The sequence below is a fragment of the Pseudomonas sp. FEN genome (assembly GCF_904067045.1).
Taxonomy (GTDB): Bacteria; Pseudomonadota; Gammaproteobacteria; order Pseudomonadales; family Pseudomonadaceae; genus Aquipseudomonas.
Genome location: NZ_CAJFDC010000014.1, coordinates 57,672 through 173,014 on the forward strand (window position 1 = coordinate 57,672; position 115,343 = coordinate 173,014).

The following is a 115,343-nucleotide window of genomic DNA, read 5'->3' on the forward strand; positions in this document are numbered from 1 at the left end:
GGGCAGGACAATGCGCCGCATCAACTTGCCGAAGGTCATGCCCAGCGAACGCCCAGCCTCGTATTGGCCCTTGTCCACGGCGCCGATCCCGGCGCGGATGATCTCGGCCATATAGGCGCCTTCGTTCAGACCCAGGGCGATGATCGCCGCCTGGATATTGCCCGGCACCACCAGGCCGAACAGTTCCAGGTCTTCGAAACGGAAGATCCCGCCGGCGGCCAACGCGGTATAGAGAAAGACGATCTGCACCAGCAACGGCGTACCGCGCATCAACCACACGTAAAACCGCACCGGCAGGTGCAGCAAGGGATTACGCGACAAGCGCAGCAATGCCGCCGCCAGCCCCAGCACGCAACCCAGCGACATTGCCAACACACTGATCAGGCAGGTCAGCCAGAGCCCGGTGAGGTAGACCCCGCTGGGCTGCAACAGGTACTGCCAGAACACGTCCCAATTGAAATTCATCGAGCGCCCGCCTCAGTCGAGTGTGTCGCTGGCGACATGCCATTTGCCCAGCAGTTGGGCGTAGCTACCGTCGCCGCGCATGTCGCTGACAATCTGCTGCACGGCCTTGCTCAGTTGCGGGTCGTCCTTGCGAATGCCCAGGCCGGTGAGAATCCGGCTGAAGGCCGGCACCCCTTCCTCGAACAGCTCGGGCGCCATGGCGGCGTAGTAACCGGCGGTTTCCACGGTGGTGCCGTAGGCGTCCACCTGGCTGATGCGCAGAGCCTGGAAAGCATCGGTATCGGTGTTGTAGACCACCAGCTTCATCGGCGTCTTGCCGGCCTTGGCCAGGGTGTCGTTCTCGGTATCCAGCAAGGTCTTGATGGTCGAGCCGTTGAGCACCGCCACCTTGTGTCCGGACAGGTCTTCCAGGGCCTTGATATGCTTGGGATTGCCCTTGGGCACCACCACCGACTGGCTGGAGTACATGTAGTTGACGATATCGATCACTTCCCGGCGTTCGGGTTTATCGAACAGTTGGTCGACGATCATGTCGCACTGTTTGGCCAGCAGCGCTGGGAGCAATCCGGAAAACGGCACGACCCGCCACTCGACTTTCTTGTCCCCCAGGCGCTTGGCGATTTCCAGGCCCAGGTCGACGGTCAGGCCCCTGGGCTTCTGGGCCTCGTCGAACGACACCAGCGGTGGCGAGTCCATGCCCGAGCAATAGGTCAGTTTTTCGACCTTTTGCAAGCGCTCCGGCACCTGGGGAGCGGCGACCGCCCCCTGTACCAGAAGACCGAGGGATACAGCGATAAGCAACACACGGCGTTTATGCATGACCAGACACTCCAGTTCGTCGGTAACGGGGGCAGTACTCAAAGTCAAAACACGGCCGGACTTGAGCCCGGTTCTATTTTTCCGATTGCAGAAAGGCGATCAGCGCGGGCACCGTGCCCTCGATGTGATGGCGTACCACGGCTTCGGCACGCTCGGCATCGCCCGTGCGAATCGCGTCGAGGATCACCGCGTGCTCCTGGCGGGCGCTCAAGGGTTTTTCGCTGTGGTGCAACCACAGACGCATGGGCGCCTCGATCAGCGAATACAGGGCCGTTATCTGTTTCATCAGCCGTGGACGGCCGCTGAGGCTGCACAGGTATTCGTGAAAGGCTCGATGGCGGCTGACCCACTGGGCGCTTTCGTCCCGGTAGTCATCCATCGCGTCGAGCATGCGCTCCAGGGTCGCCAACTGGCGCTCGCCGATCCTCGGCACCGCCACGCGGATCGCCAGGCCCTCCAGGGCACTGCGCATATCGAAGACTTCCTGCAACTCATCGAACTCCAGGCCGCTGACAATTGCCCCGCGATTGGGCCGCAAAGTCACCAGGCCCTGTGCATCGAGACGGCGAAAGGCCTCGCGCACCGGCATGCGGCTCATGCCGATTTCGCTGGCAATATCCTCGGCGATCAGCCGATCGCCTTTGCGATAGCGACCGCAACAGATCGCTTCGAGCAGAAAGGTATAAGCCTCCTCCTCGGCGGTCTGGGGCTGACGTTCAACATAAGCGGAGGCGAATTGCATGGGGAGCACCTTTTGTCTTTTTGTATCCAATTATCCATGAATACAAAAAAGCATAAGTCATGCCAATTCCTGAATATGTACTCAATGGCTTGATGGGAATAGGTTTTTCCCGAGATCGGGTTTTTCAGGAAAGGAAGGCGTGACGGCTGACTGCTACAAAAACGCGCAGTGACGCTCCAAAAAAGTGAAACCTTGCATTCGGGTAACACCTCTGCAGCAGGGAAATAGCCGGTGGTTCTGTTGGCGCCGTCAGTGTTTCAACGAGGCGCCGATCCAGTTTTTCAAGTCGCTGACCTCGGTGGCGCTGATGGTGTGCCCGACGCCAGGATAGGAGTGAAACTGCGGCTCGATGGACAGCCCCTGCAAGACCCGCAAAGCCTCGCTCGCACCAGCGTAAGGCACCTGCGGGTCAGCAGTGCCATGGCCGATAAAGACCTTGAGCGCGGCGTACTGTGGCCCGTCCTTGAGTTCCCCACGCAGCGCCGGCAGCAGTCGGCCGCTAAGGGGCGCGATACCGCGCAGCAGCTCGGGATGCCGGAGCGCGACCTCGTAGGTCATCATCGCGCCCTGGCTGAAGCCCACCAGGAATACCTTGTCAGGCTGAGTGTGGTATTTCTCGGTGACCCGAGCGATAAAGTCGCTGATGGCCTCGGCGCTCTGGCGCAGGTCGTCGCTGTCGCCGTCATACTGCGGCGCCTCGCGTTTCTGGTGGAACCACTGGTAGGCACCTGTTCTCACCTCCAGGCGTCCACGCACCGAAAGCACGGTGTAGTCAGCCGGCAGATCGTCCTTGATCCCGAACAGATCGTCCTCGTTACTGCCGTAGCCGTGCAGGAAGATCACCAACGGCTGGTCGCGGGTATCGGCACTGGCCTGGGCCTGGTAGGTCAACGGCATATCGGCGAGCAGTTCGGCCTGTGCGACCGACGCGGTGCAGGCCAACAGCAAGGCCAGGGCCAGGGGTTTGAGCATGGTCGGTATTCTCCGCGGGATCGGTGGGACGCCCAGCTTAGCACTGGCGGCGTGCCCCACCGAATCACTCAGTTCTGCGGAACACCCTGTTCCCAAGCCTTCCAGTTACCCAGGATCGCCTGCACCAACGGATTACCCGCCCGGTACAGATTCTCCAGGGCCGGGACAAAACCGCCCTGGTCGGCATACTTGAGCAGATTGTCGACTTCGCTGTAACCCGGATAAGGCCGATCGAAATCCGAGCCTGCACGCACCACCGCCAGGCGGTTGATATCCACCCGTCCGGCCTTGCTCGCCCGCAGCAAGGCTTCGTAGGTGGAGTTGTCTTCCTGCTGGGTGGTGCAGTAGACGCCCTTGTTGTCTGTCAGCAAGCGGGTCCAGACCTCGGCCCGTTCACTCAGGCGGGTCCCGGAAAACCAGGTGTTGCCCGCCAGGGTATCGCAACGGGTCACGACCGGTGCCTGGTTGGCTGGCGCATAGGGGTATTTGAGCCGCCAGGCCGCGGACTCCTTGCTCTCGCTCAAGCTCACCTGATGCGACAAGGCAAAGGCCTTGGCCTGCAATTGGGGATTGAGTTCGAAGACTTCGGTCTTGTAGTCCAGCGGTGGCTTCTCGTTCGGACCGCGGGTGTTGATGCCGATGTAGCCGGTGGGCCAGTCTTTTGGTGCATCCCGCGCATCCAGCTCCCACTGGGTGCCGAACTCCACCAGATAATGCGCCCAGGCCACCGTACCGAGCGTACCTTGATGCGGGTTGATCCCGGCAATGCCGGCGATCAGGAAATACGACTGGCGCAGATCGAACTGCGGCGACAACGCCAGGGCCAGGGTCGAGGCGGCGGCGTTGGTCTGGCCCATTCCTGTCACCAACAGGCAGGTGTCCCGATCATTGCAGCGAATATTCGGATACTCGGCGCTGAGGCCAGGCAGCGGAACTTCGTGCTTGAGGGCCAGGCGCTCGATCCAGGTCTGCGCTTCGGGCGCGAACATGGTGATCAATATGACCTTGGGCTTGATCGGCGGTGCCGGCGCGGCCCAGACGGAGGGTGGGACAAGGCCGCCGAGCAACAGACCGGCGACGAGGGAATGACGAGCAACAGCACGCATTGAACAGTCCTTTTGCTGGATCAAAGTTCCTTCAGACGCTCGACAATCTGGTTCTTCACTTTCAGTCGCCGCTCCTTCAGCGTCTTCAGCGGATCATCCGCCGCCTGGGACGACTCGGCCGCCAGCACCTCCTTGTCGAGATCACCGTAATGATCAAGCAGTTGATTGAGCCTGGGGTCCTTGCTCCTGTGTTGCGCCAGCTCCTCTTTATTCACCTTCAGGTCCGCGAGCAAATCGTGCTTGACCGGCATATCGTCACCTCTTGGTTCTATGGGCAATACATGAAGCACCAGAGCCGCCAACTTCATGAAAGGTTCAAGGCGATGTATCCCTAAGCAATAGCACGCCTTGGCCCACCTTGCCTCAACGCCGTGCTTTACGACCGCGGATCCGCAGCGCCGCCAGTGCGCCCAATACCGCCAGGACACCCACGATCAGTGCCATTTTGTACGGTCGCAAAGCCGAGCGCACGGCGTTCAGCGGTTGGGTCAGGTAGCGCTTGTTGGCCCGGTCGAAATCCGGCGCCTGGCACTGCTGGCCGAAATTCGTCGCCCAGCTCACGTAAGGGCCTTGCTCGACATAACGCCGGTAATACTGAATTTCCTCATCGCTGCCGGCGACCCAGCTCGCCGCCTTGCACAATACGGCGGCAAAGGCCTGGCTGCTGTGGGGCAACTGGTCGGCCGCCTGGTTGGCCAGGTCGGCCGCGACCCAGCGATAGTGATAGCGCCGGTCGGGCGTGGCCACAGTGGCCTGTTGTCGCTGGATCTCCGCGGTTTGCAGAAACGCTGCCGGCTGCAACGGGGGCGTCTCCAGGCTGTAGTAACCGTCCAGGGCGCGGTAATCCGGCGCCATTTCGTAGCCGAGGAGCTCCATGCCCGACTTGCGCGCCAAGGTGGCGGCGGCAAACAGCGACTCGGCGCGCCCGGTGGCGGTCCAACGGGATACGGCTTGCTGGCGATCGCGGCCATAGTCCCGCGCCTTGGCCTGCAATTCGGGGCTGTCGAAATACTTCGGTGCCTCCTCGTAGCGCCCCTCGCGTAGCAGGCGACGCGCGAGCAGTTCCCGCAACCGCGCGGCCACAGGTCGCCGCACGTAGTTCTCCTGGTCCTCTGGCTTGGCTGCCGGCGGTGCGGGCACGTGGGCATCGACATAAGTCTTCAGCTCGTTGAGCGTCAGCACCCGCTCGGCCACGGTCGCGGCATCCAGCCAATAGATTTCCTGGCTGCGGTAGAGCTGGTCGAACGCTTGCAGGTAATCACCACGGTCCAGCGCGAGGATCGCGCTTTCGCCCTCGACCCGGCAGCCGGGCTGGACGCTTTCGAAACTCCAGTCCGGCGCACGCCGCGAGCCCCAGACTTCGTCCCTGGGAAACGCCTGGGCCGCCTTGGCATAGGCGGCCGCGGCCTGGAGCTTGTCGCCGTCGCGCAGCGCCAGTTTGGCCCGAACCCACCAGGCCAGGCCGCCGTCGCCAGCGTGTTCGACAAAGGCCTTGGCCCCTGCGTAGTCAGCCTTCTGGTAACTCAGGGCGGCCAGCCGATCGGCGTTGTCCAGGCTGCCGCTGGCGCTGGCCAGGAGTACCTTGGACAGTCGCTGCTCCTCCTGCGGCTGCTCGTCGAAGGACCAGCCGACCCGGCTCAGCATATAGGCGGTCAACAGCGCCTGGACGTTTTTTTCCTTGAGCAAGGCCCCCAGTTCGTTATCTGGCAACCGCGCCAGCTCGCCGGCAACCTGCTTGAGCGAGGTGTAGCCGCTGCTGGAGCCCAACCGGCTCTGGCTGGCATACAACGCGATGGCGCTGTTCCAATCATTGTCGAACCTGGCCAGGCGAGCTTCTTCACCGAGGCTGGCAATCCCCAACTCCAGAGGGTCACTGAAATCCCCCGCGCTCAACGCCCGAGTCTGCTGGAAGGCAAGCCGTGCCTCGGTTTGCAGTTCAGCGCTGGTGAGCCGCGGCGCGGCGCTGTCGAGCGGGGTATCGACGCCCGCCTCGGCGCTCAGTGCGCTCAACGCTCGCCCCAGGGAATACGCGGCCCAGGTGCTGCGCAACTTGCGCTGTTCGGCCGGCAAGGCCAGGACCTGGCGGAAATACGCCGTCGCCCGTTGCCCGTCACCGGCCTGGAAGGCCACGGCGCCGGCGATATACAGCCGCAGCTCGGCCGGCAGATCGGCGCCCTCGGTTTCGACCTGTTGCGGGTCTTGCAGACTGCGCAGGTGGGCGACCTCGGCCCGCAGGTTTTCCGGCAGTTCGCTGGCCTCGACCTTATCGCGCTGCTCGCGATAGGGCTTGGCGTTGTCCTCGCTGTCCCAGTATGGTGTCAGGGTCGCTTCGGTCGCCGGCTTCAGGCCGGCAATGGCTTGCCCGAGACGATTGACCTCGAAAGCGAAGTTGGTTTCCGGCAGATCGGCCAGGGACTGGGCCCGATCATCCAGCAAGCGCAGGGGAAAGTCAGGACCGCAGGCCAGTGCCGATAGCGGCAGACTGAGGGACAGGCACAGCAAGTGCCGAGGCCAGTTACGGGTAGACATTCCAAGCTCCTTGATCGATTCGGGTACAGCGCGCCCAGCCGAGCGCGCGTTGGCCGCCAGCGGCGATGCGCGCGCTGGACTGGCGGGTAAAAATGAGCTGCTTCGGGGTTTGCCGCAAGGTATAGCCGTTGAGGCCGTCGACGCCATCACACTGCTCGGCGTTCAGTACCACTCGCGTGGGGAGTGGCCGGTCGAGATTGCCGAGGTTGGCCAGGCGTATGTCGTAGAGGCCATCGCGGGCCGACAGTTCAACCTGCCACTGACTCGTGAGTGCCTCTCCACGGGCCACCGCACGCAGGGTGGTCAGGCTCCAGGCACGACGATCGCCGGGTAATGGCAGACGGAACCAGATCAGGCCGGCCAGGTGCGCTGGCGGCTTGTCCCGCAGTTGTCGGGTCAGCGTCGCCAGTTGCTGCGGATCGGCCAGCAGTTCGCGGCGCTCGCCAGCACGCTTCAGCGCGACTTCGCCTTCGACCACGGGCCCGCCCTGATCGTCCGGCAACAAGGCGACGCCATAAGCCGGCAATGCCAGATAGAACGGCTTGTCGCTGATCCGCGCCCAACGCTCGGCCCAGTCCCTGGCCTGGTCGGGATAGAACAGTCCGAGTCTAGGGTTGCTCACCGCATGCACCTGCAACACGCTGCTCTCGACCGTCTGTAACAAGGCCGGCAGTTGCGGACTGTCGAGCCAGGCCGGCAAGGCCGTGATGCTCAGTTTCAATGAGGGCGGCAACAGACTGCGCAGCTTGACCAGGAAATCGGTATAGCCCGACAGGCGCGCGCTGCCGCTGTCATGGTCGATTTCCACCCCCGCAGGCATGACGCCCCCCGCCCGCCAATCCGCGAGCAGCTGTAGAATCTGCGCGCGCGCCAGCTCCGGATCCAGGGCCGGAAGCTGGCCATCGAGGCGGATCACCGCGATCACCGGACGGCCATCGGCCTTGAGCTGTTCCAGATCCACCCGCGCCCTGCTCCACCCGGCCTTGGGCTGGACCTGGAGTGCCAGCACCCGCAAGGTCGAAAAATCCACCCGGCTCTGGGCCAGGGCCTGCTCATGGGCTGGTCGCCATTGGCGTTGCCAGACGTAGAGCTGTTGGTCGAGGGCCATTGGCGGTTTCGGCTGACAGCCACTGAACAGCAAGAGCAGGACGACCGGAACAAGCCTGTGGGCAGAGAAAATCACGGGTGGGCGCTTTCTTATCGATCGGTTCGGCGGTTTTCAAGCACCGAGAACAGCAACATACCGGCCAGCATGGCCAACACAAACACGATGATCTGCCCATGCCCAGTGAGTAGAATCGCCAGCGCCGGCCCTGGGCAGATACCAGCGATGCCCCAACCGACACCAAACAGCAGGCTGCCGCCAATCAGTCTAGCGTCCAGCTCACGTTTGACGGGGAGCTGCATGGGTGACCCAAGCAAGGCTTTCTTCTGTTTGCCGGCCCAAGTGAACGGCAGGATCGCCACTGCGATAGCGCCGCCCATGACCAGCCCCAAAGAAGGATCCCAGGCCCCCGCCAAGTCAAGAAAACCCAGCACCTTGGCGGGATTCGCCATGCCGGCCAGGAGCAGGCCGAGTCCGAAGATCAGCCCGGCGAACAAAGCAGTCAATTTGGCCATGTTCAGGCTCCCAGGATATGACGAAGGACATACACAGTGGCAAATCCCGCGGCCATGAAACACAAGGTTGCCACAATGGAGCGCGGGGATAAGCGCGATATGCCGCAGACGCCATGGCCACTGGTGCAACCGGAGCCATAACGAGTGCCGACCCCCACCAGCAGACCGGCCAGCACCAAACCCAACCAACCCGTCTGGAACTCGATCACCGGCAAGGCAGCAAACAACCTCCAGGCCAAGGGCGCCAACAGAAGGCCAAAGAGAAACAACGCTTTCTCTCCACGGCCATCACTACCCCGCTGGAGTACACTGCCAAGCAATCCACTGATGCCTGTAATACGACCATTGGCAATGACAAACACGCTGGCCGCCAGCCCAATCAGCGCGCCCCCGGACAAGGCCGACCAAGGGGTAAAGTGAAGCCAGTCGATGCTCATGTCGCGTCTCCCGTACAAAATAGTTGGTAAAGGGTGTTGATCACCGCAAGTGCTGCCGGGCTGCTGATACGGTAGTAGATCTGCTTGCCGTCGCGACGCGTCTGCACCAACCCTTCCCGGCGCAGTACGGCGAGTTGCTGAGACAGCGTCGGTTGCTGGATGCCAAGGAACGCCTCCAAGTCGCTGACGTTGCGCTCTGCCTGGGACAACTGACAAAGCAGAAGCAACCGATCCGGGTTGGCGAGAGCCTTAAGCAACTGGCCAGCAGCGTCGGCATTGGCGCGCATCTGCTGGATATCGAGGGCGTCTTGGGTGAGGATCATGGCAAAGCATTCAGTTAAGATAAAAACAATATATTATTTTATATATTGAATGACAAGCGGCTCTTGTACTCAGCGCCTCCCGCCGCTCAACACACATTCACCGGTAGGGGGAGAAGCAATACTCGATTTGCCAGTTCCGCACTCCGCGACAAACGGCCAGACTCCGCGCCCCTCTCCTTGCACTTGGAAAAGCGCGGTCTAGCCTTAACGCTGTCACTCAAGAACGTCCTACGTATTCTGCTCGGCAAGTGTATTCGGTAACAAAGACACCCAGGAGTCCAAGTCGTGGAGGAAACTCTTATTCTGGTGGATGAGCACGACAACGAAACCGGCAGTGCGCAAAAGCTGTCCGTCCATCAACAAGGTTTGCGACATCGGGCGTTTTCGATCTTCATCTTCGACGCGCACGGCCGTTTGCTGCTGCAACAGCGTGCCCTTGGCAAATACCACTCACAAGGCCTCTGGACCAACACCTGTTGTGGCCATCCGCGCCTGGGCGAACAGACCCACGCCGCCGCCCAACGGCGCTTGTTCGAAGAGATGGGGCTGACCTGCCCCCTGAAACAGGTGGCTACCCTGCTCTATCGTGAACAGGTCTCGAACGAGTTGATCGAATATGAGTTCGATCATCTGTTCGTCGGTAGCAGCGACCTCCCCCCCGTCGCCAATCCCGATGAGGCCCTGGCCTGGGAATGGCTGCTGCTGTCCGACATCCCAGGGTGCATTGCCGCCGAACCGGAAAAGTACACGATCTGGTTCCGAAAGATCTTTGACCGCTACCCCCTCGCGGATTGGCGATCCTGGCAGGAAAGCGACTGAACGCTCAGGCCCGCCACCAACGCGGCAATAACTGCCGCACCTTGGCCTCGGCAAAACGATCGTCGATCAACAGCACCACGCCGCGATCCTGCTCGCCACGAATCACCCTCCCCGCTGCCTGCACGACTTTCTGCAGCCCCGGATACAGGTAGGTGTAGTCATATCCCGCGCCGAACAACGCCGCCATGCGCTGCTTGATCTGTTCATTGACCGGGTTCAGTTGCGGCAAGCCCAGGGTCGCGATGAAAGCCCCGATCAGCCGTTGCCCTGGCAAATCGATGCCCTCGCCAAAGGCCCCGCCAAGGACCGCGAAACCAATGCCCTGGCTGTGTTCGCTGAACTGTTCGAGAAAGGCCTGGCGCTGGCTTTCCTCCATGCGCCGTGATTGCTGCCAGAGCGGAATGTGCGGATGGGTCTCGGCCAACAGCTGTGCTACCTGCTGCAAATAGTCGAAGCTGCTGAAGAATGCCAGGTAGTTGCCGGGAAGCTGGGCGAACTGTTCGGCCATCAACTCGACGATGGGCGCCAACGAGACCTGGCGATGCACGTAGCGGGTGGAGATCCGGCTGATGATTCGCCAATCCAGCTGCTCGCGCTTGAACGGCGACTCGACATCGATCCACGCGGTGTCCGCCGGCAGGCCCAGCAAGTCGGCGTAGTAGTGCCGGGGGCTCAAGGTCGCGGAAAACAGCACGCTGCCACGGCACGCCGTCAGCCGCGGGCGCAGGAAAGCCGCCGGCACCACGTTGCGCAGGCACAGCTGCGAGCTCCGGCGGCGCCCGCTGTCACGCAGGCTGATGTCGAACAGGTAATGCTCGTCGAACAGTTCCCCCACCCGGGAAAACTGCAGGAGCTCGAAGTAGAAGCCCTGGAGCTCGCCGTCGACGCCTTGCGGATGTTCATTGAGGTAGTCGCCGATGGCCAACACGCATAGGCCAATGGCGTTCAGCAGCTTGGCGGGCGCCTGCGCATAGGCCTGGTAAGGCGCGACCTGTTCCTTGTAGAGGGCATTCCATTCACGGTTCAAGCGCTGGAACGACTTTTTCAAGGCTTCGGGCACGCTGCGCCGAACGCTGTCCAGGTCCTGCTGGTCGAGGCTCGCGCTGTACATCTGGCGCCCGCGTTCCACCAGATTGTGGGCTTCGTCCACCAGCGTCGCCACCCGCCACTGGTTGGCCTGGGCCAAGCCGAACAACAGCGCGCTGAAGTCAAAGTAGTAGTTGTAGTCGGCTACCACCCAATCGCTCCAGCGGGCCATTTCCTGGCTCAGGTAATAGGGGCAGATTTCATGGGCCAGGGCGATGCTGCGCAACGCCTGTTGGTTGAGCAAGGGGACGCCGACCGCTGCCTGTCGCGCCGCGGGCAGGCGATCGTAAAAGCCCCGGGCCAAGGGGCAGGACTCGCCGTGACAGGCTTTGTCCAGGTGTTCGCAGGCCTTGTCCCGGGCGACCAGTTCCAGTACCCGCAGCGGTAGCTCGGGCGAGCGCTGGTAAAGGACCTGTGCGGCGTCCAGGGCCAACTGACGACCCGGTGTCTTGGCGGTGAGGAAAAACACCTTGTCCAGTTGCTGCGGTGCCAGCGCCTTGAGCATCGGAAACAACGTGCCGAGGGTTTTGCCGATCCCGGTCGGCGCCTGGGCCATCAGGCAACGCCCGGTGCTGACCGCCTTGTACACCGTCTCGGCCAGGGCGCGTTGGCCGGGACGAAAATCTTCGTGGGGAAAGGCCAGGTCGCGGGCCGCCAGGTCACGGGCCTGGCGATGAGTGGCCTCCTGCTCGGCCCAATGCAGGAAACGTTGGCACTGTTCCTCAAAGAACGCCCGCAGATCCACGGCGCTCCAGGTTTCCCGCAGCACGGTTTCCTTTTCGCTGACGATATCGAAGTACACCAGCGCCAGGTTCACTTGCGCCAGTTGCAACTGCTGGCAGACCAGCCAGGCGTAGATCCGCGCCTGCGCCCAGTGCAGTTGCCGGTGATTGGTCGGCTGCGCGGCAAGGTCGCCACGGTAGGTCTTGATTTCTTCAAGCAGGTTTTGCCCCGGGTCGTAGCCATCCGCCCGGCCCTGGACCTTGAGGTCACGGTAATAGCCTTCCACCGGCAGTTCCGCCTGGTAACCCTCGGCACGCCGCGAAGCCACGGTGCGATGTCCGAGCATGCCCTCCTGGGCACTGGGCGACGGCGTGAAGCGCAGGTCCAGGTCACCGACCTTGGCGGTGAACTCGCACAGGGCGCGCACAGCGACGCGGTAGGTCAAGACGCCACCGGCGCCCATTGCACATAGCAGACGGTGATCGGCATCCGATGCTGTCGGCAGAACTCCAGCCAACGCAGCTGGTTGTCCTGCAAGCGGTCACCGGGACCTTTGACTTCGATCATCCGGTAGCTCCTGTCCGATGGCCGGAACTGGATCAGGTCGGGCATGCCGGCGCGATTCGCGCGGAGGTCCAGCAGCAGGCGTTCGAACCAATGCTTCAGATGCTCGGCGGGCAGGCAGTCGAGGGCCTGTTCCAGCAACTCCGGGGTCAGCACGTTCCAGAACACAAAGGGCGATTGCAGGCCCCATTTGGCGCTGAAGGTGGCGCGAATGCCGTCCTGGTAGCGACCGTCCTCCAGTTGTGCCAGGCATTCGGCGAACAGCTCGGCGCGGCGGGCGTGGAAGTCTTCGTCATGCAGGTCCGCCGGACCGCTCTGGAACGGGTGGAAAAACGCCCCCGGCAAGGGGGCGAAGATCGCCGGCCAGCAAAGCAGGCCGAACAGCGAGTTGATCAGGGTGTTTTCAACATAGTGGACCGGCGCCTGCGCCTCGTGCAGGTGCCGGGCAACCCCTTCCTCGACGGATAGCGCCGGGTCGTGGACCAGCACCAGGTCCAGCCGGGGCACCGGCACGGGCGTGGCTTTCGCCATGGCCGGCAACCCGAGCTTGCGCCGCAGACGGGGCAGGATGCGCGACAGATGCTGCTGTTCTTCGGCGCTGCGCGGTGAGTCCTGCGCCTGCAGTGCCAGGTCCATGGCCTGCTGGAACGCGCCCAGACGTTCGAGCACGCGGATCTGCCGCGAACACGCCGCCGGGTAGGCACAGCCGCTATAGATTGCCAGCGCCCCGGACCAGTCTTGCAGGCGCTCGCTCTGTTGCCCGAGCTGGAACAGCAGCTTGCTTCTGCGTCGTTCCAACCAGGGGTTGTCGGTGTCCAGTTGATTGACCTGTTCGCGAATCAGCCCGGGCTCCGCGCCGCCATCGAGGGCTTCGCGCGCGGCGTGCAGATGCAGATAAGCGTCCAGGTCGGCGCGGCTGCGCAGGCCCCGGGACGACGTGCAGAACTCGACTTTCTCATAGGTAAAGATGCCCAGGTCCGCGAGCACGAATTCGGACCAGTCCTGATACAGGTTGCCGAAAAACATCAGTCGCAAACGATCGCACAAAGGCATCACCTGCAGGCTGTAAAGCGGCTCGGGAATGCTTGGGCACCATTGGGCAAACGGTCGGCTCTCATCAAAGCGCAAGGCCAGTTCCGCCTGGAGCTCCGGTTTATTGGCCCTGGGCTGGGTGATATCAGCCTTGAAACCGCTCAACACCTCGGCCTTTTGCAGGACCGCGAACAGTTGCGCCAGGCTCAGCGGCGCGTCATCGCGCACCCAGCCCAGCGCCAGCAACGGTTGCACCGCCGGCCCGGGCTCGCCGATCTCGGCATAGCTCAGCTTGCCGGCCCGAAAGTGCTCGCCCTTGCGCATCACCATCCGCACCAGCAAGGCCCGGGAGGCCTTGGGCAAGCCGGCAAAGTCGGTAATGAAGGCCTGTTCCCGCGTATCCAGCAGATCGGCATAGCGCTCGACCAACCAGTCGAGCACTTGCTGGAAGTTGTTCAGGTAGTAGAACGGATCGTCGAGGGGCTGGCTTGTCACGGGCGAGAAGGACCACGGTTATCGAATGCTGGTTATACATACAGATAACAGGCCATCCCGCCGCTGGCAAATACAAACGGACAAAGGGCGCGTCAGTCGAGCTGTTCCAGGCGCAGGGCATCGGCCAGCACGCCAAGCGCCTGGTCCAGGTGCCGATGGGAGGTACTGCACAAACGCAGATGTTGCTGATGCAGGCCGTGCAAACTGAACAATTCGCCGGGAGCGATGACGATCTTCTGTTCCAGCAAGCGCTCGAACACCTTGCGCATGTCCACCGGTCGGGTCGCCCGCGCCCACATTGTCGCCCCGCCTTGTGGCGCCACGAAAACCAGGCTGTCGGCCAGTCGCTCGCGCAGCAGGCCGCTCATGTGCGCCATGCGCTCCTGCAGCAAGCGACGTAAAGTCACCAGGTGCTGGTCGATCCGGCCACTGCTGTAGAGCCGGGCAATGGCCTTCTGGCGGGTTGGCGACATGCGGAACGAACGCAACAGGAAATGCCGCTGCAACTCCGCCCCCAGGTGCCGGGAAAGCAGATAACCGAACGGCGCTTCGGCGCCCATGATGCGCTCGAAACTGGCGAACACCAGCAGCCGGTCAGGGTCCACCAGGTCGCGCATGCGCGGGCCACAAGGCTCGAAGGCGAACTCGCCATGGCTGTCGTTTTCCAGCAGCCAGATGCCGAAACGCTCCAGTAACCGGGCCAGGTGTTGGCGCTGCGCAACAGGCATCAGGCTGCCACGGGGCACGCTGAGCCCGGAAGACATCAGCAACAGTTTGACCGGCTGGGTCTGCAGCAAGTGCTCCAGGGCCACGAGGTCAAAGCCGCCGTCGTCCAGCAGCGGCAGCTCGACGATGTTGACCCCGCCGGCCTGCAACAGCCGCAGGATCACCCAGTCGCAAGGCGACTCCACCAACACCGTGGCGTGTTTCAGACTCAGCGCGACCATCAGGGTCTCCAGCACGCTGCGCAGGTCCGCGCCGATGTAGACATCGTCGGCATGCCAATAGCGCTGCGCCGAGGTGGTGTAGCGCACGGCCAGGGCGGTGCGCAACTCCAGCTCGCCGAAGGGCTGGAACTGCGGGGCCTGCTGGCGTGGGTACTGGCGCACCAGCTCGCGCTCGAGCAACAGCAGCGGATTGTCCAGCGACAGCAGCAACGCCGGTTCATCACTGCTCAGCACCAGCGTGCCGAGGCGCCGCGAATGCACATACAGGCGCTCCAGCACATCGGCGCTACCGCTGACGAACGACGGGCCCGAGACCGGCAGTGCGTAATAGCCCGACTTGGCGAGCGAATACACCCGCCCCTCCTTTTCCAGGAGGGAATAAGCGTACTGGATGGTCGAGATCGAAACATTCAGACGCTCGGCCAGCTGACGCAGGGACGGCAACTTGACCCGGGCATCGGTCTCGACCTCGTTGATCAGACTGACCAGATAACGATAGACCGCCTGGTAGGCAAAGTCCGAGTGTTTGCGCCCCTTGTCAGCAGATCCTTGAGTCGTGTCCTGGGGCGCGGACGGATCCGCACCCGGCTTGGGAATATCTGAAACTATCAATACCAATCCCTTTTAACGTCCCGACAAGACTTCTTTGAATACTTCACCGTTGTCGGGATTGACGATGTCGATGCGGTGCTTGTCCGGGTCGCTGGCACGGACCCGGGCAATCAGCGAACTGACGCCGGAAAAGTCCACCTGGGCCTTGGTGTAGAGATCCCCCAGCAACGTCGGGGTCAGGCCGCTGACTTCGCTCAGCCATTGCCAGATCTGCTCGGGTACGACCTGCCCCGACAGGGCCTTGTGCAAGTCCGGCAAGGCCACGAGCATGCCGGGGTGGCAACTGCGCAAGAACGCCTCAAGCCCGTTGCCACGGTTGACAAAGGGCGCGAACAGCAAGCAGGTCAGTTGGGCTTCGCTCAGGCCAAAGGCCTCTTGTGCGTAGGCACTGGCCAGCGCCCGTCGATCAAGGATCTTCTCGCCACTGCCATAGGCGGCCATGGCCTGCTCCACCAGCCGCGCGGGCATGTGCTTGCGGCGCATCATGGTTTCGGCCAGTTGCAGGTACTCGCCGATGCCGGCCTCGTAGCTCAAGCCCCTGACGTACTGTGCCTGCAAACCACGCATATGGGCCATCAGCAGCGGATTGGCACAATCGGACTCGCTGAAATGGAAGGCCAGGTCGTCGAACTGGAAGCCGAGAAACTCCGTCAGCAGCGGCCAGCGCTCCTCGAGATCTCGACCGATCAAGTCATGGACGCTTACCAGCATCGGAGCCGAGGCCCGGCTGGAGCGACTGATAGCCGGGCCTTCGGGCGCCACCAGGGCCTCGCCATACAGCTCGCGGTAGTAATCCAGGCTCAGCTCGTGACAGGCTTTCACCGCTTCGTCGAACTCCAGCGCCCGTCCACCGCACCAGGTTCGCTCCGGCTTCTCGGTGGCGCGCAGCAGCCAGGTCATGTACTGCTTCTGCTCGTGGGGCGGATCGCCGCTGACCAAGGCATCGACACCTTTGTCCCAGGCACTGGAGCGCTCGTAGAAGTCGGCCATGGACAGATAGCAGTCGTTGCAGAAGGTCGCTCGGCCATCGCCCGCCGTGAGGTGGCCGCTCATGAGCAGGTTGCGGCGGTTGAGATCGCGATTGAGTTCGGACATCGGCAGGCGATGATTGAAGGGCCGGACATGCTTGTTGTCCACCATCAATAGCTCGACCCGGGGGTCGTCATAGATGAACAAGGTACTGTAGCCACGATGGATATTGTGCATCACCGCGGCGGTCACACCGGCATGCCGCAACGTGGCGACACGCAGTTTGAACGTGGCCGGCGAACGCCCGGCGATACTCAGTTGCGCCGCCCGAAGGAATGCCAGTGTATAACTGCTGTCCTTGCCGCCACCATGGGCCACCATGACTTTGAATTCACCAATCCGCTCGATACCGCCCGCCGCTACGATCAGACGTTGAATCAACAACTGCAGGGCAATACGTTCGGCGCGGGTGAAATAACTCATCAGACGCTGTAGCACCTGCTGATAAACATAATTCATTGCCTGTTCATGAATGGAGCTCATAGCCTTTATACACCTGGTTTGAGTTCAGTGTCGGGCAAACAGTGCTCGTCATTAACGGCAATTGCCGGGTTCGGGCGGAAGATCACCGGCCCGATATAACCCTGCATGCGGACAGGCAACACCCAAAGTATTGCACAGGTCTGGAACACCCACAGCAAGAGCTTTCGAGCATGACCGACGTCACTGATTGCCAGTTAGCGTTGGGAGTCTGCGTACCAATAAAATATCTTAGGAAGATTCTTACAGCGACCTACAATCAATAACTACCTGCAAGAGATTAATGACATAAGGGGGCGCTCTTCGCCCGACTCCCTGAAGGCAAGATATTCCAGGCATCGTATCCAGGCCGGCCGGACCTGAAACTTGGCAAAACAACCAGACTCCGGTGGTGCGGATAATATTGAACCATAACTCATTCCTTGAGCTGTAAGTGACGCTTCAATTATCAGCACTTACCCGGCGATTAACAGATACAGAATCTGGCGAAAAACCGGTTCAGTTGATCATGTTATTTGCGATGGCGAAGACACGAGAAAGTTGTTAGGAGATATTTCTAGGCAGCTATTAAAAACCCCGTATCGCGGGGACGATACGGGGTTGTGTGGACTCCACCGGCCTTGGCCAGGTCAGTTGGACTAGACCTGCAGTGCCACCCGCCCGCGACAAGGACAACCGTCCATGAAGCGATGGGCCTCGACAAACTCGTCGAAGGGAAAGGTGCGGATTTCCAGCGGCGGCAACACACGGTCGGCCGTCAACTGGTTGATATCGCGCAGGGCCCGTTGCAGCGCCGCCTGGTCCTGGACAATACCCAGCTCCGGCTTACCGGTGAAGTTACCGATACAGTGCACGAAGAACTGGATGTTCTTCTGGAACGCGGCACAGGCCGGGAACGGCGTCTGGTTGCCGCCCTGCAGGCCATAGAGCACCAAGCTGCCACGCGGCGCCAGGACGTCGCCGAGCATCGACATCTGCGGGCCACCGAGGCCGTCGAAGACCATGTCGACACCGCGTCCATCGGTGTACTTGTTGATCTGCATCAGCAGGTCCTGCTCCTCGGTGACAATGACCTTGTCGGCGCCCAGGGACAACAGGTACTCACGCTCTTCCGGAATTTTGGTGGCGGCAATCACCTTGGCGCCCAGGGCCTTGCCCAGTTGCACGAAGGACGGTCCGGCGCAGTGGCTGGCATCGGTGACCAGGGCATATTGACCCGGTTTGACCCGCGCCAGGTCGACATAGGCGAAATAGGCGATCAACAGCGGCGTGTAATGCACGCTGGCCTGGACCGGCGTCAACACGTCCGGATAACGGGTCAGGGCCGAACGTGGCAGGACGATCAGCTCGCCATAGACCGGATAATCGTTGGGGCTCTGGGCTGGAAAACTGGCGACCTTGTCGCCGATAGCGAGGTCGTCGACACCATCGCCGAGCGCGGTGACCACGCCCGCCATTTCATGACCGATACCGGCCGGCAGGCGGGCCTGGGACGAAGCCAGGTTCTGCCGCCAGAGGACGTCGTACCAACTGATGCCAATGGCCTCGACACGCACCTGCACTTCGCCCGGCGCAGGCAGAGTGACCGCATGCTCTTCGCATTTGAGCACCTCGGCCGGGCCAAACTTGTGAAAACGGATCGTGCGGGACATCGCAAACCTCGTCAAATGAACCTCTAATGCCATGAACTCTATCCGGGCTTTTCTCGCAAGACCATCAGTGGCTATTAATAGTCGACATGCCTGTCATTGATTGGCGACCATTGTACACAGTTCAATTTTCCGTGCGAATCAACCACTTTTCCCCGTAAGATTAGCCTTTCCCGTCAGTGACCGTCTTGTGAAGCGAGCCCGATGAACCGTAACGACTTGCGTCGCGTCGATCTGAACCTGCTGATCGTGTTCGAAACCCTGATGCATGAACGGAGCGTCACCCGGGCAGCGGAAAAGCTGTTTCTCGGCCAGCCAGCCATCAGCGCGGCCTTGTCACGCCTGCGCAGCCTGTTCGATGATCCGTTGTTCGTGCGCACCGGCCGTAGCATGGAGCCTTCGGCCCGTGCCGTGGAGATCTTCGCCCTGCTCTCCCCGGCCCTGGACTCGATTTCCACCGCGGTCAGCCGCGCGTCGGAGTTCGATCCGGCGACCAGTACCGCGGTGTTTCGCATCGGTTTGTCCGATGACGTCGAATTCGCCCTGCTGCCGATGCTGCTCAAGCGCCTGCGGGCCGAAGCCCCGGGTATCGTGTTGGTGGTGCGGCGGGTCAACTATCTGCTGATCCCGGCCGCGCTGGGCTCCGGCGAGATCTCCATCGGCGTGTGTTACACCTCCGACCTGCCCGCCAACGCCAAGCGCAAGGTCCTGCGGCGCAGTTCGCCCAAGTTGTTGCGGGCCGACAGCATGCCCGGCCCCCTGTCGCTGGATGATTTCTGCGCGCGCCCGCATGCGCTGGTGTCGTTCGCCGGAGACCTGAGTGGTTTTATCGATACCGAGCTGGAAAAGCTCGGGCGCAAGCGGCATGTCGTGCTCGCGGTGCCGCAGTTCAATGGCTTGAGCACCCTGATCTCCGGGACCGACATCATTGCCACGGTGCCGGACTACACCGCCGATGCGTTGACCGCGGCCGGTGGCGTGCGGGCCGAGAATCCGCCATTGGAGACCCAGACCTTCGAACTGCACATGGCCTGGCGCGGCTCCCAGGACAACGACCCGGGCGAGCGCTGGCTGCGCTCGCGGATCCAGATGTTCTGTGGCGACCCGGATAGTCTGTAACAGACTTCCACTAAATTCAAAAACCCGTTTAGCAACGTGGCGCTCAGCAACATCGAGGAATTGAAGATCCGCCACGTCGCGACCAGCAACCCAACAATCGAAAGGCCGGCCGACTTGGGCGGGTGGCGCAGATGCGCTGGGAAGACGTCGACTTGGGTGTTGAGTGGCCTTAACATGTTCGGTCATTGAAACAGTCATGGCGCACTCAACAACAGATTACGATCTCGGCCTTGCAAAATCCAAGGCTAGACCTCTTTTTCCTTCAGACTAAAACCTTTGTGGCATCGCACTTTCCACTCAGCTGTAAGGCTCAAGCCAACTCGGCTAAAGATGCCGGATTGAAGCCCTTCAGATCCGCGTAATCGCCTTTTTCCACTTTGGCGACCCAATCCTTGTCACTCAGCAGGACACGCCCTACTGCGATCAGATCAAACTCTTCGCGCTCCATACGTTCGACGAGCCGATCCAGACCCGCAGGGGTTGATCCCTTGCCGGCGAAGGCATTAGTAACATCATTTTCTAGCCCAACCGAACCAACACTAATGGTCGCGGCCCCGGTTACTTTCTTCGCCCAGCCCGCGCAGTTCAGACCGTTCTCACCGTCAATCTCGGGGAACTCAGGTTCCCAGAAGCGGCGTTGTGAGCAGTGCAGGACGTCGACACCAGCCTCGACTAATGGCAACAGCCAGTCTTCCATCACCGCTGGCGTTTCAGCGATGCGTACTCCGTAATCCTGTTGCTTCCACTGGCTGACACGCATGATGATCGGGAATTCAGGGCCAACAGCGTGACGAACAGCAGACACGATCTCGCTGGCAAAACGCGAGCGCTCCTTGATCGTCGGACCGCCGTAGCGGTCGCTGCGCAGATTGGTACCAGACCAGAAAAACTGATCAATCAAATAGCCATGGGCGCCATGAATCTCGACTGTGTCGAAGCCCAAGCGTTTGGCATCTGCTGCGGCCTTGGCGAACGCTGCTACCGTGTCGGCAATGTCCTCTTCACTCATCGCCACGCCACGCGGGTCACCTGGCGAATCCAGGCCCGACGGGCTTTCCACTGGCGCATCAGGCTCCCAGTCGTTGATGTAACGCGTGGCCCCGGTATGCCAGATCTGCGGTGCCATGCGCCCACCAGCCTGGTGGACCGCATCGATTACGTTTTTCCACCCAGCCAGCGCCGCTTCGCCGTAAAAAAAAGGAATACCGGAATCATTGCGTGATGCTGGGCGATCAATCACGGTGCCTTCCGACAAAATCAGCCCAACACGTCCCTCGGCCCGCCGCCGGTAGTAGGCAGTGCTCGCTTCACCCGGGATGCCTTCAGGTGAGAACAGGCGCGTCATTGGCGCCATGACAATCCGGTTCTTCAGTTCAAGCGAGCGGATGGAAAAAGGACGAAATAAAATGCTGGTATCAGTGTTTGACATCGGATGGACTCCATTTGCTTTTGGAAGCCATATAAGTATATTTTGTAAACTAAATGTCAATTAGGCACCTAAAGTCGCCTAGGTATACATGAGGAAACTTCGATGCTGGAATTAAAACCGCAATGTTTTTCGTCGGAGTGCCCAAGCCGGGCGCTGTTCGACCAAATCGCAGACAAGTGGTCGATGATGGTTCTGGCGGTACTTGATGACGGGCCGCATCGATTTAACGCCATCAGGCGTCGCTTGGAGGGCGTCACTCAGAAGGCTCTGACACAGTGCCTGCGGCGGCTGGAACGAAATGGTCTGGTCTCGCGCCAGGTCATCTCGTTCTCACCCGTGGCAGTCCAGTATGAGATCACCCAACTTGGTCGAACACTGCAGCAGCCCTTCCGCGAATTGCATAAATGGACGCTCGACAAATTGCCTGAGGTTGAAACGGCCCGGTTGAAGTTTGACGAGGCCGCGCAGATAAACCTGACGGAGTGATTTTTTATTGACACGCCACCACTGCCCACCTGCAACGCGTTACTTGTAGGTTTACCTGCGGTATCCCTGAACCTAGCAACGCTACATTAAGTGCCTGATTGACTCCGGGTTTATCACTCAATACCCCATCCTCTGAGAAAAAGACCCGGATACACACGTATTCGGGCTTCATGGCGTTGACTCCTTACTATCGTGATGAAACCTAGTAAACGCGCTCACTGGCTCACGATCAGTCACCAAGGTATTTTCAATGCTGTTCTCGTCTGCATAGCCAAGGCTCATTCCGCACACCAACATCTGTTCAGCGGGAATCTCGAGCATGTTGGAAATAACCTGGTGGTATTTCAAAAAGGCCGCCTGTGGGCAGGTGTGCAAACCCCTTCCTCGCGCCGCCACCATCACGGCTTGCAAAAACATACCGTAGTCCAGCAGGCTGCCTTCCTTGAGCACCCGGTCAATGGTGAAGAGCAAACCGACAGGTGCATCAAAGAAACGGTAGTTACGTCCGTGCTGAGCGTGCATTCGCTGTTTGTCACCTTTCGCAATGCCCAGCAGGCCGTAGAGGTCCCAGCCCACTTTCCTGCGTCGGTCCACGTACGGCGATGTCCACTCTCGTGGATAGTACTCGTAGGCGTCTTCAAGGTGACCGCTGAGCAACGGCTCGTTATCCAGTTGAGCGATAGCCCGTGAAATCCGAGTCTTGGCAGCCCCCGTAATCACGTGGACGCGCCAAGGCTGCATATTGACGCCTGTCGCGCAAAAACGGGCGACATCCAAGATCGCCTCGATTTCTTCGCACGGCACAGGTGTGGGCAGATATGCCCGAATGCTGCGTCGTGAGGCAATCGCCCAATCAATCGTCTGGCTAAGCAGTTCAGCCGGTACTGGCGGCAGGGATAAGCGGTTCATTTTCATGCCTAGGGCCTACGGATTCAGCTATTTGACGAACGGCCACAACTCTAAAACACGAAGTTTTTCGGGACGCGCAAGACCATGCTGCGCGAACCACTCAGCGCCGACTGAGAGACGCCAAGCTGCGCCGCCGCGCGGGTAAAGCTCCGCTCGCGGGCAACGACAATGAAGGCCATCAGGTCGTTGTAGCTTCCTCTCGGCATTAATGAGCTCACTTCAATAGTCTTTGCCGACTTTACCATCTAGTTGCCTTGGCAGGCGGCCGCTAGATTGTTACATGACCTGGATACCCCATCGACGGCGCTACGCCGCACCGCAGTTGAGCGACGCTTGATCAACCTCACCGGAGAATAAACGTGCAAAAGCGCAAGCTTGGAAACAGCAACCTTGAAGTTTCGGCCCTGGGTTTGGGATGCATGAGCATGAGCGCCCTGTATGGGCCGCCGGCCGACAAGCCAGAGATGATCAAGCTGATCCGCGCCGCACATGATCGTGGCGTGACCCTCTTCGACACGGCCGAGTCCTACGGTCCGTTCGTCAACGAAGAACTTGTCGGCGAAGCCCTGCAACCGATCCGAGACCAGGTCATCATCGCCACCAAGTTGCATCGCCTGGAGGAAAACCTCGGCGCCGTCGATCTTCAACTGAGCGCGCAAGACCTGAATCAAATCAATGTAGAAGTAGCGAAGATCCGGATCCAAGGCGAGCGCCTGCCCGAAGCAGCCCTGAAAATGACCGACCTTTGACGCCCCATCCCGCACTTCGACAATGGCGATATTGCTGATGAGCAGTCAGTCACGTGCTGGACGGTGATTGCGGAGTGTCGGGATTGAGTTGCTGGCGTCTGAATTGTCCCGGAGGCTGGCCGTGGATCTGGCGAAAACGGCGCGAAAAATAAGCCTCGTCGGCGAAACCGCACAGCCTCGCCACCTCCCCCACGGGTCTTGTTCCATTGAGCAAATAATTGCGCGCCGCGTGCATCCTGCGTTCGAGCACCAGCTCGGTGAAGGTCTTGCCGACTTCCTTGCGTAACCAGTGGGTCAGGTAGGTCGGTGACAGGTAAGTCGCGGCGGCAACCTTGATCAGGTTGAGATCGGGATCGGCGATATTTTTCCGCAAATATTCGGACATCCTGCCCAGCGCATCGCGTCGGCTGACTTCGGCGGCATTCTCTTCGGCCAACCGCTTGAGCGGCTCGGCATACAAGGCACAGACGCTGCCAATAAGCTGTAGCAGCAAGCCTTTGAGCATCTCGCGGGTGCCAAACTGACGGTTCTCATCCAGCAGGCGCATCTGCGCGATCAGAGCGCAGACTTTGCTGAAATCCTCATCGCCCAGGATGAAATCCAGATGTTCCTGGAAGCGGAACGGCGACAGCTCGGGCGCCAGGAGAATCGAGACTTCCTCCAGATCCATCGGGTCGCACTGCAAATGCGGAAGGAGAAAGGTCTGGGAGAAATTGATCACCATGAAATTGCTGTCGGCCGGATGCGGAATCACGTGCACGCGATGGGGCAGGATGAAGGCCAGCGTGTTGCGCGGAAACGGCCGCTCAACGTTGCCGATATGCTGCACGGTATCGCCACCGAGGTTGACCTGGATCTGGAAATACTCGTGGCGATGCGGACTGGTCTCGGCGCGCCGCCCCCTTTTGTCGCGGATATAGAAGTCCGTCAATTCGCTGCGCTGCTGCATGACGTAGGTCGGCACTCGACTCGCTGACAACATCTCCTGAAAGTCCTCGGCAGGTACATGGGCAGGTTGTCGTCGCACTACGAAGCAGGCGGCGACAGGGGTGATTGTGCAGGTCAATCCGGCTGATTTTCAATCGAGTCATAGGATGACAGCAAAATGGAGAGGCTGTTTGTTCCCGTGTGCAAGGACTCGTCTGTCCAAAAAATAAAAACGTCTGACATAAAAATTAATCTATAAAAAACAAATAGATAAAAACAATTAAAGAGAAAATCACAAAAAATAAGCGGGTTTTATTTCTTGGACAGATGCGCTTTGCACTGTTTTCAAGAGAAAAAACGATCTAACGCCTTCGTTGATTTTGAATAGTTGTACGACCACTGTTACAGGCAACGCAGCCCGACCCATCCAAAAACAATCAAAAGGTGCGCACGCCATGAACCTGCTTCTATCCCTCGTCGACCCTCCCGACTTCACCTCGAACGACCCGGCCGCCAGGCGCATCTGAACGCCTGGCAGTGACTGTCCGCGCCGCTCATTCAAACAATGATTGCCCTGCCCTCGGCATTTGCGGCAACGGGGTCGGCTGCGCGCAAATATCTCGATTCTTCTAACAATAAAGAGGTCTATTCATGTCGAATTCGCCAACCTCCCCGTCCACCGCATCGACAGTGCCTGGCGCTGCCCAGGATGCCCTGCTCCCTCAGCGGCTGCCGACACGCCAGCGCTGGTTCATGCTGTCGTTGCTGCTGATCGCGACCATCATCAACTACATCGACCGGGTAAACATTTCGATTGCGGCACCGTTCATGGCCAAGGACCTGGGCCTGGACAAGATTGAGATGGGCCTGATTTTTTCCGCGTTTGCCTGGACCTATGCACTGGCACTGGTACCCGCCGGGTTCATTGCCGATCGCTGCGGTTCGCGGTTCACCTACGGGGTGTCGCTGATCGGTTGGTCGGCGGTCACCGTGTGCCAAGGTTTTGCCACTGGGTTCGCTTCGTTGTTCGGTTTGCGCCTGGCCGTCGGCGCCATGGAGGCGCCGGCATTTCCGGCCAACAGCCGTGCGGTCACGGTGTGGTTTCCGGCCCGCGAACGGGGACTGGCCAGCAGCATTTACGTGTGCGGCCAGTATTTGGGCACGGCACTGTTTACCGGCGCGCTGTTATGGCTGGCCACGACCTACGACTGGCGCCATGTGTTCTACAGCACCGGGATACTCGGCATTGTTTTCGGGGTGATCTGGTTGTATGTGTACCGCGATCCGCTGAACTGCAAGAAAGTCAGCAAGGAAGAATTGAAGTACATCGAAGTCGGAGGTGGACTGGTCAAGTGCAGTCAGGCGCGTACCCGCTTCAACTGGCGGCAAATCGCCGAGCTGTTTGGCTATCGGCAGATCTGGGCGATTTGCATCGGCAAGTTTGCCAGCACTTCGGCGCTGTATTTCTTTCTCACCTGGTTTCCCACGTACCTGATCGAAGAACGGCACCTGACCATGATCAAGGCGGGCATCTTTGCCGTGCTGCCGTTCGTGGGTGCAACGGTCGGCATTTTGCTCGCCGGCATTGTCTCCGACCTGCTGATACGCCGCGGCTATTCAATGTCCTTTGCACGCAAATTGCCATTGGTGGTCGGATCGATGCTGGGGATGTCGATCGTCCTGGTGAATTTCACCGATTCGAACCTGATCTGTATTGCCGTGCTGACCACGGCCTTCTTCGCCCAGGGGATCGCCTCGTCGTCATGGGCGGCGGTGTCGGAAGTCGCCCCCAAGGAACTGATCGGCCTGACCAGCGGAATCACCAGCCTGGCCGCCAACATCGGCGGCATCATCACCCCTATCGTGATTGGCGCGATCGTCCACGCGACGGGCTCGTTTGCCTGGGCCTTCTGGTTCATTGGCGGCGTGGCCCTGGCCGGCACCCTGTCCTACTCATTGCTGCTCGGCCGCTTGTATCGCATCGAACTCAAGGTGCGCTGAGCCCAGAAAAGCCTATTTCTCCAACACGAAGCGGCTTTCGTCCAACTTCACAATAGATTGCCGCCGTACGCTGACGCTTCCAACAGGACTTCTACCAGGATGAACATGCCCGAATACGTTTTTACCCCCGATCTGCCCGTGACCTTGCCGGTTGTCGGCAGCCAGCAGCGCTTCCCCGTCGGTCGGGTGTTTTGCGTCGGCCGCAATTACCCCTGGCCGGACACACAAGGCCAGTCCCGACAACCGCCGGTGTTCTTCATGAAACCGGCGAGCAATGTAGTGGATGCCGTGGGTGAAGTGGTGTTCCCGCCAATGACGGAAGAGTTCGCCCACGAAATCGAATTGGTCGTGGCCATCGGCGAGGGTGGCGCCAATATTCCAGAGAGCCAGGCGCTGGCCTACGTCTGGGGCTATGCCGCCGGTCTTGATCTGACTCGGCGTGATGTCCAGCGCGCGGCCAAGCGCAATGGTTTGCCGTGGGAAGGCGCCAAGGTGTTCGACGGCGCCGCGCCGATGACCGCCATCGTGCCGGTCACTCGCGCGGGACACCCCGATGGCGATTTGTGGCTGAGCGTCAATGGCCAGGAGCGTCAGCGCGACAGCCTCGACAGTCAGATCTGGTCAGTCAGTGAAGTCATCAGCCGGATCTCTCAGTCGGTCGCGCTGAGGGCCGGAGACCTGATCATGACCGGCAGCCCGGCGGGCGTCGATGTACTGCAGCCAGGTGACATCATCAACGCCGGGATCGACGGCATCGGCCAACTGGAAATGCGCGTCGCTCAGCGACCTTGAACCGACCACTCACCGTACTGATTCGAGAAAGGATGGAACAACATGTCTAACACTCCCCTTTTGAAAGTGGCCCTCGTAACCGGCGCCGGTAGCGGGATCGGCCGCGCCGTGGCCCTGGGGCTGATGGCCGACGGATACACACTGGTATTGGCTGGACGCCGGCTGGAGCCCTTGCAGGCATTGGTTGAGCTGGCGGCGCGCGAAGGACGCGAAGCATTGGCGGTGCCCACCGATGTACGCGACCCGGCCAGTGTCGACTCGCTGTTTGCAACCATCACCGAGGTCTACGGACGCCTGGACGTACTGTTCAACAACGCAGGGGTCAATGCCCCCGCCGTGCCTCTGGATGAACTGACATTCGAGCAGTGGCGAAACGTGATCGACACCAACCTCAACGGCGTTTTTCTCTGCGCCCGTGGTGCCTTCGGATTGATGCGTCGGCAACAGCCACAGGGTGGACGCATCATCAATAACGGCTCGATCTCGGCCCATACCCCGCGCCCGTTCAGCAGCGCCTATACCGCCAGCAAACATGCGGTGCTGGGGCTGACCAAATCCCTGGCCCTGGATGGCCGGGAATTCAACATCGCCTGCAGCCAGATCGACATTGGCAACGCCCTGACCGAAATGTCGGTACGCATGACCAAAGGCGTGCGCCAGGCTAACGGTACCATCGCGGTAGAGCCGATGGTGGATGTCAAGCATGTGGCCGATGCCGTGCGCTACATCGCTGGCCTGCCGCTGTCGGCGAACGTCCTGAACATGACCGTCATGGCCAGCGCCATGCCGTTTGCCGGTCGCGGTTGAACCGGCCTTTTTATTCCGTTACGCGAGGTCCACATGAAGCCAGAAGTCTTGCAACTCAGCCCGATCCTGATTCCCGAAATCAACGCCCGGCTGGATGAGCTGTTCACCATCAGACGTTACTTCGAGCAGACCGACAAACCCGCCTATTTGCAGGAGCACGGCGCGAACATTCGTGGCGTGATCACCGGCGGGCATACCGGAATCAGCCAGGCGTTGATGGCCCGGTTGCCCAAACTGGAAGTGGTAGCGGTCAACGGCGTGGGCACCGATGCGGTGGATCTGGCTTACGCCAGGGATCGCGGGATCCGCGTGAGCACGACCGTAGGTGCGTTGACCGAAGATGTCGCCGACCTGGCCATCGGATTGTTGCTTGCCGTGTGTCGAGGACTCTGTACCAGTGATCGTTATGTGCGTTCGGGCCAATGGCCCCATAGCGCAACACCATTGGCACCGTTGCCGTTGGCCCGTCAGGTGTCCGGCATGCGCATCGGCATCGTCGGCATGGGCCGGGTCGGCCGTGCGGTGGCGACCCGAGCCGCGGCGTTCGGTTGCCCGATCAGCTACACCGATTTGCAGCCAATGAGCGACGTGAACCACACCTTCATCGCCGATCTGAAACAGCTGGCCCGCGACAGTGATGCATTGATTCTCGCCGCCGCCGCCGACAAGGCTGAAGCCATCATCAATGCCGAGGTGCTGCAAGCGCTGGGCAAGGACGGCTATCTGATCAACGTAGCCCGCGGCAAGCTGGTCAACGAGGTCGATCTGCTGGCGGCGCTTGCCGCCGGTGAGATCGCGGGGGCGGCGCTGGATGTATTCGTCGATGAACCGAATGTTCCCGAGGCCCTGTTTGGCAACGAGCACGTGGTACTGCAGCCACATCGCGCCAGCGCGACGCTTCAGACCCGCACGCGAATGGGGGAAATGGTGGTGGCGAGCCTGCTGGACAGCCTCTCCGGGAAGGCGCTTTGAGCTTACGTTTGACAGTGTCAGACTCAGCCAAGATGCCCGCCTGAAGAAAACACTTCGACAATTTCATCGATCACCGCACGAACCCGGGCGGTGTGCCGCAGGTCCGCATGGGTGACCAGCCAGACATCATAAGGCAGCGGTCTGGTGCGCTGCGGCCACACCCGGACCAACCCGTCCCTCTCGCCCATATACACGGGAATCTCTCCCAGCCCGATCCCCGCGGCGATGGATCGTCGCACCAGCAGACCGGAACCCAGAGTCGAGACAATCCGTCCACGAGTCAGTGATTCCGAGACAAGCGTCAAATCCTTGTTGCCCTGCAAGTACGGCTGGTATACCACCAGGTCGTGCCCCTCGAACGACGAACCTGGCGTTGGCACGCCTCGGACATCCACATAACCTTGCGATGCAAACAGCCCCACCGGCCAGCGGGCAATGCGGCGGGCAATCAGGTCGGGATTGTCCGGACGGGTATTGCGCACGGCAATGTCCGCTTCACGCTTCGCCAGGCTGATCATCTGAGTAGACGCATCCAGTTGAACCCGGATGTCCGGATGTTTTTCGTGCAAACGAGCCACTGCCGGGATCAGGAAGTCGATGGCCAGGGAGTCGGTGGTACTGACTCGAACGATGCCGGTCAGTCGGTCATCAAGGCCGTCGATCTGCCGCTCCAGCTCCAGCGCGCAATGTTCCATCTTTTCCACTGACTTCAACGCCGCTTCACCGACCGCCGTCAGCGCATATCCCTCGGAGGTCCGCAGGAAAAGTGTCGCCCCCAAGGACTTTTCCAGCGCCACGATCCGCCGACCGACCGTGGCCTGATCGACCCTCAACACGCGCGCCGCGCCGCGCAACGTCGATTCGCGGCAGACCGCGAGAAACATGCGTGCATCATCCCAATTCATACGACCTCCAACCGCTGCAAATACGCAGCACTGAAAAGCAAAATCACTGCATTATTGCATCAGTAAATCTCGATATGCTGGGTATAGTCAATTCACAGGACCTTTCCCATGCGCAGCACATCACCCGGCCTCGAGCCTGCCCGCAACGCGATCTGGTTGCCGATCCTCGCCGGCCTCTGCGCCAGCCTGGTCGGTATCGGCCTCGCGCGCTTTGCCTACACGCCGTTGATTCCATCTTTGATCCAGGCGCAGTGGTTTTCCGCCAGCGATGTGGTCTACCTGGGCGCCGCGAACCTGGTGGGTTACCTGATCGGCGCACTGGCGGGTCGACCGCTGGCCCAGCGGCTGACAAACAAGAGCACGCTGCGCCTGATGATGCTGGCGGTGACACTGTCGTTGTTCGCCTGTGGCTTTCCGTTGTCAGTCAGTTGGTTTTTTGGCTGGCGCTTACTGTCCGGCGTTGCTGGCGGTGCGATCATGGTGCTGGTGGCGGCGACAGTGTTGCCTCATGTACCGGCATCGCGTAAAGGCCTGGCCAGCGGCGCGATCTTCCTTGGCATCGGTTTGGGTATCGCCGGCTCGGGGACAATTGTGCCGCCTTTGCTGAGTCTTGGCCTGCGGGACACCTGGTTCGGGCTCGGCGCCCTGGCCTTGATCCTGACCGCCGCCAGCTGGTTCGGCTGGCCGGCAGCCGCCTCACATGAAACAGCCCCGGCGCGCGACAACAGCTCGCCAGCCCCGACAAACCCTGGCGTCTACCTGCTGTTTGGCCAATACGCATTCATGGCTGCGGGGTTGGTACCCGCCATGGTGTTTCTTGTGGACTATGTGGCCCGAGGCTTGGGCGCCGGACCGCATAGGGGGGCGCTGATCTGGATCATGTACGGTCTTGGCTCGATTATCGGCCCGGTGACCTATGGCTTTCTGGCCGACAAGCTGGGGGCTCGGCTGGGCATCCGGCTGGTGCTGGTGGTGCAGGCCATCGCGCTTGGTCTAATACCGGTCTCAAGTTCCTTCCTGGCCTTGGCCGTGCTCGCGGTGGTCCTCGGCTCGTTCCCCCCGGGCATCGTACCGTTGGCATTGGCGCGCGTTCATGAGCTGGTTCCCGAGCATCATCAGCAACAGATCGCCTGGAGTCGCGCCACGGTGTCGTTCGCCACGTTCCAGGCCGTGGCCGGGTTTGCCTACTCGGCGCTGTTCAACGCCAGCGGCGGTAATCATGTGCTGCTGTTCATCTTCGCATGCGCGGCCATCGTCTTCGCGCTGCTCCTGGAACAGGCTATGCGCCTGCTGAACCGCAGTGACCGTCCGCAGGCCGGCATAGGGAGTAGTGGCCGGCCCAGCGCAATTCAACCTATTACTGGATGAATGCAACTCGATTAAACCATCTAATAAGTCAGTCAACAGACGCATATGCTTCCCCCCAAGGCGCTTCGGTGCACAGCCGCAACAAGAGGGCCGCCTGGGCTGACGCCCGTGGCGAAAAAGCTTACTGAACGTCCGAATCATCAGTTTGACCTGACCTTGAAGAGTTGAATCATGATCACCATCGATATCGATCGTCTGCTGTCCCCCGCTCAAATCGGCGCCCTGCCCTTGAAAAACCGCATGATCATGGCACCGATGACCCGCAGCCGCGCGGGCGAAGGCGACGTCGCAACCCCCCTTGTCGCCGAATATTATCGGCAACGCGCCAGTGCCGGCCTGATCATTACCGAAGGCTCGCAGATTTCGGCGCAGGGCAAGGGCTACATGAGAACGCCAGGGATCTTTACCGCCGCGCAAGTCGCCGGCTGGAAACAGGTCACCGAAGTAGTACACGCCGAGGGTGGGCGTATCTTCCTGCAGCTCTGGCATGTAGGGCGGCTTTCACATCCACTGGTGCAGCCCGCTGGCGCCCTGCCGGTCGCGCCGTCCGCGATCAAGGCCGATGGCGAAATCTACACGCCCGAAGGGCTAAAACCCTACGAAACCCCACGGGCACTGAACCTCGATGAGATCCCGGGCGTAATCAACGATTTCCGCCTGGCCGCCGAAAACGCCAAGCTGGCCGGCTTCGACGGCGTGGAGATCCATGGCGCGAACGGGTACTTGATCGACCAGTTCTTGCGCGACGGCACCAATACCCGGACCGATGCCTATGGCGGCTCCGTAGAGAATCGCGCTCGCTTTCTCAAAGAGGTGGTCGAGTCGGTCATCGAGGTTTTCGGTGCCAGCCGCGTGGGCGTTCGCCTTTCGCCCATCTTCAGCTATTTCTCCATGAGCGACAGCGATCCGCAGGCGACCTTCAACTACGCGGCCAAGATGCTCAGTCGCTATGGATTGGCTTATCTGCATGGCGTGCAACTGGGAGACGAAGCGTTCGATTTCACTGGATTCAAGCGCAGTTTCGCTGGCACTTACATCGCCAATGGCGGCTACGATGCGCAACGGGCGGCGGTAGCCTTGAGTGCTGGCGAGGCTGATCTGGTGGCGTTTGGCACGCCGTTTCTCGCCAATCCGGATCTGGTTGAACGCGTGCGCCTCAATGCGCCACTCAACACGCCGGTTCCCGCCACCTTCTACCAGGGTGAAGACCAGGGGTATACGGATTACCCGACTTTAAGCGCGCACGCAGCGGGGTGAGGTGCTGATTGATCGTGATGGAGGCGAACACAACTGCTCGCGGTGCTCGCCTCCCCTTGCCGCGTGGTAAAGACCATCAAAGCTACCGAGAAGGTGGCTCAGCCGGAAAGGCCTCCAGCCTCAGCTTCTCCATCACCAGGTCGATAAACGCCGAGACCGCCAGCGGCAAATGCCGTCGGCTCGGATAAAGCACATGCAAGCCATGACCCGCACGGTGGTACGTTGGCAGCACGGGCACTAACAGGCCTGTCTTGAGGTCGTGCCTGCTTAACGCCGACGGCAGCAGTGCAATGCCCAGACCGGCCACCGTGGCCTTGCGCAGAGCCTGGGCGGTGTTCGCATTGAACCGACTGGCGACCTGTACTTCTTCCTCGACACCGTCTGGCCCGACAAGACGCCAAGTGGTGAGGCGGCTGGGATGGCCAAAGCTCACGCAGTTGTGATTGAGTAAATCCCGTAGAGAATCAGGCGCACCGTGAGCAGCAATGTAGGCCGGACTGGCGACCAGGCCCTCTGCGCCGGCGTCGAGCAGTTGCCGCCCGACATAACCCGAGTCCGGTACTGGACCTCCACGAAAGGCGACATCGATCCGGTCGGCAATCAAGTCGGCATGAGCATCACTGAGCACAAAATCAAGTTGTACTCGCGGGTACTCAGCAAGAAAGTCGGCTACCCACTCCATAGGGAAAAAATCGAAGAAGTCAGCCATGGCCGCAACGCGCACCAAGCCACTGGGCTCCGCGCTGCCCGTCATCAGTTCCTGCCCGGCACCGATCAGACCATCCACCGCAGCGGCACAACGCTCGTGAAAGCTGCGTCCAGCACTCGTCAGTGTCAGCTTGCGGGTTGAGCGCTGCAGAAGTCGCGTAGCCAACTGCTCCTCAAGCTGTTGAACGCGTCGACTGACCGTATTGGGCGGCATGCCCAGTCGCCGGGCCGCTTCGGCAAAGCTGCCGCTGCGCACTACCTGCACAAACAATGCAATATCGTTCAGATCGAGTATCAACGTTTCAGTTTTCCTTTATGAAATCCACAAATGCTCTCAGTGGCGAGGGTAGGTAGTGACGCCCGGAATAGTAGAGAAAGGGGCCGGTAAAACCCTGCCACCATGACTCAAGCACGGGCTCCAGGGCGCCACTGTCCAGGTAAGGTCGCAACCAATCCTCGAACAGGTAGACAACGCCCAGACCATCCACTGCCGCCTGCACCGCCAATTCCACCGCGCCCCCCACATTGACCACCAATGGACCCGTCGGGTCGACGCTAACCGTTTCGCCGTTACGTTCGTAAACCCAAAGCGGCATCGCCCCACTGGGGAACTTGCCCCGCAAGCAGGCATGTTCAAGCAGGTCTCGCGGATGCTCGGGTCGACCTCTGGCGTCCAGATAGGTCGGCGACGCCGCCGTCGCGAAACGTTGAAATCGCGGACCGATGGGAATCGCAATCATGTCCTGCTCAAGACGCTCCTCATAACGGATCCCCGCGTCGCAACCCGCCGCGAGCATGTCGACAAAACTTTCCTCAATGACCACTTCCAGGGTGATGTCGGGATAGCTCTGCAGGAAGGGCGTGATAATGGACGGTAGCACCAGGCGCGCGGCGCTGACGGGTACGTTGAGCTTGAGTGTGCCCGACGGCCTGTCGCGAAAATCGTTGACCACATCAAGCGCCGCCGCCACTTCATCGAGTGCCGGCACGATGCGCTCCATCAGGCGTCTACCCGCCTCTGTCGGTACGACACTGCGGGTCGTGCGATTGAGCAAGCGCACACCCAGCCGGGCTTCCATGCGCCGAACCGCGTCGCTGAGGCTTGAAGCCGACTTGCCGCTCACCCGCCCTCCTTCTCGAAAACCACCGGCTTTCACCACGGCCATAAAGGCCAGCAAGTCTTGCATGTCCGCCGTCATTGTTCGCTCCACCGTACAGCCCGTACAGATTACGCATGATTATCAGTAAGACGGTCAATGCCTATAGTGGGCCATCACCCGCTATCTACCGAGGCGCAAGATATGAGCAATATCACTCAAGCAGGCAGTTTTTTACTGGGCACCCGCTCCGTCAACCGCATGGGCTATGGCGCGATGCAGTTGGCCGGCCCCGGGGTCTTCGGCCCGCCCAAGGATCCCGGGGCGGCCATCGCGGTACTACGCGAAGCGCTGGCCGCGGGGGTGAACCACATTGATACCGCGGACTTCTACGGTCCCCACGTCACCAACCGACTGATCCGCGAAGCGCTTCATCCTTACCCCAGTGACCTGGTGATTGTGACCAAGGTGGGGGCCGCACGCGGTCACGACGCTTCCTGGAATCCAGCGCAAAGCCCCGCCGAATTGACCCAGGCAGTGCATGACAATCTGCGCAATCTTCAGTTGGACGTTCTGGAAGTAGTGAATTTTCGCGCAATGGGAGATGTGCAGTCGCCTACGGAAGGCTCCATTGAAGAGCAAATCAGCGTGCTTGCCGAACTGCAGCAGCAGGGCCTGATCCGCCATCTGGGCTTGAGTAATGTCACCCAGACGCAGGTCAGGCAGGCTCAAAAGATCGCCCGGATAGTCTGCGTGCAGAATCATTACAACCTGTCGCATCGGCAGGATGAGTCACTCATCGCTGACCTGGGCAGGCAGGGCATCGCGTATGTACCGTTTTTCCCGATGGGCGGATTCACGCCACTTCAATCGCAAACCCTATCAGACGTCGCAAAACGGCTGGACGCGTTACCGATGCATGTTGCACTGGCGTGGCTGCTACAGCGAGCGCCGAACATCCTGTTGATTCCAGGAACCTCGTCCGTCGAGCATCTCAGGGAGAACCTGGCGGCGAGTGAGCTGGTCATTGATCGGGACCTGCTGACTGAACTGGAAGCCGCCTAGCCAGGTAAGGACACGCCGGGCAAACGAGGCTGGCATACCGACCAGCCCCGCCATTCGCGCGGGGCAAAGTCCTCCGGATGCGCGGGCTGAAGGCAGTGAGGCCCTACCCTAGGCCACCTTGAAGCGACTGACCAACTGCTGCTGGTGCTCGGCCAATCGCGACAGTTCCTGGCTGGTGATAGCCGTCTGCTCGGCACCGGCGCTGACCTGGATGACCAGGTCGTTGATCTCGTGCACGTTGCGATTGATATCCTCGGAAACCGCGCTCTGCTCCTCGGCGGCAGAGGCGATCTGGATATTTCGGTCACTGATACTGGCGACCCCCTCGGCGATCCGCACGAGCATTTCGCCGGCCCGCTCGACCTTGTCCGCGCCGGCCTGAGCCTTGTCGAGGGTCTCCTGCATCGACGCGCTGGCGCGGTCCGAGCCGGCCTGCAGATTGACGATCATTTGTTGGATATTGCCCGTGGACTCCTGGGTTTTCTGCGCCAGCGTGCGCACTTCGGAAGCGACCACCGCGAACCCACGGCCATGATCCCCCGCCCGCGCGGCCTCGATGGCCGCATTCAGGGCCAGCAGGTTGGTTTGGTCGGCGATGCCACGAATGACATCGAGTACAGAGGAAATCGCATCACTTTCATACTTGAGATCACCGATGATCGATGCCGTCTGCTCAGCCTGTTCCGACAACTGGCGAATCAATTCGATGGTCCCTTCGATTTCGCCGCGCCCTTGCTCCGTGCTGGTATTGACCTGTTGCGACAGTTGCGCCGCGTCGCTGGTGCTGCGGGCCACTTCGCGAACGGTGGCGCTCATTTCGTTGATCGCGGTGGCGACCAGTTCGGTCTCCTGGCGCTGTTGCTCGACGCTCTGGCTGGTCTGGAGCGTAACCAGAGAGGACTCTTCGGCCGCCGTGGCCACCTGGGCCGTGGCATTGCCGATGTCCTGCACGATATCCTTGATTTCTTGCGCCATGCTGTTCAGGTTACGCGCGATCTGGCCAAATTCATCCTTGCTTTCATAGCTCGCTCTAGCGGTGAGATCCCGCTGCGCAAGGCTGCACAGCACGCGATTCACCTCCCCGACCGCCTCGTTGATATTACGAATGATCAGGTATGAAAGCACCGATACCGCCAGCAAGGCCACAATCGCACCGCCAATGGTCAGCCACAGGGCCCGGCTCGCGTCATCGCGTCTGTGGCTGGCGAGAAGGCTGACACTTTGCCCCAGCGCCTCTTCGACTTCGCTCATCAGGTCAATGCGTTGCGTGGCGGTGTCGAACCATGCCTGGGGCTTGATACCGAGCGGCTGGCCCAGGGGCACTTCAAACGCCAGGCGCTGCAAGCGGCCCACTTCGACCGCCGCGGAGGTTTGCATATTCTTGTCGAACTGCTGCAGGGAAGTCGCCGGAGCCTTGCGACGGAACGCGTCGGAATAAGCGGAAAACTCCCCAAGATTACGGCTGAAACTCGAAAGTAGCGTCTCATCGAAATGGTCCTGGCTGAACACCAGGCCGAGTAACACGCGCTCGCGGCCGGCGCGCTCTTTCATTTCAATGAACTGGTTGAGCGCGCCGAGTGTATAAGCAATAGTTGCATTATTGACGCGCGCTTCGAGTGAATGCGTATAACCCATCAATAGTTGAATAATCGCAGTATAACGCATGCCGGAATCAGCACTGCTGATGACCAGTTTGTCGACCTGGGCACGAATTTCCGGCAAACCATCGAGTGCGCGCAGGACACCATCAAGATCGTCGGTGGATGATACGGGCAATCCACGCACCGCCTCGATCGAAGTATTGGAGTCCTTGCGCATCTGGGCCAGACGGTCACCCATTGCAGCACCGCGACTGCCCAGGAACACGCCACTGATACCACGCTCACGCTGCAGCGTGGTAATAAGCCGGCTCAATTTCTGCGCGGTGGCGCTGGCGCTCACGGTCGTGTCCATATCCCGGAGGGTTTTATAGTTATCGACGACAAAGACCCCGGCAAGTGTCAGGAAACCCAATAATGGCAGTAGCAGAATCAACATCAGCTTCATCCGCAGGGGAAGATTTTCTAGCATAGTCCTTCAAGCCTTCAATGTGCGTTAGTGAAGTTGGCGCGCGATGAAGTGGCTTGTTTTTATCCCCCTGTGCGCGGGATCATCTTACTCACTATATGCATGAGCCGGGAGGGTTTCGTTTTCAAATTTTATTGACAGTAAGCGCCCAGCACAATACCCGCTCAATCACCTTGATTTGAATCAATGGCACGACCAGCAAACATCCGTATCGGTTATGACACGGAGTTTGTCGCCGATAAAACAGACATTAGAACCAGGTTTCCATCTGTATGCCGTATTGCCATACTCCCCCGGCGCCGAAATCGGTTTTGCCAAAGGCGTCCGAGGTACTGTATCTGTCCAGGTCCGCGGACCAGTTCATATAGCTTGCAAATACTCGCAACTCAGGACGTGTGAGCAGGTCTCCAACATCGGGCTTGAAGGTCGGCGCGACAGTAAATTTCCAGAAGTTACCGTTGACCGCATTACGTTGCAGATAGGCCTTGGGATCGAGATTCATGGTTTGCCAGCTCAGTTCGTAGGCCATCTCGAAATTGCTGTTGATTTCGTTGGCCAAACGCATGTTCAGGGTCAGCCAGCGATAGTCGTCACCCTTGACGTATCTATTCCTGCTTTGTTCGGCCAGCAAGCTGGGGCCGATGCGCCAGCCCGGCGCAACGGGGGTCTCGCCAAAAAGCGCCAGGCGCAGAGTACGGGCATCGCTGATCAGTTCGCCATCCGAACCAATATTCTTGACCTCCGCCCCCAGACCTTGCCCATAGAGCAGCGCCGTTTTGAAGAAGCCTTCCCTGCCGAAAAAGTTTTTCTGGTGATTGGCCAACATGCTGTGCATGCCGGAATCCGCTGGCGCCAACCCCGCCGCATTGGTACGGGTAGCAAAATCGTTATTTTTTGCGCCGATGGCGTTGAACATCCACTGCCACTGACCATCATCGAAGAACTGGTTGGAGGTCAGGATATAGCTTTGCACCTTTGCATCAACACCGGCCTGGCTGAAATCCCCGTAACTCCGCCCGATCAAGGAATAGTTCGAGCGCCAATTCCTGTTCATCTGCACATCGTAGATCCCCCCTCCGGTGCCCGCCAGAAAGACGACGTCCGAGTCCAGCCAGTGGATGTCGAAGTTATCTCGGTCAAATCGCTTGCCTGCCCACAGGGTGGCGTTCTCGAACACTGAGTTGCCCTTGAACGCGGCGAGATGGTCGAGTTCCGCGAATACCTGGCGCACGTTCAACTTGCTTTCGCTGGCCGTCCAGTCATTGGCACTCTCCACACCGTCGGCGATGGAGACCGTGAACTTGGAACGGGTACCGTTTTGCGCATGGATCTCCTTCGACAGGTCCATCCGCATGTAGGTGTCGTCTTCATTACCGAGTCGCCCAACGGCCCCCCCCACAGAACCGGCCGGGGTGGTATAGGGCCCGCCACGACCGCCACCCAGCCCATCGCCAATCAGCAATCCGGAACGGGCGTAGCCTTTGAAGCTGAATCCATCGGTGAGATGTTCAGTACCGCCCTGCTTTTCCATGCTCTGCTGGCGGGCTTCGAGTTTTTCCACTCGGGCATCCAAAGTAGTCGGCGCCGGAAGGGCCGTCACGGTGGGCGAAGCGGGCTGCAAGGCGGGATTGGCGAGTCTGATCTGCTGCAATTCCCTCGCGAGCTCCTGGGTTTGCCGCTCGGCTGCCGCCGCGCGCTTTTCCGCGGCGCTTGCACGGGCTTCAAACGCACTCATGCGCTCTTCCAGAGTATCGGCCTGGGTGATGGCCGCCGACGTGCCGAGCACGCCTGCGAGTAGCCAGCTTGATGCTTTCTGCATTTGGATGTCCTGTCTTGTTTTTATGGTTTTGCACGAATGGCCATCCTTTTTTCCGTGAATTTGGGAATTGTCCGGATCGCAGGAAAAAGGATGTCAGATCTCAAATACGCTGCTACATTGGCGATGGTAACGTTAACTTTTATAAAAACAAAAATAAAGAGGGCTCTATGAAACAGCTGAAAACTCTCCTTCCCGCAGCTCTGCTCACCTTCTGCGCTGCGCTTCCATCCCTCTCGAGCGCGGCCGACTTGACGATCTCGTGCGGTGCGGTGGGCGCGGAATTACAACTCTGCAAGGAGGCTGTCGAGGCGTGGTCGAAACAGACCGGCCATAACGTCGAGGTGGTATCCACGCCTAACTCGGCGACCGAGAGGCTGTCTTTTTACCAACAGATCCTCAGCGCGCAGTCCGCCGACATCGACATTATCCAAATCGATATGGTGTGGCCGGGGATGCTGGCCAATCATTTGATGGACCTGCGGGAGGTGCTTGCAGCCGACGCCACCCAAGGCTACTTCCAGTCACAGGTGGATAACGCCACGGTGAATGGGCGACTGGTGACGATGCCTTGGTTCACCGACTCCGGGCTGCTGTACTACCGCAAGGACTTGCTCGACAAGTACAACAAGCCGGTTCCCCAGACCTGGGAAGAAATGACCTCTACCGCCAGGGAGGTTCAACAGGCCGAGCGCAACGCCGGAAACCCCAATATGTGGGGCTACCTGTTCCAAGGGCGCGCCTATGAGGGCCTGACATGTAATGCCCTGGAATGGATCAGCAGCCAACCGGAGGGCGGGCTGGTCGATCCACAAGGAGAGATCCTGATCAACCGCCAGGCCTCAAGGACTGCTTTGACCTTGGCGAAAAGCTGGGTTGGAGATATCTCCCCGCGCGGCGTACTCAATTACACCGAGGAAGAAGGACGTGGCGTATTTCAATCGGGAAATGCGCTGTTCATGCGTAACTGGCCTTATGTCTGGGCCCTGGTGCAAAACCAGGACAGTGCCGTCAAAGACAAGGTCGGGGTCGCGCCCCTGCCCAAAGGCGGCACCGCCGGCACGCACGCCTCGACCCTTGGCGGCTGGGGCCTGGCGGTGTCACGTTACAGCGCCAACCCAAAGCTGGCCGCGCAACTGGTGACCTATCTGACCAGTGCTCGGCAGCAAAAACATCGCGCCCTGGCAGGCGGCTATAACCCGGTTATCGAATCGCTCTATCAAGATCCCGAACTGCTCAAGGCAATGCCTTATTACAGCCAGCTCCAGGGCATTCTCAACGATGGGGTCATGCGCCCCGCATCGATAACCGCCGAACGCTATCCACGAGTCTCCAATGCGTTCTTTGACCGGGTACATGGCGTGCTGGCGGGCGAACTGCCGGTCGATCAGGCATTGGCCGAGCTGGAAAGCGAACTCACGCGTATCAAACGCCGGAACTGGTAAGCCACAAGGAAGGAAATCGCCATGTCTGTCTCTGCTATTCATGCTCCTCGCGATGAGAACCTCCCGGTCAGGGAAACGCCCGTACAGCGCCGCCGCGTGCGCGCCGCCTGGCTATTCCTGACACCGATGCTGATCTGTCTGGCCCTGGTGGCGGCCTGGCCGCTGCTGCGCACATTCTGGTTCAGCCTGACCGACGCCGACCTGTCGAACAGTCGTGGCGGCACCTTCGTCGGCCTGAGCAATTATCTGTTCTACAACGGCACCCACTGGTCAGGCATCCTGGTCGATCCACAGTGGTGGAACGCGGTACGCAACACCTTGCATTTCACGGTTATTTCGGTGGGATTGGAAATCGTACTGGGGCTGTCGGTGGCGTTGCTATTGAACACCAGGTTCAGCGGACGCTCCCTGGTACGCGCCTTGATTCTGATTCCTTGGGCGATTCCGACGATTGTCTCGGCGAAGATCTGGTCATGGATGCTCAACGACCAGTTCGGCATCATCAATCACCTGATGTTAAGCCTCGGCCTGATCGATTCACCCCTGGCCTGGACGGCAGATGCCGATCTGTCGATGTGGGCGGTCATCATTGTCGACGTCTGGAAGACCATCCCCTTTGTCACACTGCTGATGCTTGCGGCCTTGCAGATGTTGCCGGGTGATTGCTACGAAGCCGCCCGGGTCGATGGCATTCACCCGCTGAAAGTATTCTGGCATGTCACGCTTCCGCTGCTGATGCCCGCGCTGCTGGTGGCGGCGATCTTCCGCATCCTCGATTCCCTGCGGGTATTCGACGTTATCTATGTGCTGACCTCGAACGCTTCGAGCACCATGAGCATGTCCGTGTATGCCCGCCAGCAGTTGGTGGAGTTCCAGGACGTTGGCTACGGCAGCGCGGCCTCGACGCTGCTGTTTCTGGTCGTGGCGGTGATCGCGGTGCTTTACCTCTATCTCGGACGCCAGCAACTGGAGGTCCGCTCATGACCCCGCGACAATTCAAAAAAGCACTGTTGCGCATCGGATTCTGGTGCCTGATCGGGATACTGCTGCTGTACGCGGTCTTCCCTTTCTATTACGCCATAGTCACGTCGCTCAAACCCTCCAGTGCCTTGTTCGAGGTGAGCTATTGGCTTGCTCGCCCCGACTTCTCCAACTATGCGGCGGTACTCCAGCAAGCCTCGTTCCTGCGGGCGATCGCCAACTCGCTGTTCGTGGCGATCTGTGTGGTGGCCCTGGCGCTGTTCCTCGGCCTCACCGCCGCCTATGCCTTGGGCCGGGTAAAGTTCCGCGGCCGCGGCACCGTCTTGCTGTTGGTCCTCGGCGTATCCATGTTTCCCCAGGTCGCCGTGCTGTCGGGACTGTTCGAAGTCATCCGCGCCCTGGGCCTATACAACACATCCTCGGCGCTGATTCTGAGCTACACCATTTTCACCTTGCCCTTCACCGTCTGGGTACTGACCACCTTCATGGGGCAACTGCCCCATGAGTTGGAAGAAGCGGCAATCATGGATGGCGCTTCGCCCTGGGTCACGCTTACCCGAGTGCTGTTGCCGCTGCTCTGGCCCGCGCTGGTCACCACTGGCCTGCTGGCCTTCATCGCCGCCTGGAATGAGTTCCTTTTTGCCCTGACCTTCACCCTGACCGACCCGCAACGCACGGTGCCGGTCGCCATCGCCTTGATTTCCGGCGGGAGCCCGCATGAGTTGCCCTGGGGATTGTTGATGGCCGCATCGGTGTTGGTCACCGTCCCACTGGTGATTCTGGTGCTGATCTTCCAGCGCCGAATCGTTTCCGGTCTCACTACCGGCGCGTTAAAGGGTTGATGCCCAATAAATACAAGGAACAGCATCGTGATCAAGTTGAAGCTGGACAACGTGAACAAACAATTGGGCGGCATGCGGATTCTGCGCGACATCAGCCTGGAGATCGCCGCGGGGCAGTTCGTGGTTTTCGTCGGCCCTTCGGGCTGTGGAAAGTCGACCCTGCTGCGACTGATCGCCGGACTGGACTCGATCTGCGGCGGTGACCTGTTGATCGATGGCCGTCGGGTCAACGACCTGGAGCCATGCGAACGAGGCGTCGGCATGGTGTTTCAGTCTTATGCGCTTTATCCGCATATGAGTGTCTACGACAACATCGGTTTTGGCCTCAAACTGGCCAAGCTTGAAAAGCGTGGTCTGCGCGAACGCGTGTTGAAAACGGCGCAAATCCTGCAACTGGACAAACTGCTGCAACGCAAGCCAAAGGAGCTCTCCGGAGGCCAGCGTCAGCGTGTAGCCATGGGCCGGGCCATGGCGCGGGAACCGGATATTCTGTTATTCGATGAGCCGCTGTCCAACCTCGATGCCTCCCTGCGGGTGCAGATGCGCAATGAAATCGCCCGGCTGCACGATCGACTGGGCTCGACGATGATCTACGTCACCCACGACCAGGTTGAAGCGATGACCCTGGCCGACAAAATTGTCGTGCTCAATGGCGGTCGCATAGAGCAGATCGGCTCGCCACGCGAACTCTATGAGCATCCGGCCAGCCGCTTTGTCGCCGGTTTTCTGGGGGCGCCCAGGATGAACTTCCTGGCGGCGCGCCTGCACGCCCCAGGCAAAAGCAGCTTGTTGGACACTCCCGTATTGGGTATGACGGCCCTGCCCTTCGACAGTTCGAACCTGGCTGCGGACACCCCGCTGAGCCTGGGGATTCGCCCTGAACACGTGTCGCTCAAGGCGGCAGAGGGTAGCGCCGGCGTCATCGTGACCGGGGTCGAGTACCTGGGCAGCGAAACTTATGTACACCTCGACACCGGCCAGGACGAACCACTGATCTGTCGTTGCGAGGTCAACGCCGGATGGCAATCAGGCGATCGTGTCGAGCTGCGGCTGGATATCGACAACCTGCACCTGTTCAACGCCGACGGCACAGCCTTGGCACGTCACGCACACGCCATTGAAACCTTGCCGGATTCAGCGCCGGCATTCCAGACAACGGCGATTTGTCATTTCAAGAATAGATAGCCCCCTAACGAAAGGCGTATACTGGAGAGCTGGGGGCGGCTTGATATCATTCCGAATGATAGTTACCTTCGCTTCATTCGATTCGTGTGCGATCACCGCCCACAGCATGATCCGCTCATCTCAATAGATTGGCGGACTCCCCCCATGGAACAGTCACTTAAACTTTTGCGCTTTCCTTTGGCTGCCCTGGCAGTCGTGGTGATGAGCGCTTGTGGTAAAGCGCCCGTGGCGGCAGGTGGTGCGATGCCGGCAGCCAAGGTCAGCGTGGCCAAGGTCATCGAACAACCGGTCAATGAATGGGACGAGTTCACTGGTCGTCTCGAAGCCCCGGAAACCGTCGAGATCCGTCCGCGCGTCTCTGGCCAGATCGATTCAGTGGCCTTCACCGAAGGCGCACTGGTGAAGAAAGGCGACCTGTTGTTCCAGATCGACCCACGCCCCTACCAGGCTGAAGTCCATCGTCTCGAAGCGCAATTGCAACAAGCCCGGGCCAGCGCCAGCCGTAGCGCCAACGAAGCCGAACGCGGCAAGCGCCTGTTGACCAGCAACGCGATCTCCGCCGAACTGGCCGACACCCGCAGCAGCTCCGCTCAGGAAGCCAAGGCCGCGGTCGACGCCACCCAGGCGCAGTTGGACCTGGCGAAACTGAACCTGAGCTTCACCCGCGTCACCGCCCCGATCAGCGGCCGGGTCAGCCGTGCCGAAATCACCGCCGGCAACATTGTCAGTGCCGATGTCACGGCGCTGACCAGCGTGGTCTCCACCGACAAGGTCTACGCCTACTTCGATGCCGATGAGCGGGTCTACCTCAAGTACAGCCAACTGGCGCGCCAGGGCAAGCGTGGTCAGAGCACCCCGGTCTACCTCGGGCTGTCCAACGAAACCGGCAACCCGCACCTGGGCCAGATGAACTTCGTCGACAACCAGGTCAATCCCAAGACCGGCACCATTCGTGGGCGCGCCGTATTCGACAACAGCGACGGCGCCTTCACCCCGGGCCTGTATGCGCGCCTGAAGCTGGTCGGCAGCGGCACTTACGCCGCCGTGCTGATCAACGACGAAGCGGTCGGTACCGACCTTGGCAAGAAGTTCGTGCTGGTCATGGACGCCGACAAGAAAACCGTTTACCGCGCGGTCGAACTGGGTCCGAAGATCGAAGGTTTGCGCATCGTGCGCAATGGCCTGAGCAAGGATGACACGATCATCGTCAAGGGCCTGCAACGCGTTCGCCCAGGCTCGCCGGTGGAACCTGAGGTCATCCCGATGGCTTCCAAGGAAACCCTCGCGGCCCTGGCCCTGCAAAAACAAGCCCTGGAAGCCAGCAACCTGCCCCAGGTCACGCCCGTCAAGAGTGCGCCGGCCCAGGCCACCAAGCTGGCCGCAGCGACTCCACGCGGTTAAGGGATACACACGATGAATTTTTCCCAGTTCTTCATATCAAGACCGATCTTCGCGGCGGTGCTTTCGCTGCTGATCCTGATCGCCGGCGCTATCTCGCTGTTCCAGTTGCCCATCAGCGAATACCCGGAAGTGGTGCCGCCGACCGTGGTCGTGCGCGCCAACTTCCCCGGCGCCAACCCCAAGGTCATCGGTGAAACCGTGGCCGCCCCGTTGGAGCAGGCGATTACCGGTGTCGAGAACATGCTCTACATGTCCTCGCAATCCACCGCCGACGGCAAGCTGACCCTGACCATCACCTTCGCCCTCGGCACCAACCTGGATAACGCCCAGGTCCAGGTGCAGAACCGCGTGACCCGCACCCAGCCAAAACTGCCGGTGGAAGTGACCCGGATCGGGATCACCGTCGACAAGGCCTCGCCCGACCTGACCATGGTCGTGCACTTGACCTCGCCGGACAAACGCTACGACATGCTCTACCTGTCCAACTACGCCTTGCTCAATATCAAGGACGAGTTGGCGCGCCTCGGCGGCGTGGGTGACGTGCAACTGTTCGGCATGGGCGATTACTCCCTGCGGGTCTGGCTCGACCCGAACAAGACCGCTTCGCGCAACCTGACCGCCACCGATGTGGTCAACGCCATTCGCGAGCAGAACCGTCAGGTCGCGGCCGGTCAGTTGGGCGCCCCGCCCGCCCCCAACGCCACTAGTTTCCAGCTGTCGGTCAATGCCCAGGGCCGCCTGGTTTCCGAGGAAGAGTTCGAGAATATCGTCATTCGCGCCGGCGACGACGGTGAAATCACCCGTCTGAAAGATATCGCCCGGGTCGAACTCGGCTCCAGCCAATATGCCCTGCGCTCGCTGCTGGACAATCAGCCGGCGGTGGCGATCCCGATCTTCCAGCGTCCGGGCTCCAACGCCATCGAGATCTCCAATGAAGTCCGCGCCAAGATGGTCGAGCTGAAGAAGGACTTCCCCGAAGGCATGGACTTCAGCATCGTCTACGACCCGACGATCTTCGTTCGCGGCTCCATCGAAGCGGTGGTCCACACCCTGTTCGAGGCGCTGATCCTCGTGGTGCTGGTGGTGATCCTGTTCCTGCAGACCTGGCGCGCCTCGATCATCCCGCTGGTGGCCGTACCGGTGTCGCTGATCGGTACCTTCGCGGTCATGCACCTGTTCGGTTTCTCGCTCAACGCCCTGTCGCTGTTCGGCCTGGTCCTGGCCATCGGTATCGTGGTCGACGATGCCATCGTGGTGGTGGAGAACGTCGAACGGAACATCGGTCTGGGCCTCAACCCGGTGGAAGCGACCAAGCGCGCCATGCGTGAAGTAACCGGTCCCATCATCGCCACGGCCCTGGTGCTGTGTGCGGTGTTTATCCCGGCTGCGTTCATCTCTGGCCTGACCGGGCAGTTCTACAAGCAGTTCGCCCTGACCATCGCCATCTCCACCGTGATCTCGGCGTTCAACTCGCTGACGCTGTCCCCGGCATTGGCGGCGGTACTGCTCAAGAGCCACGACGCGCCGAAGGATCGTTTCTCCAAGGTCCTCGACAAACTGCTGGGCAGCTGGCTGTTCCGTCCATTCAACCGTTTCTTCGACCGCGCCAGCCATGGTTATGTCGGCACCGTGACCCGGGTGATCCGCGCCAGTGGCATCGCCGTGGTGTTGTATGCCGGCCTGATGGTCCTGACCTGGTTTGGTTTCGCCAGTACCCCGACCGGATTCGTTCCGGCCCAGGACAAGCAATACCTGGTGGCCTTCGCCCAGTTGCCGGATGCGGCGAGCCTGGACCGCACGGAAGACGTGATCAAGCGCATGTCCGACCTGGCCCTGAAACAGCCAGGCGTGGAAAGCGCGGTGGCCTTCCCCGGCCTGTCGATCAATGGTTTCACCAACAGCCCGAACGCCGGTATCGTCTTCGTGACCCTGAAGCCTTTCGACCAGCGCAAGGACCCAAGCCAGTCGGCCGGGGCCATCGCCGGCGCCCTGAACGGCAAGTTCGCCGGAATCCAGGAAGCCTACATGGCGATCTTCCCGCCACCACCGGTACAAGGCCTGGGCACCATCGGTGGCTTCCGCCTGCAGATCGAAGACCGTGGCAACCTCGGTTACGACGAACTGTACAAGGAGACCATGAACATCATCGGCAAGAGCCGCAGCGTGCCGGAGCTGGCCGGGTTGTTCACCAGCTATACGGTCAACGTGCCACAGGTCGATGCCGCCATCGACCGGGAAAAGGCCAAGACCCACGGCGTCGCCGTCAGCGACATCTTCGACACCCTGCAGATCTACCTGGGTTCGCTGTATGCCAATGACTTCAACCGCTTCGGTCGCACCTATCAGGTCAACGTCCAGGCCGAACAGCAGTTCCGCCTCGAGTCCGAGCAGATCGGCCAGCTGAAAGTGCGTAACAGCAAGGGCGAGATGATCCCGCTGGCGACCTTCATCAAAACCAGCGACACCTCGGGGCCGGACCGCGTCATGCACTACAACGGCTTCATTACCGCGGAAATCAATGGCGCCGCCGCACCGGGCTACAGCTCCGGCCAGGCCCAGGCAGCCATCGAGAAACTGCTCAAGGATGAACTGCCCAACGGCATGACCTACGAGTGGACCGACCTGACCTACCAGCAGATCCTCTCGGGCAACACCGCACTGTTCGTGTTCCCGCTCTGCGTACTGCTGGCGTTCCTGGTCCTGGCCGCCCAATACGAAAGCTGGAGCCTGCCGCTGGCAGTGATCCTGATCGTGCCGATGACCCTGCTGTCGGCCATTACCGGGGTGATTGCCTCCGGTGGCGACAACAACATCTTCACCCAGATCGGCTTGATCGTGCTGGTGGGCCTGGCGTGCAAGAACGCGATCCTGATCGTCGAGTTCGCCAAGGATAAGCAGCAAGAAGGCCTCGATCCGCTGAGCGCGGTGCTGGAAGCCTGCCGCCTGCGTCTGCGGCCGATCCTGATGACCTCCTTCGCCTTCATCATGGGCGTGGTGCCCCTGGTGTTCTCCAGCGGTGCCGGTGCCGAGATGCGCCATGCCATGGGGGTCGCGGTGTTCTCCGGGATGCTCGGGGTGACCTTCTTCGGTCTGCTGCTGACGCCGGTGTTCTATGTATTGATTCGCCGCTTTGTCGAGCGCAGTGACGCTCGCAAGGCCGCCCGGGCCCTCAAGTTGGAGGCGCAACAATGAGTAGTAGCAGTCTGAAGGCTTTTCTGCCGAGCTTGCTGGTCCTGGCGCTGAGCGCCTGCGCCGTCGGCCCGGACTACAAGACTCCGGCCACCGAGAAGGCGAACATCACTGCCGCCGATGGCAGCGCCGTTCAGAAAAACTATGACCGCGCGCACTTCCAGGGAATCTGGTGGCAGCAGTTCGATGATCCGACCCTGAACCAGCTGGTGTCCCAGTCACTGGCCGGCAACCGGGAATTGCGCGTGGCCTTCGCCCGCCTGAAAGCCTCGCGGGCGATCCGTGACGATGTCAGCGACGACGCCATGCCGACCATCACCAGCCGCGCCAGCGCCAACGTGGGCAAGGGCCAGGTGCCGGGCACCACCGAGCAGCGGGTCAACAGCGAACGCTATGACCTGGGGCTGGACATGGCCTGGGAAGTCGACCTGTTCGGCCGGATCCGGCGCAATCTGGAAGCGGCCGATGCCGACCAGCAAGTGGCCGAAGCCGACCTCTACCAGCTGCAAGTCACCATGATTGCCGAACTGGTGGATGCCTACGGCCAACTGCGTGGCGCACAACTGCGGGAAAAGATCGCCCTGGCCAACCTGAAGAACCAGCAGGAATCCAAGGGCATCACCGAAAGCCTGCGTGACGCCGGAGTCGGCGATCAGCTCGACGTGGTCCGGGCCGATGCGCGCCTGGCGGCGGTCGAGGCCACGGTGCCGCAACTGCAGGCCGAGCAGGCCCGCGAGCGCAATCGTATCGCGACGTTGCTGGGCGAGCGTCCGGATACGCTGTCGGTGGACCTGGGACCGAAGGACCTGCCGGCAATTTCCAAGGCCCTGGCCATTGGCAATCCGGGCGACCTGCTGCAGCGCCGTCCGGATATCGTCAGCGCAGAACGCAAGCTGGCCGCCGCCACCGCGCGGATCGGCGTGGCCAAGGCCGACCTGTTCCCCCGGGTCAGCCTCAGTGGCTTCCTCGGTTTCACCGCCGGGCGTGGTTCGCAGATTGGCTCGTCCGCCGCCAATGCCTGGGCCCTGGGCCCGAGCATCACCTGGCCGGCGTTCAACCTCGGCAGCGTCAAGGCTCGCCTGCGCGGTGCCAACGCCGAGGCCGAGGGCGCGCTGGCCAGCTACGAGCAGCAAGTGTTGCTGGCCCTGGAAGAATCGCAAAACGCCTTCAGCGATTACGGCAAGCGTCAGCAGCGCCTGATCTCGCTGATTCGCCAGAGCGAATCGAGCCGCGCCGCCGCCGACCTGGCTGCGATACGCTACCGCGAAGGCACCGCCGACTTCCTGGTGCTGCTCGACGCCCAGCGCGAACGCCTGGCCGCCGAGGACAGCCAGGCTCAGGCCGAAACCGATTTGTATCGCGGCATCGTGGCGATCTATAAGTCACTGGGTGGCGGCTACGAGCCGCAGACGCTGGCCAGTAGCAACTGATTCAAGACCTCCCGGGGTTGGATGCCCTCCGACCCTTTTTCAGCCCCGCCGCCAATTGGTCGCGGGGCTTTTTTTCGTCGGTGTTGAAACCAGCCGGCAGTGTACCGACTTGAGGCACGGGTTTGACTCCTGGGCGTGGCTGACCGAAGCTGGTGCATCCAGGAAACGCTCGCCAGCTCACGGACCCTGCATGACCAAGCCTCACCGCTACCTGCTGATCAGCCTGTTGCTATTGCTTGCCCTCGGCCTTGTCTGGCACTGGCTGCCCGGCAAGCTCCCCAGCCCCCAGGCCCCGCACATCAATTACGGCCAGGCGCTCAAACAGGCGCGCAATGGCCTACCCGGAGCGGCACGGGTGCTCTACCAGCAACTGACCCGAACCGACCTGTCGGATATCCGCCGGGTCGCCCTGCATGTGGAGTTGCCCAACTACCCCAGCCCGCAGGCCCTGAAACTGGCCGATGCGGACTTGCGCAATCCCTCGCCGTTGGTCCGCGAAGCCGCGATCCAGAGTGTTGTCGGCCTGGTCCCCGGCGCCCAGCGCAGCCTGTTGCTCGGCCCGGTTCTGGAAGACCACGAGCAATCCGTGCGCTTCGCTGCCGCCAACGCCATGCTTGGCCTGTCACCGGACGACCAGGGCTTGTATTACGGCCCTCTGCAACAGGTGGTGGACGAGTACGAGCGGACCCTGGTCGCCCAACCGGAAAGCGCCGAGGCCCAGTTTCAGTTGGCCCGCCTGTATCTGCACGAAGGCCAGTTGGACAAGGCACAAGCCGCGCTGGAGCATGTCTCGCGTCTGGAACCGGACAACCTCAAGGCCCTGGTGGCCCAGGTCGAACTGCTGGACAAGCGTGGCCAGTCGGACCAGGCCCGGCAGCTGCTGGCCAAGCAACTGCAGGCGCAGCCGCAATCGGCCTACCTGCAACATGCCCTGGGCGTCTGGCTGCTGCACCACGGCCAGACCGAGTACGCCTTGCTGGGGCTGGCCAAGGCGGTGGAGCTGCAACCGGAGAACGCCGATTACCGTTACAAGCTCGCCACCACCCTGCATGACTTGCAGCAGGTCGAGGCGGCCCAGCGGCAGTTGGAGGAAGTTGTCCAGCGCCAACCGTCGAACCGCAAGGCCCGGGTGCTGCTGATCAACTACTGGAAGGAAACCGGACAGTTGCAGAACGTGCAGATCCTGCTCGCCCAGTTGGAGCAACAGAACCCCGATGACCCGGCGTTGCAACAGGGGCTGTAGTGGGGATTTTGTGCCACAGGCTAAAATTTTGAACTGCCATAAATGCCGAAGGTCCAGTACAGAACAGCACCCGCCTCCCACCGGCACTGCCCCTCCCCGGGCGTAGTGGGCTCGGGGAGCATGCGCCCCAACATCACAAGAGGCATGGACGTGACCACATTGCCTGCCGTTGCTCAAGGAAGAAGATTTGTGAGTGCGCCGGAGAGGGTTTTCGAACGGGCGATTATCTTCGCGCCGTTGAGTCACGACTGCCAGATTACCCGACAAATTCTTCTCGAGGCTGGCATTCCCAGGGTCATCGCCCGGAACCTGAGCTCACTGCGCGCCAAGCTGGAGCAAGGCGCGGGCCTGGCCATCATCGCCGCCGAGGCCCTCAGCGAGGTGAATCTAGAGTCCTTGCAACACTACTTGCAGCAGCAACCGGCCTGGTCGGACCTGCCCATTGTGCTGCTGACCCACCACGGCGCGCTGGAACAGCCATTATCCTCCCGGCTCACCGACCTGCTGGGCAATGTGACCTTTCTTGAGCGGCCGTTCCACCCGGCCACCTTGATCAGCCTCGCCGCCGCCGCCATTCGCGGTCGCCGACACCAGTATGAGGCACGCGATCGCTTGATCGATTTGAACCAGAGCGAGGCGCGCCTCAAGAACACCCTGGAGACCCTGGAAACGCGGGTCCAAGAACGTACCGCGCAACTGCTGCACAACCAGGAAGCCTTGCGCCAGGCGCAGAAAATGGAAGCCGTCGGCCAGCTCACCGGCGGCATCGCCCATGACTTCAACAATATGCTGACCGGCATCATCGGCAGCCTGGAGTTGCTCAAGCGACGACTGGCCCGGGGCCGGTTCGAGGAGCTGGACAGCCTGATTGAGCTCGGTATGACCTCGGCCAACCGCGCCGCCGGGCTGACTCACCGCTTGCTGGCTTTTTCCCGGCGCCAGTCGCTGGACGCCAAGCCGGTCGACATGAACGCCCTGGTGACCGCCATGGGCGAGCTGCTGCGGCATAACCTCAATGAAAGCATTCACCTGGAACTGGCCCTGGGTGAAGATCTGTGGATCGCCGAAACCGATCCCAAGCAGTTGGAAAGCGCCCTGCTCAACCTCGTGTTCAATGCCCGCGATGCCATGCCGGACGGCGGTAACCTGCGGGTCGGGAGCTTCAATCAATCACTGGACCGGGCGTTCACCGAGTCCCAGGACAACCTGGAGCCAGGCGATTATGTCGTGCTGCAGGTTCGCGACACCGGTAGCGGCGTGCCGCAAGGCATCATCAACCGGGTATTCGATCCGTTTTTCACTACCAAGCCGATCGGCCTGGGAACTGGCCTGGGCCTGTCGATGATCTACGGGTTCAGCAAACAGTCCCGTGGCCATGTCGTCCTCGACAGCACCGTCGGCCAGGGCACCACGGTCAATCTTTACCTGCCACGCTACCAAGGCGCGCCGATGGCCCGGAACGAGCATGCCCGCTCAGGCCGCGCGCCCAGTGTCGAAGACGGTGAAACGGTATTGATCGTCGAGGATGACCCGGCGGTACGGCTGCTGGTCAGCGAAGTCCTCGCAGAGTTGGGTTACCGCTTCCTCGAGGCTGGCGACGCCAATGGGGCGATACCGATCCTCGACTCGAGCCAGCGGATCGACCTGCTGATCAGCGACGTCGGACTGCCAGGCATGAACGGGCGTCAACTGGCGGAGATCGGCCGACAACTGCGGCCGGAGCTGAAGATCCTGTTCATCACCGGCTATGCCGAACGCGCGGCGGTGCGCGGCGATTTCCTCGAGCCAGGCATGCAACTGATCACCAAGCCCTTCACGTTCGACCTGCTGACGGCCAAGGTTCGCGAGATGATCTGCGTTTGAAACGCTTCAGGCCAACAGCTTGCGAATCTGATCCTGCAGGGTATCCAGGTCGAACGGCTTGGCCAGAATCGGTGCACTGCGGGCGATAGGACTGTTCGACTCGCGGATTTCCGCCGGGTAGCCACTGATGAAGATCACCTTGAGGTCCGGCCGCAGCTTGACCGCGGGCTCGGCGATGCCCACACCGGAAATGCCTCCGGGTAAACGGAAGTCGGTGACCATCAGGTCCAGGTTGGGCTTGCTCGCCAGGATCTCGAACGCTTCCTCGCTGTTTCCCGCTTGCAGTACCCGATATCCTTCGCTGGAGAGGTACGCCGAAAGGACCATCAGGATCGAAGGGTCGTCCTCGACGATCAATACGACGTCTTGTGCATCTTCACTCATGGGAAGCCTTCATTATTCTCAAAACTGCTGCCAATACGACCATCGGGTCCCCCAGAGGTTGCGTCTGATGTCGTTTTTTCCTACAGAGGCAGACAAACGCAGAACAAGGCCCCTTCGCCAAGGGTACTCTCGACGGTAATGCGACCACCATGGGCGACGACGATCTGCTCGGAAATATATAATCCCAGTCCCAATCCGGCGCTGGCATGACTGCCGGAAACCCGCTCGAACTGCCGGAAGATCCGCGCCTGGTCATCTTCGCCGATGCCGATGCCGCGGTCACGCACTTCAATCCGGGCCTCGTCGGCGTGACGATAGACGCGCACTTCGATCGGGTTCTTGGCACCATAGCGCAAGGCGTTGGTCAACAGGTTGGAGATGACCTGCCCGATGCGGAACTCGTCCCACTCGCCTTCCAGCGCAGCCTCGCCCGAGTAGCTGATCGGCGACTCGGCCGCCGCTGCCTGCGGCGCGAAGCTCCCCAGCAACTTGCTCACCAACTGCACCAGATCCAGGCGTGCGGGACGGATCGACAGCTTGCCGGTACGAATGCGCGAGACATCGAGCATGTCCTCGATCAGGCGAATCAGGCTGTGGATCTGCCGCTCGTCGCGCTCGACCATGCTGCGTATCTTGTCCAGGGTGAAGGCGGCGGTGTTGTCCCTGGCCAGATGCATCTTGCGCAGCTGGGTTTCCAGGATCAAACCGTTGAGCGGCGTGCGCACCTCATGGGAAACAATCGACATGAAATCGTCGCGCATGCGCACTGCGTGCTGCAACTCTTCCTGGGTCGCCTGCAGTTTGGCCAGCAGCACCTCCTGCTCGCGACGGCTCTGTTCCAGTGCTTCGACTTGCAGCTTCATCGCCTTGCGCTGGCGATAGAGATCGACGAAGACGCTGACCTTGCTCTTCACCGCCTGGGGGTCGAGCGGCTTGTGCAGAAAATCCACCGCGCCACTCTCGTAGCCCTTGAAGGCATAGTTGCGCTCACGGCCAGCGGCGCTGACAAAGACGATGGGGATATTCCTGGTCCTCTCGGTGCCACGCATCAACTCGGCCAGTTCAAAACCATTCATGCCCGGCATCTGCACATCGAGAATGGCCATGGCGAACTCGTGCTGAAGCAGCAGCGACAACGCCTCATCGGCCGAGAGCGCCTTGTAGACGATGCGGTCCTCGCGCTTGATCAGCGCCTCCAGCGCCAGCAGATTCTCCGGCAGATCATCGACGATCAGCAATTTGGCCTGGATGCTACTTAACATGCGATTCGTTCCAGCTCGACCAGCAGACGGCCGATGCCTTGCAAAGAAAGAAGATAATCCGGCTGGTGCAGCGTCAACGCGGCTTCGGGCATGGTCGACACCCGGGCGTCGCGCGGGTCCTGCACTACGGTCAGGCCGCCTTGGCGCTTGATTTGCGCCAGGCCCTGGGCGCCGTCCTGATTGGCGCCGGTCAAGAGTATGCCCATCAGGTGCGAGCCATAAGTGTCCGCCGCTGACTCGAAAAGATAATCGATCGAAGGTCGCGAATAATGTACCCGTTCTTCGCAACTGAAAGAAAAGCTGCGGTCCAGTTCGATGGACAGATGATACCCCGGGGCGGCAAAGTACAAGGTCCCAGGCACAATACTCTCTTTATCGTCGGCCTCTTTCACCGGCAGCGCCAGGCGCCGCCCGAACACCTCGGCCAACTGGCTACGACGTTCTTCGGGCATATGCAGGACGGTCACGATGGGCAGGCCAAACCCCGCTGGCAGTGCGCCGAACACGCTCATCAGCGCTTCGACCCCGCCCGCCGAAGCGCCTACGACGACCGCCTCGATTCGTCGCAGATCAGTAAGGTCCAGTATCGGGTCGCTCATGATTTACGGTAGATCCGTTCTTGTTTGACCAACGCCTCGAACTGTTTGCCATAGGTTGAAAAATCCAGGGTTTCCTTGCTACCCAGCGCCAGAAAACCCCGATGGCACAACGACTCGTGGAACAAGCCAAGGGCTCGTTCCTGAAGCTTTTTATTAAAATAAATCAATACGTTACGACACGAAATTAACTGTGTTTCGGAGAATACACTATCCGTCGCCAGGCTGTGGTCGGCGAAGGTCACGTTTTCCCGTAGGGTCTTGTCGAAAATCGCGTAGCCGTAGGCCGAGTTGTAGTACTCGGAAAACTCGCGCTTGCCGCCAGACGCCAGGTAGTTGCGCGTATAGGCCTGGACACTGTCCAGGGTAAAGATGCCTTGCTTGGCCTTTTCCAGCGAATGTGGGTTGATATCGGTGGCATAGATGATCGTGCGCTCGAGCAAACCCTCTTCACGCAGCAGGATTGCCATGGAGTACACCTCCTCGCCGGTACTGCACCCGGCGATCCAGATCTTGATCGACGGATAGGTCCTGAGCAGCGGCACCACCTCCCGGCGAATCTCCAGGAAATGCCCGGGATCGCGGAACATCTCACTCACCGGAATGGTCAGGAACTGCAGCAGCCGCATGAACGCCGCCGGATCATGCAGCACGCGCTCCTGCAGCGCCGAGATGGTCGCGCAATCAAGCTGGCGCAAGGCATGCTGGACCCGGCGCTTGATGGAGGCACCGGAATAGTCACGAAAATCATAGCTGTACTTGAGGTAAATGGCCTCGATCAACAACCGCAACTCGATATCGCTACTTCGCTCCACTAGATCCTTTCCATCTTCGGTAGCCACACGCGGATCAACGAGAACAGCCGGTCCAGATCAATGGGTTTGGCCAGATAGTCGTTGGAACCGGCTTGCAGGCAGCGCTCCTGGTCATCCTTCATGGCCTTGGCGGTCACCGCAATGATCGGTAGCTTGCGCCAGCGCGGGTCCTTGCGGATCTCGATGGTGGCTTCGTAACCATCCATCTCCGGCATCATCACATCCATCAGCACCAGGTCGATGTCTTCCACTTCGTTGAGTTTTGCTATCGCCTCGCGGCCATTGCGAGCGATTTCGACAATAGCGCCCTTGTGCTCCAGCGCACTGGTCAAGGCGAAGATATTGCGCACATCGTCGTCCACCAGCAGGATCTTGCGCCCTTCGAAGACCTTGTCGCGACTGCGGGCGGTCTTGAGCATGCGCTGTCTTTCATGGGACAGCTGGGATTCGACTTTGTGCAGAAAGAGTGTCACTTCATCGAGCAGGCGCTCCGGCGAGCGGGCGCCCTTGATGATGATCGAACGCGAATATTTGTGCAGTTCGGCCTCTTCGTCGCGAGTCAGGTTGCGTCCGGTATAGACGATGACCGGCGGGAAAGCGCGGATGTCTTCGGTGGACATGCGCTTGAGCAACTCGTTGCCGAGCATGTCCGGCAGCTTGAGGTCGATGATCATGCAGTCATAGACATTCTCGCGCAGCAGGTCCAAGGCATCCTGGGCCAGGCCCACGGCGGTGATCTCGATATCGTCGTCGCCGATCAGGCGGGCAATGCTGTCGCGCTGCAGATCGTCGTCTTCCACCAGCAGCAGGCGCTTGAGCTTCTGGGTGAGCTTGGCCTCCAGACGCGAGAAAATCTCCTTGAGTTCGTCGCGGGTGGTCGGTTTGAGCGCATAGCCCATGGCCCCCATGTGCATGGCGGCCTCGACGCGGTCCTCGACGGAAATCACGTGCACCGGGATGTGCCGGGTCGACGACATTTCCTTGAGGCGCTGCAAAACCGTCAGGCCGGAGTGATCCGGCAGACGCATGTCCAGCAGGATCGCGTCGGGGATGAACTGGGTGGCGAGCGCAAAGCCCTCGTCGGCGCCATGGGCCACCAGGCACTGATAACCCAGCTCATGGGCCAGGTCGTAGAGAATCTGCGCAAATTTCGACTCATCTTCGATCACCAGGATGCAGCGCGTGGTGAACGGCCCTTTTTCACGGTCGTCGGCAAAGCGCTGGGCCAGCGTTTCCACGACCTCCGGTGACAGATTCCGTGGCGGGTCCAGGGTGGGCAGTAGCACCGGCGCGGCGACAACCGGCGCGGAACCCTCGCCGTCCCGGTGCTGCGCAAACCGCTCCGGCAACACCAGCGTAAAGACGCTGCCTTGCCCGACCTGGCTGGCCACGCTGATGGAGCCGCCCAGCAACGCCGCCAGGTCGCGAGAAATCGATAGCCCGAGGCCGGTGCCGCCGTAGCGGCGATTGGTTGTGCCGTCCGCCTGGCGAAACGCCTCGAAAATGCTTTCGTGCTGTTCAGGCGCGATACCGATGCCGGAGTCACGCACGGCAAAGGCGATACCACCCCCGGGCTGGCGGGAAACGACCAGGCTGACCCGGCCTGTCTCGGTGAACTTGATGGCGTTGGACAGCAGATTCTTGAGCACCTGTTCCAAGCGCTGCCGGTCGGTGAACAGCGTCAGCGGCGCGTCCGCGCGCAGCTCGACGTCGAACCCCAGCAGTTTGTCGCTGGCCAGTGGTTGGAACAGGTCCCGCAGCCCCTCCACCAGGCGCTCGACGCTGGTGTTTTCCGGGCGCACTTCGAGCTTGCCGGCCTCGACCTTGGAAATATCGAGGATATCGTTGATCAGGTTCAGCAGATCGTTACCGGCGCTATAGATCGACTCGGCGAACCTGACCTGTTCCTCGGTCAGGTTCGCCTCGGAGTTCTCCGCCAGCAGCTTGGACAGGATCAGCGAGCTGTTGAGCGGCGTGCGCAGCTCATGGGACATGTTGGCGAGAAACTCGGACTTGTACTTGCTCGAACGTTGCAGCTCCGCGGCCCGCTCCTCGAGTTGCACCTGCGCCTGATTCAACTCGTTGTTCTTGAGGTCCATGGCGTCACGCTGCCTGGCCAACTGTTCGTTGGTCTGCTCGAGTTCGCTTTGCTGGGTTTCCAGGTGAACCTGCGACTCCTTGAGTATCCGCGACTGTTCTTCCAGTTCTTCGTTGGCGGTTCTGAGTTCTTCCTGCTGGACTTGCAGCTCTTCGTTGAGCTGCTGGGTCTCGGCGAGGACCTCCTGCAAGCGCTGGCGGTAACGCGCAGCCTCGATGGAAGTACCAATATTGTCGGCGATCAGTTCCAGCAGCTCGACATCACGCTCGTTCAGGGGCCGCAGGAAGCCCAGTTCGATCACCCCGTTGACCCGGTCATCGTTGCTGATCGGCATCACCAGCACGCTGCGCGGCGCACCGTCCCCCAGGCCCGAGCTGACCTTGAAGTAGTCCACCGGCACGTCGTCCAGGCGAATCAGATGGCCCTGGCCCGCAGCCTGGCCGACCAAGCCCTCATCGCTGTAAATCGTTTGTTCCCGTTGTTCCTGCTCGCGGGAAAAGCCATAACTGGCCACGCGATTCAGGGCGCCATACTCCTCGCGGACATACAACGCCGCCACGGCACTGCCCATGTACTGGGCACAGAATTGGAGGATATTGCGCCCCAACAGATTAAGGGTCAGTTGGCCCAACACCTGCTCGGCCAATTGGGTCTGGCCGCCACGTAACCAGGCCTGCTGCTCAAGGCGCTCCGCACTCTTGACTCGTGACGCCAGGTTCTTTGCATAACTATTTGAAAGTGATAACAAATCACGCCGACCAACAAAGGCCAGCAAGGCACTCAGCCCCAACACAAAGATGAGGTAGAGAGCGATACTCCAGACGGTGGCGCGACTCACCAGTTCATTGCGCGCAAGCCGCAGTTGCTGCTCGGTGTTGACGGCATTTTCGAACTCGCTACGAATCTCATCGCTCAGGTGCTTGCCGCGTCCCGCCTTGATCGCCCCCCGGTAGTCGCCGTTGGAACGCTGCAGATTGATCATTCCTTGCGCGTACTCGGTCCAGGCGTCCTGCAAGGCTTCGATGCGCTTGAAGCGATCAACCTGCTGCGGGTTATCCGCAACCAGTTCCTGCAAGCTGTGCAGCTCAGCGATGATCTTCGGCTTGGCGGTTTCATAGGGGTCGAGGAAATGCTCATCGCCGGTAATCAGGAACCCACGCATACCGGTTTCAAGATCGACCGAGAGTTTCATCGCCTCGTTGGTATTGTTGATGACCCGGTCGGTATGCTCGACCCACTGGATCACCGACAACAGATAGGTGATCAACGAGACGAAAAACACTGCACTGAGTACCCCGACGCCCAGGGGCAAGCTGACGTTACGGCTCAACAACTTGCGAAAGCTTTGTTCATCCACCGAAGACGAAGAATTCATTTCTGGGTCCGGATTATATAAGTCGTTGATTTTCAAGGAGTCGGTCGTAAGTCCATCGAAAAGGCTCCCTCTTTCTCACAGCTTAGAATGCAATGCCCCAAGCCGCACTGCCGTGACGCGATAACAGACCTTAGCCTATTATCTTGTACATTCGTTTTTTTCTGTACAGGCACGGGAACTTGTCTTGCCTGATGACTCACTGATAGCTGAGGCCAATCGCTTCGGCAGCCGGCCCCATTACTTCAATTTTCAGGATATCTCCTTATGCCAGCAGCCCCCTCCACCATCCTTGTCGTCGAAGACGATGCCGTCGTGCGCATGCTGATCGTCGACGTCCTTGAGGAATTGGAGTTCAAGGTCCTGGAGGCCGCTGACAGTGACAAGGCCCTGGATATTCTGAGACAGAGCGAGACCCGCATCGATCTGCTGATGACCGATATCGGGCTACCTGAAATGGATGGCCGCGAATTGGCCAAGGCTGCTTGCCAGTTGCGCCCCGGACTGCCGATCCTGTTTGCCAGCGGCTACGCCGAAAGCATTGAACTGGCGCCCGGCATGCAACTGATCGGCAAGCCATTCTCCATAGATCAACTTAGACTCAAGATCAAAGAAATTCTATAACTATATGATTTTAATTAATATTTTATTCTAGAATTTACTTTAACTTTACCTTCGCCCGGTAGGAACAGAGCTTGCTCGCGAAGAGCCCCTTGAGACCGCTAAAAGCTTCGCTGCGGCGCGGCGTCCCGACAAGCCTGGCGCCTGCACCCTGCATTGACGCCCCCGGGCTTTGCATGTTCTCCTAGTCACCTTGTTTTGGGTGCCCTTCACAGGGTGAAACGGGAAACCGGTGCGTCAGTGCGCGTGTATTCATGCCTGACCAGTCCGGTGCTGCCCCCGCAACGGTAAGCGAGAGAAGCGTCAGATCCACTGTGCCGACACTGGCATGGGAAGGCGATGCTTGATGGTCCGGGCCCTGCCCGAATCCCTCGCAAGCCCGGAGACCGGCCCAGAAAAAATCAATAACAAACCTGCGGTGGGCAGGCGCTGTTGCAACCTCCGGGCACCCGCTCGCCGAGGTTCTTCGCGCTTTCGCCCGCTGACATTTCAGAGGGAAGCGCCATGTCAACCACTACCGTCCGCCATTCGACCGCCATCACCGATACCCGGAGCCAACGCCTGGTCGCCGCCATCGGTGCCGCCGTATTGGGGGCCGCGCTGGTCTACTTCGCCGGGTTCTCCCATATCGCCGCCGTGCACAACGCCGCTCACGATACCCGTCACAGTTCGGCCTTCCCGTGCCATTGAGAATCCAGCCATGATCAAGCGAATTGCGCAAACAGCCGGGTTCACCGGTCTGCTGGCGGCGTTGTTGCTGACCCTGCTGCAAAGCTTCTGGGTCGCACCGCTGATTCTCCAGGCGGAAACCTATGAAAAATCCCCGGCGGCCGTGGCCCACGAACACGAACACGGCGCCATGGCCGGGCACGAACATGACGAACAAGCCTGGGAACCGGAAGACGGCTGGCAACGCGTATTGTCCACCACCGGTGGCAATCTGGTAGTGGCCGTCGGTTTCGCCCTGATGCTGGCCGGCCTCTACACCCTGCGCGCACCGAGCCGCACCTCCCAGGGCCTGCTTTGGGGACTGGCCGGCTACGCGACCTTCTGTCTGGCTCCGACCCTGGGCCTGCCGCCAGAACTGCCGGGCACCGCGGCCGCGGACCTGCTGCAACGGCAAATCTGGTGGGCCGGCACGGCAGCGTCCACGGCCGTCGCGATCGCCCTGGTGGTATTCGGCCGGCATTGGGCGCTCAAGGCACTTGGCCTGGCCATTGTGCTGCTGCCGCATGTGCTCGGCGCCCCGCAGCCGGAGGTTCATTCCAGCTTGGCGCCGCAAGCCCTGGAGGCGCAATTCAAGATCGCTTCGCAGCTGACCAATGCGCTGTTCTGGCTGGCCCTGGGCCTGATCAGCGCCTGGTTGTTCCGGCGCAAGACCGACGATCACTACTCGGCATGACGGAAACGCCAGCGCCACCCACCCTCGCGGTCGGCCTCGGCTGTCGACGCGGCTGCGATGCTTCGACCTTGCAGGTACTGCTGGAACAGTCGCTGCTGACCCATCGGATTGACCTTCGGTCTATCAAGGGGTTGGCGAGCATTGATAAGAAAAAGGTTGAGCCAGGACTGCTCGAACTTGCGCAACGCCTGAACCTGCCCCTGGTGTTTTTCAGCGCGGCTGAGCTGGGCGCTTACGAGGCCCGTCTCAGCCATCGCTCCCGCCGGGCCTTCGAACAGACCGGCTGCCATGGCATCGCCGAAAGTGCCGCGCTGGCCCTGGCCGAACAGTTGGGACAAGGTCAGGCGAAACTTCTGATTTCACGCCAGAAGCACCCGCAGGCGACCTTTGCACTGGCCTGGACCGGGCAAAACCCTCGATAATCCCCTCATCCTACATGAACGATGTTCATGTGAAGCCCAGTGCAGAGAATGTCATGACTGTCTATTTCATCGGCGCCGGCCCCGGCGACCCGGAACTCATTACCGTCAAGGGGCAACGTCTGATCCGCAGTTGCCCGGTGATTATCTATGCCGGCTCCCTGGTGCCTGAAGCCGTCCTGCAAGGCCACTGCGCCACCCAGGTGGTCAACAGCGCCGAGCTGCACCTGGAACAGATCATCGACCTGATCAAGGCGGCCGATGCCCTGGGCCAGGACGTGGCACGGGTACATTCGGGCGATCCATCCCTCTACGGTGCCATTGGTGAACAGATCCGCCATCTGCGCGAACTGGGCATCGCCTATGAAGTCGTCCCCGGCGTCACCGCGACCGCCGCTTGCGCAGCCCTGCTCGGTACCGAGCTGACGCTGCCGGATATCTCCCAAAGCCTGATTCTCACCCGTTATGCCGACAAAACCGCGATGCCGGCCGGCGAAGAACTGAGCAGCCTGGCCCAGCACAGGGCGACCATGGCGATTCACCTGGGGGTCAATCACCTGGCCAAGATCGTCGGTGAGCTGCTACCCCATTACGGTGCGGACTGCCCGGTCGCGGTTATCCATCGCGCCACCTGGCCCGACCAGGATTGGGTGCAAGGGACATTGACCGACATTCTGGCCAAGGTCGAGACCAAGGGCTTTCGCCGCACGGCCTTGATCCTGGTCGGACGCGTGCTGGCCAGTGATCACTTCGGCGAGTCTTCGCTGTATCGGGCCGCTCACGCCCATCTTTATCGCCCCTGATCGGGAGGAATGAGCCCATGTCCGAACAGCTGTTTTCCGGTGCCAAGCTGGCCCTGATCTGCGGTGATGAGCTGCTGACCTATCTGCGCGACATGAAGGATGGCATTCCCTATCCCGGACACTGGGACTTTGCCGGTGGCGGTCGCGAGGGTGAGGAAACCCCGAGCGAATGCGCGCTCAGGGAGCTGGACGAGGAGTTTTCCCTGAGCTTTGAGGCCGAGCGCATCGAATGGGCACGACGCTATCCCAGTGTCACCCAGCCCGATACCCACTCGTGGTTTCTGGTGGGGCAACTGAGTCATGCGGAAATCGCCGCGATTCGGTTTGGCGACGAGGGTCAGTACTGGCGGATGATGGCGATTGCCGAGTACCTGGAGCACCCGCTGGGTGTGCCCTATCTGCAAGAGCGGCTGCGTGACTACCTGGAGAACCGGGTTTCCGAGTCGTAGTCATGTGCCGCTCTCAACGGCCTCAACCGATCCGCCATAAAAAAACGGTGCTCACGGGCACCGTTTTTTTTCGAACCGCACGCAACGCACGCCCTGCTACCGAACTCAGTAGTAGGCGTTTTCTTTCTGCGTATGGTCGGTCACGTCACGCACACCCTTGAGCTCGGGAATCCGCTCGAGCAAGGTGCGCTCGATGCCTTCCTTCAAGGTCACGTCGGCCTGGCCGCAGCCCTGGCAACCACCGCCGAACTGCAGCACGGCGATACCATCCTCGACCACTTCGATCAGGCTGACCTGGCCACCGTGGCTGGCCAGTCCCGGGTTGATCTCGGTTTGCAGGTAATAGTTGATGCGCTCGTTGACCGGGCTGTCGGCGTTGACCATCGGCACCTTGGCGTTGGGCGCCTTGATGGTCAGCTGGCCACCCATGCGGTCGGTGGCGTAATCGACCACCGCATCATCGAGAAAGGCTTCGCTGAAGGAATCGATCCACGCGGTAAAGCTCTTGAGCCCCAGCGCGGTGTCTTCAGGTTTTTCCTCGCCCGGCTTGCAGTAGGCAATACAGGTTTCGGCGTACTGGGTACCCGGCTGGGTAATGAAAACGCGGATGCCAATCCCCGGGGTGTTCTGCTTGGACAGCAGATCAGCCAGGTAATCGTGGGCGGCATCGGTAATGGTTATGGCGCTCATGGAATCTCCTCACAGACTTGCCAGCAGTTTACGCCAATCGGGCCGCCTGAAAAAGTCCTAGTATTCTGGTCGGGAAAGCAGCGAGCGCCACGGGATCGATCCCAGCAGCAACGCCGAGAAAATCAGCGCGCTCGCCACCCAGCCCGACGGACTCGGCCAGATGCCGAGTATCAGGATCGAGCCGACGATACCGAATACCGGAATCAGCAGCGAGAGCGGTGCCACCCGGGACAACGGATATTCCCGCAGCAGCAGGTTCCAGCCCCAGTAACACAGGTGCGTGGCACCATAGACCTGGAACGCCAGGGAGAGCAGCACGCCGGCCCCGGCCTGATCCGCCAGCGCGACGAAAGGCAGAGCACCACGCTGGAGCCAGGTAAGCAGGAACAGCGGCAGCGGCGCGAACAAGCTGGCCCAGACCACGAACGCGAAGACCTCTTTGACCCGGGACAGCTTGATCAGCACGTTGCCCAGGCTCCAGGCCATGGCACTGAGCATAATCAGCAGCAACCCGGTCCGGCTCTCGCCCGCAGGGCTGTCGAACAAGACGCAGGCCAGCCCCACGGCCGCGAGCAGCACGCCACTCGTCTGCAGCCCACTCAACGACTCGCGAAACAGCAGCACGCCCCAGCCCAGGGTGAAGAATGCGCTGGTCTGGATCAGCAGCGCCGCGGTCCCCGGCGGCACCCCCTGGCTGATGCCGAAGTTGATCAACCCCCACATGACGACCCCGAAAATCACCCCATACGCGGCGATCCAGCCCAGCGCCACTTGCGGTCGACGGATAAAAAAGACCCACGGTAGCGCTGCCAGGGTAAAGCGCAGTGCCGTCAGCAGTAGCGGGTCGATACGACTCAATCCCAGCTTGGTGATGGGGAAGTTGAGGCCCCAGACAGCCGTGACGAGCACGGCGAGCAACAGGTGTTTTTTCTGCATGGCAAAAGATCCGAAAGGTCAGGCCCGACGATACGACTCGCCGGCACCCTGCTACTCTGCCGCTGCACTCGATGGCCCGCTTGCCATTGAAGGTCAAATAGCGCTAAAAATGGGCCATGCCTATCCAGTCTGCCGATTTTTACCCGATGACTCCGCGCGAGGTGGTCGTTACCCGCCACGACTACGCCGATGGCCAATCCTTTGAGCGGCACAGTCATCCACGGGGCCAGTTCGCCTATGCGGCCTGTGGGGTCATCACAGTGTTTACCGATGAGGGCGACTGGGTGGTCCCCCCGGGACGTGCCATCTGGGTCCCTGCCGCACAGCCACATGCCATGTGCATGCGCGGTCCGGTGACCATGCTCAACGCCTATATTGTGGAAAGCGCCCAGCAACGCCTGGCACTGGCCGAACAATGTCAGGTGCTGGGGGTTTCCGAACTGCTGCGGCACTTGTTGGAGCAGGCAGCGCAGGTTGCCGACCAGCCCTCGGCCAGTGAGCGCGACGGTTGCCTGTTGGAACTATTGCTCCATGAGATCGCCTGGATGCCCAGGCTGGAGCTGAACGCGCCGCTGCCCAGGGAACCCCGCCTGGCGAAGATTTGCCGTCAGTTGCTTGACCAGCCTTCACTGGGCACGGGGATCGATGAGATGGCCCGAGCGGCGGGAATGAGTCGCCGCACCTTTACCCGGCTGTTTCGCCAGCACACCGGCGTCAGCTTTGTCGAATGGCGCCAGCAGGCTTGCCTGCTGGCAGCGGTGGTGCGCCTGGGCAATGGCGAACAGGTGACGCGGGTAGCCATGGAACTCGGCTACAGCAGCCCGAGCGCCTTTGCCACGGTGTTCCGGCGCATACTGGGCGAGCCGCCCAGTCGCTATTTCCAGTAACGCCCCGGCCTCAAAGGTTCTCGTAGCGGTTCATATCGAGCACACCGGCATTCACCGGGTCGGTTTCCCGCAGGTAGGTCGTCAGATCGTGGAAATACACCCAGAACTGCGGATGACTGCGGCGAATTCCCCAGCGCTGGACGATCTGCTCGAACCCGGCGGCGTCCTTGGCCTGTTCCATGGCATCGACAAACGCCGGCACCTGATCGGCCGGAATATTGAACAGGAAGTTCGGGTAGCTGCTGAGAATCCCCGGGTAAATGGTCACGGTGTCCAGCCCCGACTGATAGCGAGATTCCTCACCGAGCATGAACGCCACGTTGCTATGGGCACGATTGCGCAACAGGCTGTAGATCTCGCGCTTGCCACCACGGCTTTCGATACGCAACATCGTGGCTTCCGGCAACTGGTCGATGACCTTGAGCCCGGCCGCCGGACGCGCGGTCAAACGACTCAGGGACTGCTCGGCCTCCTGCAACTGCGGGTCGATATTCGGTCGTGAACAGTACGCACCGGCACACCGGTTGATCGGGTCCGGGTGGGCATTGAGATCGCCGTAGCGCACCAGTAACTGCTTGGCGAAATCGCGCTTGGGATCCTTTTCATCGAGCTGCAGGGCACTCGGCTTGCTGTTGTCGATGTGCTCGTAGTCGAGCCACATCTTCACCTTACCGCCGTTCTGGTACCAGTCGTCAAGGTAAGCGTCGCGCGAGTTCGCCGGCATCAGGCGCAGGAAATTCTGCTCGGCGCCGTTGCGGATCAGGTCGAAATACAGCCGCGTCTGCGCCTGGTGCGACACATTACCGAACACATCGAAGTTCACCACCAACTGATAGTACGTGCGCTCCAGCAGTGGGTAATCGAACAGCCACATCGTCTGTGGCACCTCGCCGATCAGGCCCTTGCTCACCGTGGCGCTATCGAAATGGCGGAAAATACTCAGCAACGCGTTGTCGTTACCGGCCCACAAGGTCGACCAGCTCGGTGCCCGGACATTGGCGTAGGCGTCCCTGCGCAAGGCTTCATACTCGTTGCGCTTGTCGCGATAGGCCAACCACAGGCTCAACACACTGCCGACATCGTCATTCTGTCCCGGCATCGCCAGTAACGGTGTGGCGGCGCCGCGATAAACGGGATCGGTGATGTAGAGATCATGCTCCGGTGCCTGGAACAGCGCCCAGAAGTTGTCACGGATCACGTCGCTGGCAATTTGCCCACGACAGACCGGGCCACGGATAAAGGTATCGACAAAGTACTCGGCGTTGTCGAGCATGAACTGATAGCGGGCCGCCGCCGGGATCGCCTCGAAGGTTTCAAACGGGTTGGCCCGCCGCCGCGGGCCGTAGCCCGGCGAGGCCGTGACCTGCCAGTTGCCGCTGTAGAACAGGGTCTTGATCCGCGCCATCTTCGCGGCGCTCAGGCCGAAGGTGATGTGAGTCTTGTAGACAATGACGCCCTGCACCGGCATCAGTCGGTAGTAGATCTGGACGCCCGGGTCATCGTTCGGGCGTCGGGTGTTGATCAGGTCGATGGGTTGGCCGCTGGGCGTGCGCGAACGGACCCACTGGAAGAAATGCCCCGAGTCGCCGCCGTCAAAGTAGATATGGGCCAGGAACCAGTGTTCGAACAACCAGCGCGCGACCAGGCTTTCGCGGGCGCCCGGGGCATTGAGCAAGCCCTCCCACGCGGCGATCTGCAGCGTTTCCCGGGCACTCGGCGCCACCCCTTGCTCGTCGACCGGCGCTCCGGCCGCGAGCCAGCGTTGCAGGGTCTGGTACTGCTGCTCGGTCAAACCGGTCACTGCCAGTGGCATGCCCTCTTTCGGATGGGCACCGGCATAGGCGGCGAACTCGTCCGGTAACGGACACATGTTCTCGCGCTGCAAGCCCAGCACAATCTCTTCTGGCAACTTGGCGTTGGGTTGCAACGGGGTGCGGTGGCCGAGCTCCAGCATGCGCGCCATCAGCGCGGCCTGGCTGCCCTGGGCGTCGAGTACCGAATAGAAGCCCTTGCCCCGCCAGGCAGCCGGCCCCTGGGCATCGTAGAACAGCCGGGTCGGGCGTGCCACTTCGCTGCGCGTACCATCATAGACCAGGGCCTTCGAACCTCCCCGGGTGGCCCCTTCCGCACTGCCCAGGTTGAGCTGGCACGCCGAGTCATAGCAGGCGTGGCAAGCGACACACTTCTCGGTAAAAATCGGCTGAACATCGCGGGTATAGGAAATCGCCGGCGCCGGGCCTTGTGCCTCAGCGACACCGCTAAACAATAGCAGCAAGAAAAAACCCATAGCTCTGTGCGACATATCCCTGGTCCTGAAAGAAAACGCGCAATTCTACCGCGTCAACCCGCCTTGAACATGAGCAATATTCATGAAAACCGCCCGGCACTCCAAAAGCGCACAGGTTTGCTATGATCGTGGCTCTTTCTGTATCCGTCCTTCAGGTAGTTTCCATGTCCGATCGCAGTGCTCGCCTTTATGCTCTCCAGCAAGCTCTCAAAGAGCGCATTCTGATTCTCGACGGCGGCATGGGCACCATGATCCAGAGCTACAAGCTCGAGGAACAGGACTATCGTGGCAAACGTTTCGCCGACTGGCCCAGCGATGTCAAGGGTAACAACGACCTGCTGGTCATTACCCGCCCGGATGTGATCGGCGCGATCGAGAAGGCCTACCTGGATGCTGGCGCCGATATCCTCGAAACCAACACCTTCAATGCCACCCAGGTGTCCCAGGCCGACTACGGCATGGAAGCGCTGGTCTACGAACTCAACGTGGAAGGCGCCCGTCTGGCGCGCAAGGTGGCCGATGCGAAAACCCTGGAGACGCCGGACAAGCCGCGTTTCGTTGCCGGGGTACTGGGCCCGACCAGCCGCACCTGCTCGCTGTCCCCGGACGTGAACAACCCCGGCTACCGCAATGTGACCTTCGATGAGCTGGTGGAGAACTACACCGAGGCCACCAAGGGCCTGATCGAAGGCGGTGCCGACCTGATCCTGATCGAGACTATTTTCGACACCCTCAATGCCAAGGCGGCGATCTTCGCCGTGCAGGGCGTGTATGAAGAACTCGGCTTCGAACTGCCGATCATGATTTCCGGGACCATCACCGATGCTTCCGGCCGTACCCTGTCGGGCCAGACCACCGAAGCCTTCTGGAACTCCGTGGCCCATGCCAAGCCGATCTCGGTCGGCCTGAACTGCGCCCTCGGCGCCAGCGAGCTGCGGCCGTACCTGGAAGAACTCTCGGACAAGGCCGACACCCATGTTTCCGCGCACCCCAACGCCGGCCTGCCGAACGAATTCGGCGAATACGACGAATTGCCGGCGGAAATGGCCAAGGTTGTCGAAGAATTCGCCCAGAGCGGCTTCCTGAATATCGTCGGTGGCTGCTGTGGGACCACCCCCGGGCATATCGAGGCCATCGCCAAGGCCGTTGCCGGTTACGCGCCACGGGCGATTCCGGACATTCCGAAAGCCTGTCGCCTGTCGGGCCTGGAGCCGTTCACCATCGACCGCCAGTCGTTGTTCGTCAACGTCGGCGAGCGGACCAACATCACCGGCTCCGCCAAGTTCGCCCGGCTGATCCGCGAGGACAACTACACCGAAGCCCTTGAAGTCGCCCTGCAGCAGGTGGAGTCCGGCGCCCAGGTGATCGACATCAACATGGACGAGGGCATGCTCGACTCGAAGAAGGCGATGGTCACCTTCCTCAACCTGATCGCCGGCGAACCGGATATCTCCCGCGTGCCGATCATGATCGACTCCTCCAAGTGGGAAGTGATCGAAGCCGGCCTCAAGTGCATCCAGGGCAAGGGCATCGTCAACTCCATCAGCATGAAGGAAGGTGTCGAGCAGTTCATCCACCACGCCAAGCTGTGCAAACGCTACGGCGCCGCCGTGGTGGTGATGGCCTTTGACGAAGCCGGCCAGGCCGATACCGAGGCGCGCAAGAAGGAAATCTGCAAACGCTCCTATGACATCCTGGTCAACGAAGTCGGCTTCCCCGCGCAGGACATCATCTTCGACCCGAATATCTTCGCCGTGGCCACTGGTATCGAGGAACACAACAACTACGCCGTCGACTTCATCAACGCCTGCGCCTATATCCGTGACGAGCTGCCCTATGCGCTGACCAGCGGCGGCGTGTCCAACGTGTCCTTCTCGTTCCGTGGCAACAACCCGGTGCGCGAGGCCATCCACTCGGTGTTCCTGCTGTATGCGATCCGCAACGGCCTGAGCATGGGTATCGTCAATGCCGGCCAGCTGGAGATCTACGACCAGATCCCGACGGAACTGCGCGACGCCGTCGAGGATGTGATTCTCAACCGGACCCCGGAAGGCACCGACGCCCTCCTCGCCATCGCCGACAAGTACAAGGGCGACGGCAGCGTCAAGGAAGCCGAGACCGAAGAGTGGCGTGGCTGGCCGGTCAACAAACGCCTGGAACACGCGCTGGTCAAAGGCATCACCACGCACATCGTCGAAGACACCGAAGAGTCGCGCCAGTCGTTCGCCCGCCCGATCGAAGTGATCGAAGGCCCGCTGATGTCCGGCATGAACATTGTCGGCGACCTGTTCGGCGCCGGGAAGATGTTCCTGCCCCAGGTGGTGAAATCCGCCCGGGTGATGAAACAGGCCGTGGCCCACCTGATCCCATTCATAGAACTGGAGAAAGGCGACAAACCTGAAGCCAAGGGCAAGATCCTGATGGCCACGGTCAAGGGTGACGTCCACGACATCGGCAAGAACATCGTCGGCGTGGTCCTTGGTTGCAACGGCTACGATGTCGTCGACCTCGGCGTGATGGTCCCGGCGGAGAAGATCCTGCAGGTGGCCAAGGAGCAGAAGTGCGACATCATCGGCCTGTCCGGGCTGATCACGCCGTCGCTGGATGAAATGGTCCATGTTGCCCGGGAAATGCAGCGCCAGGACTTTCACCTGCCGCTGATGATCGGCGGCGCGACCACCTCCAAGGCCCACACGGCGGTGAAGATCGAACCGCGCTACAGCAACGATGCGGTGGTCTATGTCACCGACGCCTCGCGCGCCGTGGGCGTGGCGACGCAGTTGCTGTCCAAGGAACTCAAGGCCGGCTTCGTCGAGAGAACCCGTGCCGAATACGTCGAGGTCCGCGAGCGCACGGCCAACCGCAGCGCCCGTACCGAACGCCTGAGCTATCCGGTGGCGATCGCCAAGAAGCCGCAGTTCGACTGGAGCAGCTACCAGCCGGTCAAACCGACCTTCACTGGCACCAAGGTACTGGACAATATCGACCTCAGGGTCCTGGCCGAATACATCGACTGGACCCCGTTCTTTATCTCCTGGGACCTGGCCGGCAAGTTCCCGCGCATCCTCGAAGATGAAGTGGTCGGGGAAGCCGCGACCGCCCTCTATGCCGATGCCCGGGAAATGCTCGACAAACTGATTGACGAGAAGCTGATCAGCGCCCGCGCCGTGTTCGGCTTCTGGCCGGCCAACCAGGTGCATGACGATGACCTGGAGGTCTATGGCACAGACGGTAAGCCACTGGCCAGACTGCATCACCTGCGCCAGCAGATCATCAAGACCGACGGCAAGCCGAACTTCTCCCTGGCCGACTTCGTCGCCCCCAAGGACAGCGGCGTCACCGACTACGTGGGAGGCTTTATCACCACCGCCGGGATCGGTGCCGAGGAAGTCGCCAAGGCCTACCAGGACAAGGGCGACGACTACAACTCGATCATGGTCAAGGCCCTCGCCGACCGCTTGGCCGAGGCCTGTGCCGAATGGCTGCACCAACAGGTGCGCAAGCACTACTGGGGCTATGCCAAGGACGAGCAACTGGACAACGATGCGCTGATCAAGGAGCAGTACAGCGGTATCCGTCCGGCGCCCGGCTACCCGGCCTGCCCCGACCATACCGAGAAAGGCACCCTGTTCGCCCTGCTCGACCCGGCGGCCAGCGAAGGCAAGGCCGGTGACAGCGGCGTGTTCCTCACCGAGCACTATGCGATGTTCCCGGCGGCGGCGGTCAGTGGCTGGTATTTTGCCCATCCGCAGGCGCAGTACTTCGCCGTGGGCAAGATCGACAAGGACCAGGTGCAGAGCTACACCGCGCGCAAGGGCCAGGACCTGAGCGTCAGTGAGCGCTGGTTGGCGCCGAACCTCGGCTACGACAACTGATCCCCAGCAATCGGCCATCAGCGATTGCGCAACGGCGCCCCTTCAGGCGATGACCGTCAAAAATGACGCTGTCACCTGAAAGGGCCCGCCGCGGTCGCATATCTCCCATATTGTCTATGCTCTCTACACACAGACCTGCGTGGAGGGCTTTATGGACGACCCGATCGACAACAAACCCCCAACTTTCTGGCAGATGCTGCACAGCGTGATGGCGGCTGCCTTCGGCGTGCAAAGCGGGAGAAACCGCGCCCGCGATTTCACCCACGGCAAACCGAGCCACTTTGTCATCCTGGGTATCCTCTTCACCGCCGTGTTCGCGTTGGTGCTGTTCGGCATCGTGAAGCTGGTACTGCACTTTGCCGGCGTCTGATGACGGACGGGAAAGCCGCCGGGCCAATGCCCACTCTTGAGCATTGGCCCGGCGGGTCGTTGCCAGCACTAAGGCGAGCAACTGCCGACCTGCCGCCAGGGCTTGGCGCTGCCGCTCAGGACAAAGTTCTTGTCCGGCTGATTACCCTGCGTCCAGTGGGCGACTTCATAGTTATACCCGTCATAGGAGACCCGTACCCCCGGGGTTGCATAGGCGGTGCTCGCGCTCCACGGCGTGGCGCACGCTTCTGCCGGCGGATTGGCGGCTGATCGCGGCTCAACCCTGATCGCCCTGGAATAGACCACTTGACTGGTGCCGCGTCCGGAAACGATCACCGACACAGTGGCCTGCAGCGGCTGGTCGACCTGCGGGGCGGTGAGCGTGATCCTGTCGCTGGATGTCAGCGTCCCGACGAAACCTCCCGGTTTACTCCAATTGAAGGTCGGCGCAGCGCCATCGGGCAGTGTTGCCTTGACCACGAATTCCCTCGACTCGCCCGAGCCCATGGTAATCGTTGCCGGTCCCTCGATATCGCCGCTGGGCAAATCCGCGACAATCGACAGTGGCTCGCGCAAGGTCAGCGACTTGCCCTGTGCATTGGAGACCAGCACCTCGATCGTGACCGCCTTGCTCACGTCGGTACCGGGCACGAAACCGGAAGCCATGGCGCTGTTGCCCGGATTGGCGAACCCCTCGGGCAGCGTCCACTGGTAGGTCAAGGCGCCACCGGCGGGATCACGGGCCTCATCGACCTTGAACAGGTAATGGCCATTGCCGACCACCGAAGCCGGTGCTTTCAACACGCCCGTTGGCGAAGGACCGCCGCCCGAACCGCCCGCCTTGAGCGTGACCATCTGCGAAAAGAATATCCCGGGCTGGGCGCTTGCGACCTGCGTGAGCGTTCTCAGCTCACCCTCCGTCCCCAACAACTGCACCCTGACCTGCTCATCCCGGGTCACCTCAGGTGCTGTGATCGTCAGCGTATAGGGCTCCCTGGCCGATACATTGCCGACCCTCGTGCCCGAGAACAGCCCCGGTGCCTTCCAGTAGAAATAGTGCTCGTCGGTCCCCCCTTCCAGACGAGGTGGCGAATTGATTTTTGCGCTGAACGACACCGTCTGCCCCGACTCAATAACCTCGGGCACCTTCCACTCACCACTATGCCACCAGACCAGCCTCGGGATATCGAGCGTCCTGGACCAGTGATCGGAGTTGCCGAGACGATCAGTGGCAACGAGTTTGATCGTCGGGTTGTGATTCGCCTTGCTCCATCCCACTCCCAGCAGCAATTCACCTGTCGACGGGTCAACCCGAGGCGACTCCAGGGGATCCTGATCAAGACCGTCCCAGTGGTAGGTGACATCCGCCATTCCGGTTGGCGCGACGATGGGACGATAGCCCCAGCTACGGCCGTGGAACGGCGCGCCCGATCCCAGCACCCGCTTGATATGAAACGGTTCTGGCGGTTCGGGAGGGAAGCCCTGGCTGTAATCGGCCAGCATCTTGTCGACCGCGGCCTTTACGTCGGGTTGACGGCCAATGTTTTTCCCGGGCGCCTGATCGGGAAAAGCATGGCCTGTTTCAACCAGCAAGCGCCGCATGACTTTGGGCGGCACCGGCCCCAGGCCCTTGGCAAAGGCGATGCTCTGAATCTGTGCGACCGCCCCGGCGACAATGTAGGCGGAAAACCGATAATTGAGCGCATCTTCCCGATCATAGCGCGAGTAGGTGTTGTGCCCCGCGCCGGCCTGATAACTGGGATAAGTGATGTGCGTACCCCAGGTCGACAGATCGACCCGGGCACCGTAGTTGGCCGCCAGGGAGTTTCCCGTGCGAGGCTCGATACTGCTGACGTAGATAGCGCCATCATCATTGCGATCGCGATCAAACAGGCCATTGAAATCGGCATGATCCAGATTCAGCGGTGTCGCTGGATCCTGGCCGAAAGCAATGCCGCCAGAAGTATTGACGACAACGTGAACACCCATTTCCTCGGTCAGGATTTCAACCCGTCGCTGAGTGCTCTCGTAACCCACGGAAGGCAGTTGGCAGGTTCGAGTCGATTGATCGCTCGGCCGGGCCTTGGGACAAGTATCCCCGGGGTAAGGGACAAAATCGCCATAACCGCTGGTGGTACTGCTGAATGTCGGATCAAGTACCACAACATCCCCGGGCTGCAACCCGACGTTATAGATCTCGTTGTAAATGGACGCGAAAGTCGCCGGCACCGCGGTCAATTGGGCTTGCGGCACAATACCGACAATGCCGGCGCCGTTGTCCTTGCCCGTAATGATCCCGGCCGCCGCATTGGCATAATTGCCCACGGTGTAATAAGTGGAACAACTCAACCGCTGTGGACCGCTGATGGGTGAAAAAGGCAGGGACGGCAGGTTTTCATGGCTGCGGTCCCAGTAATTGTCGCTGGCGATCACCACGCGGGCCCGCTCGCCGTTGCCGCCCGGCAGGTTGCTCGCGGCCTCGGAGTTGATCCCGCCGATCCGGTAGCCCGCCGCTGGAGCAGGTCCCTGCCGATAGGACGGCTGCGTGGCATCGGCCGCCGCCGACCTGCGTGCCGAGGACAGCAACTGGCCGGAATCCTTCTCGGACTCGGCCGCGGCCGCGGCCATTTCGGCGGAGATGACCAATGGATTGCTCAGGAGCGCCTGCATCAGTGCGTCGCGCTGTTCGGCCGGGGTATCCCTGACATCGATAGAGAACTCACGGTTGATGCCATACAGGGCTTCGAGCGTATTCTCTCTGTCACTCTTTCGCGCACGCTGATCCAGAGACGACGCGATCTGCGGGACTGTTTGCGCCAGCGCATCGAGGTTTCCCTTGACCTGGCTATCAGTCACGGACTGTTGTTGTATCAGGGCAATATCTTTTGCAAGACGAAACATGATGAATGAGTCTTGATCGGCGGCCCGGGCAAACGTCGGCCCGCCCCCGGCAATAACCATCCACAGACACAGAAGAGGAACGCTGACTCTCTCCCTCCGGTACGACAAGTTGATTGAACTGGACATGTCAGTATCCTTTGGCAGATAACCGCTATCGAGTGGATCTACTCCTCCTGTACTCAAGAATGACTACGAGATACTGCCGACCAAAAGCATCCCGGATTTGGTAATACCGATTCATTGCGCCACTCAAATCAGAGCGTATTCATATACCGGGCGCAACATCGTAGTTACCACCAGCATAGAATAATTTCAGGGCAGCAGCGTTTTCAGGGAAAAGGGGTAACGGTAGGTGTCCGGCTTGCCCCGAGCACTCAGGGCCTTGAAATCGACGTGGTAATTTTCGCCGGCACTGAGCTGCAACAGTTTCCTGGCTTGGGCCTTGTCGATCAACTCAAGCGCCGGGAGCAGCCGCTCGCGACCACCGTAGCGGGTAAAGTCGATCCCGTCGGCATGGTCACGTAGCAACACCATCGCCCAGCCGCCCAGGGCGAAATGCCCAGCTACCAGCACGCTCAAGCGGCCGTCAATGCGCGCCCGGAGAACCTCCGGGGAGCTGTTGACGGCACTGAACAGAACATCCTGCCCGGGCCGGCGGCCGGCCTTTTCGAAGGCGGCCATGGCGCCCAGGGCCATTTCATCGTTGGCGGCCCAGACCAGTGAGGTCTGCGGGTAGCGCCGAATCATTTGCTCGGCCTGATCAAAGGCGCGCTGGCGACTCCACTCGCCGTGGACCAACTGTCGCAGGTGAACCTGCGGAGACTCCGCCAAGGCCCGACGCATGCCTTGCTCGCGCAGTTGTGAGGCCGGGGTGAGTATCACCCCGGCAAACGCCAACAGGTCGATGGGCTGGCCAGGCGCCTGCAACGAGCGTTGCCGGATCAGCTCCTTGAGCATCAGATAACCGCCCTGCTCGTCGTTCTGCACCATGCTACCCAGCAGTTCCGGCATGTTGCCGAGCCGCTCGCTCTGCTCCGCCGTCAGCCGGTTGTTGACAATAAACAGTTTCACCCCTCGACCCTCGGCCATCCGCAGGATTTGCGGGGCCACGGATTGTTCATTGACGAACACCAGGTAATCGGGCCGATGCGCGCCCTGCAGGACCTCATATGCCTGGGCAAGACTGGTTTGCGGATTGCGCTCGCCATAGCGCACCTCCAGCTGCATGCCGAGGTCGCGGGCGGCCGCCTGCATGAAGTGGGCATAACTGACCCAGAACGGCTCAGTGGAATAACCAGGATTGAGAAAAACCACCGTCGTGGCCTGGGCCGTCGCCCAGAACGGCAGGCTCAGGATCAGCAGCACCTTGCAGAGAGTCTTCAGCATGCCAACGCGCCCCGAAAAATAGCGGCGTATGATACAAGCAAAATGCCTGCCTTTCTCGGCAAGTTGTCGAAATTGTCTGGCAACTTTCGCCATGGCAACGCTACAGGCTCTACCTCTGCGGAATGTAGGAGTGGCCGGTCGACGCTCGATTGCTCCTGGCGGCGTTCCGACGATGGACGTCAACGATAACGCGGACACCCGGATAAGCGCAGTGCCCTTGCGTTCATCACGAGCAATCAAGCGTCGACCGGCCACTCCTACAGTTACGGCAGATTGTGCATCAGAGTGACGGCAGAGGCCGCCGCCTTACTTGTGACTGACCCAGAACACCGCTGTGGCCACCACCAGGATGATCAGGAACAAGATCGCCCAGGCATCGACCGTGCTGTCGCTTTTCCTTGCTTTGACCGGATTGCTCATCGCATCGCCTCTTGTCGGTTTTATCGGTGATTGCTTCAAGACTCGCAGATAGTTAAGTAGAGATTTGCCCATACCACAAATGTGGAAATGGATTATCGGCGCAGCTTAGGCGTTTTGGTTCTGTGCATATACTCAAACATCACTTTTACGCATAACTGCAAACTGCTATCGTGCGCCGGCTCCGTCAGGAGTGCGCGGCCGTGCGCGCAGAATTGTTGAGATACGCCGGGTGCCTGGGCGCCCGGGGTATTTATGAAGCCTGAGAACAGGATCTATATGTACGTATACGACGAGTACGATCAGCGGATCATCGAGGACCGCGTCAAGCAGTTCCGTGATCAGACCCGACGCTACCTGGCTGGTGAGCTGAGCGAAGAAGAGTTCCGCCCGCTGCGCTTGCAAAATGGCCTGTATGTCCAGCGTTTTGCCCCGATGCTGCGGGTGGCCGTACCTTATGGCCAGTTGACTTCGCGCCAGGCGCGAATGCTGGCGCGGATCGCCCGCGACTACGACAAGGGCTACGCCCACGTCAGCACCCGACAGAACGTGCAGTTCAACTGGCCGGCGCTGGAGGATGTGCCCGAGATCCTGGCTGAGCTGGCGACCGTGCAGATGCACGCAATCCAGACCAGCGGCAACTGCCTGCGCAACGTCACCACCGACCAGTTCGCAGGCGTGGCCGCCGACGAGTTGATCGACCCACGCCCCTGGTGCGAAATCGTCCGTCAGTGGACCACCTTCCACCCGGAATTCGCCTACCTGCCGCGCAAATTCAAGATCGCCATCAACGGCTCGAGCTCCGACCGCGCGGCCATCGAAGTCCACGACATTGGCCTGGAGCCTGTGCATAACGCCGCTGGCGAACTGGGCTTCCGGGTCCTCGTGGGCGGCGGCTTGGGCCGTACCCCGGTGGTCGGGGCCTTTATCAACGAATTCCTGCCGTGGCAGGACCTGTTGAGCTATCTCGACGCCATCCTGCGGGTCTACAACCGCTATGGCCGTCGCGACAACAAGTACAAGGCGCGAATCAAGATCCTGGTCAAGGCCTTGACCCCGGAAGTCTTCGCCGAGAAAGTCGACGCGGAAATGGTTCATCTGCGCGCCGGCCAGACCACCCTCACCGAGGCCGAAGTCCATCGCGTGGCCAAGCACTTCGTCGATCCGGACTACAAAGTCCTGGGCAATCAGGTCGCCGAACTGGCGGAACTGGACCAGCAGCACCCAGGCTTCGCGCGCTGGCGCAGCCGTAACACCCTGGCGCACAAAAAGGCCGGCTATGTGGCCGTCACCTTGTCCCTCAAGCCTACCGGCGTAGCGCCGGGCGACGTGACCGACAAGCAGTTCGACGCCATCGCCGACCTCGCCGATCGCTACAGCTTCGGCCAACTGCGCACCTCCCACGAGCAGAACATCATTCTCGCCGATGTCGAGCAGAGCCAACTGTTCAGCCTCTGGGGCGAACTGCGCGAGCATGGCTTCGCCACGCCGAACATCGGCCTGCTGACCGACATCATCTGCTGCCCGGGTGGCGATTTCTGCTCCCTGGCCAACGCCAAGTCGATCCCAATCGCCGAGTCCATCCAGCGCCGCTTCGACGACCTGGACTATCTGTTCGATATCGGTGAGCTGGACCTGAACATTTCCGGCTGCATGAACGCCTGCGGCCACCACCATGTCGGCCATATCGGCATTCTCGGGGTGGACAAGAAAGGCGAAGAGTTCTACCAGGTCTCGCTCGGCGGCAGTGCCAGCCGTGACGCCAGCCTGGGCAAGATCCTCGGCCCGTCCTTCGCCCAGGACGCCATGCCCGACGTGATCGAGAAGCTGATCGACGTCTATGTGGAAAAACGTACCGAAGACGAACGCTTCATCGACACTTACCAGCGTATCGGTATCGACCCCTTCAAGGAGCGCGTCTATGCAGCGAATCATTAAGAACAACGCCGTCATCGACGAGACCTGGCATCTGCTGCCCAAGGACGCGAGCTTCGACGGCATTTCCAACTGCGACGACCTGATCGTGCCGCTGGCCCTGTGGCGTGAGCATGGCCATGCCCTCAAGGCCCGCGACGGCGGGCTGGGAGTCTGGTTGGACGCCGATGAAGAAGCCGAGGAAATCGGCGATGATGTGCGGCACTTCCAGGTTATTGCCCTGAACTTCCCGGCCTTCACTGACGGCCGCAGCTACTCCAACGCCCGTTTGTTGCGCGACCGCTATGGCTACAAGGGCGAGCTGCGGGCGATTGGCGATGTGCTGCGCGATCAGCTGTTCTACATGCACCGCTGCGGTTTCGACGCCTACGCCTTGCGCGCGGACAAGGACCCTTACGAAGCGCTGGAAAGCCTCAAGGACTTCTCGGTGACCTACCAGGGCGCCACCGACGAGCCGCTACCGCTGTTCCGTCGCCGCTAAGCCCTTCGGCCCGGGCTCATCAAGTGCCCGGGCCGCTCGTCAGGACTCCAGTTCCTCCTCCGGAGTGCTGTCCAGGACCTTCCGGGTCAACGCCTCAAGCTCCCTGGCCTGCTCCTCTCGCCAGGCTTTGAGCTGATCGCCCATCTGCGCCTCCAGCTCGATATCGATGAACTCATGCCAATCGGCACCACGGCGGTTGCTGCGCCGGGCATCCAGCTCCATCATGACGGCCTGATACTTCGTATCGATCCCGCTGAAGCGCGAGGGATATCTGTCTTTCAGATAACCGGCCCAAAACTCGCGACTGACCAGCGCCCGCGGATATGCCGCCGTTTTTTCCCGCGCTATCACCTTCGCGCAGGCCGCCTCCAGATCCTGCGGCGTCACCCGGGCCAACTCGCTGAACGTCATGTGCCTGGGTTGTCCCGGTAGCTGGAGTCGTTCGGTCAGGCCGATGCGATAGGCCAACCTGACCTCCACCGGATCGACCCGCGGCGCGTCGGGCAGCTTCAGTCGCCTTGCGATATCCTCACGGGCACAGGCCTCGACTTCATCGAGACGCCAAAGCCCCCGGGTCAGCTTCAGCAGATCCCGCTCGGTGGTGGCCTCGGTGCCCGCCGCCATGGCCCTGACTTGATGGACCAGGACCTTGACCTCCATATCGCTGAAGATCAACTCCGCGCCATCGGAGCACGTCTGCGGGTGGGAAGCCGAAACAAACAGATCTTCGCGTAGATCCTTGTATTGGCTGACGGCGTCCAGCACCTGCCAGACCCGCAAGCTCAAGTCCTGTCGCGCCTCACGGTACTCGGCCGTGACACTCAGATCCGCCAGCAACTTGAAAAAATCCTCGCAACCTTGTTGCTGAGATAAAAGCTTCCATTGCTGTTCTTTCTGCGCCCTTTGCTCGACGGACAGGGACTCGACCCAGTGATCGCACTCCTGGAGCGCCTGAGTTCGGCGCGGAGCGTGAATGCGCCTTCTGTTCGGCGTGTCTATGCCGAAGTTGATACCGCTCTCCTGCTCGTAGCGCTGCAACCGTCGCGCGCCCTCGACCGAAAGCGCCGGATTGTCGTGAAGGTGCGTGACTCTATTGATGCTTTGTGGCGCGGTGTAGACCGACTCGGGAATCGTCGCAATCTGATTGTTGCGCAGGTCCACGCGCTGCAGGTTATGCAGTCCCGAGAGTCCCGCGGGCCAGGACTCAATGTGGGTATCGCGCAACAGCAGATGTTCCAGCCCGCTCATCCCGCTGACGTCTGGCGGCAACAACAGCGGGTTATCCGACAAATTCAGAAACTTGAGCTTCGTCAGCCGGGCCAGCACGGCGGATGACTGGGCGTTCAGCACGATCTGGTTCCCCGGCAGGTGCAGATGGACCAGTTCGGACATCTGCGCCAGCTCCCTGGGCAGGCTGCTCAGATGGTTGAAACCCAGCGATAGCCAGCGAAGTTGGGTGAAGTGGGCCAGGAAAGACACTTCCGTGCTGGCCAGGGCCATGTCGTTCATGAACAGAAACCCCACATGGCTGAAATCGGCATTGATCGGTGGCAGGTCACCGACGCGCATGCCCAGCAGATCCAGTTCGTAGAAATACTTTCCGCCGAGCAGGTTGCGGCTGGATTGTCTTCTCCAGCAGGCCAGGATCGCGTCCACCACCCGCTGTTTGTTGTCGAGCGCCGATGGCGCCACTTGCAAGGTTCCACGTACACGTCGCCAGGTCTGCCGTTGTACCCAGTTATCCAGCGTTGCGGACAGGGTTTCATATTCATCGCGCAAGCGTTCGAGCTCAGCCAGGCTGGCCGATTCGGAACGATTGAGCGAAGCGAGAAAAGTGCTCGCCTCCTCCGGGGTGAATCCCGGATACAGTCCATGCACCCGGCGGGTCAGTCGCTCGGAATAGCCAATATCCCTGGCCACATCGCTCAGCGGATAGCCCATCCGCCCCGAGGCCAGACGCATCGGTGGCCGGAAACGCTGGTTGAGTGGCGCCAGACCCAGCGTGAGCTGGGCGGCATGGGGGGCTTGGGTGATCTGGCCGATGATCTGCTCTTTCAACCAGGTACCTGGTTCTGTGTCATTGAATCCGAGGGCATTGCGCGTTGACTCTGGCAACGCATGAACCATCGCGTCAAAAATATTATCCGCGCCATCCAGCAACGTCCCTGAGCGATCGAATGTCTTGTAGCGGTGGCCGTCCTTGAGAATGACTCGAAGCGTGGATGCGTCTGGATCACCGACCGTGTTGATCGCCTCGCTGATAAATCGGTGCTCACGCAGTTCAATGCGCAGGTCCTTGGCCGGCCAACCCGGCAATCGCCCAAGCGTATGCAGTGCCAGGCGATCCCCTTGGGCGCTCTCGGCGGCCGATAGATACCAGCTTTCGCACACACGGTTGAGCTTCACTTGCTTGAGGTACCAGCGGATTTCTTCCGAGAAACGTAGCGGAACCTGCTCACTCAAGAGTTCGAGCTCGGTACTGCTGCCATGGGCGATCAACTCCCGCGCGACACTGCTCGGCAATCCGGGGAATACCTTGAGAATGCGTTTTGCCCGGGGGTCGTCTGTCTTTTCGCTGGCCGCATACAAGGTTTCGAACAGCCATTGTCTTCGCTGTCCGGCCGATTGCCTGAGACGTTGATTCAATAGCCGAACGCGCTCGCCGTTATCCGCAAGGTTCGCTCCCAGCAGTTCAGTGCGCTCCGACTCGCTCAACATATTCAGCGTCGATTTGAGCAGCTCGCCCTTCTTGAGTTGCGCCTCGAGGATCTGCAGCGCTGAAAACTGCCCGGAACTACGTTGACCGTACTCCTCCATCACCTCGCCCAAGGCATTGACCACCTGGATGCTCCGGCTTTGCGGCCAGCCGGGCAACGTCGTCAACAACCGCAGGCGCAAATCGCCCTGCTCCAGCGTTTGTGACCCGGCGTCGGCCACCTCGCGGATAAAATCGTCGATGGTCTGGTCGATCCTGAAACGTTTGAGCGTATCGAGCAGCAGCGCCGGGGGTGGCTGATTATCCACCAAGGCCTGACGCAAGGCGCCCTCCTGTCCGGCACAGAGCTGGTGGAGCTGGCGTCGCACGCGGGCGCCAAGCCCTGCCGCGGGCTGGCCCAGACGCCGCCACAGCTGCTCCACGGGCCACTGCGCCGCTCGCTCGTAGGTCGTTTGCCAGGTACCGACGCCATTGTGCCGAAGCGGCACGGCGTGGAACGCCCCGCCACCAGGATGTTCGATCTGCCACTGCAAGCGGGCCTTGTCGTACCTCACCGCGTAGAGCTTTCCCGCCATCGGTAGATAAAGCTTGTCCTCGAACGGGTAAAGCCCAATTTCATCAGGCTGAAGCTCGTTTGGCAGGGTGACTGCGCGCTCATAGGGGAGCAGATCGACCTTCCACAATCGGCGCAGGCCTCCAAGGGCCTCGACAGGTATCAACTCATCGACTGAAGCAGGAGTTTTCAGCGCCTTGGACAGCCCCTCGCCGCCCTTTACCAGCCCGGCCCCGGCCGCCAACAAGGCGACGCTTTCAGCCACATCCATCAGGTAACCGAGGGCCTCGCGTTTCTCTCCGAGTTGCCAGGCCTGCAACCCGTCGTAGGTTTCCACTACCAATGTCACCACCGCCGCCGCCATCACGATCTCGCCGATCACCGGCACGAACGACAAGGCCAATGCCAGCACATTCAGCCCGGCTTCGCGGTAGGCGTCCAGACGCGCCTGACGCACCCGGGCGTCGACATCGGCCGTGGGCACTGCCAGTTGCCGGGCATGCGCCTTGATCCGAGCGTGGCGTTGCTGCTGGAAGCTCTCGAACAGATCGCCCTTGACGGGTGCTTCGCTTAACGGGATGTATTGGAAAATCGCCGGTACGGGCGGCCACTTTCGATCCTGGGAAAGCAAACTCGCATTCAGTTTGCGAAAGAACCGCAGCCGGTGTTCCTCGGGGACGAAACGGCTGAAGAATTCCTGGTAGGACGGATCCCGCAGTTTCAGGGTCAAATCATGTTCGAAGAAGACAAAGCGGCTGTAGCGCTTCAACGGGCTGCGCGGATCATCTGGAATGTAGGCAATACAGGGTAACGCCGAGCCCTCCTCGAGTTTCGCCCCGATGAGCAATCCACCGCTCAACTCGATATCGAACATCTTCATCCGGCTGCAATGGACGAGTTCTCCAGCGAGCTTCAAGCCCGTTTCGCCCTTGAGCAATGCCATCAGCAGATCATAGACCGCCAGGGCAATCTGCCCCTTCATGTAGGCGATATCGGCGGTCACCGCCAGCGCCTGTTTGTCATAATCGGCAAAGAGCGCTTTTACCGACGAAGCTCGGTTGCCAGGCGACTGACTGGAGGGATTGAAAACGCTGTCGACATGCGCCTGGTACAAACGCCCCAGATCCAGTGTTCGACAGAGCCGGGCAAAGTCTTCCGGGGTAAGGGATGCCTGGGAGCCAGGAGCGCGTCCGGGAAACTGGACCGTGGCCTTGCCTTCCAGCGCCCCCGGCTCGGCCTCGCTGGCTTCGAAGTTCTGCAGCGCCGCCTCCAGCAACGTTTGGCTCTGAATGAAGGTGTAGAGCTTGTCCTCGAAGATACTGGACAGGTAAGTCGCATCAATCCTGGCAAACCGGGCACGTTGCCAGTCCTGCTCGCCATCGTTGTGTTTTTCCAGTGCCAGGAGCAAACGTGGCAGACAGAACACATCGATCTTCTGGAGCTGCGCCATGACCCGCCGGACTTCATGTCGCGATGTTTCCAGGGCCAGCAGATGCTCACGAAACAGCAGGCGCATTTCTGGGGCGGCCCGGTAGAGCCAATGGGGAATCTTCTGCTTGATCGTATCGAAATGAATGCCCGCCTCGACAGAGGCGGGACTTTGCTCAATGACTGGTGTTGCTTGCATGGCAATCAACCTGGATATCCATTAGAGATTCCAGCTTATTGAGCGCTTGCCAGGGAGAGGGCGTACTTATTGAGGGCAGGATGGTTTCCATGCGTGGCCAGCAACAGAAACCATCAGGGTCACGACTTACCAGAAGCGTTGCTGGGTCAGGCGACTCCACCAACTGAGCAACACCCGGTCCAGCGAGCTGCTGGCAGCCAGTCCGACCCGCTCCTGCAGGCTTTTGCGTTCGGCATAATGCAGGAGGAACAACTCGGCCTGCTTGGCGCGCTCGGCAAGATATTCATCGCTGGTCTTCAGTTCATCGACCAACTGTTTGTCCAGGGCGGCGACCCCCAACCAGATTTCACCAGTGGCCACGTCATCAATTGCCAGCTGCGGGCGATACTGCGAGACAAAGTTCTTGAACAGGTGGTGGGTGATATCCAGGTCCTGCTGAAACTTCTCACGGCCTTTTTCCGTGTTTTCGCCGAATACGGTCAAGGTCCGCTTGTATTCGCCGGCGGTCAGCACTTCGAAGTCGATATCGTGCTTCTTCAGCAACTTGTTGACATTGGGCAACTGCGCCACCACACCGATGGAGCCGAGAATGGCAAAGGGCGCGCTGATGATCTTGTCGCCGATGCAGGCCATCATGTAGCCGCCACTGGCCGCGACCTTGTCGATGCACACGGTCAGCGGCACGCCGGCCTGACGGATACGCGCCAGTTGCGACGAAGCCAGGCCATAGCTGTGGACCATGCCGCCACCGCTTTCCAGGCGCAGCACCACTTCGTCCTTGGGCGTGGCCAGGCTGAGCAGAGCGGTAATCTCATGGCGCAGGCTTTCAGTGGCCGAAGCCTTGATATCGCCATCGAAATCCAGCACGAACACCCGCGCTTTGCTCTCTGGCTGCTTCTTGTGTTTTTTCTCGCTCTTGACCTGTTGCTTGCGCAAGGCCTTGAGCTGGTCCTTGTCGAGCAGGCTCTGCTCCAGGCGCTCGCGCAGGCCCTTGTAGAAATCGTTGAGCTTGCTGACCTGCAACTGCCCCGGCGACTTGCGCCGAGCTTTGCTGCGCAGTGCGGCGGCGGTCACCAGGACCACAATAATGGCAACGACGAGGGTAACGGTTTTAGCCAGAAAACTTGCGTACTCGGCGACAAACTCCACGGTGACTCCTTACAAAACCAGGCGGCCCCCGGCTGTGGGGACTCACTACCAATCAAGCATACCGTCGGTGCGGCCCTGCGACCAGTTGTGGCACCGTCTGAATTGTGTCTCTAACAAACATTTCAAACGAGCGTATGTTTTTTTATTGACAGGCTTCCGGCATCCCCATAACCTCGCCAGACCTTCAACGCAGCGGGACGACGCGGACGTGGGCAGCATTTATCTGATTCGACATGGCCAGGCCTCTTTCGGTGCGGACGACTACGACGTCCTCTCGCCGATCGGTATTCGCCAGGCCGAAGTCCTGGGCCAGCACCTGGCCGACCTGGGCCTGAACTTCGACCGCTGCCTGGCCGGCGACCTGCGGCGCCAGCAGCATACTGCCCGCACCGCCCTGCAGCAGTGCAGCGCCGCTGGCCTGTCGGTTCCTGAATTGGAGACCGATACGGCCTTCAACGAGTTCGATGCCGACGCGGTGATCCGCGCGCTGTTACCCGGCTTGCTACCGGAGGAACCCGAAGCCCTGCACATCCTGCGCAACGCCGCGCAGAACCGTACCGAGTTCCAGCGTCTGTTCGCCCTGATCATCGAGCGCTGGCTACGCGGCAACCACGACACCCCGGAGCTGGAAAGCTGGCTGGGCTTCGTCGCCCGGGTCGAGAGCGGGTTGTTGCGGATTCTCGAACAAGCGGACAACAGCCAGAAAATCGCCGTATTCACCTCCGGCGGGACCATCACCGCCCTGCTCCACCTGATCACCCGGATTCCGGCCAGGGAAGCCTTCGAGCTGAACTGGCAGATCGTCAACACCTCGCTCAATCAACTCAAGTTTCGCGGTCGCGAGGTGGCCCTGGCATCCTTCAACAGTCAAACGCACCTGCAACTGATGAAGGCACCGGAGCTCATCACCTTCCGTTGAGAACCGGTCAACCGTGACCCTTGGGGTCGCTGTAATCACCCATAAAAGGATCGAACCATGACTTCCGTAGCCGATGCCGTACAAGCAATGAAAGCCAAATTCAACCCAGCCGCTGCTACCGGCCTGGATCTGGTGTTTGGTTTCCGTATCGACGACACCAAGAACTTCTCCCTGATCATCAAGAACAGCACCTGCGAGCTGGCGGAAGGCGAGAACCCGGATGCACAAGTGACCCTGGTGATGGACAGCGAAACCCTGGATGGCATCGTCAGCGGCGAGACCGACGGCATGCAGGCGTTCATGGGCGGCAAGCTGCGCGTCGAAGGCGACATGATGCTGTCGATGAAGCTCAGCGAGCTGTTCCCGGGCTGAGACCCGCGCCGGTTGATCTGACGCACATGCAAAAAGCCAGGGATTTCCCTGGCTTTTGCATTTCTACAGACCCGATCGCCGGTCAGTTCTTGGCAACCTTGTCATCCTTCTTCACCGTCTCTTCCAGTGAGAAACGGCCCAGCGGGTTCTGCTGGAAGTGCTCGATATTCTTGCGCGAGATATTGATGTATGGGCTGTAGTACAAGTCGATCCAGTTGACATCGGCCTTGGCCATCTTCTGCAGGTCGATGTACATCTGCTTGCGCTTGGCCGGATCGCTTTCAATCCGGGCGGCCGCCACCAACGCCTTGACCTTCTCATTCCGGTAGCCGGTCATGTAGTTGTTGTTGGTATCGTGGCCCAGGACAAAGGTGGTTTTCTGGTCAGCGTCGAGAATGTCGTTGGTCCAGTACATCACCGACAGGTCATAGGCGCCGTCGATCAGCATCTGCCAGCTCTGGGTCGGATCGACCTTCTGCAGGTTGGCGGTGACCCCGACTTTCGCCAGTTGCTGCTGGACCATCACGGCGATCTGCTCGTCCGCTTCGTTGCCGGCGTTGACCACATAGTTCAGCTTCAGGTTCGAAACCCCGGCTTCGGCCAACAGCTTCTTGGCTTTTTCCGGATCGTAAGGGCGCTGCAGGTTGTCCGCGTAGTGGTATTGGCCACCCTTGGGAATGTAGGAATAGGCGACAACGCCCTTGCCGAAGGTCACGGTGTCCACCAGCGACTTCTTGTCGATGGCATAATCCAGGGCCTGGCGCACTTGCGGCTTGGCCAACTCGCCATGGGCATGGTTGATCAGCAGGTGGTCTTCGCGGGTCGAGGGGTCCAGATGGACCACCAGGTTCGCGTCTTTTTGCAGCGCGTCGACCCGCGAGAACGGAACGAAAATCGCCGTGTCCAACTCGCCGGCCTGGACTTTGAGCATCCGGGTATTGTCATCCGGAATGGAGATCCACTCCACGCCGTCCAGGCTGACGTTGCCGGCCTGCCAGAAGTCCGGATTCTTCTCCAGGACCACGCGATCGCCGCGAATCCACTCCTTGACGGTAAAGGCCCCCGATACCACTGGTTTCTCGGCGTAGGCATCCTCACCCATTTTCTCGATAGCCTTTTCCGACAGCACCGAGGCGGTCGGCGAAGCCAACTGCGAAACGAATGGTACCGACGGCGTCTTCAGGGTGACCACCAGGGTTTGCGGATCCTTGGCCTCGGCCTTGTCGATCAGCTTATAGGAGTCGCTCCACAACGACGCCTTGTTGTCACGGATGCGCAACAGGCTGAAGGCGGCATCGCTGGCGGTGATCGGCGAACCGTCGGAGAACTTCGCCGCACGCAGCTTGAAGGTGTAGGTCAGGCCGTCGGGCGAGGTCGTCCAGCTTTGCGCCAGCCCCGGCTCCAGTTGGGTGCCGGCTTTGTCGACGCGCACCAGGGTGTCGTAGACGTTGGCGAACACCCAGGTATCGCGGTTCTGTGCACTCTTGATCGGGTCGAAGGTGGTGCTGTCTTCCCGGCAACCGATGGTCAGCACGCCCGCGGCCTGTGCCACGCCTGCCGCCAACGAGCAAACGGCCAGGGTGGCCGCGCTCAACAGTTTAAAATGCCTGGATCTCATGCGTATAACTCCCTGTTAATCGATGGTGGGTTTAGGGTTTGCGACAGCGGTTCTTCGAGCACACAGCTGTAACGCTGGTGTTCGAGATAGCGGGTCGGCGGTGCCGTTTCGGCACAGCCTGGCCGGGCGAGACGGCAGCGCGGGTGAAAGGCGCAGCCGCTCGGGGCGTTCAATGGGCTCGGCGGTTCGCCGGGCAAGGGGTCGGTCGGCAGCCGGCGATCGGGATCGATATCGGGAATCGAGTTGATCAGCGCTGCCGTATAGGGATGACGCGGCGCGCTGAAGACCGCCTCGACGCTGCCTTCCTCGACGATCTGCCCCAGGTACATCACCGCCACGCGATCACACAGGCGCCGGACAATGGCCAGGTCGTGGGCGATAAACAGGATCGACAGGTTCAGGCGCTGGCGCAACTCCAGCAACAGGTTGATGATTTGCCCCTGGATCGACACGTCCAACGCCGCCACGCACTCGTCGGCGACAATCAACCGGGGCTCCACCGCCAGGGCCCGGGCGATGCCCACGCGCTGGCATTGTCCGCCGCTGAGGCTGCCCGGCTTGCGCCCGGCCAGTTCCGGTCGCAACCCGACCAGCGTCAGCAGTTCCTCGACCCGGGCCGGAATCTCCCGCTCGGCCACCTTGCGTTGCACCCGCAGGACTTCGGCGATGGTTTCACCGATGCTCAGGCGCGGATTGAGCGCGGCATAGGGATCCTGGAAGATCATCGCGGTTTCGCGGCGCAGGCATTCAAGGCGGACGCCCGCGCCTTGAGTGACATCCACGCCGTCGAACAGCACCTGGCCGGCGGCGATATCATTGAGCCGCAGGATGGCCCGGCCAAAGCTGCTTTTACCGCTGCCCGACTCCCCGACCAGTCCCAGGGTTTCCCCCGCGGCCAGGCTCAGGGAGACGCCGTTGACCGCCTTGACCCATTGTCGGTTCATGCCCAGCAAACCGCTGCCCTGGGCGGCAAAACGCACCTGCAGGTCCTTGACTTCAAGCAGGCTCATGGCTGACCTCCGAGCGCCAACGGGTAGTGACAGGCCACGCGCTGTCCGTGCTCGACAGCCTGCAAGTCAGGCATGACCTCACGGCAACCCGGCCCCAGGTACTCGCAGCGCGGATTGAAACGACAGCCCGTCGGCAAGGCACTGAGCAACGGCGGCTGTCCGCCGATGGTGCGCAACGGTTCCAGGCCCGCGCCGCCGGCCGGCTGACACGCCACCAGCCCGGCGCTGTACGGATGACGTGGCCGGGCCAGGAGATCGCGCTTGCGCCCGTGCTCGCACAAGCGGCCGGCATACATCACGGCGATCGAGTCGCAGGTCTGGGCAACGACCCCCAGGTCATGGGTGATCAGGATCAGTGACAGCCCGCGCCGATCCCGCAGCTCCAGCAGCAGGCGCAGGATCTGTGCCTGCACCGTCACGTCGAGAGCGGTGGTCGGTTCGTCGGCGATCAGTACCCTGGGCTCACAGCCGAGGGCCACGGCGATCATCGCCCGTTGGCGCATGCCGCCGGAAAATTCGTGGGCAAAGTGGTCGACGCGCTGCTGCGGATCGGGAATCCCCACCTGCCGCAGGACTTCGATGGCCTGGGCTCGCGCTTCACGACGCGTGCACTGCTGATGCTGGCGAATACCTTCGCCGATCTGCTCGCCGATACGCATCAACGGATCGAGGTGGCTGCTGGGGTTCTGGAACACCATGCCAATCTGTCGCCCACGCATCGCGCGCATGTCGGCTTCACCCAGCGCCAGCAGGTTTTGCCCGGCCAGATGCACGGCCGTGCCCTCGATGCTGAGCGCGTTGGACGGCAACAGCCGCATCAATGCCCGACAGGCCAGGGTCTTGCCCGAACCGCTTTCGCCGACCAGCCCGAGGATTTCGCCTTGCGCCAGATCGAAGGACAAGCGATCCACCAGCGTCAGCGGGGTCGGGCCATTATGGGCCAGCACACTCAGCTCCCGGACTTGCAGTACCGGCGAACTCATGTGCGCTCCCCCATGGCTTCGGCGACGCCATCGGCCAACAGGCTGAAGCCCATGGCCAAGGTCACGATGGCGATGCCCGGGAAGGTGCAGATCCACCAGGCACTGGTAATCAGGCTTTGCCCTTCGGCCACCATGGTGCCCCACTCCGCCGTCGGCGGCTGTACGCCCAGCCCCAGGTAACTCACCGCCGCGCCGTTGAGCAGCACCAACACCGCATCGGACATGGAAAACACCACCGAGCCGAACAACGCGTTGGGCAGCAGGTGCCGGAACAGAATGCGTCCATGGCCAAAACCGAGGCTCTTCGCCGCCAGGGCGAAATCGCTTTCCTTGAGCACCAGGATCTGCGCGCGAATCAGCCGCGCATAGGACACCCAGCCGACCAGGGCCATGGCGATATAGAAGCTGCTCAGGCCGGGACCGAGAATCGCCATGATCGCCAGCATCAGCACCAGGAACGGAAAGGCCAGCACGATGTCGATCAAGCGCATGCAGACCGTGTCGAAGCGCCCGCCGATATAACCGGACAAGGCGCCGACCACGGTGCCGATCAGGAACGGGAAAATCACCCCCAGCACCGACAGTTGCAGATCGACCCGGGCGCCCCAGATCACCCGCGACAGCACGTCCCGGCCAAAATGATCGGTACCGAACGGATGGGCCGCGCTGGGCGCCAGCAAGCGTACATCGATATTTTGCAGAATCGGATCGTAGGGCGCGATCCACGGCGCGAACAGCGCCAGCAACAGCCAGCCGCCGAGAATCGCCAGCCCGAGAGACATCGCCAGCCGACCGTTTTGCAGCCGCAGGCTCAAGACATTGCCCCGTGCCACCATTACTTGGGCACGGCTCATCGGACATTCACCCGTGGATCGATCGCCACCGTGGCCACATCGGCGAGGAAATTCACCGCCACCGTCGCCAGCGCCAGCACCATCGCCACGCCCTGCACCACCATGTAATCGCGACCGAAGATGCCGCGTACCAGCAACTGGCCGATTCCCGGAATTGCAAACAGACTTTCGATCACCACCGTGCTGCTGATCAACCAGCCGATATTCACTGCCAGCAGATTGACCGTGGGCACCAGGGAATTGGGCAGCACATGCCGACGCAGGATCGCCGTCTCCGACAAGCCCCGCGCCCGGGCGGCGGTGACGTGATCGGCCTGCAACTCCACCAGCATGCTCGCCCGCAGGTTGCGGATCAGCACCGAGGACAGGGCCAGGGCAATGGTCAGGCACGGCAGCGCCAGGTGATGCAGCTTGTCCAGCCAGGTGTGGCCGTAGCCGGTGACCGGAAACCAGCCCAACTGCACACTGAACACCAGGATCAGCATGATTCCCAGCCAGAATGCCGGCACCCCCAGGCCACTGGTGGTGAAGACCCGCACCAGGTTATCGACCCAGCCGCCCTTGTGGCGGGCGGCCAGGGTCGCCAGGGGGATCGCGATCAGCAGCGCCAGCAGGACGCTGCCCAGGACCAGGCTCAGCGTCGGCTCGATGCGGGTGGCGATCAGTTTCAGCGTATCGACCCGGTACTGGATCGATTGTCCGAGATCGCCCCGCAGCAGGTTTTTCAGGAAATAGAAATACTGCATCGGCAATGGCTGGTCGAGACCGAACTGCGCACGGACATTGGCCAGGGCCTGCGGCGTGCTCCGCGAGCCCAGCAGCGCCCGTGCCGGATCGCCGGGAATCGAGCGGATCAGGATGAACGTCACCAGGCTGATACCGAACAACACCGGCAGCAATTGCAGCGGCCTGCTCAGGATAAACCGGTAGCGCCGCAGATTCATGCCGCCCCCCGATGGCGCCGCAGGAAGTCGAGCAGGACCGGGAAGTAAGCCTCGGGCTCTTCGTAGAATGGCATATGGCTGCTGTTGGGAAACACATGCAGCTCGACATCCTTGAGCGCGCGCTTCATCCGATAGGCGCAGGCCGGGGTCAGTCCGTCGTGCTGGCCGGTCGTGATCAGGACCGGCATCTCGAAGGCCGCCATCTGCTCGATGCGGTTCCAGTCCTTGAGGTTGCCGACATAGAGGAACTCGTTGGGGCCCTGCATGGCCTCGTATGGCCCCATGTTCCAGTCGTCCAGCGAACGCTTGAGCGGTGCCGGCCATTCATCGAGACGGCACACATGCCGATAATTGAGCAAGGTGATCGCCGCCTGGTACTGCGGATGGTCGAGGGTGCCCTGGGCTTCATGGCGCTGCATCATCGCCACGGTCTCGCTGCCCAGTGCCGCGCGCAGACGCTCCAGCTCCTGGGTCAGGTGCGGGATATCCCCGACGGTGTTTTCCAGTATCAGGGTCTTGAGCTGCCGCGGATGATGGATCGCATACTCGATGGCCAGCCAGCCGCCCCAGGAGTGGCCGAGCATATGCACGCGCCCCAGTTCCAGCGCCTGGCGTACGTGCTCCACTTCGGCGACGTAGCGGGTGATGTCCCACAGCGCCGGATCGGTCGGTCGGTCGGAAGCGCCGGTACCCAACTGGTCGAATGCCACCACTCGCAGGCCTTTGTCCTTCAGCCAGGCGTGGGCGTCGCGCAGGTAGTCACACGGCAGCCCGGGGCCGCCATTGAGGCACAACAGCACTTCCTCGCCGCCGCCGAAACTGTAGACCGCTATACTGTGCCCGTTGACCTCGAGGGTATAACGTTGATCCGGTTCCAGCTCATACCACATCGCCACTCTCCCTGTTGCAGGCGTTTGTAGCCTGTCGGCTTCACCCTAGCGGGGAATTTTCGCGCCCATAAGCTAGCATTTCTTATAGGTTTGGCCTGGCTCTCCCTCGCCCAGGCGTGGCATTCTACTTGCTTGATTTCAGGATTGAAATTTATTCAGGACAGGAGAAGAAAGGATGCAGGTCAAATTCTCTGAAGTCGATACCCGCAGCTTATCCGGTAACAATATGGATGAGATCATGGATAGCGCGCTGATCCTCGCGGGCGCGCTGGGGTTCGATGCCTTGGTGTACGACTACACACCGGTGCCGCTGGACCATGATGGCAGCATGATCACCCCCTCGCTGCTCAAGGTCCGCAACACCCCGTCGGACTGGCATTCGCTCTGGTGCGAACAAGGCTTCTACCAGATAGACCCCGTGCAATACCTGGCCCTGAACACCGTCTCGGCGTTTGTCTGGTCCTATCAACCCAAGGCCGAGACCGCCTTGCAAAAGGTCATCGACCAGCGCCATTCCCCGGTAACCAGCTACCTGCAGGAACGGCAGATGACCTGCGGCGTCAGCGTGCCGATCCACCTGCCCAAGGGTGGATTCGCCTCGTTGACCGGGCTGCGTACCGGCAACGGTAAACATGTCCTGAAGGATGCAGAGCAAACCCTGACGGATTTCAGCGTCATTTCCCACGCGGTACAGGCCGCCGCCTACCCGTTGTTCGGCCCGGAAATTCGCGCCTACCCACATATCCGCCTGACCCGGCGTGAACGCGAATGCCTGCGCTGGGCGGCCGAGGGCCTGACCGCAAAGGAAATCGCCGAGCAGTTGCACCGCTCGCTGGCCACCGTGACCTTGCACCTGACCTCCGCCATGCACAAGTTAGGGGCGAAAAACCGCGTGCAGGCGGTGCTGCGGGCCACACACTACCGGCTGCTCGATAGCTGAACCGGCAAAAACCTATCAATTCGACTAGTTATGTCGGCGAGCCCATTTCGCTATCGTGCCCTGAATCGTGCACTCAGGGAGTTTGGTGAAATGGAATTCAACAAAATGCGTGAAGGGTTTGCGAACTTCGGCCCCTACCAGACCTGGTACCGTGTTACCGGCGACCTGGCCAACGGTCGTACACCGCTGATAATCCTCCACGGCGGGCCGGGCTGTACCCATGATTATGTCGACGCCTTCAAGGACATCGCCGCCAGCGGCCACGCGGTGGTGCACTACGATCAGTTGGGCAATGGCAAGTCCACCCACCTGCCGCACCAGGATCCGTCCTTCTGGACGGTTGAGCTGTTCCTTGCCGAGCTCGACAACCTGCTCGATCACCTCGACATCCGCCAGCACTACGTGCTGCTTGGCCAGTCCTGGGGCGGCATGCTCGCCAGCGAACACGCGGTGCGCCAGCCGGCGGGACTCAAGGCGTTGATCCTCGCCAACTCGCCCTCGTGCATGCGCACCTGGGTCAGCGAAGCCAACCGCCTGCGCGAGCAACTGCCGGCCGGCGTCCAGCAGGCCTTGCTCAAGCACGAGAAGGCCGGGACCTACCAGCATCCGGAATACGTCGCAGCGTCACGGGTGTTCTACGACCGCCATGTCTGCCGCATCAATCCCTGGCCGGAAGAAGTCGCCCGCACCTTCACCCAGGTCGATGCGGACCCGACCGTCTACCACACCATGAGCGGTCCGACGGAATTCCATGTCATCGGTTCATTGAAAGACTGGAGCATCATCGACCGCCTGGATCGGATCAAGGTACCGACCCTGGTGATCTCCGGACGCCACGATGAAGCGACCGAGGCGGTGGTCAAACCCTACGTCGAGAAGATCGCCGGCGCACGCTGGGCGCTGTTCGAAGACTCCAGCCACATGCCCCATGTCGAAGAGCGTCAGGCCTGCATGGGCACAGTCGTGCAATTCCTTGACGAGAGTCTCTGAGCCACACCTCCAGCCCTCTCTCCGACAGAACTGCCCGGTCTGATCCAGACCAGGCTTTTCGACTATTCTGGATTCCTGCTCGCGCATCAGGAACGCTGATCACCCTGCAACACGCCGACCTATAAGACCGCCGCGTGCTTGTGGGCCGACAGGGTGAGCATTAGATTAGCCAATAATCTCTGGCCTCCAGAATAAGCAGAAGGGATAAGCATGGCGCTTACTGACCAGTCCACCCGTATCCGTGCCGGCGAAGAGCTTGATGTCGGCCTGATCGATCCGTACCTCAAGGCACACATTCCAGGCCTGCACGGCCTGCCGGAGATCAGCCAGTTTCCCGGCGGCGCCTCGAACCTGACCTACCTGATCCGTTACCCGGAGCAGGAGTTCGTCCTGCGTCGCCCACCGTTCGGCCACAAGGCCAAGTCCGCCCACGACATGGGCCGCGAGTTCCGTATCCTCAACCAGCTCAAGGACGGTTTCCCCTACTGCCCCAAGGCCTACGTGCACTGCACCGACGAATCGCTGATCGGCTCCGAATTCTATGTAATGCAACGGGTCGAAGGCATTATCCTGCGCTCCGAGCTACCCGCGGAGCTGGGCCTGGATGCCGGGCAAACCGAAACCCTGTGCAAGAGCTTCATCGACCGGCTGGTGGAACTGCACCAGGTCGACTATACCGCCTGCGGCCTGGCCGACCTCGGCAAGCCGGAAGGCTACGTCGTGCGCCAGATCCGTGGCTGGAGCGAGCGCTATGAAAAAGCCCTGACTCCCGATGCGCCAAGCTGGGAAGCGGTGCGAGCCTGGCTCAACGACAAGATGCCCGCCGATCATCCGACCTCGAGCATCGTGCACAACGACTACCGCTTCGACAATGTGATCCTCGACCCTGACAACCCGATGCAGATCATCGGCGTGCTCGACTGGGAGCTGACCACCATCGGCAACCCGTTGATGGACCTGGGCAACACCCTGGCCTACTGGATCGAGGCTGGCGACCCGGCTCCGGTCCAACTGATGCGCCGCCAGCCAAGCCATGCTCCTGGCATGCTGACCCGCCGCCAATTCGTCGACTACTACGCCGAACGCTCGGGGATCGCCATCGACAACTTCGACTTCTACTACACCTACGGCCTGTTCCGCCTGGCCGGCATCGTGCAGCAGATCTACTACCGCTTCTTCCACGGCCAGACCCAGGACAAACGCTTTGCACAGTTCATTCAGATGAACAAGCTGCTGGAGCAGATGAGCCTGCAAGTCATCCACGCATCCCGTCTCTGACCGCGACTAAAACAAGGAAAATAACCATGTCCAAGACCCAGTTGTTCGACCTCGACGGCAAGATCGCCTTTGTTTCCGGTGCCAGCCGTGGCATCGGCGAAGCCATTGCCAAGCTGCTGGCCCAGCAAGGCGCCCATGTGATTGTTTCGAGCCGCAAGCTTGAAGGTTGCCAGCATGTCGCCGATGCCATCATCGCCGAAGGCGGCAAAGCCACCGCCATCGCCTGTCATATCGGCGAAATGGAGCAGATCAGCCAGGTCTTCGCCGGCATCCGCGAGCAGTTCGGACGCCTGGATATCCTGGTCAACAACGCGGCCACCAACCCGCAGTTCTGCAACGTGCTGGACACCGACCTCGGCGCTTTCCAGAAAACCGTCGACGTGAATATCCGCGGCTACTTCTTCATGTCGGTGGAAGCCGGCAAGCTGATGCGTGAGCACGGGGGGGGCAGCATCATCAACGTTGCCTCGATCAACGGCATCTCCCCGGGTATTTTCCAGGGCATCTACTCGGTGACCAAGGCAGCGGTAATCAATATGACCAAGGTCTTCGCCAAGGAATGCGCGCAATTCGGTATTCGTTGCAACGCCCTGCTGCCCGGCCTGACCGACACCAAGTTCGCCTCGGCGCTGGTTGGCAACGAAGCGATTCTCAAGACCGCCCTGCAACAGATTCCCCTCAAGCGGGTCGCCGCGCCAAGCGAAATGGCCGGAGCCGTGCTGTACCTGGCCAGTGAAGCATCGAGCTACACCACCGGGGTGGCACTGAACGTGGACGGCGGCTTTCTGTCCTGATATCGAAATAAAATTTCCATTTGTTGAAATTGGTGAATTTAAATTCTATAAATAGCCCTTCCTGAAAATAACAATCAAAGGATGCGGCGATGGACGAGTTGGGAATAGGCTTGATCGGCACGGGTTTCATGGGCCGTGCCCACGCCCTGGCCTTTCACAATGCCAGTGTGGTGTTCGAACTGCCATTGAAGCTGCGCCTGGTGGCGCTGGCGGATGCCGACACACGGCGCGCCGAGTCCTGCGCCACGGCCTGGGGCTTCGAGCGGGCCTACGGCGATTGGCAACAACTGATTGACGATCCCCGGGTTGGGCTGGTGGCGATCACCACGCCCAATCACCTGCATTTTCCCATGGCCATGGCCGCCCTCGCGGCGGGCAAGGCGGTGTATTGCGAAAAACCCCTGGCGGTCGACCTGGACCAGGCGACCCGGATGCGTGACGCGGCCCGACAGGCCGGCGTGATCACCCGAGTGGGCTACAACTACCAACACAATCCGATAATCGACCTGGCCCGGGATCTGATCCACCGCGGCGAACTGGGCGAGATTGTCGGTTTCCAGGGCGAATTCAGCGAAGATTTCATGGCCGACCCCACCTCCCCCTGGTCCTGGCGCTGTGAACCGCAGCACGCCGGTGGTGCGCTGGCCGACCTCGGCAGCCATCTGCTGGCCATGGCCCGTTATCTGCTCGGCGATATCAGCGCGGTCTGCGCCGACACCCGCACCGTCCACCCACGGCGCCCCGCCAGTGCCGGCAGCCTGGAAACCCGCCCGATTGCCGTCGATGACCAGGTCCACGCCCTGCTGCGCTTTGCCAACGGCGCCCGGGGCGCGATCAGCAGCAGCTGGCTCAAGCACGGCTACAAGAACCACCTGAGCTTCGAAATCAGTGGCACCCGCGGCACCCTGGCCTTCGACCAGGAACGCTTGAACGAACTACGCCTCTGTCGCGCCGGCCAGAGCGGTTTCCAGCGCCTGCTGGCCGGCCCCGATCTGCCCCGTTACGCGGCGTTCAGCCCGGCCGCCGGCCATCAGTTGGGTTACAACGAACTCAAGACCCTGGAGGTCCAGGCGCTGATCGCCGCGCTGGCCGGTCAAGGCCAGACGGGTACGGACTTCGAAGAGGCCTGGCAGGTGGAACGCCTGGCGACGGCGATTCGGCTGGCAGCCAAGGAGCGGCGCTGGGTCGATGTCAGCGAACTGTAAAATGGCTGGGGCGGGGGCTTGCCGGACCGCCGCGAAGGCGACCTGGCGACCTTGATGTCGCTGAAGCTTCGCGGCGGTGCGGCGATCCGACAGGCTCCGCTCCCACATGATGGCGCATTACTTGAGACTGGCGGCGACCTTGCCGGCCACATCCGCGGGCAGCCAAGCCTTCCAGACATCCGGGTGATCCTTGAGAAACGCCTGCGTCACCTGGCGCGGTGGCAGGCGCTCTTCACTCATTTTCGCCAATGCCTGGTTCAGCACATCGATCGGCAGGTCGACCTTGGCGAAAAACGCCACCACCTGCGGGTACTGCGCCTTGAACGGTGCGGAGACCCCAATGCTCAACTTCGACGCCAGGGAGCGGCTCGGCTTCGGATCGGGATTATTGGCGTCGGTCAGGGTTTTCCAGGCTTCAGCGTCAAAGGCCGGCTCCTCGAGCTGGACCAGCTTGAACTTGCCCAGCAACGGCGTCGGCGACCAGTAATAGAACAGAATCGGCTTGCCGCGTCGGATCGACGAGGTGATCTCCGCATCCAGCGCGGCCCCGGAACCACTGCGAAAATTCACGTAACTGTCGGTCAGGCCATAGGCCTTGAGCTTCTGCTGGTTGACGATTTCCGATGTCCAGCCGATTGGACTGTTGAGGAAACGCCCTTTGCCCGGAGCCTCCGGGTCCCGGAAGACATCCTTGTAACGGGCCAGGTCCGCAACCCCGTGCAGGTCCGGCGCCAGTGGCTTGATACCGCGCGCCGGATCGCCCTTGATCACATACTCGGGCACCCACCAGCCCTCGGTGGCACCCTTGACGGTATCGCCAACGGCCTCCACCTCGCCCGCCGCTTCGGCCTTGACCCAGACCGGGCTACGTCCGGCCCATTCCTCGGCGATCACCTGGATATCATTCTTGGCCAGGGCCGTTTCCAGGGTCACGGTGGTGCCAGGCAACATATCGGTCGGCAGACCGTAACCTTTTTCGACGATGTAACGCAGGATATCGGTAATCAGGCTGCCACTTTCCCAGTTCAGGTCGGCAAAGTGGATCGGCTGGGCAGCGGCCCGAGCTTGCAGGGGCATGGCGGTAACGCAGAATACAGCCAAGGCGCTGGCAAGCAGCACACGTAGTCCTTTCATGGAATTACCTCAATCACGGGGCGTCTCTCGGCAAAAAACCGAAAGCCCAGGAAACTTCAGTCAACTGAACTGTAGTAGAGGTTCCCGGATTGATGCACAACCGATCACTGAGTGTCTTGCGACTGAAGCTGCTGCAATTCACGTCGGACCATGCCGACATACTCTGCAGGCCCAAGGGCATAAAGCTGCGCCGCGACCCAGTTGAGCCAGGCGCCCTGCAGTTCAGCCTTGCGCTCGAACAGCCGACGAGCCTCGTCGCTGGCCTGCTGCTGATGCTGGCGATGGAACTCGGCCCGGGTCGAACTCATTACTCGCTGGCCTTGAACGTCAGTTCGCCCTTGCGCCAGCGGGCGGCCTTCTTGGTCACGTCCTTGAGGGTCTTGCTCAAGCCACCCAGCAGTTGTTCATGGGCGGCAAACACCATCACCACGGTATGCCCTTCCTTGAACAAAATCCCATGGCCTTCCGGCACGGTTACATAGGCATAGTCACCCAGGCCATAGACCGTGAGTTTGATCTCACGAAACTTGATGTCGAACTTGCCACCTTCGCGACTTGGCAGTACCGCGGCCCGAAAATGATCACCCACTTTCAGCTCCAGGCGTTGCTTGTCGTCGACCACCAGCGAGGTTGCGGTGTCGATCTCGGCAATGTAAATGCCTTCGGCGGTTTGTTCGGTGATATAGACGAAACGTGATTGAAACTGTTTGACCAGTTTGGCCCGAAGATCCCCCAGTACAAACAGTGCATGCATATCCAGATTACTGACTGCCAACGAAAAGTCCTCAAACTCGAAAAATGAAGCCGCCCGGCGAGTGTCAGGCAACACAAAACGATCGGTCACTGCCGTCGGTTACTGAATAGAAGCCCTGATGTTTGCCCGAGCGGCCTGGCGATGGTCACCGGTGCGCAGAAAGCCTAATGGATACAAGGTCCCATGACTTCTACGAAACGTCATCAGCGCTTGAAGGAAAACACCGCATTGCACCGATCACGGGAAACCGGCAACTGAGTTTGCGAGGGAAGGCCTTCTTGAAAAAAAGTAATTTCCGACATGCAGATTGTAAAAAATGCTCTGGATGAAATCAGCCCCCGAGCACTGGAGGTGATTCTAGAACACGTCAGGCCATTGGGGCCAATCAAACTGTCAGTGGGCAGCATCTTACAAGACAAAAAGTACCCAGGTATGTCCAGTCTGTCGCAAATACCTGGTAGGAGCCAGCGTTCGACGCAGATTTATCCTACAGGACGGTGCCATCTTGCCGATAATCTGGCAAGCATCATTCCAGGAGTATCGTCGATGATCAACTTGAACCCGACCCTGGCCCCATCTGCCTTCCTGCTGTCGCCCAGCGAAGATAGCGGCAGTTCCAGCAGCCGTCTCTCGGCTGCCCCGTTGTGGAGCGACGAAAGTGCTTCGAGTCTGCTGGGCAACAGCCTGGCGGGCAATGACAAGGCGGCAAAAGATCGGGTCAAGCAACTCAGGACCCAGATCGAGCAACTCCAACAAAAACTGCGCAGGGCCAACGCCCAACTGGCCGCGACCAAAAGCGCCCGTCACCGCAGCGAAGCGGCTCGCGAAGCCGCGGTGCAGCCCGCCAAGGCGCAGGTCGCAGCCCTGGGCGCCGCGCTGAACGGCACCAGTACCGCGCTGGTCATGGCAGAAAAGCTGATGGCCGGCATGGTTAATACCACGGTCTGAGGTGGGCTCAGCGGACGCCTTCGCGGCGGTGCGGCGCAGAGCCCCCCCCGAGGACGGAATCAAGCCTTTTTCGGTGCGCCTTCCGGCTTGTAGCCCAGACGCAGTCCGCCCCAATGGCGGCCCTTGACCATGATCGGCACCGACAGGTCATGCATCAGCTCGCCGGTGTCACGGGTATAGGTCTGCAATAGTACCGGCTGTTGATGACTGCCACAACGAATCCCCGTGCGGTCATCGAACTTGCGCTTGGTCCGGTTGTGCAGCGTGTCATGCTGCGGATCACCGGTCAGAGGCTGGCAAAACGCCTGGTTATGGGTCGGCACATAGCCCTGGGGCGTACAGGCAATGGCGAATACCAGGCCTTCATGGCGCGCCAGCAAGGGTTCCTGGATCGCCGGCAGGACCTGATCGGTATAACGGTCGAAGCGTGTCTGGTATTTGGCCGGCGAGGTATTGGCGATCGGCTGGTAAGTATGATCGAACAAGTCATCCAGACTGATGCGAGCCTGTTCGATGTCCGCCTCGAAACGCGCGGCAATCTGCGCGGCTCCCTCGCGGGCGAGGTCGTAGACCCGCTGGTGGTAATCATCCAGGCCGACTTCGGCCAGGCGCTGGCTGATGGTCTCGGCCTGCCCTTCCATCTGTATCGCCGCCTGGGTCAGGTGACAGGTCTGCTGGTCGCTGACAGCCAGGTCGCCACGCATCTGCTCGACCGCCGTGAACAGGCTGTCCAGTTGCTCGCGGTTGCTCTGCGCGCCCCGGGCGATCTCACCCACCTGCGCTTCGACGCTGGCGGCCAGGCCAGCGATATTCTCCAGGTGCCGGCCGGTATCCTCGACCTGCTCGACACCACCGTCCAGGTCCTGGGCCAGTTGGCGAATCTGCTCCACGACCTGGGTGGTACGTTGCTGGATGTCGGCCACCATGACCCCTACCTCATCGGTCGCCGTGGCCGTGCGCCCGGCCAGTCCGCGGACCTCGTCGGCCACCACGGCAAAGCCGCGACCATGCTCTCCGGCGCGTGCCGCCTCGATGGCCGCGTTGAGGGCCAGTAAATTGGTCTGACTGGCGATCGACTGGATCACCAGGGTCACTCGCTGGATTTCCTCGCTGCGCAGGCTCAGGGCCTCGATCAGCTCGCGGCTGGCATTGGCCTGCAGGCTGAGCTGGTGCATGCGGCCGATGGACTCCGCCAGCACCGTATGTCCCGCGGCGCTGCTGATGCGCGCCTCACTGGCGGAGCCGAGGGCCTGCTGGCTCAACTGTGAGGTGGTCTGCTCGGTATGGATCACCTGTTCGGCACTGGTAACAATTTGTGCGGCGGCGTTGAGCTGCGACTGTACCTTGCCGGCCAGTTGCTTGACCGAAAAGGCCACGCCGGCGGCGGACAGGGCATTATGGCTGGTGGTATAGGAAAGGTCCCGGGTCAGTTGCGCCAGGGCTTCATCGCCAGCCTGGACGACTGACGCGGTGACCGGGCGCATCCGCAGACGCGGCAACCAGACCAGTAACAAGGCCAGGGGCAGGCAAACGATCAAGGGCCAACCGGCAAAGCTCATGGCACACAGCAACAGCGCCAGTCCCAGGCTCTGTATCAATGGCGTGAGCCAACGCAGTGTCGGTTTCGATGCGGCGTCCACGTGCGGCCCAACCCCAGGCAGAATTCCTTCTCCAGACATGTACTTACCCACTGTGAGCTTCTAGTTGTTTTTTCGCATTAAACGCCACTATTGAGCCATTAGCCATGGTCCATTAGTTGTAGGGCGTTTGCATCAACAATAGTCGCTATGGGGCGGCTGTGGAGGCGGGTTTGCTGGCGATGAGCGATGACGCGGTTTGACAGGGACACCGCGTCGTCCGGATCGCCAGCCAGCCGGTTCCTACAAAGGGCGGCGATCAGGCTTGGCGCTGGTGCTTGTCGATCTGCTCGTGACGTTCCTGCGCTTCGATGCAGTACTTGGTGGTCGGGCTGATCAGCAGGCGCTTGAGGCCGATCGGCTCGCCGCTGTCGTCGCACCAGCCGAAGGAGTCGTCATGGATGCGCAACAGCGCCTGTTCCAACTGCGGCAGCATGCGCTGGTCGCGATCAATGGCATTCACTAGCCAAGTGCGTTCCTCTTCAACGGAAGCGGCGTCAGCCGGGTCAGCCGGCGTATCGAGACTCTCGATGGCAATACGGTTCTGCTCGATACGCTCGTGGGTTTCGACTTTCATCGCTTGCAACAGCTCGGTAAAGAAAGCCAGTTGCTCGGCGTTCATGTAGTCGTCCGCCGGCATGGCCAGCAACTTTTCCTTTGTCATTGATTTCTCTATAGAAAATACGTGCATTAAGGCGAATTAGGGAGCGTTCTGAGCACCTGAGGGGGATGCACAGAAAGGCGCCGTCCATTCCAAGCGCCACCCGGCACTCAATTTACGAGGGGCGGCAGTCTAAGGCCGAGTTATCGAGTCAGCAACTGAAATGACAGCAAAAACGTCCGATACGCCCGCACGGGCGCTCTGCACCAGTCCCGTGGAGACGTATCGGAGTGTGTTTATAACAAGAAATTCCGCGCAAAGCGCCTGTTAAGGAGACAAATGGTCACGCAATGCCCGACGCAGGACCTTGCCTACGGTCGTCTTGGGCAGCTCCTCGGTGCGAAACTCGACGATCCGCGGCACCTTGTACCCCGTCAGGTACTCCCGACAATGGGCCAGCAACTGGACGTCGGTCAGTGCCGGATCCTTGCGCACGACAAAGATTTTCACCCGCTCCCCGGTGACCTCGTCGGCCACCCCGATGGCCGCCACTTCCGCGACGCCGGGGTGCAGGGCGACCACATCCTCGATCTCGTTGGGGTACACATTGAAGCCCGACACCAGGATCATGTCTTTCTTGCGATCCACCAGGCGAATGAAGCCCTGTTCATTCATGACCCCGATATCGCCGGTCGATAGCCAGCCGGCCCGATCCAGCACCTTGGCGGTCTCCTCCGGCCGCTGCCAGTAGCCCTTCATCACTTGCGGGCCACGGACCTGCAATTCACCCTCCTCGCCCAGTTCGGCCAACTCGCCGTCTTCACGCATGAACCGCACCCAGGTCGAAGGCAACGGCACGCCGATGGTCCCGCTGAAGTCGCCCTCGCGCATCCGCGCAATATCGATGGGACTGATACTGACCACCGGCGAACACTCGGTCAGCCCATAGCCTTCGATGATCGGCACCCCGGTCACCTCTTTCCAACGCCGGGCCACGGCGGTATGGGTGGCCATGCCGCCGGCAATGGCCAGCTTCAGATCGGAAAAGTCCCGGCCGCGGAATTCCGTGTTTTCCAGCAGCCCGTTGAACAGGGTATTGACCCCGACAATGCCGCTGAACTTCTCCTTGCGCAGGATCATCTGCACCCGCTTCACGTCACGGGGGTTGGCGATCAGGATATTGCGCCCGCCCAGGCACATGAACATCAGGCAATTCACCGTCAGCGACAGCACGTGATAGAGCGGTAACAGGGTGACATTGGTTTCCTGCTGGTTCTCACCCAGTTGGTCGCCGATCCAGGCCTTGGCCTGCATCAGGTTGGCGAGGATATTGCGGTGGGTCAGCATCGCCCCCTTGGCATCGCCCGTGGTGCCGCCGGTGTACTGCAGGAAGGCAATGTCATCGTGTGCCAGCTTGACCTTCCTGACCTGCATCGTCGCGGCCTGTTTCATCAACCGTGGAAATCGGGTCGCCCCGGGCAGATCGAAACGTGGCACCTGTTTCTGCACATGGCGCAACACGAAGTTCAACGCCGCGCCCTTGTAGGTCCCCAGCAGATCGCCGATTGCCGCCACCACCACGTTTTTCAACGCGCTGCCAGGCATCGCCTGCTCCAGGGTATGGGCGAAGTTCTCGAAGATCACCACGGTCTCGGCACCACTGTCCTTGAGCAAGTGCCTGAGCTCATGGGCGGTATACAGCGGGTTGACATTGACCACCACGGCGCCCACCAGCAAGGTGCCGAACAGGCAGATCGGGTACTGCAGGCAGTTGGGCATCATCAGAGCCACGCGGTCGCCCTTCCTCACCCCCCGCGACTGCAACCAGGCGCCGAACGCAAAGGCGCGCCGCTCCCATTCGAGGTAGCCCATCTCGGTACCGATACTGACGTAGGCGACGCGCTCGCGGTACTTCTCCATGTGCTCGAGAAACACCTCGCGCAGCGACGGATAACGCTCGATCTCGGTTTCGATATCGGCCGGGACACCCGGCAGGTAAGCGCTCAACCAGATGCGCTGGTCAATGCTGTGCAGGCTTGCGAGGCTCATGGTTCTCTCCTTGTTGTTGTTTTATTTTTCGACGATGGCGGTCACGCCCAGCCCGCCGGCGGCACAAATGGATATCAGCCCGCGGCCCTGGCCACGCTGGTCAATCGCCTTGGCCAGGGTTGCCAGTAGCCGCCCCCCAGTGGCGGCAAACGGATGCCCGCAGGCCAGGGAGCCGCCATTGACGTTGAGCTTGTTGCGGTCAATCGAACCCAACGCCGCGTCCAGGCCAAGGCGTTCGCGGCAATAGCCGGGATCTTCCCAGGCTTTGAGGGTACAGAGCACCTGGGCGGCGAAGGCTTCGTGGATCTCGTAGAAGTCAAAGTCCTGCAAGGTCAGGCCCTCGCGGGCGAGCATCCGCGGCACGGCGTAGGCCGGTGCCATCAGCAGCCCCTCGCTGCCATCGACAAAGTTCACCGCCGCGGTTTCACCGGTACGCAGGTAAGCCAGCACCCGCTGGTTGTTCGCCTGCGCCCACGCCTCGCTCGCCAACAGCACTACCGAGGCGCCATCGGTCAGCGGCGTCGAGTTGCCGGCGGTCAGGGTGCCGCTGCGCTTGTCGTAAGCCGGCCCGAGGCCGGCGAGCCTCTCCAGACTGGCATCGGCACGCAGGTTGTTATCGCGTGTCAACCCACGATACGGGCTGATCAGGTCATCGAAGAAACCCCGTTGATAGGCGGCAGCGAGGCGTAGGTGACTGCTCAGCGCCAATTCGTCCTGAGCCAAACGAGAGATCTGCCAGCGCTTGGCCATCTCTTCACAATGCTCGCCCATGGACAGCCCCGTGCGCGGTTCACCATTGCGCGGCGGCAGCGGCTTGAAGAACATCCCCGGACGCACCCCGAGCAGGCTGCGTAGCCGCTCGCCCAGGCTCTTGGCCCGGTTGGCCCGCAACAGGATCTGGCGCAGGCCCTCGTTGATCGCGATAGGCGCGTCCGAGGTGGTATCGGCACCGCCGGCAACCCCCACGTCGATCTGTCCGAGGGCGATCTTGTTGGCCACCAGCAACGCCGCTTCAAGGCCGGTGCCGCAGGCTTGCTGCACATCGTAGGCCGGGGTCTGCGGCGCCAGGGTGGTGGACAGCAAGGCCTCGCGGGCCAGGTTGAAATCCCGCGAATGCTTGATCACCGCGCCGGCGGCGAACTCCCCCAGCCGCTGCCCCTCGAGGCCGTGGCGATCCACCAGCCCCTGCAAGGCGGCCACCAACAGGTCCTGATTGCTGTCCTGGGTGTAAGCCGTATTGGAGCGGGCAAACGGAATGCGATTGCCACCGAGGATGGCGACCCGACGTACCGGCGCCGGGTTGAAACTGTAGGCACTCATGACCGCTCCCCCTGGATAAAGAGTCCGCGCATATGCGGCTTGTCCCCCGCACTGTTACGCACTTCGAATGCATGGCGCGGCCCTGTCGGCGGCACATTCCACAGCGTGACGCTGGCGGGCAGGAAGATGGGCAGCTTGAACTCGCAGACCAGCTCCGCGACGGTCAAGGGCCGCGGCGCTTGTTGCGCCGCCAGTGCGCGGCCAAGAGTCCACATGCCATGGGCAATGCTCCGTGGAAAGCCGAACAGGCGAGCCCCGAGCGAGGAAATGTGGATCGGATTGTAATCACCGGATACCCGGGCAAAACTCCGCCCCAGGTTCGCCGGCAACGACCAACGCTGGGTACGCACCAGGGCCGCCTCATCAAGGTCCAGCGCGTCCGGCCAAGGCTCGCCCAGGGGCGCGGCCACACCACGGCGCAGATACAGGCTTTCACTCTCCCAGACCAGGTTGCCAGCGCCTTTGGCCCGGGTGACGATCAGCACCGCCTGGCCCCTTGGGTGCGCGACCCAACGCTCGCAATGTACCGCCAGGCGCAAGGCCTGCCCGGACTCCAGGCGCTGGTACTGGCGAATGCGATTGGCCAGATGGACCATGCCGCTGGCCGGCCAGGGAAAGCTCGGACTGGTCAGCAACAGCAAGTGCAGAGGAAAAGCCAGGGTATGCGGAAACGACAATGGCACCCCGTGTTCAGGGCGAAAGCCACAGGCCCGGGCATAGCGGGCAATATCCATCTCCAGCAGTTCCACCGCCGGACGCAGCAGTCGCTCGTCGGGCAAGCATGCTGGCCCCTCCAGCTTGGGCTTACGCAAACTGCGCAGGCCGTTCCAGAGCAGGCGAGCGCCGGAAGGCGGCGGGTCGACAATACGCATGCGCGGATCCGTGTTCATCATTCAGGCCCCCAACAGGCTTTGCCCGCAGACGCGGACCACCTGCCCATTGATTCCACCGGAGGCCGGATGCGCCAGCCAGGCAATGGTTTGCGCCACGTCCTCGGGCTGACCACCCTGGGCCAGCGAGTTCATCCGCCGTCCCGCCTCACGGATCAGCAACGGAATCCTGGCGGTCATCTGCGTCTCGATAAACCCCGGTGCCACGCCGTTGACCGTGACCTGCTGGCGCGCCGCCAACGGCGCCAGGCCCTGTACCAGGCCAATGACCCCAGCCTTGGAGGTGGCATAGTTGCTCTGCCCCAGGTTGCCGGCGATCCCGGAAATCGACGACACCCCGATAATCCGTCCGCCGGGATTGATCCCCTGCCCCTCCAGCAAGGCCGTGCTCAATCGCAACGGCGCCTCCAGATTCACCGCCATGACCTTGCGCCAGGCCGCCTCGGTCATTTTCGCCAGGGTCTTGTCCTGGGTGATGCCGGCGTTGTGCACGACGATATCGAAAGCCCCCTGCTCGCCGACGAACGCCAGCAGCCGCTCGGCCGCCTCGGGCGCGGTGATGTCCAGGGCCAGCGCGGTTCCCACCAGGGATGCCGCGACTGACTGCAATTCAGCCTCCATGGCGGGGATATCCAGGCAGACGACCTCGGCGCCCTCGCTGGCCAGTACCTGGGCGATGGCCAGGCCGATACCGCGACAAGCGCCGGTGACCAGGGCCCGACGCCCCCTCAGTGGTGTGTCCCAGAAAATCTCCTTGGGAAAGTCCACCGGTTCGCCGATCCGCACCACCTGACCGCAGACAAAGGCCGAACGCCGGGACAGAAAGAAGCGCACGCTGCTGTCCATCTCCGCCTCGGCACCGGGCTCGATGTACAGCAGTTGCACGGTAATCGCCCGGCGCAGCTCCTTGCCCAGGGAGCGCACGAACCCCTCCAGGGCCCGTTGTGCCACTTTCTGCGCCAGTGCCGCGCAGTGTTCCGGCGGCGTGCCGAGGACCAGCACCCGGCCATGGGCGCTCAAGCGCCGGACATTGGCGTGGAAAAAGCGGTACAGCTCGTCCAATTGCAGCACGTCAGCCAGGCCACTGGCGTCGAACACCAGCCCCTGGACCTTGACCGTGGACGGTGCATCGATGCTGGCCGGTACCGCAGCCACGGTCCCGGTGGCGGCGAAGATCCGTTGCAACTCGCCTGACAGGCGCCCCTGGGGCCCCGCCGCCAGCACCAGCGGATTGAGCAGGTTGCCTGTCTGGCCTTGGCGATAGCGTTGCAACGCCAAGGGCTGCGGCAGGCCCAGGGTGCGGGCCAGCCAATGGCCCCAGGGGGTGTTAGTGAAAGCAAGATAACCGTCAGCCATGAATAGATTCCGCTGGAAAACCGAGAAAAGTCATCAAATAGGGTTGTCGGCGCCCACCCGGCGCTTGCCCGGGCTCCTCTGCGCCTGGTCGATGTGCGCCTGGCGCCGCTGCAATGCCTCCAGCAGCCCAAAGTCCTGGGGAAAGTCGTCCACCTGGATCGCATGGTCGCCATATTCAACATAGCGCTCGAGCAGTTCACCCTCCTCACCGCTGATCAGTTGCAAGGCCAGGGCCTTGGCCAACCAGGGCACAAACGCCTCGCGGGAAATCGGCAATGGCGCGACAAGCCCTTGGCGCACCGCCGGTTTCAGGCGCGCGTCGATCAGGTCCACCTGGGGCAACAACTGGAACGCCAGTTCGCCGTAGGCCAGCTTGTCGATATCCGGCTGCGGGATATAGGAATCGGCCAACAGCCGGTCGCGGCTCTCGCCTGGGGTTTGCACCAACTCGGCGACCTCGGCCAGCAGCCGGTCGGAGGGTTTGCGCAAGGCAATCCCAAACGGAAAAGCCAGGGCGCGGAGCAACCGGCGCGCCGCTTTCGAGGGGTAGTTGTCGAGGGTTTCATCCAGGGCTTCATGGGCCCGCCACAGGGCATCCTGGGCCGCCCAGTGCACCAGCGGCAGATCCTCCCGGGGCCGGCCGTCGTCTTCGAAACGCTTGAGCACGCAGGACAGGATGTACAGCTGCGAGAGGATATCGCCGAGCCGCCCGGTGATGCTTTCCTTGCGTTTGAGCGCACCGCCCAGTACGCCCATGGAAATATCCGAAACCAGGGCCAGCGCCACCGACAAGCGCCCGGCCTGCCGATAATAAGCGGCCAGGGCCGGCTCGGTTTGCGCCGGGGCCTTGAGCAACCGGCCCGCCGTCAATCCATGCACCAAGGCTCGTACCGTGTTGGCCAGGACAAAGCCGAGATGGCCGAACATCGCCCGGTCAAAGGCCTCCAGCCCCTCACGGCCCTGGCGGCGAGCTGCCTCCATTTCACGCAACACATAGGGATGGCAGCGAATCAGCCCCTGGCCGTAGATGATCAGGCAGCGGGTCATGATGTTCGCGCCCTCCACCGTGATGGCAATCGGGCTTTGCTGATAGGCCCGAGCGAGGAAGTTGTTCGGCCCCATGCAAATGCCCTTGCCCGCGACGATGTCCATGCCGTCGTTGACAATGGCGCGGGCCCGTTCGGTGACGTGGTACTTGGCGATGGCGGAGATCACCGAGGGTTTCTCGCCAGCATCCAGAGCGGCTACCGAGACCTTGCGCACCGCATCACAGGCGTACAGGTGCCCGGCCATGCGCGCCAGTGGCGCCTGCACGCCTTCGAATTTGCCGATGGGCAGCCCGAACTGCTTGCGCATCGCGGCATAGGCGCTGGTGCCACGCACGGCAATCTTGCCCAGGCCGACATTCGCCGAGGGCAGCGAAATCGCCCGACCGGCGGCCAGGCACTCCATCAGCATGCGCCAGCCGTTGCCCACCTGCTCGCGACCGCCGATCACCCAGTCCAGGGGAATAAAGACCTCCTTGCCCTGGGTCGGACCGTTCTGGAACACCGCATTGAGCGGCCAGTGCCGACGACCGTGGCGCACCCCCGGATGGGACGTGGGGATCAGCGCGCAGGTGATCCCCAGGCTGCCCGGACTGCCCAGCAAGCCGTCGGGATCTTCGGCGCGGAACGCCAGGCCGAGCACCGTGGCAATCGGTCCCAGGGTGATATAGCGCTTGTCCCAGGTGACACTGAAACCCAGCACCTCCTGGCCCTCGAAGCGCCCCTTGCAGACCACCCCGAGATCCGGAATCGCCCCGGCATCGGAACCGGCATAGGGACTGGTGAGGGCGAAACAGGGAATGTCCTCGCCTCGGGCCAGGCGTGGCAGGTAGTACTGGCGCTGGGCCTCGGTGCCATAATGCAGGAGCAGTTCGGCCGGGCCCAGGGAGTTGGGGACCATCACCGAGATCGCCGCCGCCGAACAGCGGGTCGACAGCTTCATCACTACCTGGGAGTGGGCGTAGTGGGAGAAGCCCTTGCCGCCGTATTGCCGGGGAATGATCATGCCGAGAAAGCCGGCCTCCCGGGTGTACTGCCAGGCCTGGGGCGACAGGTCCTGCCAGACCTGGGTGGTTTCCCAGTCGTTGGCGATGTCACAGAGGGCTTCCACCTCGTTGTCGAGGAAGGCTTGTTCCTCCTCGCTCAAGCACGCCGGCGCGGCGCTCAGCAGGCGCTCCCAGCGCGGCTTGCCGCTGAACAGCTCGGCGTCCCACCAGACCGTCCCGGATTCGATCGCCGCGCGCTCGGTGTCGGACATGGCCGGCATGATCTGGCGGAACAGGACCTGGGCCTTGCGTGAGAGCAAGGCCCGGCGCAAGGGTTTGATCGCCAGTACCACGGCCGGAGCCAGGAGCGTCAGCACGCCGATGGCCATGCCCGGCAATCCGACCACGCCGAATAGATAACCACCGGCCAACCAGACCAGCACACCGCCCAACCACAGGCTCGCGGGCGCCTGTCGATACCCCAGGGCCAAGGCCCCCGCCACAGCCAGCAACAACCAGAAAGTCATGGGCACACCTCTTTGAACATTCAGGAAAACCACGGGCGCCAATCGCTGATGGCCCGCTGGGTCAGCCATCTCCATAACGGCTGACCGACCTCTACCTTACAAAGAACAGACTCGTTTTAAAATTATTTTTTAAATTAATATTTAATTCTGAGACCAACAAAAAACCGACCGGGTCGGTTTCTGGGAGGAGCTTGCAATCAAGGCAAAACACGCCCCTGCAGGAGCCGGCTTGCTGGCGATGGCGGCGGTGAATCTTGCATCACCATCGCCAGCAGGCTGGCTCCTACAGGTTTTGCGGCGCTGTCAAATAATCCGATAGATCAGACAGCGACGCCTCTCAGAACTTGTAGGTTGCCGAGAGACTGACCACTTCGCCGGAGGCATCTACCTTGCCGTCGAGCGTGGAGCCACCCAGACGATCCACGTTCTGGGTACGGATCGGGGACTCCTTCACAAACTGCCGCGAATATGCGCCGTCGATACTCAATCCTGGGATTTCCTTGATTTCATAGCCAAAGCCCAGTGAGGTAAACCAGCGGTCGTTGTCCGGGATCCGGGGATCGCGGGTCGAGTCGCGGGTTGGTGTCTGGTCGAAGGCCACGCCGGCGCGCAGCGTCAGGCGATCAGTGAACCTATAGTCGCCGCCCAGCGAGTACATCATGCTGTCCTTGTAGTTATAAGGAATGGAGACGATGAGGTTGCCATCGGACTTCAGCGTCAGGTTCTTGAAAGAAGACCACTGGGTCCAGGTCGCACTGAGGCCCAAGGTGAAACGGTCACTGAACACGTGTACCCAATCCAGGCCGGCCGTGGCGGGGATATCCAGCTGGGTGGTGGCGTTGGCACCGTCGGGATTGAGCTTGAGTCCGGGATAGGCCAGCCCCACCAGCGTCTCACCGTTGGGACCCACTGGCAGAGTGGTGTACTCCCTGCCGAGCGCATCGGCGTAAATATTGTATTTACCCTCCAGCTTGTTCTTGATCTTGGCGTGATAGTTCAGCCCAAGGGTATCCCGATCGGTCGGTTTCCAGACCACCCCGGTAAACCAGCCGACCGAGGTGTTGTCCACCTTGACACGCATCAGGTTCGAGCCGGCACCCGACGGGAAGGGAATGCCCCCCAGCCCCGGGGACAAGGCCGCCGCGCCGGTCAGGTTGAGGTTCTGGCTGACGAAGCCATTGGTGTGCTGCACGATGACACCGCCGCCCACCGAAAAGGCGTCGTTGACTTTGAACGAAAGCGAGCCCGTGAGACCCACGGTTTCGATCTTGGTATCCACCGCAAAGTCACGTCCTTTCCAGCCATCGTCCCAGGTACTGCGCATCCCCTGCGGAATAACCTGACTAAGACCAAAGGAAAACCGATCATTGATCGGTATGACCATGAATCCGGTTGGCAGCCAGGCAGTAAAACCACCTTCGCCACCGTCGCCGGTCAGGGGCACGGGATCGCCAGTAGATCCATCGGGATTGACGGGTGTGATGGACGCTGGATTGCCCTGATAATCGGTAGCGGTCCCCTTGTACTTCAATTTTATACGGGCATAGTCGACCGTGAACTGCGCGACATTCTGATCAATGAAAGCCATCGCCGCCGGGTTGTTGTAGGCCGCGCTGGGATCGTTCTTGAACAGTGATCCACCACCGAAAGCTCGCCCCCAACCAGGTGCACCGTAGGTGGGTGTCGAAAAGCCACCGGCCTGAACAGGCCCTGCAATCACCAACCCGCCCCAAATAGCCAACACCGTAGCGACGTGCAATTGTTGTTTCTTATTATTCATGCCTCACTCCTTATTATTATCAACCGTAACAGGTCATCCGGTTCAACAGCGCTCAACAGACGCCTCCGAGAAGGCGCCTGTCTTATCAACGAGTGATCAGCACGTTGTTTTCAAAGCGACCTCAGGGATTGGTGATGACGAAGGTCGGATTAGGTGCGACGTTGAGCGCGGTGATGGTGCAGCTCCCAACGGCCTGGGCACTTGGAACAGTCAACGCGCCGCCGCCATAACTGGTGTTGATCGTGGCGGTACCGCAGTTTGAAACGATACTGAAGCTGACACCGGACACCGTTGCCGTGCTGGTACTGGTAGGTGTCAGTGTCCATGGCAGGTTCTGCATCACTGGTACACCGCACAAGGCATTGGAACCACTAACAGTGGCAGCGGTAATCGACGCCGTGGCTCCGTTGGCGGCAGTCTTGCCGGTGAACGTAATGTTGCAGGTCACTGGCAGATTGAACGAGGCCGGAGATTTCACCGTAATGGTGCCTGGTGCGGTGAAGTTGGTGTTCACTGGGGTAATGGTTGCAGCATTGACCATGGATGCCGCGCCTAAGCAGACAGCAATGGCCGTGAACGACATGAGTGTTTTAAGAACTTTCATTGTTGTTATTCCTCACATGTTATGGCGATTCATTTCGCCAGGGGGTTATGGCCGTTAATGGACAACACGGAGTAATGCGACAGCAACAGCGACCGAGCTTCCCTTGCCAGCCAAACTTTCAATTTTTACTAAACAACGGGTTATTCCGTTCAGGGCACAACCCGAAAAGTCGGCGGCATCTGGATCGATACCGTCTTGATGGTGCAACCGCCGTCCAGCGCTACCGAGACCGCCTGGAGTTTTCCGCTACTGTTGCTCCAAGTCCCGTCCGCCGTGCTCGGCCCACAGTCACCACCCACGAACGGGGCGTGCACCGTGACCTGGATACCGGACATAGAGCCGCTACCGTCGTCCTTGGCCACCAACTTCCAGGGCAGGTGCGTGGCCTCGACCTGGCCACACTTCAGGCCGCCATCGAAACCCACTTTCTCGACACTGGCATAACTACCGTCGGCGCTGATCCGACCGCTGACTTCAATCGTACAGTCGGCATTGATAATGCTCTTGGCGAAACTGATCGGGCCCTTGGCGCTGAACTCGGTATTGGCCGGCTCCATACGCGCGGCGGCAAACGCCGGCGCCACGGGCAAAAAAACCAGCAGTACCGCCAACACTCGAATGGCTAATAGAACTTTATGCATGGTTGACCTCCTTCCCGTTATTTATTGTTTTATCGGGGCACTTGCTTCTTTCCGGTGAATGCCACAGGCCACTATTGGCGCGCGCCTCCCCTTCATGCGCACGTTCAAGACTGAGCATGTTGTTTTGTAACTCTATTTTTTAATCGGTGTAGCGCGTACCGTAGTGTTTCAATAGTTGCACGCGCCTGGAGGGCTGCAAATTGGCCAATCGCACATTCCCCCCGTAGTGTGCCAATACCCGGTGATCCATCAGTCGCCGCCAGAGAAAAGGCACATAGGCCCAGACAATCATGCTCGCATAACCATATGGCAGTTGCGGCGCCTCATCGAAATGACGCAATGCCTGATAACTGCGCGTCGGATACGCATGGTGATCGGAGTGCCGTTGAAGTTGGAACAGAAAGATATTGGTGACAATTCGATTGCTGTTCCAGGAGTGTCGTGGCGAACAGCGCTCATAACGACCGTTGGGCAGTTTCTGGCGCAACAGGCCGTAGTGCTCGACATAGTTCACCACCTCCAGCAGCGAAAAGCCGTAGACCCCCTGGATCAGCAGGAAGGGAATCACCCCACTGCCCAGCCAGAGGATCAAGCCGCCCCACATCACCACGCTGAACAACCAGGCCCCCAGCACGGTGTTGCTCCAGTGCAGAACCGGCAGCCCCAGCTTGCCCAGGCGCCCGCGTTCCAGTTGCCAGGCCGAGCGCAGGCTGTGATAGACCGAGCGCGGCAGGAAGCTCCAGAAGCTCTCCCCAAGACGCGAGCTGGCCGGATCTTCCGGCGTGGCGACCCGCACGTGGTGGCCACGGTTGTGCTCGACAAAGAAGTGGCCATAGAAAGTCGGCGCCAGGGACAGCTTCGCCAGGAACTGCTCCAGTGGTCGGCTCTTGTGTCCCAGCTCATGAGCGATGTTAATGGCAATCCCGGTGGCGGCACCGGTGGACATCGCCATGCCCAGGTAGGTAAAGGCACTGACGCGGCCATGCGCCTGGGCCCGCTCGGTGACATAGGCCAGCAGTGAAGCCGGCCCGCCGTGCCATGACCAGGCCTCGCTCAGGCGCAACAGCCCGCCGTCGATCAGCCAGTCGATGCCACCCGCCGCCAGCCAGGCAGTACTGAGCACGGACAGCGTGACCAGGGCCACGCAGGTGTAGATGATCCAGCGATAGTAGGTTTGTTTCTCAAGATCCGGAACCACGGTTTCCGGTGGATTGCTGCGGTCTTCACCGAGCAGGCCGTCGATCATCGGGATCAGCCCGAAAATCACCAGCACCCCGCTCCACCACAAGGACTGGATCCCGGTAGCAAGGGCGAACACGCCGGACAACAGCGGCGTGGCCA

At 61.0% G+C, this 115,343-nt stretch carries 94 protein-coding genes, 2 pseudogenes and 1 riboswitch (2 of these 97 cut by a window edge); of the genes and pseudogenes, 39 read left to right on the forward strand and 57 right to left on the reverse strand.

The window, feature by feature from the left end; translation table 11 throughout:
- From PFEN_RS16730 to PFEN_RS16780, 11 genes are all read right to left on the reverse strand, one after another.
- Positions 1-465: the 5' portion of an amino acid ABC transporter permease gene (locus PFEN_RS16730; protein ID WP_191487936.1), read on the reverse strand. Its footprint begins 312 nt before the window's first position; the window shows 465 of its 777 coding nt (coding positions 1-465); the start codon lies at positions 463-465; its stop codon lies beyond the left edge, outside the window.
- Positions 466-477: 12 nt separating this feature from the next.
- Complete coding sequence (locus tag PFEN_RS16735; protein ID WP_191487937.1) at positions 478-1,284, reverse strand: ABC transporter substrate-binding protein; 807 nt, start codon at positions 1,282-1,284, stop codon at positions 478-480.
- Between the two features lie 73 nt (positions 1,285-1,357).
- Positions 1,358-2,026: a GntR family transcriptional regulator gene (locus tag PFEN_RS16740; RefSeq protein WP_191487938.1), complete on the reverse strand. Its 669-nt coding sequence runs from the start codon at positions 2,024-2,026 to the stop codon at positions 1,358-1,360.
- 249 nt (positions 2,027-2,275) lie between these two features.
- The gene (locus PFEN_RS16745; RefSeq protein ID WP_191487939.1) at positions 2,276-2,998 is read right to left on the reverse strand and encodes an alpha/beta hydrolase; all 723 of its coding nucleotides are present in this window, start codon (positions 2,996-2,998) and stop codon (positions 2,276-2,278) included.
- A gap of 68 nt (positions 2,999-3,066) precedes the next feature.
- Positions 3,067-4,104, reverse strand: a complete 1,038-nt coding sequence (locus PFEN_RS16750) for a purine-nucleoside phosphorylase (protein ID WP_191487940.1) — start codon at positions 4,102-4,104, stop codon at positions 3,067-3,069.
- Positions 4,105-4,124: 20 nt separating this feature from the next.
- Positions 4,125-4,412 (reverse strand): hypothetical protein, encoded by a 288-nt coding sequence (locus PFEN_RS16755; RefSeq protein WP_318192844.1) that lies wholly within the window; start codon positions 4,410-4,412, stop codon positions 4,125-4,127.
- A 55-nt stretch (positions 4,413-4,467) separates the two neighbouring features.
- Positions 4,468-6,633: a hypothetical protein gene (locus PFEN_RS16760; RefSeq protein ID WP_191487941.1), complete on the reverse strand. Its 2,166-nt coding sequence runs from the start codon at positions 6,631-6,633 to the stop codon at positions 4,468-4,470.
- Entirely contained in the window at positions 6,620-7,741 is a 1,122-nt protein-coding gene (locus tag PFEN_RS16765; protein WP_191487942.1) for a DUF3142 domain-containing protein, read from the reverse strand. The genes PFEN_RS16760 and PFEN_RS16765 overlap by 14 nt, the downstream gene beginning before the upstream one ends.
- Positions 7,742-7,830: 89 nt before the next feature.
- Complete coding sequence (locus tag PFEN_RS16770; protein WP_191487943.1) at positions 7,831-8,253, reverse strand: DUF6691 family protein; 423 nt, start codon at positions 8,251-8,253, stop codon at positions 7,831-7,833.
- A 2-nt stretch (positions 8,254-8,255) separates the two neighbouring features.
- Positions 8,256-8,690, reverse strand: coding sequence for a YeeE/YedE family protein (locus tag PFEN_RS16775; protein ID WP_191487944.1), 435 nt, complete (start codon positions 8,688-8,690; stop codon positions 8,256-8,258).
- Positions 8,687-9,013, reverse strand: a complete 327-nt coding sequence (locus PFEN_RS16780) for an ArsR/SmtB family transcription factor (RefSeq protein WP_191487945.1) — start codon at positions 9,011-9,013, stop codon at positions 8,687-8,689. Before PFEN_RS16780 ends, PFEN_RS16775 begins: the two co-directional genes overlap by 4 nt.
- A 285-nt stretch (positions 9,014-9,298) precedes the next feature.
- Between PFEN_RS16780 and idi the strand changes: the two genes are divergently transcribed.
- On the forward strand, positions 9,299-9,832 hold the full coding sequence (gene idi / locus PFEN_RS16785) for an isopentenyl-diphosphate Delta-isomerase (protein WP_191487946.1): 534 nt from the start codon (positions 9,299-9,301) through the stop codon (positions 9,830-9,832).
- A gap of 4 nt (positions 9,833-9,836) precedes the next feature.
- On the opposite strand, the gene PFEN_RS16790 is transcribed toward idi, so the two are convergent.
- The 5 genes from PFEN_RS16790 to PFEN_RS16810 all read right to left on the reverse strand — a co-directional run bounded on the left by PFEN_RS16790 (position 9,837) and on the right by PFEN_RS16810 (position 18,452).
- A complete protein-coding gene (locus tag PFEN_RS16790) occupies positions 9,837-12,086 on the reverse strand; it encodes an ATP-dependent DNA helicase (protein ID WP_191487947.1) in 2,250 nt (749 codons plus the stop codon).
- On the reverse strand, positions 12,083-13,732 hold the full coding sequence (locus PFEN_RS16795; RefSeq protein WP_191487948.1) for a VRR-NUC domain-containing protein: 1,650 nt from the start codon (positions 13,730-13,732) through the stop codon (positions 12,083-12,085). The genes PFEN_RS16790 and PFEN_RS16795 overlap by 4 nt, the downstream gene beginning before the upstream one ends.
- 92 nt (positions 13,733-13,824) lie before the next feature.
- Positions 13,825-15,276, reverse strand: a complete 1,452-nt coding sequence (locus PFEN_RS16800) for a PLP-dependent aminotransferase family protein (RefSeq protein WP_191488208.1) — start codon at positions 15,274-15,276, stop codon at positions 13,825-13,827.
- Positions 15,277-15,303: 27 nt separating this feature from the next.
- The gene (locus PFEN_RS16805) at positions 15,304-16,803 is read right to left on the reverse strand and encodes a hypothetical protein (RefSeq protein WP_191487949.1); all 1,500 of its coding nucleotides are present in this window, start codon (positions 16,801-16,803) and stop codon (positions 15,304-15,306) included.
- A gap of 635 nt (positions 16,804-17,438) precedes the next feature.
- A complete protein-coding gene (locus tag PFEN_RS16810) occupies positions 17,439-18,452 on the reverse strand; it encodes a zinc-dependent alcohol dehydrogenase family protein (protein ID WP_191487950.1) in 1,014 nt (337 codons plus the stop codon).
- 201 nt (positions 18,453-18,653) lie between these two features.
- On the opposite strand from PFEN_RS16810, the gene PFEN_RS16815 reads away from it, so the two are divergent.
- On the forward strand, positions 18,654-19,568 hold the full coding sequence (locus PFEN_RS16815; protein WP_224770987.1) for a LysR family transcriptional regulator: 915 nt from the start codon (positions 18,654-18,656) through the stop codon (positions 19,566-19,568).
- 310 nt (positions 19,569-19,878) lie between these two features.
- Here PFEN_RS16815 and PFEN_RS16820 read toward each other — a convergent pair whose 3' ends face one another.
- On the reverse strand, positions 19,879-20,997 hold the full coding sequence (locus PFEN_RS16820) for an NADH:flavin oxidoreductase (protein WP_191487951.1): 1,119 nt from the start codon (positions 20,995-20,997) through the stop codon (positions 19,879-19,881).
- A gap of 102 nt (positions 20,998-21,099) precedes the next feature.
- On the opposite strand from PFEN_RS16820, the gene PFEN_RS16825 reads away from it, so the two are divergent.
- Positions 21,100-21,483: a winged helix-turn-helix transcriptional regulator gene (locus tag PFEN_RS16825; RefSeq protein WP_191487952.1), complete on the forward strand. Its 384-nt coding sequence runs from the start codon at positions 21,100-21,102 to the stop codon at positions 21,481-21,483.
- A 168-nt stretch (positions 21,484-21,651) separates the two neighbouring features.
- On the opposite strand, the gene PFEN_RS16830 is transcribed toward PFEN_RS16825, so the two are convergent.
- Positions 21,652-22,398 carry a nitroreductase gene (locus PFEN_RS16830; RefSeq protein ID WP_191487953.1) on the reverse strand — a complete coding sequence of 249 codons (747 nt, stop codon included), beginning with the start codon at positions 22,396-22,398 and terminating at the stop codon, positions 21,652-21,654.
- Between the two features lie 92 nt (positions 22,399-22,490).
- Positions 22,491-22,598 (reverse strand): annotated as a pseudogene (locus tag PFEN_RS16835) (helix-turn-helix domain-containing protein); the annotation flags it as partial.
- A gap of 153 nt (positions 22,599-22,751) precedes the next feature.
- Between PFEN_RS16835 and PFEN_RS16840 the strand changes: the two are divergent.
- A pseudogene (locus PFEN_RS16840) lies at positions 22,752-22,997 on the forward strand (aldo/keto reductase); the annotation flags it as partial.
- Between the two features lie 193 nt (positions 22,998-23,190).
- On the opposite strand, the gene PFEN_RS16845 reads toward PFEN_RS16840, so the two are convergent.
- Positions 23,191-24,123, reverse strand: coding sequence for a helix-turn-helix transcriptional regulator (locus PFEN_RS16845; protein WP_191487954.1), 933 nt, complete (start codon positions 24,121-24,123; stop codon positions 23,191-23,193).
- A 596-nt stretch (positions 24,124-24,719) separates the two neighbouring features.
- On the opposite strand from PFEN_RS16845, the gene PFEN_RS16850 reads away from it, so the two are divergent.
- The 4 genes from PFEN_RS16850 to PFEN_RS16865 all read left to right on the forward strand — a co-directional run bounded on the left by PFEN_RS16850 (position 24,720) and on the right by PFEN_RS16865 (position 28,640).
- On the forward strand, positions 24,720-26,069 hold the full coding sequence (locus PFEN_RS16850) for an MFS transporter (protein ID WP_191487955.1): 1,350 nt from the start codon (positions 24,720-24,722) through the stop codon (positions 26,067-26,069).
- A gap of 99 nt (positions 26,070-26,168) precedes the next feature.
- On the forward strand, positions 26,169-26,861 hold the full coding sequence (locus PFEN_RS16855; protein WP_191487956.1) for a fumarylacetoacetate hydrolase family protein: 693 nt from the start codon (positions 26,169-26,171) through the stop codon (positions 26,859-26,861).
- Positions 26,862-26,903: 42 nt separating this feature from the next.
- Positions 26,904-27,668 (forward strand): SDR family oxidoreductase, encoded by a 765-nt coding sequence (locus tag PFEN_RS16860; protein ID WP_191487957.1) that lies wholly within the window; start codon positions 26,904-26,906, stop codon positions 27,666-27,668.
- 33 nt (positions 27,669-27,701) lie between these two features.
- Positions 27,702-28,640: a 2-hydroxyacid dehydrogenase gene (locus PFEN_RS16865; protein ID WP_191487958.1), complete on the forward strand. Its 939-nt coding sequence runs from the start codon at positions 27,702-27,704 to the stop codon at positions 28,638-28,640.
- Between the two features lie 23 nt (positions 28,641-28,663).
- On the opposite strand, the gene PFEN_RS16870 is transcribed toward PFEN_RS16865, so the two are convergent.
- Positions 28,664-29,545: a LysR family transcriptional regulator gene (locus tag PFEN_RS16870; protein ID WP_191487959.1), complete on the reverse strand. Its 882-nt coding sequence runs from the start codon at positions 29,543-29,545 to the stop codon at positions 28,664-28,666.
- Positions 29,546-29,653: 108 nt separating this feature from the next.
- Here PFEN_RS16870 and PFEN_RS16875 point away from each other — a divergent pair, with 108 nt between their 5' ends.
- The gene (locus PFEN_RS16875) at positions 29,654-30,913 is read left to right on the forward strand and encodes a YbfB/YjiJ family MFS transporter (RefSeq protein ID WP_191487960.1); all 1,260 of its coding nucleotides are present in this window, start codon (positions 29,654-29,656) and stop codon (positions 30,911-30,913) included.
- Between the two features lie 171 nt (positions 30,914-31,084).
- Complete coding sequence (locus PFEN_RS16880; RefSeq protein WP_191487961.1) at positions 31,085-32,170, forward strand: alkene reductase; 1,086 nt, start codon at positions 31,085-31,087, stop codon at positions 32,168-32,170.
- A gap of 82 nt (positions 32,171-32,252) precedes the next feature.
- Here the strand turns inward: PFEN_RS16880 and PFEN_RS16885 are convergent, their stop codons facing one another.
- Both PFEN_RS16885 and PFEN_RS16890 read right to left on the reverse strand, forming a co-directional pair.
- Positions 32,253-33,176 (reverse strand): LysR family transcriptional regulator, encoded by a 924-nt coding sequence (locus PFEN_RS16885; protein ID WP_191487962.1) that lies wholly within the window; start codon positions 33,174-33,176, stop codon positions 32,253-32,255.
- Positions 33,177-33,180: 4 nt separating this feature from the next.
- Positions 33,181-34,077 (reverse strand): LysR family transcriptional regulator, encoded by an 897-nt coding sequence (locus tag PFEN_RS16890; RefSeq protein ID WP_191487963.1) that lies wholly within the window; start codon positions 34,075-34,077, stop codon positions 33,181-33,183.
- A 102-nt stretch (positions 34,078-34,179) separates the two neighbouring features.
- Here PFEN_RS16890 and PFEN_RS16895 point away from each other — a divergent pair, with 102 nt between their 5' ends.
- Positions 34,180-35,040, forward strand: coding sequence for an aldo/keto reductase family oxidoreductase (locus tag PFEN_RS16895; protein WP_191487964.1), 861 nt, complete (start codon positions 34,180-34,182; stop codon positions 35,038-35,040).
- A 108-nt stretch (positions 35,041-35,148) separates the two neighbouring features.
- Here the strand turns inward: PFEN_RS16895 and PFEN_RS16900 are convergent, their stop codons facing one another.
- Positions 35,149-37,077 (reverse strand): methyl-accepting chemotaxis protein, encoded by a 1,929-nt coding sequence (locus PFEN_RS16900; protein WP_412071448.1) that lies wholly within the window; start codon positions 37,075-37,077, stop codon positions 35,149-35,151.
- 280 nt (positions 37,078-37,357) lie between these two features.
- Positions 37,358-38,926, reverse strand: coding sequence for a carbohydrate porin (locus PFEN_RS16905; RefSeq protein ID WP_191487966.1), 1,569 nt, complete (start codon positions 38,924-38,926; stop codon positions 37,358-37,360).
- Between the two features lie 167 nt (positions 38,927-39,093).
- On the opposite strand from PFEN_RS16905, the gene PFEN_RS16910 reads away from it, so the two are divergent.
- The 9 genes from PFEN_RS16910 to PFEN_RS16950 all read left to right on the forward strand — a co-directional run bounded on the left by PFEN_RS16910 (position 39,094) and on the right by PFEN_RS16950 (position 52,502).
- Entirely contained in the window at positions 39,094-40,368 is a 1,275-nt protein-coding gene (locus PFEN_RS16910; RefSeq protein WP_191487967.1) for an ABC transporter substrate-binding protein, read from the forward strand.
- 21 nt (positions 40,369-40,389) lie between these two features.
- Entirely contained in the window at positions 40,390-41,352 is a 963-nt protein-coding gene (locus PFEN_RS16915) for a carbohydrate ABC transporter permease (RefSeq protein ID WP_191487968.1), read from the forward strand.
- Positions 41,349-42,191, forward strand: a complete 843-nt coding sequence (locus tag PFEN_RS16920) for a carbohydrate ABC transporter permease (protein ID WP_191487969.1) — start codon at positions 41,349-41,351, stop codon at positions 42,189-42,191. Before PFEN_RS16915 ends, PFEN_RS16920 begins: the two co-directional genes overlap by 4 nt.
- A 27-nt stretch (positions 42,192-42,218) precedes the next feature.
- A complete protein-coding gene (locus PFEN_RS16925; RefSeq protein ID WP_191487970.1) occupies positions 42,219-43,376 on the forward strand; it encodes an ABC transporter ATP-binding protein in 1,158 nt (385 codons plus the stop codon).
- A 144-nt stretch (positions 43,377-43,520) separates the two neighbouring features.
- Positions 43,521-44,777 carry a multidrug efflux RND transporter periplasmic adaptor subunit MexE gene (gene mexE / locus PFEN_RS16930; RefSeq protein ID WP_191487971.1) on the forward strand — a complete coding sequence of 419 codons (1,257 nt, stop codon included), beginning with the start codon at positions 43,521-43,523 and terminating at the stop codon, positions 44,775-44,777.
- Between the two features lie 12 nt (positions 44,778-44,789).
- A complete protein-coding gene (locus tag PFEN_RS16935) occupies positions 44,790-47,969 on the forward strand; it encodes an efflux RND transporter permease subunit (RefSeq protein ID WP_191487972.1) in 3,180 nt (1,059 codons plus the stop codon).
- Positions 47,966-49,396, forward strand: a complete 1,431-nt coding sequence (locus PFEN_RS16940) for an efflux transporter outer membrane subunit (RefSeq protein WP_191487973.1) — start codon at positions 47,966-47,968, stop codon at positions 49,394-49,396. The genes PFEN_RS16935 and PFEN_RS16940 overlap by 4 nt, the downstream gene beginning before the upstream one ends.
- Positions 49,397-49,586: 190 nt before the next feature.
- A complete protein-coding gene (locus PFEN_RS16945; RefSeq protein ID WP_191487974.1) occupies positions 49,587-50,639 on the forward strand; it encodes a tetratricopeptide repeat protein in 1,053 nt (350 codons plus the stop codon).
- A gap of 189 nt (positions 50,640-50,828) precedes the next feature.
- A complete protein-coding gene (locus tag PFEN_RS16950; RefSeq protein WP_224770988.1) occupies positions 50,829-52,502 on the forward strand; it encodes a response regulator in 1,674 nt (557 codons plus the stop codon).
- A 6-nt stretch (positions 52,503-52,508) separates the two neighbouring features.
- On the opposite strand, the gene PFEN_RS16955 is transcribed toward PFEN_RS16950, so the two are convergent.
- From PFEN_RS16955 to PFEN_RS16975, 5 genes are all read right to left on the reverse strand, one after another.
- Positions 52,509-52,886 carry a response regulator gene (locus PFEN_RS16955; RefSeq protein ID WP_191487975.1) on the reverse strand — a complete coding sequence of 126 codons (378 nt, stop codon included), beginning with the start codon at positions 52,884-52,886 and terminating at the stop codon, positions 52,509-52,511.
- 80 nt (positions 52,887-52,966) lie between these two features.
- On the reverse strand, positions 52,967-54,148 hold the full coding sequence (locus PFEN_RS16960) for a hybrid sensor histidine kinase/response regulator (RefSeq protein WP_191487976.1): 1,182 nt from the start codon (positions 54,146-54,148) through the stop codon (positions 52,967-52,969).
- Positions 54,142-54,747, reverse strand: coding sequence for a chemotaxis protein CheB (locus tag PFEN_RS16965; protein WP_191487977.1), 606 nt, complete (start codon positions 54,745-54,747; stop codon positions 54,142-54,144). Before PFEN_RS16965 ends, PFEN_RS16960 begins: the two co-directional genes overlap by 7 nt.
- The gene (locus PFEN_RS16970) at positions 54,744-55,559 is read right to left on the reverse strand and encodes a CheR family methyltransferase (protein WP_191487978.1); all 816 of its coding nucleotides are present in this window, start codon (positions 55,557-55,559) and stop codon (positions 54,744-54,746) included. Before PFEN_RS16970 ends, PFEN_RS16965 begins: the two co-directional genes overlap by 4 nt.
- A complete protein-coding gene (locus tag PFEN_RS16975; RefSeq protein WP_191487979.1) occupies positions 55,559-59,032 on the reverse strand; it encodes a response regulator in 3,474 nt (1,157 codons plus the stop codon). The genes PFEN_RS16970 and PFEN_RS16975 overlap by 1 nt, the downstream gene beginning before the upstream one ends.
- Before the next feature lie 264 nt (positions 59,033-59,296).
- Here PFEN_RS16975 and PFEN_RS16980 point away from each other — a divergent pair, with 264 nt between their 5' ends.
- The 6 genes from PFEN_RS16980 to PFEN_RS17005 all read left to right on the forward strand — a co-directional run bounded on the left by PFEN_RS16980 (position 59,297) and on the right by PFEN_RS17005 (position 62,723).
- On the forward strand, positions 59,297-59,653 hold the full coding sequence (locus PFEN_RS16980; protein ID WP_191487980.1) for a response regulator: 357 nt from the start codon (positions 59,297-59,299) through the stop codon (positions 59,651-59,653).
- 180 nt (positions 59,654-59,833) lie between these two features.
- Positions 59,834-60,060: riboswitch (cobalamin riboswitch) on the forward strand.
- Between the two features lie 94 nt (positions 60,061-60,154).
- The gene (locus PFEN_RS16985; RefSeq protein WP_191487981.1) at positions 60,155-60,340 is read left to right on the forward strand and encodes a CbtB domain-containing protein; all 186 of its coding nucleotides are present in this window, start codon (positions 60,155-60,157) and stop codon (positions 60,338-60,340) included.
- Positions 60,341-60,350: 10 nt separating this feature from the next.
- Positions 60,351-61,052 carry a CbtA family protein gene (locus PFEN_RS16990; protein ID WP_191487982.1) on the forward strand — a complete coding sequence of 234 codons (702 nt, stop codon included), beginning with the start codon at positions 60,351-60,353 and terminating at the stop codon, positions 61,050-61,052.
- Entirely contained in the window at positions 61,049-61,474 is a 426-nt protein-coding gene (locus PFEN_RS16995; RefSeq protein WP_191487983.1) for a cobalamin biosynthesis protein, read from the forward strand. Before PFEN_RS16990 ends, PFEN_RS16995 begins: the two co-directional genes overlap by 4 nt.
- A gap of 53 nt (positions 61,475-61,527) precedes the next feature.
- The gene (gene cobM, locus PFEN_RS17000; RefSeq protein ID WP_191487984.1) at positions 61,528-62,274 is read left to right on the forward strand and encodes a precorrin-4 C(11)-methyltransferase; all 747 of its coding nucleotides are present in this window, start codon (positions 61,528-61,530) and stop codon (positions 62,272-62,274) included.
- Between the two features lie 17 nt (positions 62,275-62,291).
- On the forward strand, positions 62,292-62,723 hold the full coding sequence (locus tag PFEN_RS17005; protein WP_191487985.1) for an NUDIX hydrolase: 432 nt from the start codon (positions 62,292-62,294) through the stop codon (positions 62,721-62,723).
- A 105-nt stretch (positions 62,724-62,828) separates the two neighbouring features.
- On the opposite strand, the gene nfuA is transcribed toward PFEN_RS17005, so the two are convergent.
- Both nfuA and PFEN_RS17015 read right to left on the reverse strand, forming a co-directional pair.
- Entirely contained in the window at positions 62,829-63,413 is a 585-nt protein-coding gene (gene nfuA, locus PFEN_RS17010; protein WP_177056981.1) for a Fe-S biogenesis protein NfuA, read from the reverse strand.
- A 57-nt stretch (positions 63,414-63,470) separates the two neighbouring features.
- The gene (locus PFEN_RS17015; RefSeq protein ID WP_191487986.1) at positions 63,471-64,349 is read right to left on the reverse strand and encodes an EamA family transporter; all 879 of its coding nucleotides are present in this window, start codon (positions 64,347-64,349) and stop codon (positions 63,471-63,473) included.
- Between the two features lie 116 nt (positions 64,350-64,465).
- Here PFEN_RS17015 and PFEN_RS17020 point away from each other — a divergent pair, with 116 nt between their 5' ends.
- Entirely contained in the window at positions 64,466-65,236 is a 771-nt protein-coding gene (locus tag PFEN_RS17020) for an AraC family transcriptional regulator (RefSeq protein ID WP_191487987.1), read from the forward strand.
- 10 nt (positions 65,237-65,246) lie between these two features.
- On the opposite strand, the gene PFEN_RS17025 is transcribed toward PFEN_RS17020, so the two are convergent.
- Entirely contained in the window at positions 65,247-67,538 is a 2,292-nt protein-coding gene (locus tag PFEN_RS17025; RefSeq protein ID WP_191487988.1) for a fatty acid cis/trans isomerase, read from the reverse strand.
- Positions 67,539-67,687: 149 nt separating this feature from the next.
- On the opposite strand from PFEN_RS17025, the gene metH reads away from it, so the two are divergent.
- Both metH and PFEN_RS17035 read left to right on the forward strand, forming a co-directional pair.
- Positions 67,688-71,398 carry a methionine synthase gene (metH, locus tag PFEN_RS17030; RefSeq protein ID WP_191487989.1) on the forward strand — a complete coding sequence of 1,237 codons (3,711 nt, stop codon included), beginning with the start codon at positions 67,688-67,690 and terminating at the stop codon, positions 71,396-71,398.
- 151 nt (positions 71,399-71,549) lie between these two features.
- Positions 71,550-71,768, forward strand: coding sequence for a DUF2970 domain-containing protein (locus tag PFEN_RS17035; protein ID WP_191487990.1), 219 nt, complete (start codon positions 71,550-71,552; stop codon positions 71,766-71,768).
- A 68-nt stretch (positions 71,769-71,836) separates the two neighbouring features.
- Here the strand turns inward: PFEN_RS17035 and PFEN_RS17040 are convergent, their stop codons facing one another.
- Together PFEN_RS17040 and PFEN_RS17045 are read right to left on the reverse strand one after the other, a co-directional pair.
- Positions 71,837-74,851 (reverse strand): S8 family peptidase, encoded by a 3,015-nt coding sequence (locus PFEN_RS17040; protein ID WP_191487991.1) that lies wholly within the window; start codon positions 74,849-74,851, stop codon positions 71,837-71,839.
- 129 nt (positions 74,852-74,980) lie between these two features.
- A complete protein-coding gene (locus PFEN_RS17045; protein WP_191487992.1) occupies positions 74,981-76,054 on the reverse strand; it encodes an ABC transporter substrate-binding protein in 1,074 nt (357 codons plus the stop codon).
- Positions 76,055-76,750: 696 nt separating this feature from the next.
- Between PFEN_RS17045 and PFEN_RS17050 the strand changes: the two genes are divergently transcribed.
- Positions 76,751-78,409: a nitrite/sulfite reductase gene (locus tag PFEN_RS17050; protein WP_191487993.1), complete on the forward strand. Its 1,659-nt coding sequence runs from the start codon at positions 76,751-76,753 to the stop codon at positions 78,407-78,409.
- Positions 78,393-78,887 carry a DUF934 domain-containing protein gene (locus PFEN_RS17055; RefSeq protein ID WP_191487994.1) on the forward strand — a complete coding sequence of 165 codons (495 nt, stop codon included), beginning with the start codon at positions 78,393-78,395 and terminating at the stop codon, positions 78,885-78,887. The genes PFEN_RS17050 and PFEN_RS17055 overlap by 17 nt, the downstream gene beginning before the upstream one ends.
- A gap of 39 nt (positions 78,888-78,926) precedes the next feature.
- Here PFEN_RS17055 and PFEN_RS17060 read toward each other — a convergent pair whose 3' ends face one another.
- Together PFEN_RS17060 and sohB are read right to left on the reverse strand one after the other, a co-directional pair.
- Entirely contained in the window at positions 78,927-83,783 is a 4,857-nt protein-coding gene (locus PFEN_RS17060) for an NEL-type E3 ubiquitin ligase domain-containing protein (protein ID WP_191487995.1), read from the reverse strand.
- Positions 83,784-83,909: 126 nt separating this feature from the next.
- Positions 83,910-84,932, reverse strand: coding sequence for a protease SohB (sohB, locus tag PFEN_RS17065; protein WP_191487996.1), 1,023 nt, complete (start codon positions 84,930-84,932; stop codon positions 83,910-83,912).
- Between the two features lie 208 nt (positions 84,933-85,140).
- Here sohB and PFEN_RS17070 point away from each other — a divergent pair, with 208 nt between their 5' ends.
- Positions 85,141-85,851: a histidine phosphatase family protein gene (locus PFEN_RS17070; protein ID WP_191487997.1), complete on the forward strand. Its 711-nt coding sequence runs from the start codon at positions 85,141-85,143 to the stop codon at positions 85,849-85,851.
- A gap of 57 nt (positions 85,852-85,908) precedes the next feature.
- A complete protein-coding gene (locus PFEN_RS17075; protein WP_191487998.1) occupies positions 85,909-86,223 on the forward strand; it encodes an SCP2 sterol-binding domain-containing protein in 315 nt (104 codons plus the stop codon).
- An 82-nt stretch (positions 86,224-86,305) separates the two neighbouring features.
- On the opposite strand, the gene PFEN_RS17080 is transcribed toward PFEN_RS17075, so the two are convergent.
- From PFEN_RS17080 to PFEN_RS17105, 6 genes are read right to left on the reverse strand one after another with little or no spacing between them, the layout of a single operon-like run.
- Complete coding sequence (locus PFEN_RS17080; protein ID WP_191487999.1) at positions 86,306-87,841, reverse strand: ABC transporter substrate-binding protein; 1,536 nt, start codon at positions 87,839-87,841, stop codon at positions 86,306-86,308.
- Positions 87,838-88,851, reverse strand: a complete 1,014-nt coding sequence (locus tag PFEN_RS17085; RefSeq protein ID WP_191488000.1) for an ABC transporter ATP-binding protein — start codon at positions 88,849-88,851, stop codon at positions 87,838-87,840. Before PFEN_RS17085 ends, PFEN_RS17080 begins: the two co-directional genes overlap by 4 nt.
- Entirely contained in the window at positions 88,848-89,834 is a 987-nt protein-coding gene (locus PFEN_RS17090) for an ABC transporter ATP-binding protein (protein ID WP_191488001.1), read from the reverse strand. The genes PFEN_RS17085 and PFEN_RS17090 overlap by 4 nt, the downstream gene beginning before the upstream one ends.
- The gene (locus PFEN_RS17095; protein WP_191488002.1) at positions 89,831-90,688 is read right to left on the reverse strand and encodes an ABC transporter permease; all 858 of its coding nucleotides are present in this window, start codon (positions 90,686-90,688) and stop codon (positions 89,831-89,833) included. Before PFEN_RS17095 ends, PFEN_RS17090 begins: the two co-directional genes overlap by 4 nt.
- On the reverse strand, positions 90,685-91,632 hold the full coding sequence (locus PFEN_RS17100; RefSeq protein WP_191488003.1) for an ABC transporter permease: 948 nt from the start codon (positions 91,630-91,632) through the stop codon (positions 90,685-90,687). The genes PFEN_RS17095 and PFEN_RS17100 overlap by 4 nt, the downstream gene beginning before the upstream one ends.
- Positions 91,629-92,522 carry a proline iminopeptidase-family hydrolase gene (locus PFEN_RS17105; protein ID WP_191488004.1) on the reverse strand — a complete coding sequence of 298 codons (894 nt, stop codon included), beginning with the start codon at positions 92,520-92,522 and terminating at the stop codon, positions 91,629-91,631. Before PFEN_RS17105 ends, PFEN_RS17100 begins: the two co-directional genes overlap by 4 nt.
- Before the next feature lie 175 nt (positions 92,523-92,697).
- Here PFEN_RS17105 and PFEN_RS17110 point away from each other — a divergent pair, with 175 nt between their 5' ends.
- The 5 genes from PFEN_RS17110 to PFEN_RS17130 all read left to right on the forward strand — a co-directional run bounded on the left by PFEN_RS17110 (position 92,698) and on the right by PFEN_RS17130 (position 97,729).
- Complete coding sequence (locus PFEN_RS17110; protein WP_191488005.1) at positions 92,698-93,462, forward strand: LuxR family transcriptional regulator; 765 nt, start codon at positions 92,698-92,700, stop codon at positions 93,460-93,462.
- A 90-nt stretch (positions 93,463-93,552) separates the two neighbouring features.
- Positions 93,553-94,452, forward strand: a complete 900-nt coding sequence (locus PFEN_RS17115) for a proline iminopeptidase-family hydrolase (protein ID WP_191488006.1) — start codon at positions 93,553-93,555, stop codon at positions 94,450-94,452.
- Between the two features lie 210 nt (positions 94,453-94,662).
- Positions 94,663-95,730 carry a phosphotransferase family protein gene (locus PFEN_RS17120; protein ID WP_191488007.1) on the forward strand — a complete coding sequence of 356 codons (1,068 nt, stop codon included), beginning with the start codon at positions 94,663-94,665 and terminating at the stop codon, positions 95,728-95,730.
- Between the two features lie 26 nt (positions 95,731-95,756).
- Positions 95,757-96,524 (forward strand): SDR family oxidoreductase, encoded by a 768-nt coding sequence (locus PFEN_RS17125; protein WP_191488008.1) that lies wholly within the window; start codon positions 95,757-95,759, stop codon positions 96,522-96,524.
- Between the two features lie 89 nt (positions 96,525-96,613).
- The gene (locus PFEN_RS17130) at positions 96,614-97,729 is read left to right on the forward strand and encodes a Gfo/Idh/MocA family protein (protein ID WP_191488009.1); all 1,116 of its coding nucleotides are present in this window, start codon (positions 96,614-96,616) and stop codon (positions 97,727-97,729) included.
- Between the two features lie 117 nt (positions 97,730-97,846).
- Here the strand turns inward: PFEN_RS17130 and PFEN_RS17135 are convergent, their stop codons facing one another.
- From PFEN_RS17135 to PFEN_RS17145, 3 genes are all read right to left on the reverse strand, one after another.
- A complete protein-coding gene (locus tag PFEN_RS17135; RefSeq protein WP_191488010.1) occupies positions 97,847-98,863 on the reverse strand; it encodes an ABC transporter substrate-binding protein in 1,017 nt (338 codons plus the stop codon).
- A gap of 104 nt (positions 98,864-98,967) precedes the next feature.
- Positions 98,968-99,171, reverse strand: a complete 204-nt coding sequence (locus PFEN_RS17140; RefSeq protein ID WP_191488011.1) for a hypothetical protein — start codon at positions 99,169-99,171, stop codon at positions 98,968-98,970.
- Positions 99,171-99,638, reverse strand: a complete 468-nt coding sequence (locus PFEN_RS17145; protein WP_191488012.1) for a hypothetical protein — start codon at positions 99,636-99,638, stop codon at positions 99,171-99,173. The genes PFEN_RS17140 and PFEN_RS17145 overlap by 1 nt, the downstream gene beginning before the upstream one ends.
- A 525-nt stretch (positions 99,639-100,163) precedes the next feature.
- On the opposite strand from PFEN_RS17145, the gene PFEN_RS17150 reads away from it, so the two are divergent.
- Positions 100,164-100,565, forward strand: coding sequence for a hypothetical protein (locus tag PFEN_RS17150; protein WP_191488013.1), 402 nt, complete (start codon positions 100,164-100,166; stop codon positions 100,563-100,565).
- A gap of 59 nt (positions 100,566-100,624) precedes the next feature.
- On the opposite strand, the gene PFEN_RS17155 is transcribed toward PFEN_RS17150, so the two are convergent.
- The 11 genes from PFEN_RS17155 to PFEN_RS17205 form a co-directional block, all read right to left on the reverse strand.
- Positions 100,625-102,244 carry a methyl-accepting chemotaxis protein gene (locus tag PFEN_RS17155; RefSeq protein ID WP_191488014.1) on the reverse strand — a complete coding sequence of 540 codons (1,620 nt, stop codon included), beginning with the start codon at positions 102,242-102,244 and terminating at the stop codon, positions 100,625-100,627.
- Between the two features lie 217 nt (positions 102,245-102,461).
- Positions 102,462-102,866, reverse strand: a complete 405-nt coding sequence (locus PFEN_RS17160) for a TraR/DksA family transcriptional regulator (protein WP_191488015.1) — start codon at positions 102,864-102,866, stop codon at positions 102,462-102,464.
- A 264-nt stretch (positions 102,867-103,130) separates the two neighbouring features.
- Positions 103,131-104,852 carry an AMP-binding protein gene (locus PFEN_RS17165; protein ID WP_191488016.1) on the reverse strand — a complete coding sequence of 574 codons (1,722 nt, stop codon included), beginning with the start codon at positions 104,850-104,852 and terminating at the stop codon, positions 103,131-103,133.
- Between the two features lie 21 nt (positions 104,853-104,873).
- On the reverse strand, positions 104,874-106,172 hold the full coding sequence (locus PFEN_RS17170; RefSeq protein ID WP_191488017.1) for an acetyl-CoA C-acetyltransferase: 1,299 nt from the start codon (positions 106,170-106,172) through the stop codon (positions 104,874-104,876).
- The gene (locus PFEN_RS17175) at positions 106,169-107,062 is read right to left on the reverse strand and encodes a MaoC/PaaZ C-terminal domain-containing protein (protein ID WP_191488210.1); all 894 of its coding nucleotides are present in this window, start codon (positions 107,060-107,062) and stop codon (positions 106,169-106,171) included. Before PFEN_RS17175 ends, PFEN_RS17170 begins: the two co-directional genes overlap by 4 nt.
- Before the next feature lie 3 nt (positions 107,063-107,065).
- Entirely contained in the window at positions 107,066-108,418 is a 1,353-nt protein-coding gene (locus PFEN_RS17180; RefSeq protein WP_191488018.1) for a 3-oxoacyl-ACP reductase, read from the reverse strand.
- Positions 108,419-108,451: 33 nt separating this feature from the next.
- The gene (locus PFEN_RS17185) at positions 108,452-110,977 is read right to left on the reverse strand and encodes an acyl-CoA dehydrogenase (RefSeq protein WP_191488019.1); all 2,526 of its coding nucleotides are present in this window, start codon (positions 110,975-110,977) and stop codon (positions 108,452-108,454) included.
- 337 nt (positions 110,978-111,314) lie between these two features.
- The gene (locus PFEN_RS17190) at positions 111,315-112,757 is read right to left on the reverse strand and encodes an outer membrane protein transport protein (protein ID WP_191488020.1); all 1,443 of its coding nucleotides are present in this window, start codon (positions 112,755-112,757) and stop codon (positions 111,315-111,317) included.
- Positions 112,758-112,878: 121 nt separating this feature from the next.
- Positions 112,879-113,361 (reverse strand): alkane oxidation protein activator PraB, encoded by a 483-nt coding sequence (gene praB, locus PFEN_RS17195; protein WP_191488021.1) that lies wholly within the window; start codon positions 113,359-113,361, stop codon positions 112,879-112,881.
- Between the two features lie 149 nt (positions 113,362-113,510).
- Positions 113,511-114,002: an alkane oxidation protein activator PraA gene (praA, locus tag PFEN_RS17200; RefSeq protein WP_191488022.1), complete on the reverse strand. Its 492-nt coding sequence runs from the start codon at positions 114,000-114,002 to the stop codon at positions 113,511-113,513.
- Positions 114,003-114,141: 139 nt separating this feature from the next.
- Positions 114,142-115,343: the 3' portion of an alkane 1-monooxygenase gene (locus PFEN_RS17205; RefSeq protein ID WP_191488023.1), read on the reverse strand. 76 nt of this gene lie beyond the right edge of the window; 1,202 of the gene's 1,278 nt are visible here — the last part of the coding sequence; its start codon lies off the right edge, out of view; the stop codon is at positions 114,142-114,144.

Bases quoted from the DNA above. Each gene is read 5' to 3' on its own strand.
- PFEN_RS16735 (WP_191487937.1), bottom strand. From the start codon at position 1,284: ATGCATAAACGCCGTGTGTTGCTTATCGCTGTATCCCTCGGTCTTCTG.
- PFEN_RS16740 (WP_191487938.1), bottom strand. From the start codon at position 2,026: ATGCAATTCGCCTCCGCTTATGTTGAACGTCAGCCCCAGACCGCCGAG.
- PFEN_RS16745 (WP_191487939.1), bottom strand. From the start codon at position 2,998: ATGCTCAAACCCCTGGCCCTGGCCTTGCTGTTGGCCTGCACCGCGTCG.
- PFEN_RS16750 (WP_191487940.1), bottom strand. From the start codon at position 4,104: ATGCGTGCTGTTGCTCGTCATTCCCTCGTCGCCGGTCTGTTGCTCGGC.
- PFEN_RS16755 (WP_318192844.1), bottom strand. From the start codon at position 4,412: ATGAAGTTGGCGGCTCTGGTGCTTCATGTATTGCCCATAGAACCAAGA.
- PFEN_RS16760 (WP_191487941.1), bottom strand. From the start codon at position 6,633: ATGTCTACCCGTAACTGGCCTCGGCACTTGCTGTGCCTGTCCCTCAGT.
- PFEN_RS16765 (WP_191487942.1), bottom strand. From the start codon at position 7,741: ATGGCCCTCGACCAACAGCTCTACGTCTGGCAACGCCAATGGCGACCA.
- PFEN_RS16770 (WP_191487943.1), bottom strand. From the start codon at position 8,253: ATGGCCAAATTGACTGCTTTGTTCGCCGGGCTGATCTTCGGACTCGGC.
- PFEN_RS16775 (WP_191487944.1), bottom strand. From the start codon at position 8,690: ATGAGCATCGACTGGCTTCACTTTACCCCTTGGTCGGCCTTGTCCGGG.
- PFEN_RS16780 (WP_191487945.1), bottom strand. From the start codon at position 9,013: ATGATCCTCACCCAAGACGCCCTCGATATCCAGCAGATGCGCGCCAAT.
- PFEN_RS16805 (WP_191487949.1), bottom strand. From the start codon at position 16,803: ATGAGCTCCATTCATGAACAGGCAATGAATTATGTTTATCAGCAGGTG.
- PFEN_RS16810 (WP_191487950.1), bottom strand. From the start codon at position 18,452: ATGTCCCGCACGATCCGTTTTCACAAGTTTGGCCCGGCCGAGGTGCTC.
- PFEN_RS16815 (WP_224770987.1), top strand. From the start codon at position 18,654: ATGAACCGTAACGACTTGCGTCGCGTCGATCTGAACCTGCTGATCGTG.
- PFEN_RS16820 (WP_191487951.1), bottom strand. From the start codon at position 20,997: ATGTCAAACACTGATACCAGCATTTTATTTCGTCCTTTTTCCATCCGC.
- PFEN_RS16825 (WP_191487952.1), top strand. From the start codon at position 21,100: ATGCTGGAATTAAAACCGCAATGTTTTTCGTCGGAGTGCCCAAGCCGG.
- PFEN_RS16830 (WP_191487953.1), bottom strand. From the start codon at position 22,398: ATGAAAATGAACCGCTTATCCCTGCCGCCAGTACCGGCTGAACTGCTT.
- PFEN_RS16845 (WP_191487954.1), bottom strand. From the start codon at position 24,123: ATGTTGTCAGCGAGTCGAGTGCCGACCTACGTCATGCAGCAGCGCAGC.
- PFEN_RS16850 (WP_191487955.1), top strand. From the start codon at position 24,720: ATGTCGAATTCGCCAACCTCCCCGTCCACCGCATCGACAGTGCCTGGC.
- PFEN_RS16855 (WP_191487956.1), top strand. From the start codon at position 26,169: ATGAACATGCCCGAATACGTTTTTACCCCCGATCTGCCCGTGACCTTG.
- PFEN_RS16860 (WP_191487957.1), top strand. From the start codon at position 26,904: ATGTCTAACACTCCCCTTTTGAAAGTGGCCCTCGTAACCGGCGCCGGT.
- PFEN_RS16865 (WP_191487958.1), top strand. From the start codon at position 27,702: ATGAAGCCAGAAGTCTTGCAACTCAGCCCGATCCTGATTCCCGAAATC.
- PFEN_RS16870 (WP_191487959.1), bottom strand. From the start codon at position 29,545: ATGAATTGGGATGATGCACGCATGTTTCTCGCGGTCTGCCGCGAATCG.
- PFEN_RS16875 (WP_191487960.1), top strand. From the start codon at position 29,654: ATGCGCAGCACATCACCCGGCCTCGAGCCTGCCCGCAACGCGATCTGG.
- PFEN_RS16880 (WP_191487961.1), top strand. From the start codon at position 31,085: ATGATCACCATCGATATCGATCGTCTGCTGTCCCCCGCTCAAATCGGC.
- PFEN_RS16890 (WP_191487963.1), bottom strand. From the start codon at position 34,077: ATGACGGCGGACATGCAAGACTTGCTGGCCTTTATGGCCGTGGTGAAA.
- PFEN_RS16895 (WP_191487964.1), top strand. From the start codon at position 34,180: ATGAGCAATATCACTCAAGCAGGCAGTTTTTTACTGGGCACCCGCTCC.
- PFEN_RS16900 (WP_412071448.1), bottom strand. From the start codon at position 37,077: ATGTTGATTCTGCTACTGCCATTATTGGGTTTCCTGACACTTGCCGGG.
- PFEN_RS16905 (WP_191487966.1), bottom strand. From the start codon at position 38,926: ATGCAGAAAGCATCAAGCTGGCTACTCGCAGGCGTGCTCGGCACGTCG.
- PFEN_RS16910 (WP_191487967.1), top strand. From the start codon at position 39,094: ATGAAACAGCTGAAAACTCTCCTTCCCGCAGCTCTGCTCACCTTCTGC.
- PFEN_RS16915 (WP_191487968.1), top strand. From the start codon at position 40,390: ATGTCTGTCTCTGCTATTCATGCTCCTCGCGATGAGAACCTCCCGGTC.
- PFEN_RS16920 (WP_191487969.1), top strand. From the start codon at position 41,349: ATGACCCCGCGACAATTCAAAAAAGCACTGTTGCGCATCGGATTCTGG.
- mexE (WP_191487971.1), top strand. From the start codon at position 43,521: ATGGAACAGTCACTTAAACTTTTGCGCTTTCCTTTGGCTGCCCTGGCA.
- PFEN_RS16935 (WP_191487972.1), top strand. From the start codon at position 44,790: ATGAATTTTTCCCAGTTCTTCATATCAAGACCGATCTTCGCGGCGGTG.
- PFEN_RS16940 (WP_191487973.1), top strand. From the start codon at position 47,966: ATGAGTAGTAGCAGTCTGAAGGCTTTTCTGCCGAGCTTGCTGGTCCTG.
- PFEN_RS16945 (WP_191487974.1), top strand. From the start codon at position 49,587: ATGACCAAGCCTCACCGCTACCTGCTGATCAGCCTGTTGCTATTGCTT.
- PFEN_RS16955 (WP_191487975.1), bottom strand. From the start codon at position 52,886: ATGAGTGAAGATGCACAAGACGTCGTATTGATCGTCGAGGACGACCCT.
- PFEN_RS16960 (WP_191487976.1), bottom strand. From the start codon at position 54,148: ATGTTAAGTAGCATCCAGGCCAAATTGCTGATCGTCGATGATCTGCCG.
- PFEN_RS16965 (WP_191487977.1), bottom strand. From the start codon at position 54,747: ATGAGCGACCCGATACTGGACCTTACTGATCTGCGACGAATCGAGGCG.
- PFEN_RS16975 (WP_191487979.1), bottom strand. From the start codon at position 59,032: ATGAATTCTTCGTCTTCGGTGGATGAACAAAGCTTTCGCAAGTTGTTG.
- PFEN_RS16980 (WP_191487980.1), top strand. From the start codon at position 59,297: ATGCCAGCAGCCCCCTCCACCATCCTTGTCGTCGAAGACGATGCCGTC.
- PFEN_RS16985 (WP_191487981.1), top strand. From the start codon at position 60,155: ATGTCAACCACTACCGTCCGCCATTCGACCGCCATCACCGATACCCGG.
- PFEN_RS16990 (WP_191487982.1), top strand. From the start codon at position 60,351: ATGATCAAGCGAATTGCGCAAACAGCCGGGTTCACCGGTCTGCTGGCG.
- PFEN_RS16995 (WP_191487983.1), top strand. From the start codon at position 61,049: ATGACGGAAACGCCAGCGCCACCCACCCTCGCGGTCGGCCTCGGCTGT.
- cobM (WP_191487984.1), top strand. From the start codon at position 61,528: ATGACTGTCTATTTCATCGGCGCCGGCCCCGGCGACCCGGAACTCATT.
- PFEN_RS17005 (WP_191487985.1), top strand. From the start codon at position 62,292: ATGTCCGAACAGCTGTTTTCCGGTGCCAAGCTGGCCCTGATCTGCGGT.
- nfuA (WP_177056981.1), bottom strand. From the start codon at position 63,413: ATGAGCGCCATAACCATTACCGATGCCGCCCACGATTACCTGGCTGAT.
- PFEN_RS17015 (WP_191487986.1), bottom strand. From the start codon at position 64,349: ATGCAGAAAAAACACCTGTTGCTCGCCGTGCTCGTCACGGCTGTCTGG.
- PFEN_RS17020 (WP_191487987.1), top strand. From the start codon at position 64,466: ATGCCTATCCAGTCTGCCGATTTTTACCCGATGACTCCGCGCGAGGTG.
- PFEN_RS17025 (WP_191487988.1), bottom strand. From the start codon at position 67,538: ATGTCGCACAGAGCTATGGGTTTTTTCTTGCTGCTATTGTTTAGCGGT.
- metH (WP_191487989.1), top strand. From the start codon at position 67,688: ATGTCCGATCGCAGTGCTCGCCTTTATGCTCTCCAGCAAGCTCTCAAA.
- PFEN_RS17035 (WP_191487990.1), top strand. From the start codon at position 71,550: ATGGACGACCCGATCGACAACAAACCCCCAACTTTCTGGCAGATGCTG.
- PFEN_RS17045 (WP_191487992.1), bottom strand. From the start codon at position 76,054: ATGCTGAAGACTCTCTGCAAGGTGCTGCTGATCCTGAGCCTGCCGTTC.
- PFEN_RS17050 (WP_191487993.1), top strand. From the start codon at position 76,751: ATGTACGTATACGACGAGTACGATCAGCGGATCATCGAGGACCGCGTC.
- PFEN_RS17055 (WP_191487994.1), top strand. From the start codon at position 78,393: ATGCAGCGAATCATTAAGAACAACGCCGTCATCGACGAGACCTGGCAT.
- PFEN_RS17060 (WP_191487995.1), bottom strand. From the start codon at position 83,783: ATGCAAGCAACACCAGTCATTGAGCAAAGTCCCGCCTCTGTCGAGGCG.
- PFEN_RS17075 (WP_191487998.1), top strand. From the start codon at position 85,909: ATGACTTCCGTAGCCGATGCCGTACAAGCAATGAAAGCCAAATTCAAC.
- PFEN_RS17080 (WP_191487999.1), bottom strand. From the start codon at position 87,841: ATGAGATCCAGGCATTTTAAACTGTTGAGCGCGGCCACCCTGGCCGTT.
- PFEN_RS17085 (WP_191488000.1), bottom strand. From the start codon at position 88,851: ATGAGCCTGCTTGAAGTCAAGGACCTGCAGGTGCGTTTTGCCGCCCAG.
- PFEN_RS17090 (WP_191488001.1), bottom strand. From the start codon at position 89,834: ATGAGTTCGCCGGTACTGCAAGTCCGGGAGCTGAGTGTGCTGGCCCAT.
- PFEN_RS17095 (WP_191488002.1), bottom strand. From the start codon at position 90,688: ATGAGCCGTGCCCAAGTAATGGTGGCACGGGGCAATGTCTTGAGCCTG.
- PFEN_RS17100 (WP_191488003.1), bottom strand. From the start codon at position 91,632: ATGAATCTGCGGCGCTACCGGTTTATCCTGAGCAGGCCGCTGCAATTG.
- PFEN_RS17105 (WP_191488004.1), bottom strand. From the start codon at position 92,522: ATGTGGTATGAGCTGGAACCGGATCAACGTTATACCCTCGAGGTCAAC.
- PFEN_RS17110 (WP_191488005.1), top strand. From the start codon at position 92,698: ATGCAGGTCAAATTCTCTGAAGTCGATACCCGCAGCTTATCCGGTAAC.
- PFEN_RS17115 (WP_191488006.1), top strand. From the start codon at position 93,553: ATGGAATTCAACAAAATGCGTGAAGGGTTTGCGAACTTCGGCCCCTAC.
- PFEN_RS17120 (WP_191488007.1), top strand. From the start codon at position 94,663: ATGGCGCTTACTGACCAGTCCACCCGTATCCGTGCCGGCGAAGAGCTT.
- PFEN_RS17125 (WP_191488008.1), top strand. From the start codon at position 95,757: ATGTCCAAGACCCAGTTGTTCGACCTCGACGGCAAGATCGCCTTTGTT.
- PFEN_RS17130 (WP_191488009.1), top strand. From the start codon at position 96,614: ATGGACGAGTTGGGAATAGGCTTGATCGGCACGGGTTTCATGGGCCGT.
- PFEN_RS17135 (WP_191488010.1), bottom strand. From the start codon at position 98,863: ATGAAAGGACTACGTGTGCTGCTTGCCAGCGCCTTGGCTGTATTCTGC.
- PFEN_RS17140 (WP_191488011.1), bottom strand. From the start codon at position 99,171: ATGAGTTCGACCCGGGCCGAGTTCCATCGCCAGCATCAGCAGCAGGCC.
- PFEN_RS17150 (WP_191488013.1), top strand. From the start codon at position 100,164: ATGATCAACTTGAACCCGACCCTGGCCCCATCTGCCTTCCTGCTGTCG.
- PFEN_RS17155 (WP_191488014.1), bottom strand. From the start codon at position 102,244: ATGTCTGGAGAAGGAATTCTGCCTGGGGTTGGGCCGCACGTGGACGCC.
- PFEN_RS17160 (WP_191488015.1), bottom strand. From the start codon at position 102,866: ATGACAAAGGAAAAGTTGCTGGCCATGCCGGCGGACGACTACATGAAC.
- PFEN_RS17165 (WP_191488016.1), bottom strand. From the start codon at position 104,852: ATGAGCCTCGCAAGCCTGCACAGCATTGACCAGCGCATCTGGTTGAGC.
- PFEN_RS17170 (WP_191488017.1), bottom strand. From the start codon at position 106,172: ATGAGTGCCTACAGTTTCAACCCGGCGCCGGTACGTCGGGTCGCCATC.
- PFEN_RS17175 (WP_191488210.1), bottom strand. From the start codon at position 107,062: ATGAACACGGATCCGCGCATGCGTATTGTCGACCCGCCGCCTTCCGGC.
- PFEN_RS17180 (WP_191488018.1), bottom strand. From the start codon at position 108,418: ATGGCTGACGGTTATCTTGCTTTCACTAACACCCCCTGGGGCCATTGG.
- PFEN_RS17185 (WP_191488019.1), bottom strand. From the start codon at position 110,977: ATGACTTTCTGGTTGTTGCTGGCTGTGGCGGGGGCCTTGGCCCTGGGG.
- PFEN_RS17190 (WP_191488020.1), bottom strand. From the start codon at position 112,757: ATGAATAATAAGAAACAACAATTGCACGTCGCTACGGTGTTGGCTATT.
- praB (WP_191488021.1), bottom strand. From the start codon at position 113,361: ATGAAAGTTCTTAAAACACTCATGTCGTTCACGGCCATTGCTGTCTGC.
- praA (WP_191488022.1), bottom strand. From the start codon at position 114,002: ATGCATAAAGTTCTATTAGCCATTCGAGTGTTGGCGGTACTGCTGGTT.